Here is a 115,343-nt window from a genome sequence, read left to right as displayed (position 1 = left end):
CCATCCTGGGAAGTGGCGAGCAATGGGTCAGCTGGATACACATCCACGACCTGGTACGCCTGTACCTGAACGCCATCATGAACGACAACCTGGAAGGCACTTTTAATGCCGTAGCCCCCACCCCGGTTACCAATGAACAACTGGTGTTATCTATGGCGCATGCCGCCAGAAACAAAAGTTTTGTACCCGTACATACGCCCGCCTTTGCCCTGAAAATAATCCTGGGCGAAATGAGCGTGGAAGTATTAAAAAGTTGTAAAGTATCCAGCCAAAAGATGGAAGCCACGGGTTTCCAGTTTTCTTATCCTGTGATTGACGAAGCGATGGATCAGCTTTTTAAGCAGGGGTAACCCCCTACCCTTCCAGCACTTTGCGCATGGCAGAGGCCTTCAGCAAACATTCCTCCCATTCCTGTTCCGGATCACTGCGGAATGTTATGGCAGAACCGGTAGTGAAGGAAAGATATTGTTCAGATGCATTGTACAACATACTCCGGATCACCACATTAAAATCCATATCGCCTCCGGGTGTTACATACCCTAGCGCGCCGGAGAACAATCCCCGTTTACTGCTTTCATATTGCTCAATGAGCTGCATTACCCGCAATTTGGGTGCGCCGGTCATAGAACCCATGGGAAAAGCATGCCGGATGATGTCGGTGAAATCTTGCCCGGGCGCCAGCATGGCCTGCACCGTGGATATCATATGATGCACCTGGGCAAAGGTGTAAATGCCGCAAAGCTCCGTTACTGCTACACTGCCACGCGAAGCCGTGGGTGTGAGATCATTGCGCACCAGGTCTACTACCATGATATTTTCGGCGCGCTCCTTGGCGCTATTGCGCAGCAAAGCTTTTAGCCTATCCTCTTCTGCAACGCTGTTACCCCGGCGGATAGTGCCTTTAATGGGCTGGGAAATAACCTGCCGGCCCGTTTGCTGCACAAAACGTTCCGGGCTGGCACAGGCCAGGTATTGATTGCGCAGCCGGTAAAAGGCAGCAAAAGGCGCCGGTGAAAAGGCATTTAACCGTTGGAATAAGCTATATGGGTTTAACGCAATGTCTGGCAGGAAGTGTTCACGGCAAAAATTGATCTCGTAACAGTCTCCACGATGAATATGTGCTTGCAGGGCCTTTACCCTACCTGTATAATCTGCATGATCAAAGGGGCTTTGTAGCGTACGTCGCAAGGGGGGTATACCACCGGTAGTAATGGGAGTGCGCATACACGCATCGTACACCTTGCGGGCATCTGCTTCCTGATAGTTCCAGCCACCAATCTGCACCACTCCAGGCAGTACAAGCAGCACCACCTCCGGTTGAAAAAAATACAGGTTGGGAAAAGCTATTCCATCGGGGTGAGTAGAGGTTAAAGGGTATAATTCATTTTTAAGATCGTATCCTAAATGACCAAAAATCCAGTCTTTGACATGGCGATGAAATGCCTGTAACTGTGTCAGGCTATCCGGAGCCCCGTTGCCCGTGGTGTCCGGGAGCAGTTCGCTCACCACACCGGCAGCCAACAAGGCTTCATAACGTGTGTAAGAGGCGGCATATTCATTTGAGTCCATAAAACAACAAATGTTGAACTGTTTTGACCAGTCCAACATTCGCTGTTTAAAAGAGATGATATCCGCTGTCGGAAAATCGAAGAATATCCTGATAGCAGTAATCTTTATTTTTTAGAAATCGTCATCGTCATCATCGAACCGGTCGTCAAACAGGCCCATGTCTTTAAACTCCTCGTCGATACCCATGTCATCATCGTCATCTTTTTTGGATCCCGGACGGCCACGTTTACCTTTAGACTTCGGCATGTCAAATTCCTGGAAATCAGGATCGAAGTCTTCATCGGCCTCTCCTTTCTCCCAGTCATCATCATCTTCGTCGATGTCTGCATCGTCTTCGATGTCATCATCATCGTCGTTAGAACCACGGGATTTGCCGGAAGATTTATCTGATTTTTTCGCGGCAGATTTTGATGGAGCAATTTCCTCTTCATCATCCTCTTCATCCTCATCATCTACCGCTTTTTTGGGCTTGGCAGCAGCTTTAACGGAAGCTTTCGGGGCCTTTGGAGCAGTAGTTTTTTTGATCTCTTTGTCTTTATCAGATTTTGATTTCATAACTATAACACGCTTATTTCTTTAACGTAAAGTTTTAACAGTTTTTTTTATTCGCCAAATTTTTTTTACCCCTTTTTTTTCGTAATTTCTAGCGCCTATTTTTTCAGAATCTGCTCTCTTTCCGGCCCGTTGGAAACATATGCTACCGGTATCCCCATATATGATTCTATAAAAGCTAAATAAGTTTTCATTTCCTGCGGCAAGGCTGCGTAGCTACGCACACCAGCCGTTTTGTTGGTCCATCCCTTAAACGCTTTGTAAACGGGTTTTATAGCAGCATCATTTAAATCATAGGGTACCTGTTGTGTTGTCTTTCCTTTTATCTCGTAACCTGTAGCTAAAGATACTTCTTTAAACGCATCCAGCACATCACTTTTTGTCATGACCAACTGTGTTACGCCACTCAGCATGCAGGTATAGTGCAGGGCAACCAGGTCCATCCATCCGCAGCGGCGGGGACGACCCGTGGTAGCGCCAAATTCGTTGCCTGTTTTGCGCAGCAGTTCACCGGTTTCGTCGTGCAGTTCCGTTGGGAAAGGACCGCTGCCTACGCGGGTGCAGTAAGCTTTGGTAACGCCAATCACTTCGCGGATCCATTTAGGTGCTACCCCCAGTCCTGTGCATACCCCGGCAGAAAGCGTGGTGGAAGAGGTTACGAATGGATAAGTGCCAAAGTCTACGTCCAGCATGCTGCCCTGTGCGCCTTCCGCCAAAACGGATTTGCCGGCATTGAGCTTGTCGTTGATAAAGTACTCACCGTTCACGATGTTCATGCCACGCAGGAATTCCACCGCAGTGAAAAATTCTTCCTCCCAGGCGGAAATATCCTCCTTAAAATTATAGTTGCCGAGTAACTGTAAGTGCTTTTGTTTGAGTTTATCGTACAGGGTATTAAAGTCGGGCCGCAGTACGTCGCCAATCCGTAAGCCATTACGGCCAGTTTTGTCCATGTAGGCCGGACCAATACCTTTCAGTGTAGAGCCAATCTTTTCGTGTCCCTTGGCCAGTTCAGAAGCCTTGTCCAGTGCGCGGTGCGTAGGTACAATGATATGCGTTTTTTCTGCGATAAACAGATTTTTTTTCAGGTCAATGCCCAGTGCAGAAATGGTGTTATATTCTTTCTGGAAAGTAACCGGGTCCAACACTACACCGTTGCCGATCAGATTGACGCAATTGTTATGGAATACGCCGGAGGGAATGGTATGTAGTACCACCTTTTGACCATTCAGGTACAGGGTATGGCCAGCGTTAGGGCCACCCTGGAAACGCGCGATTACATCGTATTGGCCGGCAAAATAATCGACGATTTTCCCCTTGCCTTCATCACCCCACTGAAGCCCCAACAATACATCTACCATGATAAATTTTATTTTATTTGACTTTACGGATTTCACGGCGCCAACCAGCGCCATTTTTTAACGAAGTGGCAAAATTAAGGCGATTTGGGTAAACTTTATAAAAAAGTAAAGCGGGAGCAAATATTCAGGGGGGCGGGGTGACACAGGTTTTTAAAAAACAAGGGCAGCGGGCTGTTTGCCCGCTGCCTTTCGGCAAAAATTTATTCGTCTTCCAGGCGGTCTACAGTCTGAATGCCGTCTAGCTTATGTAGGCGCACCACCAGCTCGTCCAGTTCCTCCTTGTCGTGCACAAATACCTGGATACGGCCTTCAAACAGGCCTTCCTTCGACTCGATGGAAAGTCCGCTGATATTGATTTTCAACTCCCCGGAGATCACGTTGGTGATTTTGTGAATAACGCCCACATCGTCCATGCCCACGATGCGCAGGCCGGTGAGGAAGGATATTTCACGGTTTTTCACCCACTTGGTCTTTACCACCCGGTGGCCATAGTGCGCCAGCAATTGGGCCGCATTCGGGCAATTGGTACGGTGTATTTTAAGACCTTCGCTGGCTGTTACGAAGCCAAACACGTCGTCGCCAGGAATGGGACGGCAGCAGTTGGCCAGCTTATAAGCAATCTTATCAGAGCTTTCTCCGAAAATAATCAGCTCCGCATCCTTTTTGGAAGGCAACTGTGAAGGCCGGGTATGCACCGGCTCGTCCGTAGGCTCCTGCTTGGGTGGCTTGGGCGGTTCCAATTTGTCGCCCAGCACAGCAAATTCCTTGAGTTCTTTAAGATCAATGTTTTTGACCGCGATCTGGTAGTACAGGTCTAAAGGGGAAGGCTGGCGGTAGAAAGATACCAGCTCGTTGATATTATACTGGCTGGCGCTTACCTTCATATGACCCAGTTTGCGTTCCAGGGCATCCTTGCCGTCCATGGCCACGATGCGTTTTTCTTCCTTCAGTGCGTCCTTGATCTTAGATTTGGCCTTGGCCGTGAGTACAAAACCCAGCCAATCTTCCGAAGGTTTTTGCTTATTGCTGGTAATGATCTCCACCTGGTCGCCGCTGCGCAACTTATGGCTCAGGGGTACCAGCTTATAATTCACTTTAGCCCCGATACATTTGTTACCAATGGCAGAGTGAATGGAATAAGCAAAGTCCAGCGCTGTAGAGTTTACGGGCAGGATGCGCAGGTCGCCCTTGGGCGTATAGACATATATTTCCTCGGTAAAAAGATTGCTTTTAAAATCGGCCAGGAAGTCCAGTGTATTGGAATCCGGGTTGTTCAATATCTCGCGGATCTGGCTGAACCACTGGTCAAATTTAGATTCCTGCTGGGCATTCTGATTATTGCCTTCCTTGTAGCGCCAGTGGGCGGCCAGGCCTTTTTCAGCGTATTCGTTCATCCGTTTGGTACGGATTTGTACTTCCACCCATTTACCGGCAGGCCCCATCACGGTTACGTGCAGTGCTTCGTAGCCATTGGATTTGGGATTGCTCAGCCAGTCGCGGGTACGCTCCGGGCTGGGGTGATAAAAGTCGGTAATGATGGAATACACTTTCCAGCAATCGGCCTTTTCCTTATCTGGCGGTGTGTCCAGGATGATACGGATAGCAAACAGGTCGTACACTTCCTCAAAAGCCACGCTCTTACTCTTAATCTTGTTCCAGATAGAGTGGATAGACTTGGGCCGGCCAAAGATATCGAAATGAAAACCTTCGTCCTGGAGTACTTCCTTGATGGGTTTAATAAATTCGTTGATATAGCGGGTGCGGTCTCGCTTGGTTTCTTTAAGTTTTTTGGCGATGTCGCGGTAAGTTTGTTGTTCAGTATACTTCATCGCCAGGTCTTCCATTTCCGACTTGATGTTGTACAAGCCCAGCCGGTGAGCCAGCGGTGCGTAAATGAACACGGTTTCCGACGCGATTTTAAGTTGTTTTTCCCGGCTCATGCTATCCAGCGTACGCATGTTGTGCATGCGATCTGCCAGCTTAATGAGGATCACGCGGGGATCATCTGCCAGGGTGAGCAGGATTTTTTTAAAATTCTCTGCTTGTACGGTACTATTGCCCGAATCTACGATGGTACTGATTTTAGTAAGCCCGTCTACGATGTGGGATATTTCCGGACCAAATTCACGGGCCACATCTTCCAGGGTTACCTCGGTGTCTTCTACGGTATCATGTAGCAGGGCGCAGATAGCCGAGCGTACGCCCAGGCCTATTTCTTCCACGCAGATCTGGGCCACCGCCAGGGGATGTAAAATATAAGGCTCACCAGACTTGCGGCGCATTTCCTTGTGTGCGTCTGCCGCCATTTCAAAGGCCGTACGCACCAGTTCTCGGTCGCCCTTTTTTAGCCGGGGTTTTAATGAACGCAGTAGCGCCCGGTAGTGGCGGACAATTTCTTTTTTCTCTTGTTCCTCGTCGAGATGATATTTTTGAATGACCACTTTTTCCATTGTATTAAAGTTACGGATTTTGTGCCATCAGCGGAAGGGCGTCACACAAAGTGGTGATAAGGCAAGATTTATGTATAAAAAAAGGTTGGATTATCAATTGGTTGACTACAGGGCTGATGTTAAAAGATTAGACCGTATAAAGAAGTAAAGTTAAAAGAAAGGAATGTTAAAGTTACCGGACAGGTTTTTACCTTCGCTATATGAAAAGTCTATGGCAGCAAATACTCCGTTACCTCTATCTCAAAAAGAAGGATCCCAATGAAGTAAGCAATACTAATACCAAAGTGATGCATGGCATTAACCGCCTTTCTATTCTGATGTTCCTGGTAGCTATGGTGGTAGTCATTATCCGGTTATTCCTACACCGCCACCACTAGCTGAAAAATCAGCCTGCTGGCCATATTATAAGTAGCAGGAGTGGTTATTATTTTCCTGCCTGCCGCCGGGCTTCCGCCACAATGCTCTCCGCGGCAAGCCGGGAGGCCTGTTTTTCGCCCAGTTTATGCCAGAGTTCTGCATAGTCTGCCTGGAGGCGTTGGCGAGTGGGTACATCTTGCAGCAAAAGCGTAAGTGCGCGCTGGAGATTTGCTTCCGTCAATTCGTTTTGGATCAGCTCTTTCACCACCAGTTTATCCATCACCAGGTTTACCAGGGAAATATATTTTACCTTGATCAGGCGTTTGGCAAAGAAATAGGAAATAGGACTGCCTTTGTAACACACCACTTCGGGTACGCCAAAAAGAGCGGTTTCCAGGGTGGCAGTGCCGGAAGTAACCAATGCAGCGGCTGCCTGCTGTAACAAAGTGTACGTTTGCCCCTTCACTATAGACACGTTGGGCTGATCGCCAATGAGCAATTGCAGGAAACTGTCTTCCAGGCTGGGAGCCTGTGCAATGATAAACTGGTGATCCGGGAAATGTTTGGCCTGGGTAAGCATGATAGGCAACTTTACGCTCACCTCCTGCTTGCGGCTGCCGGGCAGTAATGCCACGATGGGTTTGTTGCTCAACGGGGCCACCACAGGCTGTGCCTTAGCTTCCCGGATTACTTCCACTAATGGGTGGCCTACATATTCTACCGGGTAGTTCCATTTATCGTAAAATGCCTTTTCAAACGGCAGGATGCACAGCATTTTGTCTACCGTTTCCCTGATCTGTTTAACCCGGTTTTCTTTCCAGGCCCATACCTGGGGTGAAATATAAAAAATGGTGCGGTATCCTTCTGCTTTGCCCCATTTGGCCATGCGCATATTAAAACCGGGATAATCGATGAGTACCAGTACATCCGGCCTATAGGCGGCTATATCTTCTTTGCAAAATGCGATATTGCGCAGGATGGTACGCAGGTTCATTAACACTTCTGCAAATCCCATGAATGCCAGGTCGCGGTAGTGTTTTACCAGGTATCCACCGGCGTGTTGCATAAGATCGCCTCCCCAGCAGCGGATATCAGCCGAAGGGTCTTGCGCTTTTATTTGCTTGATCAAATTACTGCCATGCAGATCGCCGGAGGCTTCCCCGGCAATGAGGTAATATTTCACCTGCTATAAAATTTTTAATAACAAAATCGCCACCGCATACAACATCGTCACCAGGAAAATTCCCTTGGTGGTAAGATCTCTGCGGCTTTGTGTATAAAAATAAAAAATAAACCCATTCAGGATCAGGCATACGCTGGCCACCTTGGGGATCATGTTTTTATTGTTTTTGAATATGAGCAGGTACTCCGCGAAGGAGGTATGGCGCGGCATAAACATGCAAACATAAAAAAGAAAAAAACCGATAACCGGCAGCAGTAGTCCCAGCACAATGCCTAATGCGAGCTTGTCTTGTTTAAACAATTTGAACATAGTGATCAGAATTTCCAGGTATCGGATAGTTGTTGTTTAAGGGCATAGTTGGTCAGGTCAAACTGCACCGGTACGATGGAGGCGTAGTTATTGTCTAATGCCCACACATCCGTATCGGTACCCGTATCCAGGTTTTTAAAATCACCGGTTAGCCAGTAATATTTTTTGCCATGGGGATCGCGCCGCTCGTCGAAGGCTTCTACATATTTGGCATTGGCCTGTCTACAAATCTTCGGGCCTTTAAAATCTTCCAGGTTGCACACGGGTACATTTACGTTCAGCAGGCCGCCTTCCGGCAGCCCCTGTGCTATCATTTTTCCTACCACTTCTCTGGCCACCTGTTTAGGCAGGGTAAAATCTGCATCATAGCTATAGTCCAGAAAGGAAAAACCGGCGGAGGGAATGCCCTCAATGGCAGCCTCCATGGCGGCAGACATGGTGCCGGAATAGATCACGTTGATAGCGTGATTAGCACCATGATTGATACCACTCACACAGATATCCGGCTTCCCGTGCAGGATTTTATCGCGGGCCAGCTTTACACAGTCTACCGGAGTGCCCGAGCAAGTCCAGGCTTCCACGCCTTCGAAAATATCCACAGGATTAAGGCGCAGTGGTACACCGATGGTAATAGCATGCCCCATACCAGACTGCGGGCTGTCTGGTGCCACCACCACTACTTTGCCATAAGGCTTTACTGCCTCTACCAGCGCGCGTATGCCAGGCGCGGTAATACCGTCGTCGTTCGTTACCAGGATGATTTTTTCACTATTGGCCACCGTCTTATTTTATCCTGCAAATGTAATGGCTGTACGGGACTAAATTTGTTAATTGTTGACCCTGAAAGTTTCTCCTAAATAGCAACACTATAGAAGGGCAGCTCTTGTGGTGTTGCTGGCATATAGTGGTATTATTTTAAAAATCTGTTCTCAAAAGCCGGCGGCCTACAAAATAATTGACGGCTAAGATATAGATCACCAGCATGATTACATACAACCAGGGACTGTATGCCTGGGTATCTGGCATCAATTTTTCCACGAAGGGATACCCCAGCAGGCGGTCTGCCGCTTCCAGTGGTAAAAGACGACCCAGGCGAATATCATTTTTGGTAAGTATTAGCTGGGCAATATTTTCCAGGAACAAGTATGCAAGGTACAACACGATGCTGAGGCCCGACCGCTTTACAAGCACTGCTATGAGCATGGCCAGGGTAAGTGACATCAGGCATTGCAGAAAATATACCCCCAGGAATTGAATGTTCTCCGTACTGAAACCACGTTCGCCAAAAATAGCCGCGAAGATAATCCCCGTGATCAAACACAATACCGTGGCTCCTATGCTGAGCAACACTACCCAAAACAGTTTAGACAACATGAACGTTTGCCGGCTCCAACCGTCTATCACATTTTGCCGGTGGGTGCGAAAGGTATATTCGTTGCTTATCAGGATGATCACCAGTAAGCCAAGCAACAGTGAAATATAACTGAACGTAAAGGCCACGCTTTGCCATACCTGCGGATAGTCGTACAGCAAAGGACTGAAAAGATTATTTGATTTCTCCTTCACCATCTTCATCAGCAAGATGGTAAAATAATTTATACTTATGGCAAATACGACAAACAGGCCAAGCAATACCCAGAAGGTGCGGTATTTTTTCACTTTCAGCCATTCGGTATGCATAATTTGAAAGAACATAGTGCTTTAGTTTCGGGTATCGTTGGTAAGTTCCAGGAATGCGGTTTCGAGACTTTTTTTGCGGCTTTGCAGGTGATTGAGCCAGATGCCTTTTTCGGCGCAAAAATGATTGATGGTCGCAGGGTTTACATCGCTTTTAAAAATAGCTTGTACGGTATCGCCCTCGTTGCTGCCGGCAAAGGATATAAAGCCGGGATGCTGTTCCAGCGTGCGGCGCAACATTTCAATGCTAGCGGCACCCAGTTCAAAAATCTCTTCGCGCTGTATCACTTCATTTACAGCACCGGAGAGCAGCAAGGTTCCCTTCCGCAATATGGCCACATGGGTACACACCCTCTCTACTTCATCCAGCAGGTGGCTGGCCATGATGATGGTTTTACCCCCTTTGGCCAGATCACGGATAAGGGTGCGCACTTCTGCAATACCCACTGGATCCAGGCCGTTGGTAGGTTCGTCCAGCACCAGTACCTCGGGATTGCCCAGCAGAGCAGCCCCGATGGCCAGCCGTTGTTTCATACCCAGGGAGTAGGTCTTAAATTTAGCATCCTTGCGTTCCCATAATCCCACCACCTTTAACACCCGCTCAATATCATTTTCACCATGTCCTTTGATGGAGGCCGAAATAGTGAGATTATCGTAAGCAGAGAGATAATGATAAAAATTCGGTGTTTCCAGTAGCGTACCAATCTGCCGGCGCTGTGTGGCGGCAGCTGGTTGGTCAAATAGTGTGAAACTGCCACTGTTGGCTTTCAGCACATCCGTTACAATGCCCAGCAGCGTGGTTTTGCCGCTACCATTAGGTCCCAGGATGCCAAACACGCTGCCATTGGGCACGTCAAACGATACGGCATTTAAAGCCTGTATAGCTCCGTAATTTTTAGAAATTTGTTGCAGGGAAAGAATTGACAAAGTGAATTGGTTAAATCGGTGAATGGCAAGATTACCGGGGTAGTAATAATTAGTATATGCACGAATAGGCCATAAAAAAACCGTCGTTTGGTTGCTACGATGATACCGAAAGATAAGCAACAAAACGACGATTTTCTACGTAAGATTTGATGAAACTAAGGATCAGGATTAGTTTCTGATGGGACGGCCTGTTTTAATCACGGATTGCAGGCGCTCCAGGGTTTTACGTTCTGCACTCAGGCTCAGGAATGCTTCGCGTTCCAGGTCCAGGAGGTATTGCTCGCTCACCAGGGTAGGCTCACTTAGGTCACCACCACACATAACGAAGGCCAGCTTACCCGCAATCTTGGCGTCGTGATCGGATATATAGTTGCCGAAGTGCATCGCGTTAATGCCCGTAAGCAGGGTACCCAGGGCGCTGCGGCCCAGTACGCGGATGTCTTTTCTTTCCTGTGGGCGGGTATACCCTTCTTCGGCCATTACTATCACACTGCGTTTGGCATCGGCAATAACCCGGCTGGGGTTGAAGGTGATCTCATCGTGTCCTTTGCGCAAAATGCCCAGGCCATATGCTTCCTGCGCGGAAGTAGATACCTTGGCGGTAGCCACCGTGAGGAAGCGGTTTTTCAGCCATTCCTGGTCTATCTCACCTTCTACAAATTCATCGCTGGCACGCACGGTCATTTCTTTGGTGCCGCCACCGCCAGGTATCAGGCCCACTCCCAGCTCCACCAGACCGATATAACTTTCGGCACTTGCCTGTACTTTGTCTGCATGCAGGCACATTTCGCAGCCGCCGCCCAAAGTGAGCGCGTGCGGTGCCACCACTACAGGGATGGCAGAATAGCGGATGCGCATGGTGGTACGCTGAAACAGGCGCACCGCCATATCCAGCTCATCATATTCCTGCTCTGCCGCCAGCATGAAGATCATACCTACATTGGCCCCGGCAGAAAAGTTGGCGCCGTCGTTGCCAATCACCAACCCACGAAAATCTTTTTCCGCAATATCTATTGCCTTGTTTACGCCTTCCAACACTTCCCCGCCAATGGTATTCATCTTGGTTTGCCAGTCTATGCATAATACACCATCACCAATGTCGTATAATTTGCAGGCACTGTTTTTCCAAACGGTATTGCTGGCATAGTTTTCCAGGATAATGAAAGACGCTGCACCCGGTATCACTTTATACGCTTGGGTGTGGCGGTCGTAATATAGTTTTTTGCCGTTTTCAACTTTGTAAAACTGCGTAATACCTTTGGCCAGCATGTCTTTCACCCAGCTTGCCACGGTTAAGCCTTTGCCTTCTATCACGGTTACATATTGCGCTACGCCCAGCAAGTCCCAGGTTTCAAAAGTACCCAGCTCCCAGCCAAACCCGGCTTTCATTGCATCATCTACTTTGTACAGGTCATCGGCAATTTCCGGAATGCGGTTACTCACATAAGAAAATAAATGTGCAAATAGCTGCTGGTAAAATTGCCCGGCCTTATCACTGCCTGCAGCCAGCATTTTGGTGCGCTGTTTCAGGTCTTCTACAGGTTTAGCGGCATCCAGGCTGGCAAATTTTGCTTTCTGCCGGGGACCATATTCCATGGTTTGCAGGTTCAGCGTCAATATTTCCTTGCCGCCTTCCCCTTTTGTTTTTTTATAGAAACCCTGCCCTGTTTTATCGCCCAGCCAGTTGTTTTCCACCACTTGCCGGAGGAAGGAGGGTATTTCAAAAATCTTTAATGATTCGTCCTCCTTACAATTTTCCAAAACGCCTTTTGCTACGCGCACCAATGTGTCTATGCCTACAACGTCGGCGGTGCGGAAGGTCGCGCTCTTGGGATGGCCTATCACCGGGCCTGTAAGGGCGTCAATATCGTCTATGTTCAGGCCCATTTCCTGCATGATGTGAAAGATGGCCATGATGGAAAATACGCCTACCCGGTTGGCAATAAACGCTGGTGTGTCTTTGCACAACACGGTGGTTTTGCCCAAATATAAATCACCATAGTGCAGAAGAAAATCTATGACTTCGGGTTGGGTATGCGGGGTAGGAATTATTTCAAGCAAGCGCAGGTAACGCGGCGGATTAAAAAAGTGGGTGCCGCAGAAATGCTGCTGAAAATCTTCGCTGCGGCCTTCGGCCATGAGATGAATGGGGATACCGGAAGTATTGGAAGTGATGAGAGTACCAGGTTTGCGGAATTTTTCCACCTGATCAAACACACTCTTTTTCACCGCCAGGTTTTCTACCACAACTTCAATGATCCAATCGCAAGCAGCAATGTCTTTCATGTTATCGGTAAAATTGCCGGTCTTTACATGTTTCACTGCATCTTGTGCATATACGGGGGAGGGGTTAGACTTAATCGCAGCTTGCAGCGCTTCGTTTACGATACGGTTTTTTACTGCAGGATGCTCGGGTGTAAGTCCCTTGGCAGCTTCTGCGGCGTTGAGTTCTTTGGGAACAATATCGAGTAGCAATACCTGTACCCCTATACCTGCAAAATGTAATGCAATACGGGACCCCATCACACCAGAACCCAGTATTGCCACCTTATTAATATGTCTTTTCATAAAGCCGTGTACTTTAGCGATCAGCCGTTAACAAAATTCAATCCTTGAATTTAGCGCTTTTTTATACACAAAACTGGCAGGCATAAAAAAGGCCGGCATTCTATCAGCATGCCGGCCCTTGATCATTAGCACGGTCGGAAAGCCACAACGGTGCTATATTTCAACGCATTCGGGTCTTTAATATATCCTATTAATCCATTTTTAACTGATGCTTGCACCAGGCGCCACCAGGGTAGCGCTGTTAATGAATTCCAGCTTACCATTTTGTTCGGCCATCAGTATCATGCCTTGGCTTTCAATACCGCGCATCTTACGGGGCGCCAGGTTGGCCACTAGGGTTACCTGTTTACCAATGATCTCTTCCGGGGAAAAGTGAGCCGCAATACCGGAAACTACCGTGCGGGTTTCAAAACCCAGGTCTACTGTGAGTTGCAGCAATTTGTCTGCCTTGGGTACTTTTTCTGCATGGGTAATGGTGCCAATGCGCAGGTCCAGTTTGGCAAAATCGTCGAATTGAATTTCAGGTTTCAGGGGCGCAAAGGCAGGTGCCTCAGCAACAGGATCTACCGCAGCGAGCGTACCCGCCACGGAAGCAGCAGCGCGCGTATGCAGTTTTTCTACCTGAGCGGCAATCTGTGCGTCCTCCACCTTGGCAAATAACAACTCCGGTGGACGCATGGAATATCCTACACTTACCAGCTTAGTGCTCCCTGCGTTTTCCCAGTCCAGCACGCGATCTACCAATTTTAGCATGTGCAGTATTTTCTTCGCCGTGGTGGGCAGGAAAGGATGGATAAAGATGGCCAGGTTGGCGGTAAGTTGCAGACACAAATGCAGGCAATTATCAATCAGCGCCTGGTTATCCTCCTGCAACTGTGGCGTCTTAGCCAGTATCCATGGTTGTTTTTCCTGTAAATATTTGTTGCCTTCGCGGGCCACATTCATTACTTCCGTCAAGGCATCCCGGAAATGGAAGGTTTCCAGGGAAGTTTCGATTTTGTTTTTGGCATCTTGTAACACCTGTACCAGCGCTTCGTCACGGGCGTCTTTTTTATCGGGGTGGAAAGTTGGCACCTTACCGCCACATAGTTTATGCATGAGCACCATGGTACGGTTCACGAAGTTGCCGAAGATGGCTACTAATTCACTGTTATTGCGATCCTGGAAGTCTTTCCAGGTAAAATCATTGTCTTTCGTTTCCGGCGCATTGGCGCAAAGTACATAACGAAGTACATCTTGCTGGCCAGGAAAGTCGTTCACATATTCATGCACCCACACGGCCCAATCGCGGGAGGTAGATACTTTTTCACCTTCTATGTTGAGGAACTCATTGGCCGGCACATTTTCCGGGAAAATATAACCACCATGTCCTTTCAGCATGCTAGGGAAAATAACACAGTGAAAAACGATATTGTCTTTACCAATAAAGTGTACCAGCTTAGTATCTTCCTTGCACCAGTAGTCTTGCCAGTTTTCGGTAAGTTCTCTGGTGGCGGAAATATAGCCGATCGGCGCATCAAACCAAACATACAGCACCTTGCCTTCGGCATCGGGCAGTGGCACCTTAATGCCCCAGTTGCTATCGCGCGTCATGGCGCGGCTGTGCAAACCGTTGTCTAACCAGCTTTTGCATTGGCCATACACATTGGGCTTCCATTCCTTATGTCCTTCCAGCAGCCAGGTTTTTAGCCAAGGCTCATAATTTTGCAAAGGCATGTACCAATGTTTGGTCTTACGTTTCACCGGCACCGCGTTACTCAGAGCAGAGCGGGGGTTAATCAGTTCCTCCGGACTCAGGGCCGTGCCACAGCGTTCACATTGATCACCATAAGCCTTATCATTGCCGCACACGGGGCAGGTACCCACAATATAACGGTCGGCCAGGAAAGTGGCTGTTTCAGGGTCGTAAAATTGTTCTGTTTCTTTTTCTTCAAACAGACCTTTATCATACATGTGCTTAAAAAAATCCGATGCCGTTTGATGATGTACCGGGCTAGAAGTACGGGCAAAAATATCGAAGGAAATATCCATGGCGGCAAAACTGTCGCCAATGATACGGTGATAACGGTCTACTACATCCTGGGGGGAAGTGTTTTCCTTCATCGCCTTGATATTAATGGGTACTCCATGCTCGTCAGTACCGGAAACGAATTTAACATCCGCTTTCCGGGCCCGCAGGTAACGCACGTAAATATCCGCCGGAAGGTAACAGCCCGCCAAATGTCCGATGTGTACGGGACCATTGGCGTAAGGCAGGGCGGCAGTGACTAAATATCTGCTGATCTTTTCCATATTGTTCTAAAAATTGTCCTTGGCCAAGGTGGATTTGGAATAAACAAAACTATTCATCAACTTAGCCCGAAGGACAACAAAGGTAAATAAAGCACTACAATGATAAAAATACCAGCATATCTAAAGAAAGGCGACCTGATAGGCATCACCTGCCCAGGCAGCAAGATGGAACAGGCAGCGGCAGATTATGCGGCTAACGTGCTGACCACCTGGGGCTTCCGTGTGCAAATGGGCATTACCATCGGCACCGGCTTTCATAATTTCTCCGCCCCGGACGAACTGCGGCAGGAGGAATTACAGGACATGCTCGATGATAAAGATATCAAAGCCATCCTTTTCGGCCGCGGTGGCTATGGTACCATCTGCATTGTGGACAACCTGGATTTTACCAAATTCCGTAAGCATCCCAAATGGCTTTGCGGCTATAGCGATATTACCGTGCTGCACGCACACATTCACCAACGCCTGGGCATCCCCACGCTACACTCCGTGATGGCGGGCGGCATTACCGAAGAAACCCATGCCAATAAATACGTACACAGCCTCCAGCAAGCCCTCAAAGGCAAGGCAGTGAAATATAATGCAGAACCCCACCCCATGGACCGTGAAGGTCAGGCTACCGGCCTGCTAGTAGGCGGCAACCTGAGCATACTGGCAAACCTGTCGGGTACACGCTCCCAAATTAAAACCAAAGGCAAAATACTACTGCTGGAAGATATTGGCGAATACCGCTATCATGTAGACCGTATGATGTATAACCTGAAACGCGCAGGCTGGCTGGAGAAGCTTGCAGGGCTGGTGGTAGGTGCTTTTGTTCAAGGCAAGGAAACCAATACTCCTTTCGGGGAAACGGAATACGAGATCATCCAACACCTCGTTGAAGATTACCAATTCCCGGTAGCCTACGGTTTCCCGGTAGGTCACCAGGTGGAAAATTATGCACTAAAACTGGGCGTACCTTACGAATTAAAAGTTACCGGGAAACAATCGTCGCTGAAAGAAATTACTAAATAATCTATTTCTTTTTAATCCTCCACATCCGGTACAATCTCCAGCCCATACGCTGCTGCCGTGAGCAGGCCATGCGCCTGCGTTTGCAGGATGATGGCCTCATCCGGGACTATGCCGTGCGTTTCCACCGAATTGTGTAAATGATCGTAGTGGTACAAACGGCCCGCCAGGCCACCAGGCACACCCGCTAAATATTTAATGACCTCATTTACAATTCCGAGGCCGGTAAGGCCATGCGTGGCGCCCAGCGAGCCCGCATCGTAGTTACGGTAGCCGTCTACCGTTCCGGCCGCGCAGCGGTAGGAAGCCGTGCGCCCCCCTTTACCATCTGGCATGTTAAAGCCCCCAAACCAAGACACCCAATTATGCACCTCGCCAGTGATAAAGGGTACACCCTGTACCACACAGGCATCGTTAATCACCAGGTGGGTAGGCAGGTGCTGGGAGCAATCAATCACCAAATCGAAGCCCTGTAACAATTGCATTACATTATCCGGTTTCACTTGCAGCAGCAGCGGATAGTGTTTAGTCCAGGGATTACTGGCCCAAAGGCGGCTGGAGGCCATTTTGGCTTTGTGTTTGCGCAAGTCCTGCATCTGGAAAATAGGCTGCCGATGCAGGTCTTCCTCCAGGATGACCCCATAATCTGCAATGCCGATGACCCCAATGCCCGACAGGCTCAGGTACTGTAACACCGGACACCCCAAGCCACCCGTACCCACCACTAAAATCCTGGTTTGCTTGAATATCTCCTGAACGCCCACACCCATGCCCGGTACGGCAATAGGATGTTTATAACGCGCGATCTCTTTTTCGGTTAATGCCATGTTGAGAATTTTAAAAAAAAGCCTGCGCCGAATGCTGGCGCTTCAAAATTATAATGCATTCGCCACAATCAGCCCTCCTGTGGAAATTCCATGGTGAACTTACTGCCTTTGCCCAGTGTACTTTCTACACGGATCTTGCCTTTGTGCGCTTCGATAATAGCTTTCACATAAGACAGCCCTAGGCCAAAACCCTTCACGTTGTGTACATTGCCGGTATGCGCGCGGTAAAACTTCTCAAAGATGCGCGACACCGTGTCACGGCTCATCCCAATGCCATTGTCTGCAATAGTGATCACCACCGTTTTGCGGGTATTGAACGTAGAAATTTTTATTTCTAACTGCTGGCGCGAATACTTTATAGCATTATCCAGCAGGTTAAAGATGACGTTGGAAAAATGTACTTCATCTGCTTTAATAACAGGTTGTGCAGCATCCAGTTGCAATTCCACCCGGGCGTCTTTGCTGGCCAGTTGCAATTGCAGGTTATCTACCGTGTGCTGTATTACCTGGTGTACATCGATAGCCTGTAGATTCAAAGTGATCTCATTCTTTTCTATCAGCGCAGATTGCAGGATACTTTCCACCTGCTTGTTCATGCGTTTATTCTCCTCCTTGATAATGCCGGAGAAGTAGCCAATCTTTTCCCGGTTACTCATCACCTTCTCGTTGCCGATGGCATCCACCGCCAGCGAGATCGTGGCCAGCGGGGTTTTTAGCTCATGGGTCATGTTATTGATAAAATCCGATTTGATCTCTGATATCTTCTTTTGATTGAGCATGGTTTGGATAGTAAGCCCAAACGCACCAATAATGATGAGGGTAAATGCAATACTGCCGATGATCATCCATCCCAGTGACTTCAGTAACAGCATCCTGTCGTAATGAATATCACTGAACACGATGAACAGGTTTTCCTGGGCCATCAGGAAGTTAGCATCTTCGGAATTGAGGGGTACCACCTGTAAGGCAAAACCATCCTTTACATTTCCTGTCAGCGAGTCCAACGCCTGGTGCCATACGGACGCAAAATTAAAGGTTTGCAAGGCGGTATAGGCCGATCCATCCGGATAGCGGCCTATTACTCCAAAATCAAAATTATCGGCATTGAGGTGTTGTTTAAGCAGGCCCCGGTAAATCATATCGTGCACCTCGGCAATCGTAAACTTGGAACTGAGTGGCCGGTAATTGGAGGCAAAGTGATAGCTGTCCATAGAAAGGCGGTTATTGCCCAGTACATTGTAGGTGGAAGTAAGGTTCAGTTCCATGAACTTGGCGTCGCGCAGCAGCATAGAATCCCGTAATTGATGGGACACATCCACATAACGTTGCTCTATTTTCTCCTTCTGTATAAGCGCCGCATTCTTTATCCAGTTTAATTGGATAAGGATGATGCCTAAAAGCGAGATCGACATCATTACCAGGATGACGGGAAATGTTTTTCTGAGTGGTGCCATTATAGTATTTTTTCCGGGCAGCAGGGGGGGTACAGGACAATAACCGTTAAAACAGCACTTGCCAAGATAAAATTTATCCCGAACCCATCCTTTTTAGCGTCTCAATTTAGCGTTTAAACAGCCGTTCCCCATTGTTTTCAGCCGATTGTAATGCAAAATTAATCATACATGCTGGCATTCAATACGAATGGTGTAATATAAGATCACTTTAACGTAAGTTTAACTTCACAAAATTGTTCTTTGTATTGCTTCTATGCTTAACTTTGTCCTTGTAATCTGGAACGGAATTTGTCTTAGATTACCCAACAAACGATCTTAAAGACTCTACATACATCGATATGGATCACATCCATAAGCGATTTAGATTTTGGTTGATAAAATGGTAAGGAGGTTTTCTAGCCTCCTTTTTTTATGCTTTAAAGTTTTGTTTACCTACTGCCGGCTTCAGCAGAATAATGTTTAAACAGTCGCCGCCGCTACCCACTGCAAGGCATTATCCAAAGCTTTTATCATTTATATCCCTGCTGCAAAAAATATCCAAAAAGTACATTGTAATCCTTACCTCAATTAGTTATATTTGATTGAAGGCGTAAAAAATGTTTGATATGAGTAGTAACCTGATGCCTGGCACCTTACTGATTGCGGATCCTTTCCTGAAAGACCCTAATTTTGCACGCACGGTGGTATTGTTATGTGAACACCAGGAAGAGCAGGGTAGTTTCGGTTTCGTTATCAACAAATTATTTGAACAAACACTAAGCGAGCTGATACCTGATATCAGCCTACCGAATATTCCTGTGTATTTTGGTGGCCCGGTTCAATTGGATACCATTCATTTTGTACATGAGTTACCACACCTCATTGAAGGGAGCATGCAATTGCGGCCAGGTATTCATTGGGGTGGTCGTTTCGACCAGGTGGTAACGCTTATCAACAGCGGGCAGATAGATCCAGGAAAGATTAAATTCTTCATCGGTTATTCCGGCTGGAACACTGGTCAGTTACAGCAAGAACTCAAAGAAAAATCCTGGATACTTTCTGAAGGCAATGCCCGCCTTATTTTTAAAGAGGCAGAACAGGATATCTGGAAAGTATCGCTGCGCAACATGGGCCAAGATTTCGCTATGATGGCCAATTTCCCGATAGATCCTTCCCTTAATTAACCCATTTTTTAGCTAAGACATAGATATTATTTTTAATATCTCATTAATTATTTATATATTGCTGAAATATCCGGCGCCTTTAGCTAATCTGTTGCGTTAACCCCAGGTGATTGTGTGGCACGATGAATCAGCAATTAATTAAATAATTGTTTTATAGATACCTATGAAAAACATACTGATATACCATACTAAGCACCAGTACACCTGCTTTACATATGTCCACCCGATTTTCATCCTGTAAGCAACATCTTGCTGCATTTGCAAGTTCGTGTTGGCTGTCTTTTTCGTGTATCCGTAACCGTGAGCAGGTAGCAATTCATTTAACTTTTTAGGAACAGTTGTTCATTCTCCTGCGCCAGCATAAGCGCTGCATATCCTTTATGTGCGGGGTGTTGGTTGGTAGGGGAAATGAATTACTAGTTGGTAATCCCGGCCAGTATTCCTGCTGGCATTAACAGGGTCATAGATTGGAATAGTTAGGACAAAAAAAAGGCCGGGTACTCTTACCCGGCCCATTTTATTTATGGCCATTTTGTAATGGCTGATCTGTATGTTTTATTCTGCTCCTTCAATCAGCACTGTAGCGGTGTTGTTGAGCATTTCTACGAAGCCGCCGGAGATGGTGAAAAATTCGGCATTGTTCTTATCGGTCAATACTTTCATCTTTCCTTTGCCCAGCGCCGCAATCAGGGGGGCATGCCGGTCTAGTATCTCGAAGGAACCATCTATTCCCGGCAATTGAATGCCATACACTTCACCCGTGTACAACTTCTTTTCCGGTGTTAATACTTCTAATTGCATGTGTTGAATTTAGAGAGATGATTACTGCACTGATTCCAGCAGTTTCTGGCCTTTCTCGATGGCAGCGTCAATATTGCCTACCAGGTTAAATGCCGCTTCCGGATACTGATCTACTTCACCGTCCATGATCATGTTAAAACCACGGATGGTTTCTTCGATGGGTACCAGTACCCCTTTTAGGCCGGTAAATTGTTCTGCTACGTGGAAGGGTTGTGATAAGAAACGTTGCACACGGCGGGCGCGGGTAACGGTCAGCTTATCTTCGTCACTTAGTTCGTCCATACCAAGAATGGCAATGATATCCTGTAGTTCTTTATAACGCTGAAGTATCTGTTTTACACGCTGTGCACAGTTGTAATGCGCTTCCCCTACGATGGCGGGGCTAAGAATACGGGAAGTAGAATCCAGCGGACTCACAGCAGGATAAATACCAAGGTCGGAGATCTTACGATCCAGTACCGTAGTGGCATCCAGGTGGGCGAAGGTGGTAGCGGGAGCAGGGTCGGTCAAGTCATCCGCCGGTACATACACCGCCTGTACGGAGGTGATGGAGCCGTTTTTGGTAGAGGTGATACGTTCCTGCATCAAACCCATTTCTGTAGCCAGGGTGGGTTGATAACCTACCGCCGATGGCATACGGCCTAGCAGCGCCGACACTTCGGAACCAGCCTGGGTGAAACGGAAGATATTATCTACGAAGAAAAGAATGTCTTTACCACCAGTAGCAGAACCATCGCCATCACGGAAGTATTCCGCGATCGTCAGACCAGACAACGCCACACGGGCGCGTGCTCCGGGAGGTTCGTTCATCTGACCGAAGATAAAGGTAGCCTGTGAGTTTTTCAGGGCTTCTTTGTCCACTGCATTCAGGTCCCAGCCACCTTCCTCCATAGCGTGAAGGAATTTATCGCCATATTTTACGATACCGGCTTCAATCATTTCCCGCATCAGGTCATTTCCTTCGCGGGTACGCTCGCCCACACCAGCAAATACAGACAACCCTTCGTAACCTTTAGCAATATTATTAATAAGCTCCTGGATCAATACCGTTTTACCTACTCCAGCACCACCAAACAAACCAATCTTTCCCCCTTTTGCATAGGGCTCAATCAGGTCAATTACCTTAATACCGGTAAATAAAACTTCTGTATCCGTAGCCAGGTCTTCAAATTTGGGCGGCTGACGGTGAATGGGATAACCATTGCTGGAGTCAATCTGGCCAAGCCCATCGATCGCCTCACCTACCACGTTGAAGAGGCGGCCCTTGATCTGATCGCCCACCGGCATCTTAATCGGGGAGCCTTTGTCTACTACCGCCATACCACGCACCAAACCATCGGTAGAGTCCATTGCCACGCAACGTACACTGTCTTCCCCCAGGTGCTGTTGTACTTCCAGTATTAGTTTCTGGCCGTTATCCCGGGTTAATTCCAGCGCGTTATAGATCTCTGGCAAATTTCCCTCAAAATGCACGTCCACAACGGGACCAATGATTTGTTTTATTTTACCTGCGTTAGGCATATTTGTTAGTGATTTATAAATTTAAGTAGCGTTCTAAAATTTGCCGCAAAAGTAAGGCAAATTCTCCACAATCAAAAGCTTAATACAAAGGAATATAGACCCTGTTTTGTACATATAATAATGACAAGGCCATAGGCATCCAGCCAGGCAGCATTATATATAAAAAATAAAAATTTATTATGAAGTCGCTCTTAACTCATTTTAATGTCTATTCCGCCAGGCAGTAAATGTCCATATCGATAGCGGCATTAATGCTTTGCAATACCTTCAGGGTTTGCCGGGTAAAATGGAAGTTAGGATTATTGCCATCATGATAATATTGGGTAATGGACAGGGTGGTTTCGGCGTTTACGGAAATAGCTTGCAGTTCGTCCAGCCGGGGCAGCACCACATCGCGCATAAAGGCGTCCAGCAGGTCGCCGATAAAATCGTTGGCATGTACATACCATTCATATTTCCAGAAAGTAAAGTCTTGCACCTGCTCCGGAGCGCCCTCCACGCCAGGTAAATGCTGCCCTGCCACACCAGTACCCGTAGGCTGCAAGTCCAGTTGCTGGGTAATCAGATTGGGATCATAATCGAAATCCATAAAGCTTAACATGATGCGATTTACATTTACGCCCTCTCCATTGGATTTTCCCAGCAATTTCTTCAAGTCGGCGCGGGATAATTGTTGTAGCTGCATACGATGTTTTATTGAATGGTCATTTCTGCACTAAATGTACAATATACAAATTAAATTATATACATATTCCTTTTCCACCTATTCTTTTTCAGGATAATATATTGATGGACCATGAGCGGATATGGGAGGTATTTGATGCTTATTGATTTTAGTCAATACTACTACCTCTTGGCAAAGCAGGGGAGGAACCTAAATCGTCTATAGCCGCTGTTAGTATAATCCATTGGCAGTTTAGCAAGCCCAACGCCATTAAAATCTGCTTAAAAAATAGGGGTGATATCATGGTGTGCAGCAGGTAAAATAACTTGTTACCTGCGTAAAAAGCGATGGGTTTTTAGACGCAAAAATTTGGTAAATGCAATACGGTATTGCATTTTATAGGTCTATACTTTTATCAACTACCTGCATTTTAGGATAATTGCCTTAAGTTAAAATTAAGATAAAATATCATGCTTTAAAACAACCTCCCGGAACCTGCACATTATTTGCATAAGTAGGGTAACGTTAAATGTTGTTAAAACGAGATTAGAAAAAGTAACTTTCCTTTGCAACCTTTGTCTAAATAACATCACAATATTACTGATAGCAGACCTTAAAAACTGTCGCCATGAAACAATTAGCCATGCTTCTCATTTCCTATATCCTGCTTAGCGCCTGCGGCACTACCTACCAGGCGGCTGCGGAGTCGCCGACCTACTACGATCAGCCCCAGCAGGCCAGTGTGTCCATCGATGGATTTTATGACCAGCTTAGCCCTTACGGCCGCTGGGTAAGCTATCCTCAGTACGGACAGGTATGGATTCCCAATGCCGGGGCCGACTTCCAGCCATATGCCTCCAATGGCCACTGGGTGTACACCGATTACGGCTGGACCTGGGCTTCCGATTATTCCTGGGGATGGGCCCCCTTCCACTATGGTCGTTGGCTGCTCGATAATGCTTATGGCTGGGTATGGGTACCTGGTACCGACTGGAGCCCTGCCTGGGTAGACTGGCGTACCGGTGGTGATTATTATGGATGGGCGCCTATGAGCCCCGGCATTACGGTGGGCATTACGGTAGGCCTACAGCCTAATTACTGGCATTTTGTTCCCCGCAGGTATATTGCTGCTTCCAATATTCATAATTATTATGTGGACCGCAGTCGCAATGTGACCATTATTAATAATACCACGGTGATTAACAATACAACCGTAGTAAACAATAATAATTACTATAATCGTGGCCCAAGGCCAGCGGATGTGCAGCGTTATACCCGTACACGGGTAACACCTGTACGTATTAATAACGTAGACCGTCCCGGCGCTACGAACTTAAGCAACAACCGCCTGAATGTTTATCGTCCCTCCGTGCGGAATACCTCACCATCAAACAACAATGGCGGATCCACAACTCGCAACCCGAATCCGGGTAATAATAATAACAATAATGTACCCAGCCGTGTTAATACAGACCGCCCGGCGCCAGTACCCAACAATAATAACAACAATATACCGAACCGTGGTAACGGAAACCAGAATACGCAACCGGCTAACAATTTTCCCAACCGTGGCACTGTAAACCAGAACACGCAACCGGCTAATAGTATTCCAAACCGTGGCAACGTAAACCAGACCACGCAGCCAACAAACAATACAGGGCGAACGAACAACATTACCAACCGCACACCGGTTACTACACAGCCGACCAATAATTCTTCCAACCGTACGCCAGTAAACAATTATCCCAATCGGGGGACTGGCAATAATAATGATCAACGGATCATGAATACTACCCGGCCTGCAAATAATCAACAGAATGCAGTACGCCAGGTAAATACGAGTACGCGTACGGCTACAAGGCCTACCGTGCAGCCGCAAAGGCAGTCGCAGCCCTCACGCGCTGCATCCCAACCACAGCGCCAGGTGCAGCAGCCACAAAGACAGGCCACTCCGCAGCCTGCCCGTCAACCCCAAACACAGTCTAACGGAAGCAGGACACGGGATTAACGAATGTTTCGAACATTTTACTCATAACAAGAAAGGAGGCCTCCACCGGAAGCCTCCTTTCTTGTTATAGATGCAAAATCATTAGTGTCCGATAACTTTATACACTTCCCGGTAGATACCTGCACTTACCGACTCGAAGGTAGTACCTTCGCTAAGCCCCCGGTGCAGCAACCGCATATGCAGCGGGGCATCACCTTCCCGGTAGGGTGGCTGCCGGTATTCCTGCGGAAAAAGATGGAAGCCGGCATTTTCATAAAAACGCAGGCGGCGCATGGAGGTTCCGTCATTGGGTGGATTGGCCTCCAGCACCAAAGCGCCCAGTTGCTCCTGAAGTTGGGCAATAACATGGCGGCCAATATGATTACCACGCAATTCCGGCAACACCGCAAAATGTTCAATAAAATGAAAGCCATGTAAAGGCCAGCAGAATAGAAAACCGGCAAAGGCTGTCCCGTATTCAATGATGATAAGGATTAGCTTTCCAGCCTTTAACAAAGTGAGTTCTTCTTCCCAATCGCGGCGTTCCTGTTTTGGAAAAGCGGCTTCATACAAGGGGCGTACCAAAGGGTTGATTTCTTGTGGGTACGCAATCTTAAGCGAGACATTAACTGGCATCTTCCAATGTAAAAATTTACCCTGGAAAATAAAAGGAAAATTAGCAATATCATTACACTACGGCTTTATTATCCGGCACTATTTTTTCTCCTAACATATCATGAAACAACCGGTTTACCTGCTTATCATTGCCATTCTTTCCGTTGTGCTGATACTTAGTTACTGCGGGCAGCAAAAACGCATACACACACTACTGCTAGAAAATGAGCGCCTGGCCCACGAAACCCGTGACCTGCGTAAAACCATGGAACTTTCCAGTAATACTGCCCAGCAGATAGCCGACCGCCGTGACGTACAGCAACGGGAAGCCGCCACTTTCGTAGACCAGCGCGAGTATTACCGGCGCAACTGGCAGCAGTTTATTGCTATCAGCAACAGCGATTACCATACTGGCTTGCTGGGTGGCATCAAAAACCTGAAGATCACCGCCCGCAACCAAACAGAATTTTCATTGGATAATGTGGTGGTAGCAGTACAATACCTGCGTAGCAATGGGGATGTATTTAAGACCGAAACCTACACTATTAATAATGTACCCGCAAAAGGTTCCCAATCCATTACCGCCTCCAACAGTCGCAAGGGCGTGAAAATAGCCGTAAAACTGGTAAGCATTACCAGCCAATCCCTCAACTTTTGCTGGGCGTACGACAAAATAGCGCCTGCTGGTAGCCCCGACCCCTGGAAGTGTGCGGGCAATTAAAGATCCGGGGGGAATTGCATGCATTCGGCTAAGGATAGCTATGAGCGGCATACGCTCTTTAGATAAAGGTTCCTGGAATACTGGCAAAGACTTTCACAGGGCCAGCAGGCATCGTAGTTGTAGGTTGCTAAGATCTCCCCTATACATTCCATGCTCAAATGCTCCGCGTAAAACCTATTTTTGCGTTATGGAACTGATCATCGTAGACACTTCGCAAAAAGCCCGGCTATTTCTCGACGTGCATGTGGCCATCAACAAAGGCAATCCGGCATGGATACAGCCACTGGATAAAGATATTGAAGAGATTTTCGACAAAAATAAAAACAAGGCCTTCCGCCACGGCGAAGCCATTCGCTGGGTGCTGCTGGATGACCATAAAAAACCCATTGGGCGTATCGCTGCATTTGTTAATAAAAAATACAAGAACAAAGGCGACGAACAGCCCACCGGTGGCGTAGGTTTCTTTGATAGCATCGATGACCAGGCAGTCGCCAACCTGCTATTCGACACGGCCAAACAATGGTTGCAGGAAAGAGGCATGGGCGCTATGGATGGGCCTATAAACTTTGGCGAGCGCGATAGGTGGTGGGGCTTGCTGGTAGAAGGTTTTCACGAACCACTCTATTGCATGAACTTTAATCCTCCCTACTACAAATCCTTGATGGAAAACTATGGCTTCCTACCCTTCTTTAACCAGGTGTGCCTGAGCATGGATTTACGGAAAAGACTGCACCAAAAATTCTTTAATCGCCATGCCCAGATAGCTGCCAACCCGGAATATACTGCCCGGCATTTTAAAAAAGGGGAATTGGAAAAATTTGCCGAAGACTTTACCATTATTTACAATAAAGCCTGGGCCGGCCACGGCGGAGGCAAAGACATGGCTAAAGCGCAGGCGGTAAAGATATTTGAGAGCATGAAACCGGTGATAGACGAAGAAACAGTGTGGTTTGTATATCACAATGGGCAGCCCATTGGCTGCTGGTTGAATCTCCCGGAACTAAACCAGTGGTTTAAATACCTGCACGGCAAATTTGGCCTGCTCCAGAAGCTCCAGTTCCTTTGGCTGAAAGCTTTTAAAAAGAACAACAAGCTTACTGGTGTTGTATTTGGCGTAATCCCTGAATACCAGGCCAAAGGGATAGACGCTTACCTGATCATTGAAGGTGCCAATAACGTACAGAGCGGGAAAACCTATTTAGACTTTGAAATGCAATGGATAGGTGATTTTAATCCGAAGATGATCAACATAGCGGCCCACCTCGGCGCAGTAAGATCCCGAACCTTAACGACCTACCGCTATCTATTTGACCGAAGCAAGCCCTTTAAACGACATCCTATACTGGCGGAGTAAGCCATATGTATGTAAAAAATACGCATCCGAATTGCTGACTGAATTTTCCGTTATTTTGTAGCTGATTGACTATGGAGCATTTTATCGTTTCGGCTCGTAAATACCGCCCGCAGAATTTCTCTACGGTGGTAGGCCAGGCACACATTACCACTACTTTAAAGAACGCCATTCGTAATAATCAATTGGCGCATGCATTCCTGTTCTGCGGCCCGCGCGGGGTGGGCAAAACTACCTGTGCCCGTATTCTGGCCAAAACCATCAACTGTGAAAACCTGCAGCCGGATGGTGAAGCCTGCAACGAATGCCACTCCTGCGTATCTTTTAACGATGGCGCATCATTTAATATTCATGAACTGGATGCCGCATCCAATAACTCGGTAGATGATATCCGTACCCTCGTAGAACAGGTGCGTTTTGCACCACAAGCGGGCAAATACAAGATTTATATCATCGATGAAGTGCACATGCTCAGTTCATCGGCCTTCAATGCGTTCCTTAAAACGCTGGAAGAGCCACCCTCCTACGCCATCTTCATCCTGGCTACTACGGAGAAGCATAAAATATTGCCCACCATCCTGAGCCGCTGCCAGATATTCGATTTCAAACGCATCACTATACAGGATACGGTAGATCACCTGGCCGAAATATGCCAGAAAGAACATATCGAGGCAGAGCCAGATGCCCTGCACCTGGTAGCCCAGAAAACGGATGGCTGCATGCGCGACTCGCTTAGCACCCTGGACAAGATTGTGAGTTTCACGGCGGGCCACCTTACCTACTCCAACACGCTGGAACACCTGAACATTCTGGACTACGACTACTTTTTCAAGGTTATGGAAGCGGTGCTTGCACAGGATGTGGCCCAGGCCATGCTCATCTTCGACGAGATCCTACAGAAGGGTTTCGAAGGCGATAATTTCCTGAATGGTTGGTCCGAATTTTTACGGAATCTGCTGCTTTGTAAAGAAGATAAAGTGCAACACCTGGTGGAAGTATCGGGCAACCTGCGGGAGCGCTACAAACAGCTCTCCGTCCGCGTAAGCCCTGCTTACCTGATCACGGCGCTGCACCTGCTCAATGAAACGGAGATCAACTACCGCCTGGCGCGCAACAAACGCCTGCATGTGGAAATGGCGCTGATAAAACTTTGCTTTTTACAGCAGGCCATCACCCTCAGCAGCGACGATAGCGGCGAGGTAGTAAAAAAAAAATTAGTGCCTGATGGCAGCATCCCGCAAAAACTTCGTGCACCCTTTGCCCGCGCAATATCACCCAAGGCCGGACAACCTGCCACCACGCAAAGTATAGCCCAGCAGGAAGCCCGCTTAACGATTGAAACGCCTAAAACACCCACTGCCCCGGCTCCTCCGGCGAATGTACCTGCCCATTCCAATGGCACACAGCCGGATGCAGGGTCCGCAAACATTCATACAACTACTACCCGGCCCATTACCGTGGCAGCGACCGAGCCGAATTACCCCGGCACAGCCGCCCAAAATACCGCTGGTAACCCAACGCCGGCCACCACACGCCCGGCCACCACTGCTCCTGCCGGCAATGCCAAACTCACCGGCCTGGCAGCCATGAAGCAAGCCATGGCCGCCCAGCAAAGTGCCACGATCACCGAGGAACGCATTCCCCTTACCTTGGGTGCCATTCACGTGTACTGGGATGAATTCATAGACCGCTTCCGGCAAGCCAATAAAATGACCGTGGTGAGTAACTTTCAACTCGCCGTTCTGGGGCTGCAACCGCCCCACGAGATTACAATGACCAGCAGCAATATTGTGCAGTTGCGTTTTATGGAAGAAGAAAAACTTGGCATCTCTGAATTTTTCAAATCCAAATTCAAAAATCCGTCCCTCATTGTCTCTTTTCATCTCGATGAATCGCAGGCGCCTGCCGACCTCGGCCCGGTGCCGCTTTCCAGCCGTGAACAACTGGCCAAGATGATAGAAAAATACCCGCTGGTAAAAGAGTTGAAAGACCGGATGAACCTGGAACTTGATATTTAACCGTTTAATAGTTAAATACTTATTTATATTAAGAAAAGGCAAAAGCAAAATCGTTTTTGCCTTTTCTGCTTACAGCTCCTGTCTGCTGCCTGTTTTTGGGCATACATTCTGCACCAGGCAAGCACCTGTTCCACCGCTAATTTCCTTTCACTTTTTGCGCAAAAACATGTAGGTTTGGGCAAAATTTCGACAAAGCACTATGGCAGAAGTTATCAGAATGCCCCTCTTGAGCGATACGATGAAAGAAGGGGTGATTGCAGATTGGCATAAAAAGGTGGGCGATACGGTAAAATCGGACGACGTAATAGCTGAAGTAGAAACAGATAAGGCGACCATGGAAGTCGTAGGCTATGTAGAAGGTACCTTGCTCTATATCGGCACCGAAAAAGGCAAAGCAGCCAAAGTAAATGATATCATAGCCATTGTAGGCAAACCCGGTGAAGATTTCAAACCTTTGCTGGAAGGTACTGGCACCCCAGCTCCTTCCGCAGCCCCCGCACCGGCAGCGGAAGCCACACCGGCTCCCGCCCCTGCTGCACCCGCACCGGCCAGCAATGCCGCCGCACAGGAAGCACTGAAAAACGCTACCGTGATCCGCATGCCGCTGCTCAGCGATACTATGAAAGAAGGTAAAATTGCCTCCTGGCTGAAGAAAGTAGGCGACACCGTGAAGAGCGACGACGTACTGGCAGAAGTAGAAACCGATAAAGCCACCATGGAAGTAGTCGGTTATGCAGAGGGTACCCTGCTCTACATCGGGGTAAAAGATGGCGAAGCTATTCCGGTAAATGCGATCATGGCCATAGTAGGCAAACCCGGCACAAATGTAGATGCCATTCTCAGCGCTGAAGGCGCACCCGCCGCCCCTGCAGCATCCGCAGCCAGCGCAGCAACGCCTGCGGCTACCGCCCCTGCCGCAGCCGCCAATACGGCCGCTCCTGCTCCCGTAGCTGTATCCACTACCAGCAATGGTAGGGTAAAAGCATCTCCCCTAGCTAAAAAACTAGCCGAAGAAAAAGGCATCGATATTTCCCAGGTACCCGGCTCCGGTGATGCTGGCCGTATCGTGAAACGTGATATAGACAGCTTTGTGCCGGCCACCAAAACAGCCGCTCCCGCCGCCGCTACTACCGGCAAACCCGCCGTAGCCGCAGCTCCTGCCGGACAGGAAAGTTTTACCGACATACCGGTTACTACTATGCGTAAGGTGATCGCCAAACGCCTCAGCGAAAGCAAGTTCCAGGCCCCACATTTCTACCTGAAAATAGATGTGAACATGGACAAAGCCATTGAAGCTCGCAAAGCCATCAATGAAGTATCGCCAGTGAAGATCTCCTTCAACGACATGGTGATCAAAGCTGCCGCCCTGGCCTTGCGCCAACATCCGGATGTAAACAGCAGTTGGATGGGCGACTTTATTCGCCAGAACCACCATATCAGCATCGGCTCTGCCGTGGCACTGCCGGAAGGACTGATTGTTCCGGTGATTAAATTTGTTGATTTTAAAACCCTGTCGCAGATCGCCGCCGATGCGAAAGAACTGTACGACAAGGCCAAGAATAAAAAACTACAGCCCAACGATTTTACCGGCAACACATTTACGGTGTCTAACCTGGGCATGCTGGGTATAGACGAATTTACGGCCATCATTAACCCGCCAGATTCTGCTATCCTAGCTGTAGGTAATATCAAAGAAACGGTAGTGTCTGAGAAAGGCCAGTTCAAAGCTGTTAACATTATGAAACTTACCCTCAGTTGTGACCACCGTTCCGTGGATGGCGCTGTGGGCGCACGTTTCCTGGCCACGCTGAAAGGTTTCCTGGAAAGCCCGGTGACCATGCTTGTATAGTCTTAAAAATCGTTTTAAAAACAATAACGGCGTTCTTTGCGGAACGCCGTTATTGTTTTTTACAGGGGGAAGAAAAAGACGAAAAAAAGGGATAACGACCCATTTTTCGATGAAACAGGTTATTGTTTTACGATTTTGACTGTCTGTTTTTCCAGCACGCCCTTTTCCAGGCTAATGATATATAAGCCGGAGGGCAGGTGGCCAACGTCAACGGATATACTGCTGGCATTGCCATACACCGTTTTTACTACACTACCATGTACGTCATACACACGGATGAGACCATTCAGGTATTCGACGGGCACCAATACGTTGATCTTGTCATTGGCGGGATTGGGGAAAACCGTCATAACAGCGGCGACAGTCTTAATATTACCAGCTATGTCCGTCTTTCCGGTCTTGACGGCGGGGTAGGTCTCAATACCACGGCAGAGAATAGTATTGTTTTCCACGGATGGCGAGATTCCGCAGGCTGGACGATCAATATAGGCTACAAATGTATGAAAAGAACAATCACTTGTATAATTGAATTTAAAATGAGGAGTGGTTGTGGTACCTAGTTCTACACCATCCATTGTCCAGGTATATTGTGTTGCACCTCGAACAAGCGGCAAAGTGATTGACACATGCTCCCCATTAGTACCAACCGACGGCACCGCCACCACCGTGTAGCCGCCTACATGAATTAATCTCGACAATGTGGAAGTATTGTCCGCACACCCTAGTGTCGGATCTATATTAGGCCTTACCGTCACGAAGGTCATGTAATTTGTCTGTGTTTTATCATCCTGTTCTACTGTTACAGTGGTATTATTGACCCCGTTGACGGTCACCGGCGGATGTTGACCGTTGATAAGAATATTGGAATTGTCTGCATTCCAGGTATAGGAGTTTGCAATGGAATACACGGGCGCAATGAAAGTGGCCACCGTATTATTACAAAAGCCCATGGTGGGTAAATCAGGAGTGTTGATTGATCCTCCATATGAAACGGATGGGCCCGAACGGTAAAGATTAAACCTTGACGAAGAGCTTATTGAAGAACATCCGTTACTTGCGGTGATTTGGATCTCTGGAGAAGAGCTTCCCTCTACAAACATAATAAAATTTCCAGCACTTGGATTGGACATTGGCCAGCCATAATTATTATTGAACGTATACATGGTCGCCCCCGGCACGTTACAACTAAACGAAACATTGCCCCGGTAATCGCAGGCAAGTGTTGGTGGATGTACCAGATACGCACTAGCATCTACTGGCAGGCCTTTAACGTTGAAATTAACCGTTTTTGTCTGATTAGGGTAAGCAGGATTTGCATCTTTAGGTTTGTAGGTTATAATTACAGTGCCCGTTGTAACATTATCCCAGGTGATATACATGTTTGCGCTTGTGCCATCTCCCGTTGTGGTAAGATTCGTAATCGTTCCCCAGGGAGCGGATTCGAAGGTAAGAAAAGTAACCGCCGGCCCAGTGTAAGTATAATAGGTAGGCACGCCCGGACAGGGTTGGGTGGTAGCTGACGTCAGCGCTTGAGCGATCATGCGATTACCGGTGGCCAAAAACATCAATACAAACAGAAGTGAATAAATAATTCTCATAGCGTTAACGTTAAGGGTATAATTGGATGATGATGATGAAGCTATCTAATTACCGGGTATGCCGTTTTTGGGTGACCTGTAATACGCTTACCGGAATACAAACAACTTGTAAATCAGTTTGGATAGTTTTGTGAAAGTATATCCCGCTAAAAGATACCCATGGGCACAAAATCAAAATGGATATCTACGCCTTACATAGTGAAATTACATAAATATTTAATGAATATATAGCGCCGGGATAACTTTCTTATAATATGCCTCCTCCATTGAAAAATAAACCCTTTTTCCTATGTAAGCTTCCCTTAACCCATCCATCTTTCACAATATTTTGAAAGTTCAAAAACTTATTCTACATTTGTCACATGAAGTTACCAGAAGCTAAAGCACAGTTCATACAGGCATGGGGCTCACTCGGCGCGCAATGGAGCATTAACCGTACCATGGCCCAGGTGCATGCCCTGCTGCTCATTACGCCGGGTCCGCTCAGCGCCGATGAGATCATGGCGGAGCTTAACATTTCCCGGGGTAACACTAATATGAATGTGCGGGAACTGATTAACTGGGGCCTGGTGGGAAAAGTACTCATACCAGGGGAACGCAAAGAATTTTTTGTAGCTGAAAAAGATATATGGAAAGTAGTGTCGCTGATTACCCGCGAACGCAAAAAACGTGAGCTGGACCCTATTTTGAAAGTACTGCATCAACTCGCCGAAGTAGAAGGCGATAACAAAGACAAAAATGTAAAAGCTTTCCGTGAATCCATCGAAGGCATTAACAAATTTGCCAAGAGCGCAGACACCGCCCTCACCGCCCTCATTAAATCAGAAGAAAACTGGTTTTATGGAACGCTGTTGAAAATGCTAAAATAAATTTTTTTGGTATAATATTTCAATATTTCTTGAAACTTCTGAACTTTCATTAGACTATTCAAATTTTTCCTGCCATGAAAAATAAAAAAATCATTATCGCCGGCGGCACTGGTTTCATCGGGCAAAGCCTGGTGCAGTATTTTGGCGCAGAAAACGACATCATCGTACTGGCCCGCCACCCCAAAGAAAATCACCACCGCACCCGTTATGTGTTGTGGGATGGCCAGCGTGCCGGCGCCTGGCAGCAACACCTGGAAGGTGCCGACCTGCTTATTAACCTCTCCGGTAAAAGTGTAAACTGCCGTTATACCCCCGAAAACAAACAAGCCATCTTCGACAGTCGCACCCAAAGCACCAAAGCCCTTAGCCAAGCCGTACAAAACCTGCAGCAACCGCCTAAGGTATGGATAAACGCGGCCTCCGCTACCATTTACCGTTACAGCCTGGATCGCCCCATGGACGAAACCACCGGCGAAATAGAGAACGATTTTTCTGTTCAGGTATGTAAGCAATGGGAACAATCTTTTAACGATCTAACGTTACCGCATACACGAAAAATAATTCTACGCATCGCTGTTACCCTTGGCGCAGCAGAGGGCGGTGTTATGGGGCCATACCTGGCCCTGGTAAAATACTACCTGGGGGGCCACCAGGGCAATGGAAAGCAGATGTATAGCTGGGTGCATATAGATGATGTATGCCGCATGATGGCCTGGGCCTTTGAAAATCCTGCGGCACAGGGCGTATACAATTGCAGCGCCCCCAACCCGGTACCCAACCGCACCTTTATGCAAACTTTGCGTGCCGCCACCGGCCACCACGTAGGCCTGCCAGCTCCCACCTGGATGTTGAAAATAGGCGCCTGGATGATTGGCACGGAAACTGAGTTATTGTTAAAGAGCCGCTGGGTAATACCTGCGCGGGCCAGGGCGGAAGGCTATACCTTTAAATGGCCCGAACTGAAACCCGCTATGGTAAACATTGTACAGGCACTGCCACGACGCAGCTACCATCTTTTTTAAACAGCAAAAGCTTCAGCTTATGGCAGATCATCAAGGCAAATTGACAGTAGTCCTTGGGGCATCCCCCCATCCCGACCGGTACAGCTACCTGGCGGTGAATCGCCTCACCCAACATGGGCATCCCGTGGTGGCCATTGGACTGCGCGCAGGCGTAATTGGCGATACACTTATCACGGCGGCCCATCCGGCACTGGACAACGTAGATACGGTAACGTTATACATGAATGCGGAAAAACAAAAACAGTACTACGATTACATCCTGTCCCTGCATCCCAAACGCATTATTTTTAATCCGGGAACAGAAAATCCTGAGCTGGTAAAACTGGCACAACAGGCAGGCATAGAACACCCTTACGCCTGTACGCTGGTGTTGCTGAGCACCGGTCAGTATTAATTTCACCGCATTTTATACACCTTACAAAGCTCCCGCGCCGTTACGCTGGAGTTTTTTATATTTCACCATTTCCCTCAAACCCATTACCAGCGCCTGCTTCCAGGCTAATCCACATTTAATTAACATTCTTCTTTATGAAATAGTTTAGAAGTTAAGCAGCCAGTTGTTTTTTCGTATATTAGATGAAATTGGACGCAACGACCCAGACGCTTTACGGCATTATCATCCGACTGGCAATATTGTTTTAGGGATTTGCTTATTCTCATCACTAAATAAGAACAATATGCAATGGAGAAGATTCAACGGTGATCCTATTCACCTGCCCATTAAAGATGAAGTGAGAGCTGCCATTATCCGCGAAACAGGGCAGAACTATCGCCTCAAAGTATGCATTGGTACAGATTCCCAGGTAAAAGGACTGGAAACTGAATTTGCCACCGTGATCGTGTTCCTGCGCGAAGGACATGGCGGTTTTATGTTCATCCACAACGAAAAAACCCGGGATGTGTATTCTATCAAAGAAAGAATGTTGGTGGAAGTAGCGCGCAGTATTGAGATCGCGTATGAACTGTGCGACCTGTTCACCGAGTATGACGTAGATATGGAAGTGCATGCCGACATCAACACGAATCCCCAGTTCAAAAGCAACCTGGCCCTACGGGAGGCCATGGGTTACATCCTCGGGATGGGCTTTGCCTTCAAGGCCAAGCCGGAAGCCTTTGCGAGCAGTAGCTGTGCAAACAAGATCGTAAACTGATCTAAGGAAAGGCTGTTTTTTTCTTAACCCTACCCTGCTGATGCGTGTCCCGCATCATATGCCTTTGTCGCCCCTACTCAAAACACGATTTGTTGACCATTTCAGCTGTATCTGCTACTGTATACGCTATTGGTTTTCTTCATCCCGCTTTTTATTAAGCAATGCCGCGGAACATGGCGTTCTGCTCATCGATGAAACCAAGGATGGCGTCTCGGCCCATTCTCTTGGCGGTGCTGGTTACAAAGTGCTGGGGTAGGAACTCCCAGTTTTCGCGGAGACGGTTTAAAAAGGCTTTTACATTTTTGCTCACCTCGGCCTGGGTACTTTTATCGGCCTTGGTGAAAACGAGGGTGAAGGGCACCTGCCACTCACCGAGCTGGTTTACAAATTCCAGGTCTAGCGCCTGTGGGCTGTGGCGGCTATCTACTAATATAAAAACATTGATCAGGTTCTCGCGCTTGCGTACGTAGTTTTCGATCATTTTTTCCCAGGTTTTGCGCTGAGACATACTGCGCTTGGCATAACCATAACCTGGGAGATCCACCAGGTACCAATCTTTATTAATGAGGAAATGGTTGATCAGCGTAGTTTTACCCGGCGTACCAGAGGTTTTGGCCAGCTTTTCATTGTTGGCGATCATATTGATCAGGGAAGACTTACCCACGTTGGAACGGCCTATGAAGGCGTACTCCGGCAGGTTAGGCTTGGGGCATTTATCATAAAATTCATTACTGATCAGATATTCTGATGTCTTGATGAGCATAATTACTTCACTTAAATTGTTACACAGCGGACCGGCTTTCTGATTTATCCTGCTTTTCCTGCAAGCAAGCAAACATTCTTTATGCTAACTTTGCCAGCTATGGCGGAAAAAGAAATTGCAACAAAGGTAGTGCCGTTCCAGGCGTCAAAATTAAGCAAGAAGGAGCAGATCGCAACGATGTTTGACGATATTGCTTTCCGGTACGACTTCCTGAACCGGTTTATGTCGCTCGGCATAGATATTTACTGGCGCAAGGTAGCCCTGCGTTACCTGAAGCCTTTGCGCCCCAAATACATACTGGACGTGGCCACCGGTACTGGCGACGTGGCCATAATGGCTAATAAAATGCTGCATCCCGACAAGATCCTGGGCATAGATATTTCTGAAGGCATGCTGGCTCATGGCCGACAGAAAATTGAAAAACTGGGTCTCACCAACAAAATAACCCTCCAAACCGGCGACAGTGAAACAATAAGCGCCCCCAATGCTACGTTTGATGCCATAACGGTAGCATTTGGCGTACGCAACTTTGAAAACCTGGAAAAGGGCCTGTCCGAAATGCAGCGCGTGCTTAAACCAGGGGGAAAACTGGTGATACTGGAATTCTCCAACCCCACAATTTTCCCTATTAAACAATTATACAATACTTACTTTCGTTATATTACGCCGTTGATCGGGAAACTCGTTTCCAAAAGTAAGGCGGCCTACAGCTACCTACCCTCATCGGTAAAGGCCTTCCCGCAAGGAGCCATTATGGTTAATATTTTAAAAAACACGGGGTTTCAGGACGTTACATGCAAAACGCTCACATTCGGCATTTGTTCGGTTTACAGCGCATCGCGCTAGTAGTAGGTTTGTTGCTGACGCTGTCTGTTAAGACATCGGCGCAACAAAATTTGAATATGCTGGAGCATGATGCCAAGCCCTATTACTTTGGTATTACCCTGGCCACCAATCAATCTTTTTACAAATTATCGCACTCCAAACGTTTTCTTGCCACCGACTCTATTAACGTGGCAGAGCCTTTGAAAACCTTTGGCTTTAACCTTGGGCTGCTGGCCAATGCCCGCCTGTCTGAACACTTTGATCTGCGCATTAATCCCCAACTGGTCTTTGCTTCCAAAAATTTATACTATAGCGAAACCTACGGCGAAACGCCCACTACCACCAAAAACATTGAGTCTATCCTGGTAAGCTTTCCGCTGCAGGTAAAATTTAAATCAGACCGCATTGGCAACCTGCGCGTATACACTATTGCAGGGCTTAAATACGACTTTGACCTGGCCTCTAATGCGCGAGCAAAACGTGCTGAGGAATTGGTAAAAGTGAAAAGCGGCGACTATGGCTTTGAGCTGGGTGCGGGTTTTGAGTTTTATTTCGAAAGCTTCATCTTCTCGCCAGAATTTAAGATCAGCAATGGATTGGGCAATGTACACGCCCCGGACAAAAATTTGCGTTATTCCAACGTGATCGATCAGTTGCATTCCCGCATGCTGGTATTTTCCATCCACCTGGAAGGATAAACATTATCTGATAAATATGCCCGGCTATTGAGGAGCGCTCGGCCACTCAATTACTTTTTTGGAAGGCGGGGTAAATTATGCCTGGCAGGAATTTGCCCATTCGTTTTTTCTAACGATGCACATTTCACCCTAACTTTGCCAAATGGAAAACTACCTCATCAAAAATATCACGGTGGTCAATGAAGGCCTGAGCACCGTACAGGACGTATGGATTAAAGATGGCCGCATTCACCGCATGGCGCCACAGCTTAGCGTTACAGCGGCCCATACCGAGATAGATGGAGAAGGTAAGCACCTGCTACCCGGCGTGATAGACGACCAGGTGCATTTCCGAGAGCCGGGGCTTACCCACAAGGCTACTATTTATTCCGAGGCCAGGGCAGCCGTGGCCGGCGGCACCACCAGCTTTATGGAAATGCCTAATACCAAACCGGAAGCTATTACCCAGGCGCTGCTGGAAGCCAAATACGAGATCGCCGCCAAAAATTCCCTGGCCAATTACTCCTTTTTTATGGGCGTGTCTAATGATAACGCCGAAGAGGTATTGCGCACCAATGATAAAAAAGACCGCGTCTGCGGTGTAAAAATATTCATGGGATCTTCTACCGGCAACATGCTCGTGGATAATTACCTCACGCTGGAAAAAATATTCAGCGGTGCTGAACTACTCATCGCCACCCATTGCGAGGATGAAAAAATAATCCGGTCTAACCTGGAAAAGTTCAAACAGGAAAAGGGCGAACACCTCACCGTTGCCGATCACCCGCTGATCCGCAATGAGGAGGCCTGTTTTGAATCGTCGCTGGTAGCAGTACAGTTTGCCAAAAAACATCATTCCCGCCTCCACATTTTACATATCTCCACGGAGAAAGAGCTGCAATTGTTCAGTAATATGCTGCCCCTGTCCGAAAAGCGCATTACTGCCGAAGTGTGCGTGCATCATCTTTACTTTACTGCCGATGATTATGCCCGTTATGGCAACAACATCAAATGCAACCCCGCCATCAAAGCCGAGCATAATAAACACGCCCTCTGGAAAGCCTTACTGGACGACCGTTTGGACGTAATTGCCACAGACCACGCGCCACATACCCGCGAAGAAAAAGCGCAGCCTTATTTGCAGGCTCCCAGTGGTATTCCCCTGGTGCAGCACAGCCTGTTGCTCATGCTCCAGAACGCACAGCAGGGAAATATTTCCATAGAAAAAGTGGTGGAAAAAATGAGTCATGCGCCGGCCATCCTTTTCCGCATCCGCGAACGTGGTTTCCTGCGCGAAGGTTATCACGCCGATTGTGTGATCGTGGATTTGCAGCAGGCCACTACTGTGAATGCCCCTAATATCCTTTATAAATGCGGCTGGAGCCCATTTGAAGAACACACCTTTCCTGCCTCCATAACCCATACTTTTGTAAGCGGTCACCTGGCATATGAAAACGGTGTATTCCATGAGCAGCAACAGGGACATCGCCTGCTATTTGATTTGTAAAATAACCGGTGCGTGGTAAAATTCCGGCTTTTTGCATCTTTATGATGACGCACGGCCAAAACGGCCGAATTGTTTTACATTGTTAAACGGGCCAGCGTGGCGGCACCTTTTGCCAGCCGCTATTACCTATCAACTTTTACAACGTATGCATCTGGATCAAACCACGTACTATGACCTGTCTATCTTTAATCGCGACGAAGAGTTTTCGCTCTTTCACCGGTTAGACTTCACGACCACTGCTGGCGGTAAAGAATATTTACGCAAGCTGTTCAGCAATCCCCTGACAGATACTGCGGCTATTGCACGCCGCCAGGAAGCCCTGCAATACATCTTGAACCAGGAAGATGCCTGGCCTCAAACCATTACCAACGGTACGCTGGTGGTGATCGATAATTACCTGAATGCTGAAATAGCGCCCATGAGCATTGGCAGCGGCATTAGCGCCATAGCCGGCGCTTATATATTCCGCACGTTTTATGCGCCCAACTATGGCTTCATTAAATTTTCCTTTGCGCAGCTCGTGAATATGCTCCAAGGGTTTAAGGAATTTATAGCCGTATTCCTGCGGGAAGAAACACCGGCCATTCTCAAAAACATACTCACCCGCGCCCAGCAATTGCTGAACCATCGCGACTTACAGGCCATTCTGGATGCATCGCAACAGGGTGAGATATCTATTGTAGCAATGTTGCAATTTGATAAACAGGTGCGTAAACATCAATCCGGCCCCCTGCGCGAACTGGCAGACCTTTACAAGCAACTGGATGCTTATTATTCTATGGCGCAGGCCATGCGGCATCTTAAATTGCAATTTCCCACCTTCGTCACATCACCGGCACCCTATGTTCATTTCGAGCAATTATATCACCTGATCATACCACATCCTGTAGCCTACGATATTGAACTAAGCCCCAAAAACCATTTTCTTTTTCTTACCGGCGCAAATATGGCGGGCAAAACCACCTTCATCAAAGCCATTGGTGTAGCGGTTTTCATGGCTCACCTGGGCATGGGCGTGCCGGCACAAAAGATGGAGCTTAGTTTCTTTGACGGTATCTTAAGTAACATCCAGGTGCAGGATAACATATTTAAAGGTGAAAGTTATTTTTATAACGAAGTACAGCGCATCAAAAAAACAGTGCTGCAAATCAGTAACAATAAACGCTGGTTAGTGTTGATAGACGAAATGTTTAAAGGCACCAATGTAGAAGACGCCAAAAACTGTTCCCTGGCCGTGATCCGTGGCCTGCTGGAAAACAAAAGCTCGCTGTATATTTTATCTACCCACCTCTACGAAATTGCCGAAGACCTTCAAAACGATGCTCGCCTGCTGTTCAAATATTTTGCCAGTGATGTGATAGAAGATAATTTGCAATTCACATACGAACTGCGCGACGGTATAGCCAAAGAGAAATTGGGCTACCTCATCCTGAAACGGGAAAAGGTGCTGGACCTGTTGGCTAAGCTGGGTACCTACACGGATGAATAGGTGGCAAAAAACAGCACGCTTTTTATATTTTTATTGGCAGCCCATCGTTAACAAAGCCGCATGCTTTACCAATCTTTTTTACAGCATTTACTTATAAATGCTAATGTAAACCCAATGCTCCACGGGCTGTACCTTGTTCTTATAAAACTACAAATGTTTTTACGGTCGATTGCTATAGCTGAGGTGTGCCCTTCCTCATCCAGGTACCTCAATTCCTTCAATTTACGGTTATCATTTCTGCAAACACCAAGGTATCCGGGATATAGCATCTTCGAGAAACCCAGAGCATTACCCCCCCGCCAGCAAACCGGACCTCTTCCAATTTTAGTTTTTGAAAATACTGGTTTTTAATGTTGGGTGTCTTGATTATGATCGATAAGACCACCAATAGCAAATACTGGAAGTTTACCAACTTTTTTTCCTACATTCACTATCACTGTTGATGTAAACCCAACTCCAATTTTGTTAACCGCCATGGTGATCAAAACCTACGGCAGCGCCATTCAGGGCGTAGAAGCCATTACCATTACAATTGAGGTGTCCATTATTAAATTTGTGAAATTCCTGCTGGTAGGCCTGCCCGACGATGCAGTAAAGGAAAGCCAGTTTCGCATTTACTCCGCCATTAATCACCTGGGCCATCGTTTCCCACGGCAAGGCATTGTGGTAAACCTTGCCCCGGCCAACATCCGCAAGGCAGGTTCTGCTTATGACCTGCCCATTGCCATCGGGATACTGGCAGCCTCCGGCCAGCTACCGTGCGACTATTTGCAGGATTATATTATCATGGGTGAACTTTCTTTGGATGGCACTTTGCGTCCCATCAAAGGAGCATTGGCCATGGCTATACAGGCGCAGCGGGAAGGTTACAAAGGCGTGATCCTACCCTTGCAAAATGCCCGCGAAGCCGCTATGATTGCTGGCCTGGCCGTATATGGTGCGGGCAGTATGCAGGAAGTGGTGCGTTTCTTTTCCGATCCGCAGGCCATTCCCCGTGTACAGGTAGATCCTGTTGAAACCTTCACTCCGCAAGCCGATTTCCCCTTGGATTTTTCTGATGTAAAGGGGCAGCGCAGTATCAAACGGGCGTTAGAAATAGCCGCTGCCGGCGGCCACAATGCATTGCTGATAGGGCCTCCTGGTGCTGGTAAAACCATGCTGGCCCGTCGTATACCTACCATTTTACCACCCCTTAGTTTGCAGGAAGCGCTGGAAACTACGAAAATCCATTCGGTGGCCGGAAAGCTACCGGAACATATGGCCCTCATTACCCACCGTCCTTTCCGGTCGCCCCATCATACCATCAGTGATACGGCCCTGGTGGGCGGTGGTAGTAACCCGCAGCCGGGCGAAATTTCCCTGGCACATAATGGCGTATTGTTCCTGGATGAATTGCCGGAATTTAAACGGTCGGCATTGGAAGTGATGCGGCAGCCCATTGAGGAAAGACGGGTATCTGTTTCACGGGCAAAGATTTCTGTAAATTTTCCTGCCGGTTTTATGCTGATCGCTTCCATGAACCCATGCCCCTGCGGGTATTTTAACCATCCCGAAAAAGCCTGTACCTGCCCGCCGGGCGGGGTACGGAAGTACCTCCATAAAATTTCCGGGCCACTGCTGGACAGGATAGACCTGCATGTGGAAGTAACGCCTGTACCTTTCACTGCCCTGCTTACGCCAGCCGAAACAGAGAGCAGCGCCACCATCCGCGCACGGGTTATGCAGGCCCGCTCATTGCAGCAGGCCCGATTCACCGACGATGCTGCTATTTATTGCAATGCCCAAATGACCAGTCGCCTCATGGCGCGCCACTGCACACTGGACACAACCTGTAGCACCCTGCTGCGCAATGCCATGGAGAAATTGAAACTATCTGCCAGGGCATACGATCGCATTCTAAAAGTGAGTCGCACGATTGCAGACCTGGACAATAGCCAGGAGATACAAACCGGGCATATTGCCGAAGCCATTCAATACCGGACGCTGGACCGGGAACGCTGGGGCAGTTAATGAACAGGCAGTGCGGAAACGCATCACATTTATTATGGCAAGGCTATTATACCAGAAACATTCCAAGCGAAAACACATCCTTACCTGCAACCACAAAAGAAATTGGCCCAGGTGAATGTGGTAGCACCATGCCTCCGTTGCTAAACAATCGTAGCGCGGTAAACGCAGGAATTTAACAGCAGCATCATAATAAAATATCCGTCCAGGTATGCTACAGTCCCGGTTCGGTTATAATTAATTATTTTTGCGGCTGTTAAATTTTATAATAGCGATGAGTACAGAACAGCCCCTGAGCCTGGAAGAATTGGAAGCATTTTTTAATACGGTAGCTCTGCCCAAGGAATTGCGGCTACACAAGGCTATTTTAATTTCCGATGTGCCCCTGTTTGTAAAGGGACACCTGGCGGTATTGAAAAGCAAGGGAATTGGAATTGGCGGGTTTTATGAACACCTGCTGCAAGCGCGGGAGCTGATCTTGCAAAGCCAGGCCATGGGCAACCCGGAAGGAGAATAATTTTTTTTAATCTTTTGATTCGGCAGTGGCATCGTTAGAGATAGCCCCTGTGTTGAACAAATATTTCACGACCAGTAAAAAGAACCCAAAGAAATTTACAGTAGTGGTAGTAATTAACGCTACCAACACGGTATCGGAAAGTATCACTTTTTTAAACCCCGTTAAAAACAGGATTACAAAAATCATGGCTGCCCACAGGCAGGTAAACAGGAATATCAGGCGGGCATATTTCTTCCGTTCTCCATTGTTTTGTCGAAGGGTGCGCAGGTACTCCAGGCGGATACCGGTATTGATCTGATCGTAGGTAAAATCTTTCTCTTCTGTAAATACATCGCGGGCATTCTTCACCACTGCATCTTTGCTCCCGCTGGCTGAGGCCCGGTTTTCGAGATAGTCTACCTCTTCCGAATGGGCGTCTTGGGCCGCCGGTACAGGGTTCTTTGCATTCAGCAGGTCTTCAATTTCCTGCGGGGGTTGAGTTTTAGAGACCTCCATCAATTATCCTTGGATAAAAATTTCTTGAAAAATTCCTGAATATCGTGATTGTCGATAACCTTGCGCCGGCCTCCGTTATCATTGTAATAATATTTTTGCCAGGGGCTATCTGGCTCGTGCGTCCATTCTGAAAGCCTTCTGGCAGAAACGTCGCGGGTGGCTTCCCAGGTGTATTCTATGGCTTGCCGGGCCTGCTCGTCGAGGGTTTTAAGTTTGTTGCGCAGGTTATCATCATAAGCCAGTATGTCTGTTTCTACGATGGGATTGGGACCAAACACACTGTATTGGATATATATGTCTGGCACTACGGGGCCAAATTTCCAGGCCTCGATATCTTCTATGATAAGGGGTTTGCCAAATTGCGACAGGTGGTAACCCTGCGCGAAATAGACCATCTTCTGCAATTTCAGTTGACTGATATAATTGCGTTCAGCAATCCCTTTTTGTACAAAGGCGTAAGCAATGAGCGCTGCTGGATACATGGCGGTAAGTAATTTATGATCTCCCCGAAGTTACTAATTATCTTAGCATTTTCCAATTCCTTTCTAACTTGCTTCTTCAATTGATAGCGTAGGCCGCCTGCGGGGGGTTATGATTTGCACTATCTTCGCGTACCTGTAATTCAACCAACCACATGAAATTATTCATACACTATCTCAGAAACTATAAGTGGCTGATTGTGCTAGCTATGCTGCTGGCGTCCATCAACCAGATTTTCTCGCTCCTGGATCCATTGATTTTCGGGAACTTAATCGATCAATATGCTTCGCACCCGCATTACAGCACCCCCTTCAGCCTGCTGAACATTTTTTCAAGGCCTAATGCCAGCCTTAAAGTGACGACCGGCCCGGCCCGTGGCTTAGGGGAATACCTTACTGGCGCAGGTGTGCTACTGCTGGCCGCGGTGGCAGTAGCCATGATATCCCGCATCGCCAAGGCTTTCCAGGACTATTTTGTGAATGTAATTATACAGCGCTTTGGCGCCCAGGTGTATTCAGACGGCATTAAACATTCCCTCCGCCTGCCCTACCAGCGATTTGAAGACCAGCGCAGTGGGGAAACACTGGCCGTACTCCAAAAAGTAAGGACAGATTCAGAAAAATTCATCACTAACTTTTTCAACGTATTGTTTACTTCCGTCATCGGCGTCGTATTCGTGACGACCTACACCCTGTTCATTTCCGGATGGCTCACTTTGACCTTTTTCCTGGGTTGCCTGATCCTGGGCGTACTTACTAACCTGCTAAGCCGCAAGATCAAGGTAATTCAGAAAACCATCGTCAAAGAAACCACCATGCTGGCAGGCGCCACCACGGAATCATTGCGCAATATTGAATTGGTAAAAAGCCTGGGCCTTACCCATCAGGAAATCCGCCGCCTTAACACTACCACCATCAAAATACTGATGCTGGAACTGAAGAAAGTGCGCAGCATCCGCAGCATCAGTTTTGTGCAAGGTACTTTTGTGAACGCCTTGCGGCAAGGCCTCCTGTTTGTCATGATATACCTTATCTTCCAAAAGAATATGGCCATTGGCCAGCTTATTACCCTGCAATTGTATTCCTTCTTCATTTTCGGGCCTTTACAGGAATTGGGCAATATCATCCTTTCCTATCGTGAAGCGCAGGTATCGCTGATCAATTTTCAGCAGTTACTTAATATGCCGGTGGAGAAAATGCCAGAACACCCGGTAAAAATTCACCATCTCCGGGAGCTGCAATTCAAGAATGTAAACTTCCAGCACCTCACCGCCTCCACCAAGGCGCTGGACAATATTAACTTCGAGGTAAAAACCGGCGAAACCATTGCCTTCGTAGGCCCTTCCGGCTCCGGCAAAACATCGCTTGTTAAACTACTCGTGGGCCTGTACAATCCAATGGAGGGAAAAATTTTCTATAACGGTAACGACAGTACGAATATAGATATGGAAGAGCTGCGCCATCAGATTGGTTTCGTAACGCAGGACACTCAGTTATTTTCCGGAAGCATCCGCGAAAACCTATTGTATGTGAACCCGCGTGCTACTGATGAAGATATTATGGAAGTACTGCAAAAAGCCGCCTGCCAGAACCTGCTGTTGCGGGGCGACAATGGCCTGGATACGGTGATCGGCGAGGGCGGCATGAAGATATCCGGTGGTGAAAAACAGCGCCTGTCCATTGCCCGCTCCCTGTTGCGCCATCCGCGCCTGCTGGTATTCGACGAAGCTACCTCCGCGTTAGATTCTATTACGGAAGAAGAAATCACCAACACCGTAAAACATATTATTGAAGGCGGCCAGCTCATTACCGTAATGATAGCGCACCGCCTGTCTACCATTTTGCACGCAGACCGTATCTATGTGTTGGAAAAAGGCCGCATCATAGAAACGGGGAGTCATCAAACCTTGCTGTCAGAAAAAGGTTTGTATTATGCCATGTGGCGCCAGCAGATCGGGGAACGCAAATCCGAAGGCACAGCGAATAGAAAGTAGGCCGTAATAAATTTTATTAAGCACTATATATCAGGTAAATAGGATAAATGTAAAGAAGGCCCAACAAGAGGTCTTCTTTACATTTATCCTAACATCTACTGCTTCCCTATTTTATTATGTTATCTTTGCACTATCCGCCGCATATTGTCGTAATACCTAATACAATTTTTGATGCCCACAACAAAACGTCCGAATTATTTTCTCAGCATGCTGCAGATGAAGTGTCCCCGCTGCCGCCGGGGCCACATGTATAAAGAAAGCATCTTTTTTCACTGGCGCGTTTCCCGCATTTTCGACATGTATGAGCGCTGCCCGGTTTGTAACCAAAAATTTGAATTGGAAACAGGCTTTTGGTTTGGCACCGGCTATGTAAGTTATGCCTTGTCTGTGGCCTTTTCTGTAGCTACCCTCACGGCCTACGCTGTGCTTAAGGGCATTACCTGGCGCGATAACAGTATTTTTATTTGGCTTATCATAAATGGCATTCTGCTGGTCATTTTCCAGCCTTGGCTCATGCGCATCTCCCGCACCATTTACCTCTACTTTTTCGTGTATTACGATGAGGATATAGTAGAAAAATTGGAAAGTAAATAATTGAATTTCGTATAATGAATTAGGGGCTGTAAACACAGCCCCTTTTCTTTTTCAACCAAAATCTGAACCTTTCGGTCAGACAAAATTTTTGAAGAGGAAAACCAGCAAGGGACAGCGTTCTATGATCTGCGTCATATAAACACATAGATATAACGCCTAATTGTGATGCGAAGCTACAAAAAACATTATCATTTATCCCGAAGATGATTGCCGGAAAATTTTCACATAAATGTCTCCCTGCCCCGAAACCCACACCCTGCCAGCCTTTCAACTTTATTTACTTTGGCATCCTGCTTAAGGAATATCCTGCTTTCACAATAACTTAACATTTGTGAAATCCTGGCAGCCACGACTTTAATTATTTAAAATCAATGGGTACTACCAGTTTCACGCTAAAATTACGGCCCATGTTGTACACACCTACACGGCCCGTTACTACATTTTCAGCTGCATATTTCAGGCGGCTCAGGTGATTTTGGTAAGCTACATCTGCCAGATTATTAACTCCCAGGTGCAGAGAGCATAAAACCTTTTTCTTATGAGCTGTCATAAAATCCGCGCCCAGTGTGGCATTCACCAGGGTATATGCTGGCGTGGCCGTTTCCGTTTCATAAGCGCTAAAAATATCGTTTTGGGCAAAGTTCATATCCATCTGCACACTGGCATACAATTGCTGCACTCCTTTGCCGCTACGTTTAAATTTTCCTTTCAGTTCAGACAGCCAGTGCGTTGCCGGTATATTGGGCAGGTAGCGGGTAGAGTCAGCGCCATGCGCGGTAATGCCCTTCACAAAGGAAAGAGTGTTCTCGAAATGCAGCCAGTCTACCGGGTGTGGGTGAATATCCAACAGTAATTCGCCGCCATATAAGTTGGCGGTGGTTTGCTGGTATTTAAAAGCCGCATACCCCTCTTCATTGTCCTGCACCGGAATGGAGTCGCCCCCTTGTGCGCTGGCCAGTTTGCGGGAGAAGATGAAGTTGTTGATGTGATTATAAAATACATTGCCGGTTACGGATACATGTTCGGAATTAAACGCTGCGCCCACATCACCTTGGGTGCTTACTTCGGGTTTTAGGCTGGTATTACCGAATTCATATTTAATGGTGCCTTCGTGAACGCCGTTTGATGAAAGCTCTGCAATATTGGGTGCTCGGAAACCACGGGCTGCATTCGCTTTCAGCGTCCAGGCGTTGGAAGCCTGGTAGCTAAGCCCCACGCTGGCAGACACATTGGAAAAGTTTTTATGGAATGCAGTAAATTTCTGATCGCCCGCTGCTGCCGGTAGACCCTGTTCATTTAAATACAGTGAAGGTGCATTTATGGAACGGGCATCAAAACGTACGCCCCCGCTCAGCGTTAGCTTCTCAAAGGTTTTGCGGGTCACAAGGAAGCCGCCTATGTCGAACAGATTATAGTCCGGGATCAGAAATTCTATGCCTTTGTTCTCATTGCGCTGCTGCATGCCGTTAATACCTACAGAGGTTTGCCAACCATGGGTTTCGGGCAGGAAGTATTTCAGTGCATAGTTCAGCGTACGCAGGTGCAGGTACAGGCCCGGCTGGCCTGGATTTAGTACGTCGCCAAACTCGCGGCGCTGGTTTAGCTGGTAGCCCAATGTAAGGCCCAGGCGCCCGCCGTTAGGAAGGAAAAAACTATTATCCCACACCAGTTTCTCATGATTTATTTGTTGTTTGGGCAAGGTCATGCTGTAATCTTTCCCGTCGTGCGCGGTAACGGCCTGGTCTTCTTCCTGGCCATTTACGTTCACCACTTTAGTAAAACGCCCCAGGCTGTCGCGCTCCCCTTCCACTATGCCCAGGTGCTGGTTAAAGGAAGAAAAGGTAAGCCGGCTGAAGCCCCAGTTTTTATTAAGTCCTATGCTGGCGCCGTAGTTCGTGTTATTAAAACGCGAGCCGAACACCGGGCCGTCGTATTTATTGTTGTAATCGTGCGAAAACTTCTGTGTGCCGTAGGCGCTCCAGCTAAAGCCATGGGCGTTGCCGGCAATGTTGGCATGATAACCTACCAGGCCGCTATTAGTCTGGTAATTGGCTTCCACATTACCTTTGATAGTGCCTGCCGGAACAGGCGGCGGCCCAATGATATTCACCACACCCGCCAGCGCGTCGGAGCCATAGAGCAAAGAGGCGGGGCCTTTCAGTACTTCCACGCGGCTTACGTTGTAATCATCTACTTCAATGCCATGCTCATCGCCCCACTGCTGGCCTTCCTGGCGTATATCGTCAGACACCACCACCACGCGGTTGTAGCCCAGGCCACGGATGTATGGTTTGGAAATAGCCGGTCCGGTGGTAAGCTGGCTTACACCGGGTAGCTTTGCAATGGCATCCACGATATTGGTCGATACATTTTCGTCCAGGTATTCCTTACGCACTACACTAAGCGGCACGGGGCTTTTGCGGGTGGAGGTGGCCATATTTACTCCGGTTACTACCACTTCATTTTTCTCAATCAGCGTTTCGTGAAGCTCAAAATCATGCAACGTAGCGCCTTTAATACGAATGCTGGCCGTAAAGGCTGCATACCCGATAGAACTAACTTCCACGGTATAAGTGCCCTGGGGCAAATGATTGATCACGAAATGACCATTGGCATCGGCGGAAGCACCGCTGTGCAGGTCGGGAAAATAAACGGTGGCGCCAATGAGGGGCTGATGATTAGCTGCATCGGCAACGGTGCCACTTAAAGAATTGGCATCGTTGGTGGCGTAAGCAACGGCGACATTGGCGCACAGTATAACTGCAACGACTATACGTTGTAAAAACATATCTTGAATTAAAATAGTAAACATAAAGCACCCTTGCAAAGCAATGGCAGTGCTATTAAAAAAGTACGGTAAATGAATTATGCGCAGTAAGTGGGAGGCCCGCGTAGGGCAATGAAGACAGGAGCTACGCCAGCATAAGGCAGCAGCGGGGTTACCATGAATTGCCAGTCGATGGCAACGACCAGGGGATAGTATTGAAATACGGCGGCTTCATAAGGTGGCACGCCGATGTTTAGAAAACCGCAATGTTGGTGTTGGGGACTAAAGGCCAGGCCTTCCGTCACGATGTCGTGGGTGTCTTCGTGACCGCTGAACAGGTGAATAAACTCTCGGGGCGTAATGTTTATAACAAATACGCCCAGCAGCCATATGGCCAGTATTTTATGAAGCCTGCAAGTTTTCACCGGGGCCGAAGATATCGAGTTAATTGCAACATTGTTGTATTTTATAAAAAAAATTACAGCCTTTTACGTTGCATAATTTGCAGGCCCTACCGCAAAGGCATCTTGTAAGCAAGCACCATTGCTGTAATACTTATAGTTTAAGGGTTATCCTTTTACTTTGAGCATGGGTTTCACCTCTTGCACCGGGCCGTTCTGCAAACGGGCGTAGTAAATACCATTTGCCAGGTGGGAGCCATCAAACGTAGCGCTGTACTGGCCTGCAGGCTGGTTGCCCTGCACCGGTACTGCCACCAGGCGGCCCATGGTGTCGAATACCTGGATCAACGTGTAGCCGCCCTTTGTTTTGTAGGTGAGCGTTGTTTTTTCCGTGAAGGGGTTCGGGTAGTTGGTGATCATGTGTTCGCCTTCAGCGTTCACCTGCGGAATACCGGTGATGGTGCCGCAGGCCACCCCACTGATCAGGGGCAGGCTTTGGTAATCCCGGAACAATAATTTTTGAATATCCGTATCCGGCACGCAGAACCATTGTTCCAGCAGGGAAGCATATACCGAGCGGAAATCGTACTGCATGGGAATATTATCACTCACCGTGGCCGTGGAAGGCATGGGCGGGGTATGGCCCAGCACGCCCTGGTTTACATAATCCCCGAAAATGATCATGGGGGCAGCAGCGCCATGGTCTGTACCCATACTACCATTCGATTTAATACGGCGGCCAAATTCGGAGAACGTCATGCCTGCTACACGATGGGATATGTTCATTTTTTTCAGGTCGTCCATGAAGGCTTTCACGGCGCTGGAAATGTCGCCCAGCAACTTTGCATGCTGGCCGGTAGTGGTATCGCCTTCGGTCTGGCTGGCGTGGGTATCGAACCCGCCTATGCTCACCATGTACATCTTTGTTTTGAGACCACCGGCCACCAGGCGGGCCACTATTTTTAACTGGGCGGCCAGGCCGTTATCCGGGTAATCGCCTTGTGTGGGTGCGGCCAATGCGGCTTTTTTAATCACGGTAGAAAAGTGATCGGCCTGGCTGGCTATCAGTCGGATGTATTTAAGTTCTTTACCGGCATAAGTATCCGGTACCGGATCTTGCACCCCTGCTACCAGGTTATAAAAATCGGTAGCGGTGGAAATAGCAATGCCCATATTGGTACTTGGCCCCTGAAAGGCGGGCGATACGATAGAACCAATCTGAATAGCCAGCGGATCGGGCATTTCGTCAGAAGGATAGTTTACCGGATAGTTGGGGTATTTGTAGTCCAGGTAACGGCCACTCCAGCCGGTAGTTTCAATAACATCGGCGTCCGAACCACTTACCCATATATCCGTAGCACGGAAGTGGGAGTAGTTGGGATCAGGATAGCCCACACTCTGCACCACGCAAGCTTTTTCTTCATTGTATAATTGCTGCAAGCCCGTCATAGAAGGGTGCAGGCCGGTTTTTGTATTGTTGTTCAACTTCAGCACCTTACCCTCCGGGATGGCAATATTGGAACGGGCCGCCACGTAACCGGCATACTGGTCTAGCGGCACTACCATATTCAGGCCATCGTTACCGCCTACCAGTTGTATCATCACCAGCACGTGGTCATTATCCGCTGCATTGCGCATGGCATTGAGCAGGGGAGAATTTCCAAAAGCCTTGATAGAAAAGCCATTGATGAATGCTGGCAACACCGTGGCGGCAACTGAATTTTTGAGGAAGTCTCTTCTTTTCATCGGTTTTTCAGTAACAGGAGGTTAGGATAATTGGTATTCTGAGAGGTCCATCAGGCCTTTGTACAGGGCCTGTAGTTTATCATACACAGTTTTCTTTGCCATGGCATCATTGGGATTGCCCACGTAGGCCGTCCAGGCGTTGGTCCAGTAAGCGAGATTTGTTTGTCCGCCCAGGAGGTAGTTGTTGCGCAGGAAAGTTTTGGTATCGTCCGATACCGGCATGCGAAACAATACTTCCAATGAATCTTCTATGAGCTGGGTAGGGTCGCCGGGATTGGATTGGGCGGCTGCAAATGCCAATGGGTCTATACTCAGACCATTAAACTTACTGACCATCAGCGTATCGCTTAGTTTATTGCGTTTGGGCAAAGTATCGTTATTAATCCAGATCTCGTGGTACTGAGGCTCCTGGTAGTAGGCTGCCCAGCCGGCCACCAGCGGGGGCGAGCCAATGTCTTGCAGCATTGTGGCCGCCTGATCGCGCAGTACGTCCCAGGCACTGTAGAGATTTCCATAATCGCTGGTGGCGGGAAATTGGATATTAAATTCCCGGCACATGCCCACTACGAAATCGATCGGGCTTTTAATGAGACAGGACATATTGCCCGGATCAAAAAAATGTTCGCTTTTGAAAAGTGCGCTGAGTACGGGCTTAATTTCAAAATTATTTGTGATGAAAAGATTGGCCAGCGGCGTGATCACATTGGTTTCTGTGGCGGCGTCTATCGTGTAATAAACGAAGAAGCGATACAACTTGCGGCAAATAAACTTGGCGCATTCCACCTGTGCGAAAATAATATCCAGCAAGGCATCCAGCTCATTTTGGCCAAGGGGGCCGGTTTGCCCAGAGATGATCTTACTGCTGTAAAAATCGGAGAATTGTTTGTTCTCCGTATCGTGTTCCGTGGTTTGGAAATAGGTGGTACAGGTATCAAAATTTACGCGGTATCCGGTAAGTACGCGGGCGGTGGCGCGCACATCATCTTCTGTATATTTAGAGTCCGGGCCTTTACCTACGGTGAATAGCTCCTGTAATTCGCGGGCGTAATTTTCATCAGCGGCTTCCTTAGAGTTCAGGTATCCATTCAAATATACCAGCATACCCGGATCTAAAGTGATGGCTTTAGTAAGGTCTTTAAAATTGCCCAGCGCATTTTTGCGCAGGGTTTCATTAGTAAGCCAGGCCAGGCGCCCATCTTTCACGGTTTGCACTTCGGTCACAAAGTGATTGTGCCAGAAGAGCGTCATTTTTTCATTGAGGCTGCGCGACTGGTTTACCATGAGGCCAAACCACCATGCCTTCCATGACTTATTGCGGCTATCATTTACCGTATCGGCCTCGTCGCCCGCTACTGGTTGGGTGGAATGTACCCATACGGCGCCTTCAGCGATGCCGGTAGGATCGGTACCGTAATTATTGATAGGCGGCGTGGGTGCAACGTAAGGCGAACTGCTGTTTAAAAGCAGGTCCACGGCAGCGCTCATGGTTAGTCCTTTAAAGTAATCGATGTCTGCCCGGGTGGCGCCAAACATGGTACGCTTCAGCAGATGGGTAACTTGGTCTGCCGTCCATATGCCAGCATATGGCGCAATACCTCCTGCCACGCGTGCTTGTGGGATGGCTGCGGGAGCGGCACTTTGTGGTACAGGCGGAGTCTGCTGTAGTGGCTGTTTTTCTGGGGACAGCTTTAGAAAAGCTCTACGATCCATAGGGCGATACGGTTAATTAATTGGTCGATATAATAAGGTGGCAACCGGCTCATGCCCGGAACATCCTGGTTTTTCTGATAGCAAATTAATAAAAACTTTAATCTAATAGAATTAAATTATTGGATGGCGCATAGGGCGGTTCTACCGTTAAAAATGAAGGAGTAAGGTGGTGGCAGGAAAGATGCTGAGGAAAAAGTTTTTAAAGATAACTGGCGTAACAAAATGATAAAAATTGAATCAAAACATTCTCAAAATTATCATGACGATATTTAAAATATCACTTTAATAAATTATTTATAAATACTTATTTAACAACAATTTGAAGGGATCGCTTTTTGTTATTTGTTCATACTTTTACTACTTTTGAGAAAACGCAAAAGCAAGCCCTGCTTCATGTTTTACCAGAACATTAAGCGCTTGCCTTTGCTATTCTTAACTCGTTCAACCCTATTAACTATTCAACGATGAAAAGAAATATGATAGACCAACTGTCTTATTTATTTATTTTTTTCTCCGGTTATGCCAATGAGTGCAAGCCCGCATTTGCTGCTGACCTCCCATTTAGTAAGCCCAACATATAATTCGCCCTGGTAATCTTTACCGGGGCTATTATGCGTACAAGTGGTCTTACTTGTTTATAGACTGCGGTACACTTCCCTTCTTTACCGGCATTATAACGCATACATGCACATGTGTTATAGATAATAAGGATTTCTATCCATTTACTACCGGCACAGGCCATTATCCCCGGCATAATTTTATCAGGGCACCCCATGCTTATAGCAAAATGGCTTTTCGATGCCAATAAAATCTTCTTGATATCTTAACTAAATTATCAATTTAGCTTCATCACTATCAATTGAAAATCAATTTTTTAACAACAAAATAAAGGTACGGAAAGGTTTCCGAAAAATATCACTTTTCCGATATTTTTTTTGGAAACGGCGGTTCGTATTTACCCAATAATTATGAAAAAAGCTGAAGCATCTGACACGTCACTATCCCCACACGGACAAATGCTGGATTATATCATTACCGCATGCGCGAACAACCAAACTAATTTCGGAATAGAGATCGTTAAAAAAGGAACCCGTCCAATTTCCCAAAACACGCTTAGCAATGCATTGCGAAAAGGCCGCGATAAATTAACAGCCCGTATTTACTTTGGCACCAAAAACCGGTTTGGCATTGACCTGGAGGCTTGCAATGAGTTTAATAAAATCATTGTAGTCGTAGACCCGAGAAAACTAACATCCAAAGCTGCTGCTTTTCTGAAACAAAAGGGTTACCATTTCCTTTTTGCCATCACTACCTACAAACCCGACACAGGCTCCATTACTTTTCCAACCTATGAAATGGCGGCAGAATCATCCACCGAAAGTGAAATGGTGGTGGAGGACGAACAGGCTTTCCAGCCAGGGCGCTACATTACGTTAGGAGCCACCTATAACCTGCTGCCTTTAGCAGACTTCGAGGAAAATAAATTCTATTTTATTGTGCTTAAAACTAAACAAGCCATACCCGGTTTTGCGCGGCGATCAATCAATAAAAATGCTTTTCACCTTACAGACAAGCAAGGACACACGCTGCTCAATATTAAACCGGATGACATAGCGGCGCTGTACTTGGATCCTACTTCCTGACAGGATAATCGTGCAGTGGAGCGTAAACAGGAGACTTTGGGCCGGGCTGCTGACTATGCCATTTCGTATTCCTTTTTACCGTAAATTTATCACCATACCAATTATAAATTTTAACCCATGCAAGCAGCATATATAGTCGCCGGTTATCGTACAGCGGTAACAAAATCCAAGCGCGGCGGGTTCCGCTTTTACCGTTCAGATGACCTGGCCGTAGATGTGATCACTGGCCTTCTGAAATCCGTACCACAACTGGATCCCAGCCGGGTAGATGACCTTATTGTAGGTAACGCCGTACCCGAAGCCGAACAAGGCTTGCAGATTGGCCGGATGATATCTGTGCGCGCGCTGGGCATTGAAGTACCGGGCGTTACGGTGAACCGCTACTGCGCATCCGGGCTCGAATCTATTGCCATTGCCACGGCTAAGATTCAGGCTGGGCAGGCAGACTGCATTATTGCAGGCGGCACAGAAAGTATGAGTCTCGTACCCGTAGCAGGTTGGAAAACAGTACCTAACTATACTGTAGCCTCCACTACGCCAGATTACTACCTGAACATGGGACTTACTGCCGAAGCTGTGGCCCGCGAGTATAAAGTGTCCCGGGAAGACCAGGACGCGTTTTCGCTGAAATCTCACCAAAAGGCGCTGCATGCTATTGAGAACGGCTATTTCAAGGAAGGTATTTTGCCCATCACCGTGGAAGAAACTTATGTAGATCCCAATGGTAAAAAGGCCAAACGAAATTATGTGGTAGACACCGACGAAGGTCCCCGCGCAGATACTTCATTGGAAGCGCTGGCCAGGCTGAAACCTGTATTCGCCGCAGGCGGTAGCATAACTGCCGGCAATTCTTCCCAAACGTCCGATGGGGCAGCCTTTGTGCTGGTCATGTCAGAAGCAATGGTAAAGGAACTGAACGTAACACCCATTGGCCGCCTGGTAGGATGTACTTCAGTAGGCGTTCACCCGCGCATTATGGGCATAGGTCCTGTAGCAGCCGTTCCCAAAGTGCTGAAACAAACCGGACTTACCTTACAGGATATAGACCTCGTGGAACTGAACGAAGCTTTTGCCTCACAGTCGCTCGCCGTGCTGCGCGAACTAGGCATTAATCCCGATATTGCCAACATTAATGGGGGCGCTATATCCCTGGGCCATCCACTGGGCTGCACTGGTGCCAAACTCACCGTGCAAATTCTCAGCGACCTGAAAAGGCTCCATAAAAAATATGGCATTGTAACCGCCTGTGTAGGTGGCGGCCAAGGTATTGCTGGAGTGATTGAAAGGTTGTAGGCGTTGTACACTTCACTGGTAATCTGTGCAAGGTAGCTGATAGGTAGCACCATTCAGTAGTAAGTAATGACGATGTATAAAATTCATAAAAGAAAGCGGTTGCTGGGAGGCAATCGCTTTCTTTTATGTTAATTGTATGTATTACTTTTTTGCGCCCCCTAGCCATAACAAGGCGTTAGTGAACATGTTATTTTGCAGGCTGTCTGTAAGTACCTGGTCTCCGTGCCCCATGTTAAAATACACCATCTTATATTGTGTATTAGTCCATACCACAGGAATATCCCCCTGGCGCATGATGTCTTTTTTACCGATAGGGTAATTCGATGGATCGAGGGTTACCAGCACCTTCACCAGTTTGTTTGCCCGTGGGCTGGGGCGCCACTGGTACCATTCGTTGATGGGTGCTGTGTAGGCTTTGGGCATGCCCTGGGTAACCGGGTGGGTGTTATCGTCTACGATCATTTTGGCCCGCAGGGGCGGCCAGTTATTGCTGTAAAAAACGCCACCACCAAGAAATTGTACATACCAGGGCCATTGCGTGTATTTATCGTTGTAAGCTGCTACGTGAAAGCCCAGCCAGGCCCCTCCCCTGTTTATAAAACGCTCAAAGGCCCGGCGCTGTGGCTCGTTTTGTACGAACTCATTGATCCAGACCACGACTTGGTATTGTTTCAGCACTTCATCATTAGTCTTACTCCAATCACTGGTTGTATCAAAGACGAAGCCCTTTTCTTTTGCCAGCTTTTGATAGAAGGGAATAATGTCGTGCGCAAAGTCTACATGATCACCTTCCACCGTAGTGGAATAAAAAGCAATGGCTTTAAATGCCGGCTGCTGGCCAAATGCAAGCTGCACCAATAACAGCAGCAATATTAGGCAGCCCCCTCTTTTAATCATAACTTCTTATTTTTTGCCGCCCAGAAAATAGCGTTGCGGAACAGGGTGGTATAGGCCGTGTTTTGGAACAGTGCTGGATCGTGGCCCATAAAAATGTACACATTACGCGCCTTTACGGTAGGATTGCTCCAAATTACAGGATGATCGCCCATTTTTATGGTGGTGGCTGGCTGATAGCTATTTTCATCTACATTGGCCAGTACCTTTACACGGGGACGTGGGCTTTGATCGTAGGTATACCATTCATCTTTTTGTATGACGAAACTATCCGGTACATTTTTCATCACCGGGTGTTTTTTATTTTCCACATGTACAGTAGCAGAGGCAAAGGTGGCGATGTAATCTTTAAACACCACGCCGCCGATAAAGTCATGAAACCAGGGCCACATTTTATAGCCATCGAAATCACCGAGTAGTGAAGCGTGGTGAAAGCCTATCCAACCGCCCTGGCCCTCTTCTATATAGTGTTTAAATGCAGCCTGCGCCTTTTCCGTCCAGGCATAGGGTACATAATCCAGTTGAATGAACAATTGGTATTTGTGAAGGAAAGCGCTGTCTACATCCTCAATGTGCTGGATATAATCGATGGAAAAGTTACTATCGGCAGCAAGTTTGTCGAGCCACACGCGGGCAGCTTTGGAATATTCCACATGGTGGCCGCCATTCTCGTAAATCGCTATGGCGTGAAAACGGGGCTGCTGCTGCCCATGAACACTTAGCACCAGGCTAAGCGAAACTAATAAAATGAGTGTAGCACGAAACATAAAAAAAGATGGTAAATACTGCCATGCCACAGGTGCTGGCATGGCAGGTTTGTTAGTAAAATAGTTCATAAGCGTACGTTATTCCGTTAGCGCATGAAATTGGTAAATATTCCGTTATTTTTTTTCTAAAATTTTCCTCCCAAAGCCCAGTGAGGCCAACTTTTTCGCAGGATTTACGGCAAGAAAACGTTTTAGTACCAGGATAGCAAGGGGTGCAGCTGCATGGGAAGGGCGGCGAAATTGCATTTTAATCCCTATCTTAACGGGTATGGACGCCGAATACCAGAAACTCAGATCGGAAAATATTTTCCTGCGGTTAGAGCCTACGCATCGTATGGTCATTAGCCTTGTGGTGGGACTCGTTGTATTTTTTTGTTTGCCGGCCAGCCGGCTACATCTGTTGCTGCGTGGCATGCTGTTTTGGGATGCCTTTTCCTACACCCTGATCATCCTGGCCTGGCTGGTGATTGCCACCCGGTCTACGCCGAAGATCCGGGAATTTGCGCGGCGCGAGGATGGGGGTAATGCCTACGTATTCTTAGTAGTGCTGTTCTCCTCCTTTGCAAGTATGATCATGGTGGCCCTGCTTATCTTAAATAAATCACAGGCAGGCGCGCAGGAAGTTACCTACATCATTGCCGCTGTGGCGGGTATGTTCGGGGCCTGGATCATTGTACATACCACCTTTACCTTTCATTATGCCCATTTATATTATGACGATGCGGAAGATGATCCGCACAAACACGCGGAAGGGCTTGAATTTCCTTCAGAGAAGAAACCGGATTACCTGGACTTCGCCTACTTCGCCTTCGTGATCGGCATGACTTTCCAGGTATCAGATGTAGAGATCAGTTCGCGCAAAATCAGGCGGCTGGCGCTGCTGCACGGACTGCTGGCGTTTGGGCTGAATACCTTTGTAGTAGCACTCACCGTGAACCTGATCGCAGGATTGAAGGCTTGAGTAATCAGAAAACTACCGGTTGCTGATGCAGGAACTAGCGATATTGAGGATAATATTTCTTATACCCCAATAAACGCCCCAGTCCGCCAAAAGCCCATCCCATTAGCTTTTGCAGCAGTAGTGGCGGACCTTCTGTATATATCTTGTATTCATTTATCATAATCATAATCTGGAAAAATCCTGGTTCGCCGTTTTCATTGGTTTTATTATCATTACTGAGACCATAATATTGCTCCAGGAAAACTTCCGTGTTCAAGGCTGGTTCAATGGTAACGGTCATTACCGCCGGCGTATCGTGAGAGGTATTGCTCCACTGGTGGGGTACCCCTTTTGGGATAACGATACGCTCTCCGGCCGTGAGGATGGAGGCGCTTTTGCCATGACTTACCGTGACAAATCCTTTAGACACTTCCAATGTTTTCATTTGCTTTTCGTGTGCATGCACCCAAGGCCATCGGCCACGCGGGTTTACTTCAAACAAATATACCAGTCGCTTTCCTTCGGTATCGCTGGCAGTTTCCAGCCAGGTGATTTTTTCACCAGTCTTCTTGTTCTCAATGGTTTGATTTGCGGTGGCCATATACTGATATTTTAAGCAGAAGGGACGGTAGCGTTAATATACTGCTCCCGACAAATGTAACAGTCGCAACGGCGACCTACAATGGATAAAACAATGCGCGTAAGGAATATTTATCGCCTATCAAAAATTGTGAAAAACGATTATCTTGTCTGCCAGTTTCTACCCTCACAGCCGGCGCCAGCTACCACGGCCCTTGTAAGGGAAGCATATGTTTCCTAAAAACAGTTTACAACATGAAAAAACTCACTTTGCTACTGCTGGTGCTGGCACCGCTGTTAGTACGCGCGCAAAAAGAAGCGCCGCCTGTACCTATTCCTATGAAAAACAACCTGGTATGGTATGAAAAAAATGATACAGTGCCTGGTCTTTCCGCAGACAGTATTGCGGCACGTGCCGCACGATGGTTACATGATAGCTTTCCTGAAGCCAATGAAACGCTGAAGATCAGCAGCAGCGAATACCTTCAAGGTACCGGAAGTTTCCGCGTTACTACCAGCGATGATGGACATTATTACTGGTTAAAATTTATAATCGATATAGTAGTTACGCCCAACAAATATACCGCACAATTTTATCAATACTACGAAAAGCCTGTAGAACCTGGGATCACCAACGACTGGAGTAAGATTGGCTACCGCTGGTGGGACTACTGCCAGGGCAAACCCTGGTCTGTAGAAGACAAAACCTTGTTCCGCGGACTGCACACCCAATCGCTGGCATTACTGGAAAGCCTGCATCATGCGGTAGCGGACTACTAAACAAAGAGAGTACAACATATAAAAAAACCTTTTCCATCCAGCGATAGAAAAGGTTTTTTCATGATTGCATACATCCATTTTATTCTGCTTCTATATTCATTTTTTCTAATTGCTGGTAAATGGCGGTGCGTACTTCGCCGGTAGTAGTACTCACCCTGGAGAAGTCTTTGCACCAGAAAAAAATGCGGATCTCAATATTTTTGGAAGTTACATTACCCAGCACCAATTCCGGTTCTTTACGTTCTACCACGCCAGGATTTGCTTTCACCACGCCCAGTAATTCATTTTTCAGGTTACTAATTTCCACGGATCTGTCCAGGGTGAATGGAAGCACTACACGGGCGTAATTATTGCTCAGTGTCCAGTTCACAATGTTGTGCGAAAGTACATCGCCGTTTGGCATGATCACTTCCGCACCATCATCGGTGAGCAAGGTGCTGGAGCGGATGCCGATTTCCTTTACCCGTCCTTTTTTATCGCCAATTTCCACTGTATCGCCAATGCGCAGTGGTCGGTCAAAGATGAGGATTACACCCGATACAAAGTTGTTTACAATGGTTTGCAAGCCCAAACCAATACCTACAGACAATGCGCCCAACACCACGGTGATTTTGTCTATCGGGAGGCCGGAAGCGGCTACCGCCAGCAAGAAGCCCAGCACCAGTAATACCAACCGGGTTACCAGCAGCCGACTGCGCTGCCCTTTGTCGTCGAATGCAGCATCATCACCGGTGTCGCCAAAGAAGTAGGCAATGTATTTCTGCAAAAAGTTTGCGACCCAGATGATGCCCAGGAATAGCACTATTCCACCTAAGCTGAATGGCAGGCTGCCTACCACGTGCCTTGCAGTAAAAATGCTGGTCAGTATATCACTCAAGCCATCGTAAATATTTAAGTTGGTTGTCAATACAATAATCCACAGGACAATGGCTAGGGCCATGCTAAAGCGGTGCAGGGAACGGGATATTTCCGTTACTTCGAAAGCTTCGGGGTAATTCTTACGAATACGGCTGGCCTGTATCTGCAATAAAAAGGCTTCTTCCACCACCCGTACAAACACGCCCAGGCTCACGGTTTGTGACAATGCATATACCGCTGTGGAGCCAAAGATTTGCGATAAAGTAACCCTGCCAAAAACGTTACACAACAGGGCCAATACATTTAACCCCATATAAAACCTCACCACCCAGCGGAAAAGCCAGTATGCTTTCAGGTGAGATGCATTGCGGGAAAGATAGTACCAGCCCAGCAAAATAGAGGCAATGTTGATCACAAAATTATACCAGCGCATTAGGAACATGGGCAGGCCCAGGATGCGAATAATGGGTAGCAATAAAAATAGCAATAGGAATACGCACCACCCATAGAACAGTGGTTTGCCCAGGTATTTGTAAATAATAACACTTACCAGTAGCATTAGCAAAAACTGTGTAACCTCAATATAGATGGCCGGAGCATGCAGATCGAACAAAGGTGCAAGACTTAGTGTGATCAGCAGGGTTGCAATAATGGGGCGGGAATTTACATACAACAATTTCAGGCTGTCTAAGGACGCTAGCCTGTTGATCTTTTTAAGGCTACGGAAGTTGTACCATACCCAGCAATAAAATATAATTCCCGTAAAATATAACCAGAACCGCTTGCTGCGGGTGTTAGTGAAATAATAAAGGGTAAGTTTTCGCTCCGCATCAACCGATTTCTGGAAATTTGCCTTCAAAACGGGGCCCGGGCCGGTAGTGCCGGAGCGTGTTTCCCAGATGTAACGTCTTTCCTTGCCAAATGCCTTTGCACTGACTGTGCGTAAAAGGCCATCCGTCTGGTAAAGCAATTCTTCAAGTACGATAGAATTGGCCGCCACATGGGCTTTCAGTGTATTAATGAGGGCAGTGTTTACCTTCATCAAACTATCCGCACGTTTCCATTTGATATGCAGTTGCTGCAATTGAGTACTAAACTGGTTGTGCAAAGATGAATCTTTAAAAGCCTTTAATACAAGACTGTCTTTGCGCATATCACGGATCTGGTTTTTAATAGTATGCAACTTGTCGTTGTAATTATCCAGCGAGGCATTATATTCTGTCATGCTTTTATCCAGAGCATCCACCAGGGTATTGTACATCTGGAGGTTGCGGATGTTCTGGCCACGATCGCCGGAGTTTAGGCGGTCTTTAAGAATGGAAATGGCTGAGTCACTCTCCAGGAGATGCAACTGGATAGCGTCTGTCATTATGAAAGAATTAGTTACCAACGACACTTTATTCAAGGTTTGAAAAGCGTCTTCAAATTGGTCCAGGTAATCACTGCGGGAAGGAGCATTGCTGGCGCCAAACAGTGAGGTGTCGGCATTTTTCCGCCATTTGGCAGAGTCCTGGGCTTGTACGCCCATGCCCAAAAAGGCGAATACGAGAATTAAAAAAAAGTTCTTCATAAAAAGATGGTAAGGGTGTTGGACCCGGAAAAAAACAAACGGTTTAATGCAGTAAAGTTGCGGCGAAAAATACGACTTTAGCTTGTATTTATTTAAATATAATATATTAAATCCTTCTTACAGGGCGCTAATACAGCACAGGGCCTCCATTTGCGAGGCCCTGCGGGATATTTTTAAGCACTTGCTATTTATAGTACGTCTTTCAAATGTTTATAATTGGATTTAATGGTATCCAGCACTTCTTCCATTTTTCCGCCTAAAATAAGTTTAGTCATAGACAGTGCGTAGCCTTTCACCTGTTTCCATTCTATGCTGGGTGGCATAGCCAGGGCGTCGCCATTGGTCAGTATATTTACCAACACGGGACCATTGTGCTGGAAGGCCGTTTCCAGGGCCTGCTTCACCTCTTCGGGTTCGTGTACGGTAATTCCATGGAAGCCCATGGCCTGGGCCACAAGGGCAAATTCAGGATTCACCATATCGGTTTCATTGTCTGGAAGGCCTTGCACCTGCATTTCCAGTTTCACCATGCCAAGGGCGCGGTTATTGAACACAATGAGTTTAATGGGCAATTGGTACTGCTGTAGGGTAGCCAGGTCGCCCAGTAACATAGAGAGGCCGCCGTCGCCGCAAAGCGCAATCACCTGCCGGTCTGGATGGGCGAAGGCTGCGCCGATGGCCATGGGCATAGCGTTGGCCATGGAACCATGGTTGAAGGAACCCAGCATTTTACGCTGCCCGGTACTTTCAATATATCGCGCGCCCCATACGCAACACATGCCGGTGTCTACGGTAAAGATGGCATTTTTTGCGGCCAGTTCATTGATAGTAGCCGCCACAAATTCTGGCTGAATGTTGTCTGTACTTCCGGCGTCTTTCACGTAAGTTTGTAAGTGATCCTTTACTTTTTCATAGAAACTGCGTTGTGCGTCGAGGAAGCTGGTATCTTCCTTCTTTTGGATCAGGGGAATGAGGGCCTGCACAGTATCTTTCGCACTGCCGCATAGCCCCAGCGTGAGTTTGGCACGACGGCCCAACCTTTCGGGTTTTACATCTACCTGTATGATCTTTTTATTCGTGGGCATGAATAGCTCATATGGGAAGTCGGTACCCAGCAGCAGCACTACTTCCGATTCGTGCATGGCATGATAAGCTGAGGGCAGCCCCAGAAGTCCCGTCATACCTACTTCGTAAGGGTTGTTATACTGCATACCCATTTTTCCGCGGAAGGAATAACCGATAGGGGCTTGTAGCAAACCAGCCAGCGCCACCACAGCATCGTGGGCGTCTTCGGCGCCAATGCCGCAATAGATCGCTATTTTAGCAGCCCCGTTGAGCAAGCTGGCCATCTCCTGCAATTCTTCATCGGAAGGCCTTATTACAGGATTGCTACGGTAAATTTTCATGGAAGTAGTACTTTCTGCTGCGGGTAGTGCGGTAAGGTCGCCCGGCAGGCCAATTACGGCCACTCCCTTGCGGTGAATGGCATGCTGAATAGCTGTTTGCAGCATACGCGCCGCCTGCAAGGGTGTGCTGGCCACCTGGTTGTACACGCTGCAATCGTCGAAAAGTTTGATGGTGTTGGTTTCCTGAAAATATTGGGTACCATATTCCGGAGTATTGATAGTGGTAGCCAATGCGATAACGGGAACGCCTGTACGATTTGCATCATACAATCCATTGATCAGGTGTACATGCCCGGGGCCACAGCTACCTGCGCAGCAGGCCAGCCCATCCAGTTCCGCTTCCGCAGCGGCGGCAAAGGCCCCCACTTCTTCATGACGTACATGCACCCATTTTATTTTGCCGCTACGCCGCACGGCATCGTTCATCTCATTAAGGCTATCGCCCGTTACGGCATAAATTCTTTTAACGCCGCTTTCCACCAGCATTTCCACCAATTGATCGGCTACATTTTTACTCATAAGAAAGGTTTTGAAACATCCCACAATAATTTGACCGTTTGTTACAGTGTAGCAGGATGTACCCGCAATGGCAGGATAAAACAAAAAAGGGTACTGCACCAGTGGCCCTCACGGATTACGACCAGTACAGCATACTGGAAACAGCTGCCGGGAGGGTCTTTTACTGTTTCGCCAATTTATTTTTTGCCCCTGCTTACCGGCCAACGTTTTGAAAATTATGGCCCACTTTAAGGCTAATAACCGCTAGGAACGGGTATTGTGGGTAGCCAGATAAAAATTCCTGCCGCCTGTTTTTTTTAATTTGATTAATATTGAGTCCGGTGTCACCTGTTGGAATATGAAGGTTTTTTATTGGCTTACCTTATGCTTTTTGGGATTGCTGGCTGTTTTCATAGCCGCCCTGGGTATTTTTGCGGTTTATGAGCTGATGCCTTCCGGAAGAATTCCGGATATGGGTCCACAACGTGATTATGTAATACCAACGCTCATCTACACCGGCATTATGATACTGCTAACGGTTATCATTGGCTTGGCCCTGCGGATGAGCTTTTCCGAAAAAAAATAATCTCCATGAAAGGCCGGCTACTTGTGCTTACAATTCTTTTTACCCTCTTCACGGGTGTATGCATGGTGGCCAGTGTACTTATGTGGCAGCACAAAGAGGCGCTTGCAGGAGAAGCCGCCAGTTTTATACGCATGGCCCTATTATTGTTTGTTTTCTTCCTTATTCCTACCATTATTCTCTGGATAAAATTATTAAAGCCTTAGTTGGGTTTTCATGCTACTAAGACAATATCGTTAAGATCCAGCACCCTGGCCACAAGCCACCGCTGCAATAGTGGGATATAATTAAGATTTTCCAGCGTTTAAAATCAGCCAGGATTGAATGTGTTGATAAACAAACGCTACAATATTTTGGCCAAAATGGCTTCATGTCCCTTCTTGCAAGGAAATTATTTTATTTTATCAAGTACCCGGCTAATTATATTTTTGTTATTATTTTTAGGACTGTTATTAAATCAATAAGGATTGTCAAAAGCGTCACTTTCAGATGAGTATGGCTTGCTGAAGCGGGTAGCTAACGGCAACGCGGAGGCCTATACCCGGCTGTTTCACCATTACAGTCCCCATGTATACGAAGTGGCGATGGTGTACCTGAAAGACGCGGGCCTGGCCCGGGAAACAGTGCAGGAGGTATTCCTCAAAATTTGGGTAAAGCGTGCAGAAATGGGCGCTATCCACAAATTCGACGACTACCTGTTTATTCTTACCCGCAATCATATTTACGACGGTTTTAAAAAGCAGGTGGTTAGGCTGCGGACACAAGACTTGCACTTACAACTTCAACCGGAGGCCGGCAATGACACCGAGCAGCGGCTGCTACAACATGATTACGAAAAACTACTGGATGCAGCCATTTCCCAACTACCTCCAGCCCGTAAAAAGGTATATGAGGAAAGGTACCAAGGTTATAGCAATGAAGAGATTTCCCAACGTCTCCACATTTCCATCCATACCGTAAAAAAACAATGGAGCCTGGCTGCGCATTTCGTGCGTGCTTTTGTAAAGGCCCAATTGCAGCGGGAAATACTGCCTTTGCTGGCGCTAGCCAGTATGTTTTTATGGTAGTGTTAAAAATAGGGCAACCTTAAACAGATATCGGGCCTATCCCCTACCGGCCGCTACCGCTGGCTTAGCTAATTTCCAGCACCCTTTCTTTTCCCTTTCCCGAAAAAAAATTTTTGGCTGCGTACTCCTTTTGCTCCGTCCGCGCGTCTTTATCCCTGTGTTACTATTCCAAAAGCCTTCTATGACCATAGCCGATTTTAGAGAATTATTAAATAAATACAAACAAAACAGGATAACACCGGAGGAGTTGCAGCGCCTGCAAAGTGCGGTAGAAGCGGGTTTTCACCGCGAGCTTATTGAAGATGATATTCTGGAATCTCTTCATGGAATGCAGATTGCTCAGTCTTGGTCTACCACTGAGGCAGCTAAGGTTTTGCAACACATCCTTCAAGCGCCGCCCGTAAGTCTGCGCATTTATAGAACATGGTACCTGGCCGCCACCCTTATTGGCGCGGCCCTGCTCGTTGGAAGCCTGGTGTACCTGGGCATTCATCATGCACCCACTGTTACCGCCCGGCAGGAAGCAGCAGCCCATAAGTCTATTAGCCCCGGCTCCAACAAGGCTTTGCTTACTTTGTCCGACGGCAGCACTATTTTGCTGGACAGTGCCCATACCGGCACCCTGGGTCAGCAAGGCAGCGCACATGTAACTAACAATGGACAAAGCCTGGCCTACAACGCCACTGGCAGTAGCGAGGCCGTACTGTACAACACGGTGGCTACTCCGAGGGGTGGCCAGTACCAGCTTACACTGGCAGACGGCAGCAAAGTATGGCTGAATGCCGCCAGTAGCATCCGCTTTCCGACAGCCTTCACAGGTACGGAACGCAACGTGGAAATTAGCGGGGAAGCTTATTTCCAGGTGGCGGCAAATGCCCACCAACCTTTCCATGTAGCTGTAGCTGGCCGGCCAGACGTGCAGGTGAATGTGCTGGGTACCAGCTTCAATGTGATGGCCTATGCGGATGAAAAAACCATCACCACTACCCTCGAAACAGGGGCTGTACAGGTATTACATAATCACCACGCACAACGCTTGCAGCCTGGCTATCATGCCAACCTGGACAGCCATGCAGACCAATTTACCATTGCCCCTGCCGATATGGAAGAGACGCTTGCCTGGAAAGAAGGAAAATTCCGATTCCGCGATACCAATATTCAAACCATTATGCGACAGATAGCCCGTTGGTACGACGTAGACGTGCAGTACCGGGGAGATGTATCTAATCTGGCCTTTACCGGCCTGATTTCCCGGCGGGAAAACGCGCCAGCCTTGCTCAGGATATTGGAAGCTACTCACCGTGTTCATTTTGAAATAACACAGAACATTATTACTGTAATAGCTGTAAATCCTTCATAGGCAGCAATTTCCCCGCATAGCCGGGCCCCGATAAAACGAACAACAACAGCATACAACCAACCCGTTTCCAGGAGCCTGGCACCAATAAGGCAGGGCTGCCTAAGCAAAATATTATTTCACCCAAAACATAGGTTATGAAAACGTAATTCCTCCACGGGGTAAAAAAAAACCGGAAGCGCTGCAACGCTCCCGGCCAAATCGTCAACGAACCCAATTCCCTAACAAAACAGAAAATTGATTATTCAGCCAACATGAACAAAAGTATGGAACTACTTGATACCCGCAAAGCCCGCGGTAACAGCGGTCGTATGCACAGAAAATTACTGTTGATTATGCGATTAACTGCAATTTTGAGTTTGGTATGCTGCCTACACCTGAGCGCCAAAACATATTCCCAATCCGTGACCCTCAAAGCAAGCCACATTTCTTTATATGAGGTGTTTAATAACATAAGCCGGCAAACGGGGTATGAGTTTGTGTACGATGCCCAGTTAGTAAAACGTACTGCGCCGGTGAACATAGACGTAAAACAGGCCACCATAGCGGATGTATTGAAAAATTGCCTGTCAGGCAATCCCACCCTCACTTATACCATCGTAGACAAAACGATTGTGATCAGCGCCCGCGCTTTGCCTAAAGCCAGCCATGGAGCGCCGGCGGCCACCATCACCGGCAAAGTGGTGGATGCCCAGGGAGCTGCTTTGATCGGCGTAGCAGTACAGGTAAAAGGCACCACCCGAGGCATACTTACCAACGACCAGGGCGAGTTTTCTATCCAGGCCAATGCCGGCGATATACTGGTATTCAGCTACCTGGGCTATGACGCCCAGTCGGTAACTGTGGGTGAAGCAACATCTCTCACCATTACCCTACAGCAGTCTAACAAGCAACTGGACGCTGTAGTGGTAACGGCATTGGGCGTAAAACGCACGGAGAAATCCATCACCTACGCTACCCAGCAAGTAGGTGGCGAGGAGCTGACCAAAGCCAAAGACGCCAATCTGATCAACACCCTGAATGGTAAGGTGGCAGGCCTGAGCATCTCCACCAGTTCCTCCGGTGTAGGCGGTTCTGCGAAAGTGATATTGCGCGGCAGCAAATCCGGTCTGGGCAGCAACCAGGCCCTGTACGTGATAGATGGGGTACCTATGAACAACACGGTGACCAACCAGCCCTCCAGCATTTACGGCGGCTCTAATTCCTACGACGGCGGTGATCCCATTTCTAATCTGAACCCCGACGACATTGAAAGCGTATCCTTCCTGAAAGGCGCCTCCGCAGCGGCTTTGTACGGTAGCCAGGGCGCCAATGGCGTGATCATCATAACGACCAAAAGTGGCCGCTCCGGCAAAACGGCGGTAAACTTAAGCTCCGGTTTTATGCTATCCTCTGTGGCCATGAAGCCTAAATTTCAAAATGAATACGGCGCTGTAGGTACCAACTCTCAAAGCTGGGGCGACAAATTTAGTGGCGGTGGACACGATAACCTGGATGACTTCTTCCGGACCGGTTATAACTGGACTAATTCTATTAGCCTTTCCGGTGGCAACGAGAAAATGCAGACCTATTTTTCTTATGCCAATACTTCGGCTAACAGCATAGAACCAACGAACAAACTGGGTCGTAATAATATTAACTTTAAAGAAACCGGTCATTTCCTGAACGATAAACTGACCGCCATCGCAGATGTGAATTACGTGACCCAGGAGATTGACAATACACCACTGGCAGGTAATTATTTTAATCCACTCACCGGCCTATATTTGTTTCCACGTGGTGGCAATTTAAAACAATACAAAGACCAGTTTGAACTACCCGATCCTTCCCGCAATTACCTGAACGTACAGAACTGGCCATTTGATGAAGACATACAGCAGAACCCCTGGTGGATACTGCATCGCAATACCAACAGCCTTACACGCAACCGCTTCCTGGGTAATGCCAGCCTGAAATATGATGTAAGCAGCTGGCTGAACATCACCGCCCGGGGAAGCATTGACCGGGTAGCCGATAAATATGAACAGAAGATCTACGCCGGAACCCTCAAAGTATTGGCGCCATCTACAGGGGTCTACAACATGAATGATCAGACCTCCACCCAGCAGTACGGCGATCTGCTGGCCAATTTTAATGTGCCAATAAGTAAAGACTTTAAGCTCACCGGCGTATTGGGCGCCAGCCTGCTCGATACCAAAATAGATGGTTATAAACTAGGCTCTACCGGAGCAGACAGTCTTCGCTATCCCAACATTTTCACCGTGCAGAACATGACTGCCATAGACCCCTCTTCCTCTGGTAACCTGCCAGAGAACCACGTGCAAACGCAGTCTGTTTTTGCCAGCGCCAACCTGTCTTTTAAAGATTGGCTTTTCCTGGATCTCACCGGGCGCCAGGACTGGTCTTCCGCCCTGGCATACACCCAGAATAATCACTACTTCTACCCATCAGCAGGCTTGAACGTAATTTTGTCGCAATTACTAAAACTACCACAGGCCATCACCTTTGGTAAAGTACGCGGTTCTTACGCGGTAGTGGGCAATGCCCCCCTAGCCTACCAGAGCCATGCTGCGGAAAATACCCTAACCTCCGGCGGTATACGGGTAAATACCTCCGCTCCATTCGATAACCTGAAACCGGAGAAAACAAAATCACTGGAAGTAGGTACCGAGTGGCGTTTTTTTGATAGCCGGCTGGATGTAGATGTAACGTACTATAAAACGAATACGACCAACCAAACCATGCAGATCAGCGCCAGCCAGGCCTCTTTCTATGACAACTATTTCATCAATGCAGGTAATATCCAGAACCAGGGTATTGAAGCCACGGTGAAATTTGACGTGATCCGTAGCAAAGCATTTAGCTGGAACACTGCATTTAATTTCTCTACCAATAACAATAAAATTATCTCCCTCTCTCCGCAGGTAGACCGTTTCACCATCAGCGGAGCATCTGGCGCTAACTACGCCTCTTACTTTAAGAAGGGTGGTTCTTATGGCGACATTTACGGGGTAGGACTAGCCAAGGACGCACAGGGTCGCATACAGTTTGATACTTCCGGCACGCCCCAGCTTACCAGCGGTGATATGATTAAGATAGGCAACTCCAATACTAAATGGCAGTTGGGATGGAACAATAATTTGTCTTTCAAAAACTTTAACCTGTCTTTCCTGATAGATGGAAAATTTGGGGGTGATGTGTTATCTATTACCCAGTCGCTCATGGATTCGTACGGCGTAACACCAGCTACCGCTTCCGCGCGGGATGCGGGCGGCGTAAAAGTAAACGGCGTGAACATCGTAACTGGTGAAGCCGTTACCATGGCCAATGCCCAGAAATGGTATTCCACCATTGGAGGCCGTCAAGGCGCCTCCAGCCAATACATGTACAGCGCCACCACCGTGCGCCTGCGGGAAGCAGCCTTTGGCTATACCGTGCCGATCGAACATTCTTTTGTGAAAGCGCTGAAAGTAGCCGCCACTGGCCGTAACCTGCTGTACTTCTACAAGAAAGCACCATTTGATCCTGAAATGACCATGAGTACAGGCAATGGCTTATCCGGTATAGATGTGTTCATGCTACCGTCTACCCGCAGCTACGGCCTGTCTGTGAATGCTACTTTCTAATTTTTATTGACGACAAAAAAGACTTCCATGAATCTTTTACATATCATACTAAAACGCGCCGGTCTACTGGGAATAACTGCTACCATTGTGCTGGGGCTTAGTGCGTGTACCAAAAATTTTGAACGCTATAACAGCGACAATACCGGTCTTACAGATGACCAACTGAGTGGTGACTTTAACAACCTTTCTTACCTTAAGTCCGCGCAGCGTTCCATTTATAATTTCTCCGGCGGTGGCGATCCCAACTCTTACCAGGTACAACAAAATCTTAACGCAGATTGCTTTTCCGGTTATTTCATGTCGCCCACGGTTTTCAATGGCGGGCAAAATAACCTGAACTATTTCATGGTAACCGGCTGGAATGGAGAAGCCTTTAAAGTAGGTTATCTGAACGTGATGGCGCAGGTGGCCAAGCTGCGTTCCACGGGTCTGGAAACAAATTTCCCCGCTATCTGGGCCATTGCCCAGATTACGCAGGTAGAGGCAATGAGCCGCGTAACCGACATTTACGGACCCATTCCTTACAGCAAAGCAGGCCAGTCTAAAACCGATATCGCGTATGATAGCCAGGAAGAAATTTACAAACGTTTCTTCCTGGAGTTAGATTCTGCCAGCAATAACCTGCGTTCGTTTATTGCTTCCGGCCAAAAAATACCCGTAGACTCCACCAAGTACGACGCCGTGTATGGTGGCAACTTGACCCAATGGCTGCACTTTGCCAATTCACTGCGTTTGCGCCTGGCCATTCATATTTTGTATGCAGACGCCGCCATGGCAAAAGAACAGGGACAAAAGGCCCTAGATCCGGCGAATGGAGGTGTAATCACGACTAACAGCGACAACTTCCAGTTACTCACTTCAGACGCCGGTCTTACCAACCCGCTGGTATTCATTTCCCAGAACTGGGGCGACATCCGCATCAATGCCGCCATCCAGAGCTACATGACGGGCTATAAGGACCCGCGCATTAGCCGCTACATGAATACCAGCACCGACGCTACGGTGGGAGCCGTTTATAAAGGGATCCGCATTGGCGGTGTTACCGCCTCTAATCAGAAAAGTGATTACCAGGGCTATTCCCAACTAAGCACTTCTACATTTAACATTAACGCTCCGGTAGTATTAATGACTGCTGCCGAAGTATATTTTCTGCGCGCGGAAGCAGCGTTAAATGGTTGGTCTAATACCGGGGGTGATGCAAAAACGCTGTATGAAACCGGTATTACCACTTCCATGTTGCAATGGAACGCAAGCTCCGGCGCTTATCTCACCGACAATACAAGTGTACCTGCTGCCTACACCGATCCAAAAAACAGCGCCAACAACCTGCCCAGCCCTTCCACCATTACCATACAATGGAACGATGCTGCATCCACGGAAGAAAAACAGGAACGCATTATTACCCAGAAATGGATAGCAATGTTCCCCGAAGGCCAGGAAGCCTGGACGGAATTTCGCCGTACCCGTTACCCCCGCTTGTTCCCGGTGAAAAATAATTTAAGCGGAGGACTCATTAATACGGATATCCAGATCCGCCGCCTGCCCTACCCGCAGCAGGAATACAATACCAACGGCGCCCAGTTGCAAAACGGCATCTCCCTGTTGGGAGGAGCTGACAACGGCGGTACACGGCTATGGTGGGACAAGAAACCTTAATATTGTTTAACCCAAATATAACGGAACCATGTAATGGAGGTCACCCCATAGGTGGCCTCTTCATTTTAATGCAGATCAACATGCTATCATAACAAAGCCGCATCCTCTCCGGGTGCGGCTTTTCACATGCATCGACGTTGAGGAATGTTCGATATACAAAGCGCCGGACCGATGTGGGAGATCCGGCGCCAATAAAACTAGAGAATAAACATCCTCCTGGTCGCTTTTTGCATGTGATGTACATCTTCCTATCCAGGAATTTGGTCCAGTGCCGGAACATTTGTTTCAGAACCGGAGTAACCTAAATTCTGATTGATATGCCCGTCTATGTTTAGCTGGATATCGCTGTTAATGATAGGCCAGAGTACATGATAGGGTGAAATGGTAAAGGTGTTACCCGAATTGGTCACTACACCTTTATTGTAAAAATCGTTTTTCTCTATGATACGGTCATAGAAGTAGTTGTCGGTGGAGAAGCTAGTAAGCGTGCTCACTAGCCGTTGCTGCGCCACAGCCAGTACGCTTACCAGTAAGAAGGTAATAAGTAGTGTAAATTGTTTTGTCATAATCGGGAATTGGTATTTAAGTGTTATCGTGTATGTTGTGTAAGTGTTTACTTGCAAAGCATGAAAAGGCCTGTCCGTGCCCCGGAGGCATATGGAAAGGGTTTACGAAACATGCTGCTGGCAAGCTGCATTGGTTTTGTGTAAACATTGGGGCAATAAAAGTCTACTTCACCTGCCGGCGCAGGTGCTTCCTCTTTGGTTAGTTACGGGTGTTTAGACTTCAGGAATTGACAGGCAGAAAAAATAGTAACGAACATGCGGCTCTAGTTGTACTTCCGTTGTTTTTATTTACGAAATCGTTTTCGGGAAAGCATTCGCTTTTGCGCGACAACCATAGGAATAATGCAGGCTAATGTCCGGCTGCGATACAAATAACATTTCCGCAGCGCCGGTGAAGGTACCGGTTTTGTAAATGGCTTTAAAGCTGCGATACCACTCCAGGTTTACCATAAGATTAAGTATTATAATTCTGATACAAAGCTATTAATTATGTTGTTCCTATAATACATCCGGAGGTGGTAATTTTGTAATTGTTCAATAAAAAAAACATGACAAACATATTTATCATCAATGGTGGCCAGGCGTTTGCGCACTCCAGTGGCCGCTTTAACCAAACGCTGACCGCAGCCACTGCGGCCTTTTTCGAGGCGCAACCAGGCTTTGCCGTGAAAACCGGCAATACGCAGGATTATGAGGTGGCCGAAGAAGTGGCCAAATACGTGTGGGCAGATGTAGTGATCTACCACACTCCTATCTGGTGGTTCCAGGTTCCACACGGCTTTAAAAAGTATATTGACGAAGTATTTACCGCCGGACACAATGCCGGCATTTACCATAGCGACGGACGTTCCTCCAAAGATCCTGCGATCAATTACGGTACCGGCGGACAATTGCACGGTCGCAAATACATGATAACGTCCAGCTGGAATGCACCCCGGGAAGCATTTACACTGCCCGGTGAATTTTTCCAGCAAAAATCCGTAGACGAAGGCGTACTCTTTGGATTCCATCGCATGAACGCTTTTACGGGAATGACGCCCCTGGAAAGCATCCACTTCCACGACGTGGAAAAAAATGTGCAAGTGGAGCGCGACCTGGCCAATTACAGTGCCCACCTGGAGAAAGTTTTCCTCCCTACCGCAGCTGCAAAAGCCTGCTGATTATTTTTTGAAAGCGTACCGTTATACAAGTGTTTTGCGCCAAAGCAACAACTAATATAATCACCAGATATATTACCTGGTTAGCTTAGCCGACCATGCCTACCAGCTTTGTAATGCTTACTGCAAAGCGCCTTACGCCTTCCTGCAATGAATGCCTGCTATCCACGGCATTTACATCAGCAATAAATATCCTCGTATGCAAATAAGATAGCGACACCACACAAGAAAAAAGGTAACTTTTTACTGCACCAGTCACCTGAACACAACCCTTCCCCCAAAATAAAATGCCCTCGCAATTTGCGAAGGCATTTTATTTTCATAACATTAATACCGGTGGTAACCATCGTGATAATGATGGTGCGGGTGATGATAATATCCCCCTCTTTCTTCCACCATACAACCACTGAATGATGCTGCTACTACTGCGGCAATGATCAAATATTTTAACTTTTTCATGACTGCATATTTTATTTATAGGTGATGTTGGATAGCACCAAACCGCTGCAGACGGTACAAGTGGCGTGATCACTTGTTATAATGAGAAAAGTGTGCCAGACCGACCCTTACACTGTTATCGAGTGTTAACCGCTGTGTTAAAGATTATTAAAATGCCTTCACCGTGCTATATCACTACAGTAGTTGAATAGGTGTTGATGGCCTGCATGGTCCATAAATTTAACACCGGCAGGGGAAACATACAAGGCAGATACAGGGGCAGCGATATGATTTATCTCGAAGCAGTGGAACGCTTCCAGGTATCACAAGATGGCCTCCTGGGCGGGGTGGTGTTCATCAATGCATCTTCCATTCAGCTAAATACGGAGGAGCGGTATAAAACGGTGCACCCTGTTATGGCGCAGGGCTTCGGTTGCAACTTAATAAACACGCTGGTGCCAATATATCCAAAACAAAACATACATCTCCATGCGCACTACCCACTATATTTCCCTTTATTAAGATCTGGCCCTCCACCCTACGTAAGGATAAAAGCCATGCTCCTATTACCTATAAAAAAGTATTAGTAGTACTGTCATCACCACCTGGCTATACAATGATTACTCAATATTTTCCCGGTATGATAGCGACACTATTTTTCCAAACCCTGTATAACTTTCCTTAAGTTGCAAGGGGGCATTGGCAGCGGGAATATTGTAAATGCCAATGGTGCCGGAATGTTCCTGGTCTGCTGCATCATAACTGCAGATAAGTAGCTTACGGGAAAGATCTTCTTTATGGCTATCGCCGTTAATGGAAATCGGGAAAGTGGGTATGCCTATATAACTAATCTGCTTATCCCCCAGGTCAGCTACCATTTTATTTACCTGATTAATGGCATCAAACTCATATACCTGGCTACCCACGGTATAAAACAAATACCCAAACTCGGTGCCTACCGCAAAATGATCCGCCTGATCAATGCCGATTACATTCAACTGAGCAAAATAACGTTGACTACCATTTGCTTTAAAAATCGCCAGGTAATAGGCTGCTGTATCATTGTCCTCCAATACTGCATAAAATTCCCCTCCATTATATCCCGTATACGTCAGCGCCATTAGTTTCTTTTTAATTTGAAAATTAAACAACTCACCTTTACCCATAAATACCGGATAGCTGGATGAATAATACAGGTTTTGACTTCTTAAAAAGGATTGGCTATCCATGTCAAACAAGATCATATCCATATTATACATATAAAAATAATCCGTGCTGCAGGCAAAGAGCGGCGATATGTGCATGGGTGAATTGTCGGTGGCAGAACGTGGCACTGGCCCAGCCGCATCTCCGAATAAATCCCCATCGGAATAATACAGTTGCCCTCCTACATTTAACAAAGCCGCATAAAAAGAATAAATGCCATTATATGTGGCCGGGCTGAAATTGCTGGACAAAGAGAAGTCATCCTCCACCTTTCCTACAATGGAAAGGCCATCTGGATCCAGAAATACGGCATCCTGATCGGTTATTACAATCGTAGCAACCTGGGGAAGGGCCATTAAAGTATATGCAAAATCTACGCTCCTGGGTTTGCCCCGTAATTGATAGGTCGATCCCATTTTTCCGATAATATCCGGTATGGCAGCATAACCGGAAAACACGTTATAGCTTAACATATCTAACCGGGAACTGTTATTACCAATATCAGATAGCACGTACCATCCTGCCTGCGTGGGTATAACGACAGATATCTCAAATTGTTGTTGGGTGAAGACACCCAGCTTTTTATCTGTGATACGGTAATACCAAGTGGAATTGCCGGCGTCATCCAAGTTGGGTACATACTGAAGGTCATTACTCCGGTAAGTGGAATCTGTTTGATTATCTTTTAACTTGGACCATTCAACAAGGTAACGGCTGGTATCAAGTAAATTGGCTTCCCCACCGGTAAGTTGGGGATTAATACGCAGCGTATCGCCAATATTTACATAATAGATACTATCCAAACCAGCTACCTTTGGCATATTAATGGGCTTCAGGTCTGGCTGATCCAACTTCCTGGAGCATGACAATACCAAGAGCAACAATGGGAGCAGCACAACGGACATACGCCGGGATATAGTGGTTCGTAACATGTAATATTTAAATTTATATTGAGAAATTGAATTGGGCATTGGGTATTAAGCCCTAGGTCCCATCAGCATAGGGCTACCATCTATCTCCCTAATAATGTTTCCCTTTTCAGCCTCGCTTTTCAGATAATTATTAAATTTCACAGCATCCGCTCTTATATCACTTGCATTATATGCAGCGCCTTGTATCAATACTTTTTTCAATGACAATTTTAAATAGATGACCATTAGCCGGAGTTTATTTGTGCTGAAAGTGCCGAGATAATCTATATTATCATCCCAATAATTGGGTTTGGAAATGGAGTAGAGAAAATTAATTTTAAACCGGGATGGATTCCATACTGAGTTGTTGGCATATCCACCCTTCACTGCTGTTAAATTCATATTGAACTGACTATTAGACTCCAGGTGTAGTACCAATTGATAGGAAAGCCCCTGTAACCATAAATTGCGGTTCTTAATCTTAATAAAAATGGTATCCGAAAAGGTATTTGCCGGGATAACCCCTTTAGCCGTAAGGGTATAATCCACATTTTCCTGAGCGGTGGTAGAATCTTTCACCACTGTTAATACGTAAGGCCGGTCTGCTTTAGAAGCTTCTCCCAATAGTTTAATGGGCAATACCAACAATGAATCAGAAAGAGTATATCCCAAATAAATATTTGCACTATCAGAAACTTGATAATCGTATCCCCGACCATAACTATAAAGCGGTTCGTAAAAATAAAGACTAGTGATACCACTGTAAAGCGGTAACTGGTCTTTTTTGCAGGCGCCTAGCATTAATAGCAGCAACAAGCCTTTATAAAGATTGAATGAAAATAGCTTCTTCATCACGATCGTTTTAGGAATAATAAGATGGATTACCGGTTCAGCGATTCGCTTAAGGGCAGCGGAATTACATAACGGCTTGAAATAAACGAAATGGTTGTACCCGTTCCTGCAGTCGTAGGAATAGTAAGAGCATTTTTCCGCTTGTAATAGTAAAATAACTGGCCTTCTCCCCAAAAATCTTTACGGTACTCGTTGGCGATCTCTTTATTTAGATCCGTATTTGCATCCAGGGAAGAGAGTCCACGGTGCAACCTTACCGTATTCAATAGATCCACAGCGGTAACTGGATCAGGGGCTGTTTCTGCAGCGATGTAATACACCTCAGAAAGCCGGATGAGGGGTTGCATATATAATTGAATAGGGTTAGGATTAGCAGCATTGGTGGTTGGTTCAACATACCTGTAAAACGTTCTGGATTTCTGCACCCCATTCGGATCTTGCCGCCACCAGCCCCGGTAGCGGAAATCGTTGATATTTTTTTCGTAGAAGGAAAGTAATCCGTTCTCATCGGGCTTTAATACAGTTGCATTGGAAGGGGAAAAAAGGGACCGGTACGAATTGTACAGCCCACTGTTAAATAGGCCAAAAATTATTTCTGAAGAAAATGTAAGGTCTTGATTTACCGATCCAGGCAGTGAAGCATCCGATGGTGCCCAGGTAAAAATGGTATCTGTTTTAGTGATCACTTCCTGCGCAAAGACTTGCGCCGAAGCTTTATCGCCACGGTAAAGCGCTACCCGGGCTTGCAAAGCCCTTACTGCATAATAATTGAGGCGAAGGTTACGGCGTTGCATAAAATTATTTCCTACAACAATGTCAAATGTATTTGTGATTCCATTTGTAATCACAGGATCGTTGGCAAGGTAGCTTGCGGCACTATCCAGATCCGACTGAATCTGGCGCATAACATCCACAGCGGGAAGAATTTTATAAATTTGTTGAATCTCACCAGTATTATACGGGATGGAAATTGCATTGGAATCTATTGAATACACTGGACCGAAAAGCCGGAGCAGGTCGAAATGCAGGAAAGCGCGGATTGCATGGGTTTCCCCCAGCAGTATGTTCCGGTCGCTTTCCGTAAGACCATTACCCTGATCACGTTTAACATGTCCCATAAGTATATTTGTTTGCAGCACCAGGTTATAGGAAGAAGACCATAAAGAGTCCGTAAGAAGGTGTACATCAGATCCAACGTAATTTCCTTGTACGAGAGAGTTATAAGAGGACTGGTAACTACTGTAGTACTGTGCCAGGAGGTCTGGCACAGTCATCGTAAAACCCTGCCCATAACTATCGGCGGCAGCCATACTGGTATAAATACCATTTAAAACACCATACACGCCATTCCGTTCACCGAAAACAGCATCCTCCAGCAAACGGTCATTAGGCTTAATATCTAGCATTTTACGGCACGCTTGCAGGGATAATGCAACCAGAGCAGCCATGCCTATCATGATAATTTTTTTCATACTACTTTAATTTAGAAAGTGGCGCTTACGCTAAAAGAGAATGATCGGGTGTAAGGATAATCTGTTCCTCTTTCCAACAAGATGTTAGATACCCTGAATATATCATTCATGTAGGCGGTAAACCGTAGGCTTTTAGCGCCTATGCTACGCAGTAACCGGTTATGCGGATCGTATAGCTGGTAGCCAAAGGAAATAGCTTCCCCTGAAATATAATTTTCCTTCTGTACAAATCTGGATGACATACTCGTACCATCTGCCGCCATTGCAATAGAGCGGAATGGTTTGATGTCACCAGGCTTTTGCCACCGATCATATAAAGCACGCTTATCCTGGTTATTTTCTAGGTCCTTTGTACTAATGTTCTCTACCTTGTTGAACATGGCCTGGTTAAAATTATAAGCCCCGGTACTGTAGCGAAAATTTAAACTGGCAGTAAATGCTTTGATACGCAAATTGGTGCCGGCTATTCCTTGTATTTTGGGTTGGGAAGACCCTAAGGACACTATATCCTGCGGGTCATACACCATTGTATATTTACCCGTGCGCGACAAATATAATTCCTGCCCCGTTGCCGGATCGATACCTAATGACCTTACGGCCCATACATCATCAGGACTGTGGCCGTCTTTATAGCGGATCAGATCTTGACTACTGAGCAGCTTTTCATTTTGATAATCCAACCGGTTACCGATATCCGCAAATTTGCTCCGGAGAATGCTACCAGTTAAAGATAGCGTCCACACTACATTCTTATCTAACTTGTAAACAGGTGAAAAACTAAGGTTCACTTCTGCTCCGGAAGTATTGAGTTTACCAATGTTCATGGGTAATTGTTCAATACCGGAAGAAGATGGCAGGGCAGCATTGATCAGAAGAGGATTCGTTATTTTTCTATATGCATTCAGTGTAGCATTCAGCCGCCTGTTGAACATAGAAAGATCCAATCCCACACTGGTTTGCACCGTTTTTTGCCAATCAAGATTAGGATTCCCCAGGTTAGCCAATACATAACTTAACCCAAAAGGATTTACGCCAGGGGTGTAATTGTAAACGGAAGTTGATACAAAAGAGCCAAGGTTTTGATTACCGGTAGAGCCAATGTCACCCCGTATACGCAGTTGGTCAATATTCCGCCAGTTCTGCATAAAAGGCTCTTTGTTCAGATTCCATCCAATGCCCGCCGATAGGAAAGGTGTAAACAATTTATTAGATCCAAAAGAAGAACTACCATCTATACGGTAGGTGAAGTCCAGGAAATAACGTGTATTATAGGCGTAGTTAAAACTTAGCAAGCTACTAAGTCTTGCCGAACGGCTCTCTGAATAATCTGGGCGGCTATCCGGTTGATAAGAGAAGGAAAAGGCCGGATTAAAGCTATTTACATCTGGAAATCCTACTGCCGAGAACCCCTCGTTGGTGGCTTTATTATATTGGCCTTCCGTTCTAAGGTTGGCAGTAATGCTATGTTTTCCCGCCAATACTTTATTATAGGTCAGCATGATATTGCCCTGGTAACCCATGGATATCAATTGAGTCTTATTATAAGAACCCCTTTGCAATACGTCTACATTATCAAATTGTGTATTGGCGGGCGAAACATAATCCACCGTTTCCTGATCATCCCTCGATATCTGAACACCAGCAGAAAAGCGTAGTGAAGGGATAATATCGTAAATCAATGTCAGGTTGTCCTGCAAGCTGAAGTCTTTTGACTGGTTCTTGGAATTTAGCAATGCATTGTATATGGGATTCGAAATATTATAGAAACGATAATCACCTGAACTTGGAAACTGTATTTGTTCCAGATAAGCTTCTTTATTCAATCCGCCATTATCATCTAAATAGCTGAAATATGGGTTAATATTTACATAATCCTGAAACGACCCGTAAGGCGACTCGCTGCTGTTAAACCCATTCACATATAGCTGGTTGCTAATATTAAATTTTTTATCGCGGTAAGTGAGATCAATATTAGCACCATAAGTTCCCCGGCTAGAACCTTTCATTACGCCTGGCTGGTTCTTATAACTAAGTCCTACACCAAAAGCCAATTTTTCATCGCCGCCATCAATGTATAAATTATGACCATGAGAAACTACATTGCGAAGCGGCACATTTAACCAAGAATAATTACGTCCCTCCAACACGGCTATTTTCCGCTCATTATAAATTTCATCCAGCGGAAATTGCAACGAGGCATATGGCGACCCTGGTTTAAAAAGACCGGCCAGCCGTTGAAACTCCAGGTTCTCTGCTGCATTCATCATGTTATAACTGCTCAGGTCAGGGAAAGTATAAGAACCATCGAATGTATAAGAAACAGTAATAGCCCCGTTAATAGGTTTTTTTGTTTCCACCACCACCACGCCATTAGCCGCTCTGGAGCCATATAACGCGGTAGATGCAGCATCTTTTAATATAGTTACACTGGCCACCCGGTTTATATCCAGGTCTACAATTTTCTGCAAGGTGGTTTCCATTCCATTAAGAATAAATAACGGCTGGTTAGGATCATTTTTAAACACATCGTTCACGGTATTAGTGGTAATACCGCTCTTACCGCGTATTTCCAATTGGGGCATATGATTAGGGTTCGATCCAAACTTGCTGTTTTCTATTTGAATAAAAGAAGGATCCAGTGTTTTCAGACTTTGGATAATGGAACCGTTGCTGATACTTTTTAGTTGCTCGCCAGTAAAACTACTGGTAGCGCCCGTAAAGGTGTATTTGTTGCGCGTTACAATACCTGCATTCACCGTTACGCCAGATAGTTCACCCGATACAGCTTCCATTTGTATGATGGTGGACGGGTAGTCGTCTACAGAAATTTCCCGCCGCTGAAAACCGATACAGCTTATAATTAATCGCGCTCCGGCAGGTATCCCCTGCAAATAAAAATGTCCCTGCTCATCAGTTTTTGCAACATTGCGCGTACCTTTTACCAGCACGGTAGCACTTGGTATAGGCTGTCCCTTGTTGGAAATAACCGTACCGCTTACTGTACCCTCACTACAGTGGCACGACATTCCAGTTGAAGTAATTGGGGTACTAGCCTTTTTTGTAAGCAAGGCTATGGTTTTGTTAGCCAGTTGATAAGAAAAAGGCTGATCTTTAAAAAGCAGATCCAGGAAGGTTTTCAGTGGCATATTCGTAACATTCAGCGAAACAGGGTTAGCTTGCTTCAGCATGTCCTGTTTATAAAACACCGCGTACCCAGTTTGGACACCTATCATATCAATCACTGTTTTCAGCGGCGCCTTTTGAACCTGTACTGTGATCGATTGTCCGTAACTTTTAAAAATAGTTAGGATTCCAATTAAAAATAGGATCAATAACCGGTAACGATGGGAACGATGAACATTTTGGGTAATGGGATGGCCCATTTTGGGGTATAGACATAAAAATCCTCGCTCCATGTTGATGCAGTTTTATTTGGTTGATTATATTAAACGCACTTATGTAAAACACCGCATTCCGCAGTATCACAAGACTCCTGCTATGATAGTGTTATAATGCAGGGAGAATGGTTAGTTTCCGTCCACTTAATTGATACCGGACGCCATACAATTTTAAAATTTCTAATAACTCGGGGAGGGAGGTTTCCCGGCTTACCTGACCACCAAATTTTATGGGGAGAACATCACCGGCAAAAACAACTTCTATATCGTACCAGCGTGCTACATCATTCAACAAATCCGGCAAGTTGGTATTTTCAAAATTAAACATGCCTCTTCTCCAGGCCGTAACACCATTTATATCAGCTTTTACAACGAAAGGCCGCCCACCCGCCTGCATCATGGCCTGCTCGCCAGGCGTCAGGATCACACTGGCATTCTCCGCATCGGAAACTTTTACTTTCCCATTCACCAGCGACGTGCGGATGGTACTACTATAAGCATTAATATTGAACGCGGTACCCAGTACCGATACCTTACCTGCAGGACGAATTTCAACGATAAAAGGCAGTTGGCTATTTTCAATTATTTCAAAATAAGCCTGACCAGTTATTTCCACGATTCTTTCCTTGCTAGTAAAAGCAGTAGGATATCTGATAGAACTAGCTGCGTCCAGCCATACCTTGCTGCCATCGGGCAAAATAAGGGAAAACTGTCGGCCATTTGGGGTAGATATCATATTGTATGCCATTTCATCTTGGCTGGATGCATTGTGATCATACACCAGTTGTCCATGATCCATCACAATTTTTTTTCCCTGTTGCACAGCCACTACTCCATTAGACACTGAGTCCAGGTTTACGATACTGCCATTCCCAAGGGTCAATAAAGCACCCTGCTTACCCGGCTTAATGACCACCATGGCAGGCGAGGATGTCTTTATCTTGCTGGTAGGTAACTTAAACAATGAATAAATATAATTTCCACAAAACAGTATTATTAAAATTGCAGCGGCGGCCCAATACAAGCGGCGCAAATTAACTGTTCTCTTTAATGATTGGTTTTTGACTGGCAGCGTTTTATCTACCATAAGTATTTTATGCAGCAATGACGTTTTGTCGCCCAACGAAGAAGGCATATCCTCCCCCGCAGCGGTTTCTGCCATGAGTTGGGAAATTATTTCATGCAGCTCTTCATTTTCTGGTTGCTGAACAAGGGCCAATAACTCCTTCCACTCCGCATCGGAGAGGGCTTTGCGGCGAAATTGTTCTAATAAGTATTGAACTTGCGCTTTCTCCATAAAGCATTTAAATATCCTATCCCTATAGGTGTATATATAAGAAACATGGGGAAACAAATAGTACTATTCGGGCGAAATATTTTTTTTTACTTTTTACCCAACAGGATTATCAGATAAGCAACCGAAATAACATAGCCATTCCTGGCAATTTGCGCGCGGACTTCTTTTAATGTAGTGGTAAGTGAATTTTTTACGGTATTGGGGGAAATAGCGAGCGCCGCTGCAATTTCTGCGATCTTCATGCCTCCGTCCCTGCTCATCTGGTAAATACGGCGGCGCTGTTTAGGCTGTTCCAGGATGGCGACATGAATTAGGCGCTTTAATTCTAGCAACTGAACATCATCCTGCGGGGTACTAACAGGAACGATGTGTGCTATATCTTTTGCAGCTTGCGTCATCAGGCGGGCATTTGCCATTTTTTTACGCAGGAAAAGTAAAAATTCCCGGGAGGCCACTTTAAATAGCCAGGCACGGAAATATTGAATATCCGGCAGTTTGTCTCTATTCACCCACACCCTGATAAAAGTGTCCTGAACAATTTCCTCGACCTCCATTTCATTGTCAGTGTATTTACTTATAAAAGGTAGCAGCCGGTGGTAATAGTGCTGGAAAATAACAGCAAATGCCTGTTCATCGCCAGCCGCAATACGCACCAAGAGTTCCGGCTCATTTTCTAATTGCAACTCCATCAACGTACGAGATAAATGATTATCCAAATAAAGATATTATTTTTTCACGATGGAAGCCGTTTAGGTAGATATCCTTTTATAACTCGGCAATAACAGGCTTCTCCATAATATTTATTAAAATAATTCACGCCCACCTTCCTAAAGATCTTACAAGACATTCACCGAAATTATATAACGCCATATGCAATAATGTCCTTATTGACCAGGTGTGCCCAACTCACAAAAAAGGTACAAGAAAAGGACCAGGACATCTGTTTAAGCGAACGCTACTTTAATAAAATGAAAACCCGTAAATATTTAAATAAAAGGGGAGATATCACAAACGAATCACAAAAACCTTAACCGTCCGTTATTTTTTTCTTACAATACTACTCCCTCTCCCAATCTACTTTAGCACTTCTAATAAAAACATAATTATGCAAAACAACGAAACACAAAAAATTAAAACGGTACCAGACAATTACACATCGATAACGCCGTGGATAAAATCTCCCTCATCGGCCAATCTGATCCTTTTTTCACAGGGTGCATTTAATGCGGAAGAAATTCCTAATAGTAGAATAATAAATGAAGAAGGTAAACTTATCCACGCAGTGGTAAGTAAAGGTAATGCCTTTGTAATGCTTTTTGATGCCAGGGAAGATCGGGCACCTACACCAGCCTTTTTGAACTTATAGGTGGAGGACATTGAAAAGGTATATCAAAAGGCAATACAGCTTGGAGCTACATCCTTCACTAACATCACTGCACTTTGGTTTGGCGAAAAGGTTTGCAGCATGTTAGACCCGTTTGGAAACCTATGGTGGATAAATTAACGCCTAGAGGAAGTTGATTTCACGAATCCCGAAGAAGTAAGACAAAGCGCCTCATCTTTAGAAGCGGTAAAAGGCATAGCATATATTTAAAAATCGCTGGATGAAGCCATAAAAAGTCAGCAGCAGTTTTTATGCAAAAAAGCTGATTTCCTCCCGCTTAAAAATTTACTATTCTAAAAGCCCGTATTAATTCTAATCTCGCCTTTCGGTTATTTGACCTGATAAGAGGTTTGCGGATGATTTTTTCATCCTTGTAATTATTAACGTGCAGTATTCCGATTCACGCAGTAATTGCTTCCAACAAAAAAAGCGGAAAGCCCTACTAATAAGGCTTTCCGCTTTGTGACCCCGCACGGGCTCGAACCGTGGACCCAATGATTAAGAGTCATTTGCTCTACCAACTGAGCTACGGAGTCATTGGTTTTGAGAGTGCAAATTTAATACCCTCCGGGCAATAACAAAAATTTAATTTTAACTACCCCAAAAAAGTCAGCCCCCCGGCGCAGGGAGCGCTATCCCCGGCCTTCCTCCTGCAAAAAATCCTCCCACCGGCAGTGCGATAAGAGGATCTGAAATAGTTTGTCTGCATTAAGGTTCTACCGTAAAAAAAGTATCGGTGCCGTTCAGCCGTTCCAGTTCTGTACCCACCGGCATATCCAGGTAAGGAATAATCGACCGGTCGTAATTGGCAAGGGTATTAAGATCATGTACATCAAAATTCTCCGGATGCTCCATGTAAGCATCGCTTTCAGTGCCGGAGAAAAAACGCCAGCCGCTGTCCAGCTCATTATGCGGCTCCTCCCGGAACATGTACCTTACCGGCTCCCCTTCCACAGTAATCAGGTCTGTTGCTATACATCCACCACCTGGCGGCACGAGATCCTCCAGGTCGTCTTCAGAGAGTTTAAAAATTTTCGACATCTTTCCTTTTCTATTTTAGCGCAGCCATACGACTGTAAGCCAGGGCGGCACTTTCAACAAAGTAACGATTTTTTGTTATTACCCCTCAATGGCAAAACAAATTAAATGCCACAAGCGCCTTTATTCTCCATTTTAGCGCAAAGGTCTTTACCCTTAAATTTAATGCCTGACCCACGACAGCAGCGCTTTCCACTTACACTAAACTGCCAGTGCCGGCTCACGGCAATGACTGCATTATAATAATAGCTTAGCGCACCGCTGAGACATTTTACCACCAGGCTCACTATGCCTTCCGTGATAGCACCTTCCGGCCATATCCAGGGCCCTTCCCGGGGATCAAATACAGCAGAAAGGTCCTGAAAACATTTGGAGGAATGAATGCACACCGCAGGCTTACACACAATGGTGAAGGCGCCTTTTGTATAATGATTTATAATATTTATACCGGAAGGTTAAGAACGGTTATTTTTTGTGTCCACCTGCGCCTGATACTCGGGATGGCGCTGAATAAAGGCCGCCACATAAGGGCAATACACCATCACCGGCAAATGATGCGCTGCGGCGTACGCAAAAGCGTATTTTACAAGTGCAGATGCCACACCCTTCCCTTCCAGGGCCGACGGCACCTCGGTGTGCATTAGGGCCATATCGCCCTTGTAAAGCCGGTATTCCAAGTGTGCCACTTCCCCCGCTTCTTCCACTTCGAAGCGCATGTTCTTTTCATTGTGCCGGATTTCGTGCGGTATTTCTTTCATAACAACATGACTAAAGGGTGAATGGGCAGTTCTAATAAATTACTGCATGGTACCTACAATTTACAACATAAATATTTTCTCCCCGCCACCTAAAAGCAATTCAATGCAGCACATTTCTTTACCTGGCAAGCATACCCATGCAGATCGAAAATTTTTTTTGCCCCTCAAAAAATAATTACCTTTCTCCAGGAGATGACTTAATCATCTCGGCTCATATGTCTAAATACGGACCAATTATAATTGTAGAAGATGATCCTGACGATCAAATGATATATAAGGAAATCATTGAGTCATTGCACCCGAACACCGTCGTAAAAGTGTTCGACAATGGCGAGGATGCGCTGACATACCTGCTAACTATACAAGAACAGCCTTTCGTTATTATTTGCGATATTAACCTGCCCCGCATGAACGGACTGGAGCTGCGCCGCCGCATTAACGACAATGAAACGCTGCGCAAAAAAAGTATTCCGTTCGTTTTCCTGTCTACTTCAGACGCCAGCCATATTGTGAATGAAGCCTACGACCTCACCGTCCAAGGCTTTTTTGTAAAAGCGCACGTATATGCAGAGATCGGTAGCCAGTTGAAATATATATTTGATTACTGGAAATACTGCAAGCACCCCAATATTAGGTAGGTAAGTTTTATTTATTAATGGCGATGATCTTATACTGCCCGTTTAATTCAGCCCACCAGATCTCTCCATTGCCCAGCATAGCACCTTGGTAATTGCGGAAAATGCAGTTTAGCGGCTGCTGTAAAACGGTGGCTTTCATGGCACTATCAAACACTTGCCCGTAAGCCTGTTTAAAAACAGCCGCCGACTTATAATGCGCCAGCGGGAAATTAATGTGGGCTGTAATACTGTCTGCCTGCCCGTGAACCACCCAATCCTTGAACAAGGCCAGGAATCGCTTAAAGGCGGTAGGATCACTAAACCCGGCCAGCTTCCATTGCGCCGGACGGATCCCGTTTGTAAATAAGGTATCGGGCGCGCTGATCTGCCGCAGGCTGGAATCTGGTATTACAAACGATGACGGGGCTGTAAGCTCCACCGAGGCGGCTGTTTTAGTACCAGTGGGCTGGCAGGCCACCAGGACAAGCACGAGGTAACTTATAAGGCTACACGAAAATATATATTTCATACACTACAGTTTTAGCATTCCAACCCCAAATTAGGCATTTCCCTGCATACCCTCCGCGCCAGGTCCTTTCCATACCATACCGTGCAAACCGTCATTTATGGGGAGCAGGCCGCCGTTGGTAAATTTTTGTAAAAGAGCAGCACTTTTTCCCGATTTTTATAAACGATGAAACGTTTTTTACTCCACTTATTGTTCTGGGCCGTTTACCTGCTGCAAGACTCCATCATGCAGTTTACATGGACGATGAGTGCCCTACCCGGCATGCCGGATGGGGAACGTATACGCCTGGCCATCATCGCCACTGTTATTATCGCTATTCCTAAAGCCATCTTCACGTATTTCGTTGTGTACTTTGTTTTTCCAAGGGCGTTAAAATATCCTGCGCTGCGGTGGTGGCTTTGCGGGGAAACCCTGCTGGTACTAACGGCGCTGATCCTTGCACACCGCTGCCTTAATTTTTATATCGTAGGTCCCATCATTTACCACAACATTATTCGTCCTACTTCCATACTGAACCTACCCTACCTGCTGCTCACCATCATGGATTTGGGTTTTGTATCGGGATATGCATTTACCTTTAAATTGCTGCGCATGCAGCTTTCCGGCAAGGAGCGCGAAAAAAATCTGTTGCAGGAAAAATTACAAACAGAACTCAAATTTCTGCGCAACCAAACCCATCCGCATTTCCTCTTCAATACCCTTAATAACATTTATGCATTGGCCCGCAAGCGCTCGGATAAAACGGCAGCGATGATCTTGAAATTATCGAAACTGCTACGTTTTATGCTCTATGAATCGGGTAAGGGTTTTATCTGTATTTCCGAAGAAATTCGCATAATTGATGATTACCTGGAATTACAAAAACTGCGTTTTAACGAACGGCTGAGCATTCAGTTTCACCGGAATATAGATCAGGAAGGATCCCTGCTGGCACCTTTGCTGCTGCTACCTTTCGTGGAAAATGCATTTAAGCACGGCGTTAGTGAAACACGCTTTAACTCTTTTGTGCATATAGACCTGCAACTGCAAAACGAAATCTTGCAATTCATCATTGCTAACACGACCAATGAAGACCGTATACAACCCGAACAAATAGGACTTGGCAATGTGCGCCGGCAACTGGAACTCATGTACCACGATCATTCATTAAAGGTTACCAATGCCGCCCAGGTATTTACCGTACAACTCACCCTCAACCTCCAAAGCCATGCAAAAATATAACTGCATCGTCGTGGAAGACGAACCACTGGCCGCAGAAGTGCTCAGTGATTACATCAATCAAATCCCTTTCCTGGAGCTGCAAGGCATTTGCCCCGATGCCATTTACGCCATGGAAAAATTACAACAAACAACAGTAGACCTTATTTTCTTGGATATTCATTTACCCAAACTCAAGGGGCTGGATTTCTTGCGCACCCTGCAACATCCGCCGCAGGTAATCATTACCACCGCTTACCAGGAATATGCATTGCAAGGCTACGAATTTAATGTGCTGGATTATCTATTGAAACCCGTAGAATTTAGCCGCTTCCTCATGGCCGTTCATAAGCTAAAACAGGCTACCACCCCCACTTCCGTCGCGATCACACCACAGCAGCAGCGTCCTCACCTATTCTTCAACGTCAATAAAAAGAAGATAAAAGTGTATCTCGACGAGATCCTGTATATCGAAAGCCTGAAAGAATACATTCGCATTTTCACCAAAGAAAAAAATATCCTTACCAAGTTTCAGATAGGCCAGATAGAGGAATTGCTGGCGCGTAATAATTTCCTGCGTATTCACCGTTCCTTTATCGTAGCGCAAGACAAGATAGAAGCCATTTCTGCCACCGATGTGGACATTAATGGCCAAAGCCTGCCCATAGGCCGCAGTTATAAGGAACTGGTCATGAACATGCTGATGCGTTAACGCCCGGCATCTGCCCGCCAACGCTATGGTATAGGCCATCACTACACAGACCTTGGTGCCGCTAAGCAGGTTGCATACCTTTCCTAATGACCGGAAGCGATTTACAGGTGCAGGGTTGCTTATTTTCCTGTTTGCCCGCCCGAGCAGCCTAAGCGAAATACCGCCATTAGCCTGAATGACGGCTATACCAGCATACAAAATACTGGTATAATATCACCCCAAGCTTAGCAAGCTCCAACGCTCTTTGCATATCCGGAGTGCAGGATTATTAAAAATCATTAATTTGTGGAAAAATAAGAGGATTGCAGCAGTTTCTGGCGCTCGTATTAATGAGCCTTATATTTTATTCTTCTTCCTTCGCTCAATCACCCATTGATACGTTGTCTGCCAAGAAACCAGGTTCCGTCATCGCCAAACCGGTGTTAAAAGATAATAAAGGACATTCCCTGCTGGCATTCCCGGTTGCTACCCGTTCTATTGAAACTGGCTGGAGCTTTGGGGCCGCTACTTCCTATACCTTCCATATTTCAAAAAATGATACCATCACCCGCACTTCCAATGCACAGGCACTCATGCTCTATTCCCTGAAAAAACAGTTGATTGCCGCGCTAAACGGGTCTATTTATTTACCCAAAGAAAAGTATATCCTTAACTTCCTGGCATCCTACAGTTACTTCCCGGACAACTTTTGGGGGCTGGGCAAATACACGCCGGATGCTGCCAAAACTTCGTACACCTTCCAGCAATATTATATTTACCTGCACCTCATGCGCAACCTGGGTCACAACCTGTTCCTGGGCATGATGTATGAACAGCAAAACCTGTTAAAGATTAAGTACGACCAGGGCGACCTGCTGGATCGCGAACAGATAACCGGTCGCAAGGGCTACCTGGTGTCTGGCACCGGCCTGAGTTTTACCTACGACAGCCGCAATAATGCCTTTTCGCCTGATAAAGGTTATTTCGGCCAGATCTTCTTTAATCACTTCGACAAGATCTTTGGCTCGGATTATAATTATACCAACGTAGTAGTAGACCTGCGCATGTTTAAAAAAATATACAAAGGCCAGGTGTTGGCCATACAGGTATTTAGTTTTAATAATTTCGGCAATCACGTACCCCTGCGCAGCCTGGCCTCTTTTGGTGGCTCTAACAGTATGCGCGGTTATTATGATGGCCGCTACCGCGACCAAAACCAGCTGGTGGTGCAGGCAGAATACCGCATTCCCATCATAGGCCGCTTAGGTGCGGTAGGATTTGCCGGCTCCGGCGATGTGGCCCATACCACAACCGATTATCAACTAAACTCACTGAAATATTCCTTCGGCGGTGGTTTGCGTTTTGCGTTGGATAAAAAGGAGAAGCTGAATTTGCGTATAGATTATGGCATTGCCAAGGGCAATAACCGGGGCTTATATTTCCAATTAGGCGAGGCGTTTTAGCCACCGGTATAGCCTCTCCTGTCGAAGTCTCCCATATACTCCCATAAAAAAAGGCTACAAACGGGCGCTATACCTGCTTGTAGCCTTTTTAAAATGATAATAACTTATTGCTTGACCGCTGCGTCCGCGGCTTTCTTAGCGGCTTTTGCTTTCTTCTTGAAATATCCTCTCAACAAAAAGTTATGCTGCGCTGCCTCCAGATCCTCGTCTAACTTGCCGGTACTGGTTTGCAGGTTGTAAATGATCTGGCGGAGGTTTTCGGCAGATGCAGTATCGTGCAGCAAAACCCCTACCGCCGAACTATCATTGCTCAATGCAGTATTTACACTGCTGCTCGCACCTTTCAGGTCTGTTACCACACCATTGGCCGTAGAGGCCACCTGGTTCAGTTGCCTTACCGTAGAGCGCAGCTGGGCGAAGATCACCGTGTCACTCACCAGGTCATTGGCCAGGGTGCCTTTCTTTTGTAACTGGGCGGTGTAGTTATTCAGGTTTGCCGTGATCTGCTGGGTGTTGGAAGAGGCCTGGCGCAAGGCCTGCGACACCGCTTCCAACGCGTTATACAACGATTCGTCGTTAAGCAATTTACCAATAGACCCTTCGCCAGAAGCCAGCTTGGTACTGATCACCTTCAGGTTGTCTGTAATGCCTACCAGATTTTTATTGTTTGTCTGCAATGTGTTCATGATATCATCTGTACTAATGCCGTTGTCTACATTCAATACATTGCCGGCGGCCAGGGCAGGCGCTGTGGGCGTACCGCCAAATAATACCACAATACGGTTACCGATCAACCCGTCGGAGCCAATCTTGGCCTTGCAATCGCTGTGAATGAACTTGGTGTAATCTTCCTGTACATTCAGGAGTACCTTCACAGATTCACTACCGGTGAACTCTATCTTTTTTACGGTGCCGATCTTCACGCCGGAATACCAGATATTGTTGCCTGCCTGCAGGCCATTAATATCTTTAAAAAGGGCGCTCACCTGTACCGAGCTTACAAACGTCTTGCGTTGTCCGCCCAGGGTAAGTACGGCCATAATGATGATGGCAATGCCGACAAAAATAAAAATGCCAACGGTAACTGCACGTTTGTTGGATGCGTTCATATGCTACTGGATAAAGTTATAATCGTAAAAACTGTGGATCACGGGATCCTCTGTATTAAAAACATCCTGGAAACTGCCCTGCTTCACGAAATTGCCGTTTAGCAACATGGCAATTTTATCGCCAGTGGTTTTGGCGCAGGTAAGATCATGCGTAATAATAATGGCGCTGGTGCTATAACGTTGCTGCACTTCATTGATCAGGTTATTGATATCGGTGCTGGTTATGGGGTCTAGCCCCGCCGTAGGCTCATCATACAACATAATTTTAGGTTGCATAATGAGTGTACGGGCAATGCCGATGCGCTTGCGCTGCCCGCCTGATAGTTCCGAAGGCAGTTGGTGAAGCGTCTGCGATAGCCCCACCGCCTCCAACACAGCTTCCACAGATTTGCGGAGTTTAGAAGAGGACAAATGACGGGTATTCCGTTTCAGCGGGAAGGCCAGGTTCTCACCTACGGTCATACTATCATACAGGGCGCTGTTTTGAAAAGAAAAACCAATCTGCCGGCGCAGGTCGCGCAGGGCATATTCGTCTAAATCCGGCACCTCCTGACCCAATACATTCACCTTACCCTGGTCGGGGTAGAGCAAACCGGAAATGATTTTGATCAATACCGACTTCCCTGTACCCGAGCGGCCCAGCACCACCACGTTTTCTCCCTGGTGCACCTGCAAGTCTACGCCTTGCAACACGTGATTACTACCAAAAGATTTATACAACCCTTTGATGTCTATCACAATTTCATCATAATTAATATTTGGCTTGGCTGTTTTCATGGGCTTTAACGAAAAAAGTTAATGACCTGTACAATAATAATCTCTTCTATAAAAATGAAGAACATAGATACTACCACCGCTACGTTAGCAGCCTTACCTACGCCCTGGGTGCCCTGGTTGGCATTCCAGCCCTGGTAACAACCTACCATAGCAATCGTAAAGCCATAAACAATGGCTTTCAACATGGAAGCACCAAAGTCCAGGAAGGAAATCTTTTCAAAAGCAGCCTGGAAAAAGGTTTGTATACTAGTGGCCTCGTTCAGATGCACATCTAAAAAAGAACCAAGCATGCCTATAAAGCCGGTGTAGGCCATCAGCATAGGCACTACCACTGTAGTAGCCAATACACGGGTCACTACCAGGAATTTAAAAGGATTGATAGCCGAAACTTCCATGGCATCTATCTGTTCCGTTACCCGCATAGATCCTAACTCTGCACCAATACTGGATCCTACTTTACCGGCACAGATCAGCGCCGTAACCAAGGGTGCCAACGCACGGATGATGGCAATGCTTACCAATGATGGCAGCCACGATGTGGCCCCAAATTCTGCCAGGGAAGGCCTGGATTGTTTGGTGAATACCAACCCGGTAATAAAACCGGTAAGGGTGATCAACGCCAGCGAACGGTATCCAATCTGGTAACATTGGCGAATAAATTCCCCACGTTCAAAAGGCATACGAAAAACTTCCCGGAAGAATTTGCGTATAAACAGGAAAACCTGGTAGATGGTAATGAAAAATTGGTCTATCTTCTTTGATATGACTGGTTTTTCCGGTTGCCAGTTCGTTGAATCCATGGGCATTATTATTTATTTCCGCGACCGTAAACATATTACATTATTATTACATGTAATAATATAAACCGGGCAATTGTGGTGATATGTGTGGATATACAATTATTGTTCCTTTAAACCCCCCGGATTACTGGAAGTCAGAACAGCGCTGCGAAGTTAACGGTCTCAGGGAATTTAACCTTTTGAATTTTAAGCAAGCACTACGGCAAATACTTATTTAATTGTTAAAAACAGTAAATAAATGTTAACTAAACTGTAAAAATAATGGCATTTATCGTATATTCAACTAAATCACACCTACGACTACAGTATTCGCCCAGATTTATTCGAGTAATTACAATGTATGCGCCCAACATTAAAACTCCCTATCTGCGTGGCCTTATGGTCTGTACTGTTGATCAGCGGAACGGACTGCCTGGCACAACGCCTGGATTTTGCAACGGCATCAGGTAATCCTGAACCACCTTCCCGGGACACCACTGTTCCGCACTTTTTAATTCCGCAGACCGTAGAACCGGAACGCGGTTTTCATCTCACTGCCGCCGGCATTACCATCCCGGCTGCGCTAATCGGCATTGGCGCCTCGGGATTGAGTACCAATTCTCCGATGTATAAGCTCAATCACTCTACCGCCAAAGAGATCTACGAAGATCATCCCCATTTTTATACCTGGGTGGATGATTACCTGAAATACTTGCCTGCCGCCGCCACGGCGGCATTGGAAGCCGCTGGCGTAAAAGGCAAACATACTGCCGGCCAAACGGCTATCATTTACGCTATTAGTTATGCCATCATGGGCATCTCTACGGAAGCAGTGAAACATATTGCCCGGGAAACCCGCCCCGATGGCACCGACGATCTTTCTTTTCCTTCCGGTCATACCGCCACCGCCTTTGCTTCGGCAGAACTCATGCGATTGGAATTTAAAGATACACATCCCTTACTGGCCTGGAGTGGTTATTTGGCAGCATTGGGTACCGGCGCCCTGCGCATGTACAAGCAGCGCCACTACGCCGGCGATGTGGCTGCCGGTGCCGGTGTAGGCATTTTGAGTACTGAAGCAGCTTACCTCATATATCCTGTGCTACAACGCACCTTTTCCCGCAAGCAAGCCACGCCCAAGGTAGTATTGCTGCCCGCTTACGATGCGCAATGGAAAACTGCAGGCGTGAATTTTACCTATCATTTCTGACCGCCACTGTGCGTACAGCCTGTTGCTGAACTTACCATTTATCAACTATATAGCCCTGCGCAACCTTGCGGGGCTATCTTTTTAATAAGATGTCTGCTGCTAAAATGCCATATATTTTCAGCAACTTTATCTCACTATTTAAAAAGGAAATCATTTCAACCTTATGCACTATCTCCCACATTCCTTAAGGTACCAAGACATGCAATACCGCCGCTGCGGCAAAAGCGGCATACAATTGCCTGCAGTGTCGTTGGGCCTCTGGCACAACTTCGGCGGTACCGATGTATTTGAAAATGGGCGCGCCATCCTGCGCACCGCATTCGATAACGGTATAACCCACTTTGACCTGGCCAATAACTATGGACCTCCCCCGGGATCGGCAGAAGGGCTCTTTGGCCGCATCCTGCAAACCGATTTTAAACCCTACCGCGATGAAATGATTATTTCTACCAAAGCCGGTTACTACATGTGGGAAGGGCCTTATGGAGAATGGGGTTCCAAAAAATACCTGGTGTCCAGCCTAGATCAGAGCCTGCAACGTTTGCAACTGGATTATGTAGATATTTTTTATCATCATCGTCCTGATCCTAATACGCCCCTGGAAGAAACCATGCGCGCGCTGGATTTGATCGTACGCCAGGGAAAAGCCCTGTATGTGGGCATTTCCAACTACCAGGCCGCCGAGGCCAGGAAGGCTATAGACATCTTGCAACAAATGGGTACGCCCTGCCTCATTCACCAGCCCAAATATTCCATGCTGGAACGCTGGATAGAAAATGGCCTGCTGGATGTGCTGGAGGAAAAAGGAGTAGGCTGCATTCCGTTTTCCCCGCTGGCACAAGGCCTGCTCACCGACCGTTACCTGCATGGTATCCCGGCAGACTCGCGCGCAGCGCTCGGGCATTTCCTGAAAGCCAATGATATTACGGAACAACGGCTGTTGCAGCTCACACGCCTGAATGCTATTGCGGAAAGCCGGGGGCAGAAGCTGGCCCACATGGCCCTGGCATGGATACTGAAAGACCCCAACATTACCTCAGTACTCATTGGTGCCAGCAAGGTATCCCAGCTGCAAGACTCCTTGAAATGCCTAGATAACATAAAGTTCAGCCCTGAAGAGCTGGAACAGATTAATACGATCCTGGCAGAACACTAAGTACCACTTACCTTATTACACCAGGCCCCCTGCATAAACCACCGGGGGGCCTTTTCCTTCGCGCAGGGCAAAGCTTTTGCTCTACACTAGTAATAGAAAACATGGAAAAACGTGTGCTGGGTATTTACTCACCCTACTAGGCATTGCAGGCCTCATCATCGCAGCGTTTAATTTTAGGAATGGCAGCAGCACTTCCCACACGGTGAAAGCCATCGTTATTTTCAGTGTGCCAGGCTGCCTGTTTTTCTTGCAGGCATTAGCCTTATCCGCAAATACCCGCTCCTGAAAAATAAAAACCGCCGGCAGTGATGCCAGCGGTTCCAAAAAAATTATAACGGTTAGGAATACACGTAAATATAACAGCCTTCCATTTGGAAAAGAAAGGCAGCGTGTTAGATTGCCTTGAATATTACGATACCATTGTGACCGCCAAAACCAAATGTATTACTCATGGCTACTTTCACTTTTTTGGGTAAGGCTTCTTTCAGCACAATCTGCAAATGCTGCGGAATGGCCGGGTCTATATGTTCCGTATTGATAGTAGGCGGTATTACCCCGTCTACAATACTCATAATACTGGCAATGGCTTCCACCGCGCCGGCAGCACCCAGCAAATGCCCTGTCATAGACTTGGTGGCGCTTATGTGCAGGTGGGATGCATCCTGGCCAAAGAGCTTTTCAATGGCGGCAGTTTCACTGAGGTCGCCCACCGGTGTGGAGGTGGCGTGCGCATTCACATAGTCCACCTGACTAGCGTTCAGTTCCCCGTCTTTCAGCGCGAAGCGCATGGCCTGTAAAGCGCCCAGGCCTTCGGGATGGGTGGTCGTCATGTGGTAAGCATCGGCCGTCATGGCGGCACCGGCCACTTCGGCATAGATCTTTGCACCTCGTGCTTTGGCATGTTCATATTCTTCCAGCACGAGCGTGGCAGCGCCTTCTCCCATTACAAAGCCGTCGCGGTCCACGTCAAACGGGCGGGAAGCATGTGCAGGATCATCGTTGCGGGAACTCATGGCCTTCATGGCGCTGAAGCCACCAATGGAAGCCCGGGTAATGGGCGATTCAGAACCACCGGTGATGATCACCTTAGCCTTGCCCCAGCGGATGTAGTTCAGGGCGTCCATGATGGCTGTATTGGAAGTAGCGCAGGCAGAAACGGTGGTATAATTAATGCCCATAAGACCATATTTGATAGAGATGATACCGGAAGCCATATTAGCAATGAGCTTGGGTACAAAATAGGGGCTAAACCGCGGTGTAGCAGGGTTTTGCGCATACTCCAGCAACTGATCTTCAAAGGTGGCAAGACCACCCTCGCCGGTACCCCAGATCACTCCCGTGTCAAAAGGGTCCATCTTGGAGAAATCCAGGCCAGCGTCTTTTATCGCCTCACCTGTGGAGATAAGTGCGTATTGGGAGAAGGGGTCTAGCCTTCTTATCTCTGCTTTATCTAAAAGTGTACTACCGTTGAATTCTTTTAGCTCACAGGCAAAGTGGGTACGGAACGGCCCAGCATCGAAATACGTGATGGGGGCAGCGCCACTGGTCCCATTTAACAAAGACCGCCAGAAGGTGGCCACATCGTTACCGATGGGCGTAAGGGCGCCTAAACCTGTTACAACTACTCTTTTCATATGTTTTAAAAGTATGTTTAAAATTAATCGGGCATTATAAGTTCCCTTGTAGTTGCTTCATTACGGACGCAGGTCTTGCAGTAGCTGCTGGCTGATCTGCCCAAACGCCTGGGCCCCCATCACACGGGAAAGCAGCAAAGACGATTGCAAACTGGCAATTACCAATAAGGCACGGTCGTAGGGCCGGCCTTCGTACATCACTCGCTTTTTCTCCCGCCCCCTTTGCAGCACCTGCGTAAGCCATTGAATAATTTCCGCGCACATTTGCTCCACCTTTTCCTGCATAGCGGCGGTAAAGGTAATATAGTCAGGCGTTAAAGAACCCATTAAACAAATTTTTGCTTCCTTACTTTTAATGCCAAACGTGTGCATGAATTTTTGCAACTGCTCGTCTTCCGGCAGCGCTGCCCACTGCTGCCAGGCTGCACGCATGGCCGCCATCTCGTGTTCCAGCACGCTAATGCCCAAATCTGCCTTAATGGGAAAATGATAATGGATGGCCGCGTTTTTTATGTGCAGTTGTGCCGCTATATCTGCGTAGCTAAACGCATTGTAGCCACGCGTCCGAATAAGTTCGTCCGCTAGGTCAATGATTTTCTGTTTAGTACTTTTCACGGCGCAAATTTACTTACTAATTAGTAAGTTTTAAAATTTAAATAAAGGGGATGACTGGTGGCATCCCCTTTATTTATTTAGGCTATGAATAATTCGTGCAGGAAAATATATGCCACGCTGAAATAAATGATCAGCCCTGTAACGTCTACCAGGGTAGACACAAAGGGGGCCGAAGACACTGCCGGGTCGGCCCCTAGTTTTTTAAGCAACATGGGCAACATGGAACCGGAAAACGTACCCCATACCACCACGCCCAGGAGGGTGAAGCCTACGGCCAGTCCCAGCTCTACCCAATGGGTGCCGTACACGTCCTGCATTACGCCATGCAACATCAGGTAGTGCCAGAATGCGATGCGAAAAAAACCAATGACGCCCAGGATGGAACCCAGGGTAAGGCCACTCATGATTTCCCGCCGCATGACCCGCCACCAGTCGGAGAGGCGCACCTCGCCTACTGTCATGGCCTGTATGATGAGGGTGCTGGCCTGGGAACCGCTGTTGCCCCCACTGGACATGATCAGCGGCACAAAAAAGGATAACATGATAGCGGCTTCCAGCTCTTTGGCAAAATACTGCATGGCCGACGAGGTTAGCATTTCACTAAAAAACAGGATCACTAGCCAGCCTACGCGTTTCTGTATGAGCTTGAAAAAGGAAATGTTCAGGTAGGGTTCGTTCAGCGCTTCGGTACCCCCTATTTTCTGCATATCCTCACTGTACTCTTCATCGGTTACCCACAGGATGTCATCAATGGTAACGATGCCCAGCAGAATGTTGTAATCATCTGTTACGGGTAGTGCCACCCGGTTATTCATTTTAAAAACCTGGCTGGCATGCTCCTGGTCGTCATTTACATTCAGCGCTATAACGCGGTCGTCGGTGATCTGATCCATGCGGGTGTGGGGCGTGGCCAGGATAAGGTCTTTAATACGGATATCGTCTACCAGCTCCCCATGTTCATTCACCACATACACCACATCTATGGTTTCCATGTGGGCGCCTACTTTGCGGATAATATCGAAGGCTTCGGACACGGTGTTTTGAACAGAGAGGTATACGTATTCCGGCGTCATGAGGCGGCCTACACTATCTTCCGGATAACCCAGCAGCGACAGGGTGATCTTTCTTTCGTCGGGATCCAGCAGTTTAATGAGATCGCGTATCACCTTTTTGGGCAGCTCTTCCAGGAAGTCGGTACGGTCGTCCGCAGGCAGTTCATTGAGCAGGGCGGCCGTGCGGGAAGAGTGCAGCTCTCGTACAATACTTTTCTGCGTTGATATGTCAAGTATTTTAAACACACTGGCGGCGCGGTGTACGGCCAGGGTAGTCATAATCTGGGCCGTATACTCCGGCCATTCATCTATCAGTGCGGCAATGTCGCTGATATTCTGGCTATTGAGCAGTGCCTGTAAGGCCGCTTCATCTCCCGAGTTCAGGGTTTGTTTCAGGGCATCTCGCAGCCGTTTCAATTCGAATTCCATACTGCCAGCGATTTACAGCCGGATGCCGGTGCAGTTAACGCCCGGCAAAAATAGCCTGTGAATAAAAAGGTACCCGGTAAAAAATTTCACAAAGCAACCAAAAATTGGAAAGCGGAGCAAACTTTTTCGAGGGTGTAGGGAAAAATAATCTGACTACAAGGCCGAATGTGGGCGGCCTTAGAAATAAGCCCAATGGTTTTTAGACTACTGACGGGCCTTTGCAGCACATACCATGATCTATACCCCGTCATGATTGAATTTACCTACTATGTTCCCGTTTGCACATAAAAAAGGCCGGCCTGCATTTTTTGCAGACCGGCCCTATTATTTTAACTGCATTAAGCAATACGCAATTGCCATTCATTGCTATGATCATTCATCACTACAGGATTACCACCCCTAGCATCCAGTACGCAAAGGTGAATCATCAATCCATCCATGGCGTTTATAGCTTTCGTCTGGCACTTGCTGAACAAGGCGGCATCGCCACCTTGTGCGGCTTCAACAATACCGTAATTGTATTTCATGATCCGGAAAGCATCTTTGTAGATAGTACGCAGCGAAGCTTCCTCAGATACCAGGTGCTTACGTATAATATAACTCATGGCCGAAAGTACCAACAACCTAAGTTCCATTACACTATTGTCTTCTTCAAATTCCAGGCGTTGCATACTATCCCGGATGACTAATAATTGCTCCATATCCTATTCTTTATGTGTGTATGTACCCTGCGGAATTTCAAAAAGCATTCCAGCAAAGACACCATCACCTAAAGACTAGATAACCTGTTAAGGGTGAACACAATAATTAAAATTACAAGCACATCAACCGCTGCAAAAACTGGGGATATTTATCATCATCCTACCTTACATCCGGGATCTTAAACAGCCCCGCATCGCTGATAGCCAGGCATACCGGAGCTTTCGTAAAGCGGAAGCGTACCTTGGCGGCAGTTACGGGATGGCTTAAACGCAGTAAGCGCTGTGCGCCAATGCTAGTGCCAGCTGCGATCTCCTGCCACTGGCCGTTTTCCCATGCGTCTACTGCGAACGCTTCTACCCGCTGACCCAATTGAATATTTTCTTTTAAACGGATCACATCAAATATCTGCGGCTGTCCCATATCTGCCTCCAGTGTGGCAGTATGCAGACTATCATCTGTAGCCCAGTAAGAATAAGGATCTGCATCGGTAAGGCGGGCCGTGCCAAATAAGGCATTGTGCTGGCGTATGTTGGAAGCATGAATGGTGGCGTTTTTCAGCAGGTTCACGGTAAAGGTTTGGCGCAGTATTTTGCCAAAGGCGGCCAGGGCCGCTACATCGTTCGGGTGCAACTGTCCATGACGATTGGGGGAAAGACCCAGGTCCAGGCCTGCACCACGGCCCACACTTTTAAAATAAATATCCAGCAGGGTGGCTGGCGTTTTCACCCGGTTATCTTCTTCCGGGTGGTACATCCACCCCGGGCGCAGGGGTACATCGCACTCAGCAGGCATCCAATACTGGCCATCGCGCTGGCCCTGGGTGCCTTCCTTGTCTAGCGTGAACCCATTAGCCGGCGCTTTGCCCGCTTCCGGTGCATGGGGGGTGTAAGTACTCCAACAGGTTTCGCCAGCCTCACCTTTTTCATTGCCTACCCAGCGCACGTCGGGTCCCACGTCGCCATAAATGGCGGCCATGGGTTGCAGCTGGCGCACCAGCGCCCAGGTAGTATCCCATCCGTAGTAAGTGCTGCGATCTATATTGCGCCGCTCGCGGGCGCCACCATAATAACCTTCCCCTCCATTGGCCCCATCGTGCCAGCTCATGAAAAGCGGACCGTAGTGGGAATATAGTTCTCTGATCTGTCCGCGGTACACTTTTAAGTAGGCCGTTGTGCCATAGTCCGCGTTATTGCGATCCCAAGGCGAGCAATAAATGCCCATTTTTATACCCAACTTTTTGCAAGCTTCGGCGTATTCCCTGACCATATCACCTTTCCCGTTCTTCCAGGGACTTTTAGATATATTATGTTCCGTGGTGCTGGTAGGCCAGAGGCAAAATCCATCATGGTGTTTGGCCACCAGCACAATGCCTTTGAAACCGCCAGCTTTGGCCGCGGCCACCACCTGCATAGCATCAAAAGCATCCGGGTTTACAATAGCGGGATCTTCATCGCCATACCCCCATTCTTTGTTAGTATAAGTATCGGGACCATAATGTACAATGCAGTACATGCCCGTTTCGTGCCACTGGAGCTGGGCTTTGGAAGGTAGCGGCCCGTAAGGTGCAGGCGCCTGCGCATGCACCAACGCTGCGCAAAAAAGTAAATAAAAACACAGTAATTTTTTCATACAAATTGCATTGTTCGTTAAACTACATACAAACGCAGAAACATGGTAGCTCTTTTTGTACCTAAGTTAATTTGCTGCCAGTCATAGCGAAAAAAAAACTAATTGCAGCCCGCAGTCGGCCCGTCAAGCTGAAGCTTCCGCCACTTGGCGACTACGCAAGGGAAGGTAAAAGTTTTCAGCTTTTCATTGGAGGCCTACCCTCCTACCGGCCGTATAAAAGATCCTACGCCAATTTTTCTTCCTTGTCTTTCACATACAATACCGACACGGCAGCCAGCAGCATAAATACCCCGGCCATGATAACCGCGTAAATGGGATGCCCATTATATAAATGTTTTACGATCAAACCACCAAATATGCCATTCACGATCTGGGGGAAAGTGATAAAGAAATTAAAAATGCCCATATACACGCCCATTTTGCGGGGTGGCAACGTGCTGGAAAGTATGGCATATGGCATGGCCAGTATGCTGCCCCAGGCGAGGCCCACGCCTATCATCGACAGTATGAGCAGGTGGGGATTTTGGATAAAGTAAATGCTGATCAGGCCAAGCCCGCCGGCTGTCAGGGAAAATGCATGCGTGATCTTCCTGTTCGTAAGGCGTACCAGCCATGGTAACGCTAACGCATACACGGCGCTTACACCATTGTACACGCTGAACATCGTACCTACCCAGTTACTGGCATCAGCATAGGTGTTAGAACTGGTATCGCCGGCCGGCACATGGTACACATATGCTGCAATAGCAGGACTGGTAAATACCCACATCGAAAACAATGCAAACCAGGAGAAAAACTGCACCAATCCCAATTGGCGCATGGCAGTGGGCATGTGGACAAAGTCGCTGAAGATGGCGCCCAGTCCACGTTTGGGCTGAAAACCCTTATTTTCCTCTTCCGGATAAAAGCGGCGCATGGCTTCCGGCGAATATTCTTTCGTAGTAAAAATGGTCCAGAGAATGGTGGCGGTTAATACCAATGCGCCGGCATAAAACGAATAGATCACGTTCTTGGGAACCACACCAGGATCGTCCGTTTTGGCCACCCCAAAATAGTGATTCAGCAGGTAGGGCATAGCCGAACCCATCACGGCACCCAGGCCAATGAGAAAGGTTTGTACCGAAAAGCCGGTGCTGCGCTGGGCATCCGGCAGATTGTCTCCTACCAGCGCACGGAAAGGCTCCATGGCAACATTAATAGAAGCATCCAGGATCATGAGCATGCCCGCGCCAATAAAAATTGGTGGTAGCAAAGCCGCCATCACACCCGCGTTAGGCAGCAGCACGAGAGCCAGGGCTGTAAGGATAGCCCCCACCAGGAAGTAGGGTTTGCGCCGGCCCAGCCGGTTCCACGTACGATCGCTGTAATACCCGATTATGGGCTGCACGATAATACCGGTAAGCGGTGCCGCCAGCCAAAATAAAGACAGGTGTTCCACGTCTGCTCCAAAGGTTTGCAGGATGCGGGAGGCATTGCCGTTCTGTAAGGCAAAACCAAACTGAATGCCCAAAAAGCCCATACTCATGTTCCAGATGGCCGCCTTGGAAAGCCGTGGTTTATCCTGTTTCATTACGTGCATTGAAGAGGTGACTACTATTCGTGGAAAATAAAAATGCCATACCAGCGAATGGTCTAATGGCTTAATTCAAAAATAGCGGCACCGTAAGGTGCCAGTTTCACTGGTATATGGCCGGTATTGGAAGCAGAAAAGGATTGCCCAGTCAATAATTCACGGACAGCTGTGCCGGAGGTTGCTGCGGGCCATGCCACCTGGGTATCCAGTGTTTGCGTATGATCAAAATTTAATACCACTAGCAGTTCCTGCGTGCTGCTGGTGCGCAGATAAGCACATTGTTTGTTATTAAACCCGGTACGGTCGGCAAGTTCCTGGAAAGCCCCATCACGGATGGCAGGGCTGCCCGCTGCAATGTTGAGCAATGTAGCGTAGAAATTGCGCAGGTTGCGCTCATCCGCTGTCATCATCCCGCCATCGAAAGCACCGTTGTTCATCCATGCCTGGTGGGCGGGAACATTCCAGTAATCAAAGATCGTGGTACGTCCATCTTCCCCGCCAAAGCCTTCAATGCCCGCGCCTTTTTCGCCTTCCTCCTGTCCAAAGTATATCATCACAGGGCCGCCACCCAATGTGGCGCAGGCCACCATGGCGGGTATGGCATGCCAGGCATTACCTGCAAACCCGGGTGATGCCACGCGTTCTTCGTCATGATTTTCCAGGAAGCGCACCAGGTGGGCGGCGTCTATATCCTGCTGGCTTTGCAGTACATGGCCTATGTCTTGCACCGAAGCGCCACTATCGTCGCGGATCAGCCGTTTCAGGGCATCGTACAACCCTACTTTATCGTAGAGATAATCAAAATGAGCGTCGTTCAGGTATTTCGTATATTCGGAAGGGTTATAGGCTTCGGCTATAAATTTAATATCCGGATTTACTTTTTTTACCTGGGGAATAACCCAGCTCCAGAAAGCTACCGGCACCATCTCCGCCATGTCGCAGCGGAAAGCGTCTACATGCTTGTTAGTCCAGTATAACAGGATGTCGCGCATCTTTTCCCATACCGGGGGAATGGGATCGAAATACTGCTGGTTGTTTTGATAATTGATCCCGTAATTCAGTTTCACGGTCTCGTACCAATCATTCACCGAAGGCGTGGCGCTAAAAATGTTATTGCCAGTGGCCTTTGCAGGATTTTCTACATAGCGTTTAAAAGGCAAGGTATTACACAACGTTACAATCTCGTTGCTCAGCATGCCGGGTACTACGAGCGACTGTCCGGGTACATAATAAAAATCGTTACCAGGGCTAAACATAACACTGTTATTGTCCATCTCGCCAAAATCCTTTACCCCGGCAGGTTTGGCGTCGGAGTAATAATGGCGGGCCACGTGGTTGGGAACAAAATCCATGATCACTTTTAAATCATGGGCATGTGTGCGTGCTATCAGGGCCTCCCACTCTGCCATCCGGTCGGGTACAGATACGGCCAGATCGGGATCTACATCGTAATAATCACGTACGGCATAGGGCGATCCTGCACGGCCTTTTACAATCACAGGATCGTCTGGTGGAATGCCGTAACTGCTATAATCGGCCATACTGGCGTGTTCCAGCACACCGGTAAACCATACATGCGATACGCCCAGTTGCTTTATACCGTCCAGTGCCTTGTCAGTAATATCATTGAACTTACCCACGCCGTTTTGCGCGGCGCTCCCGTAAAACTGCTGTTGCGTTGTTTTGTTTCCATACAAGCGCACCAATAATTGGTAGATGATGAGCTTGTGGTGCGTAGTGCCTGCCTCGTTTTCCATAGTTCCTTGAGCCTGGGCCACCGGGATGGTTAGGAGCCATATGGCGGCCATTAAAAGTGCGGGTTTCAATTTCGGCATCAATTTACGCTTTTATTAATTCCTGGCTAAAGCCTTCCGTAGTCCCGGCGGCAATGGCAAGCGCAGTACCATGCACATACACGGTGATTGTGCGCACGGAAATATTGGTGATTTGCACCTGGCGCTGATCGATATGCACTTGTAAAATGGCACCCCGGAAGCGGATTTTAAAGGCAAAGGCCTTCCATTTTGCCGGAAGGAAGGGCGCAAAATGCAATTGTCCGTTGCGCACGCGCATGCCCGCAAATCCTTCCACTACGCTCATCCAGGTACCAGCCATGGAGGTAATGTGCAAACCGTCTTCCGTATCGTTATTATAATCGTCCAGATCCAGGCGGGCCGTACGCAGGTAAAATTCGTAGGCGCGTTGCTCATCGCCCAGTTTTGCTGCAACGATGGCGTGTACACAAGGCGAAAGCGAGCTTTCATGCACGGTGCGCGGTTCGTAAAAATCATAGTTGCGGCGAATGGTGTCTATATCATAACGCTCCTCCAGAAAGTACAACCCCTGCAACACGTCTGCCTGTTTAATGTAGCAGGAACGCAGGATGCGGTCCCAGCTCCATTTCTGATTCAGCGGGCGCGCTGATGCCGGCAGGTCTTTCACCAGGATCTGTTCTTTATCCAGGTAACCGTCTTGCTGTAAGAAAATCCCCAATTCTTTGGATGCGGGATAATACATATTATCAATTACATGCTGCCATTGGGTGGTTTCTTCGGGTTTGAAATGCGTAGCATGCAACAGTTCCTGGTAACGGGTGGCATTGGCCTTTTGCACCGTTTGTAAAGATTGCAGTGCATACTCCAGGCACCAGGTGGCCATAGTGTTCGTGTACCAGTTGTTATTTACATTGTTCTCATACTCATTGGGCCCGGTTACACCCAGCATCACATATTGCTTTTTATCGCTGCTCCAGCTTACGCGCTGCGCCCAGAACCGGGCAATGCCAATTAACACTTCCAGCCCATATTCTTCCAGGTAAGCAGCATCGCCGGTATAGCGAACATAATTATAAATGGCAAAAGCAATAGCGCCATTGCGGTGTATTTCTTCAAAAGTAATCTCCCATTCGTTGTGGCATTCTTCTCCATTCATGGTAACCATCGGGTATAGGGCCGCCCCGTCTTTAAACCCAAGTTTGGCAGCGTTTTCAATGGCTTTCTGCAAATGGCGGTAGCGGTACACGAGCAGGTTGCGGGCTACAGAGGGCGCTGCGGTGGCCAGGTAAAAGGGAATGCAATACGCTTCCGTATCCCAATAGGTAGAACCGCCGTATTTCTCGCCGGTAAAGCCTTTAGGACCAATGTTCAGACGGGCATCTTCTCCGGTGTAGGTTTGATTTAGCTGGAAGATGTTGAAACGAATGGCTTGCTGAGCCGACACATCGCCCTCGATGATAATGTCGTTTTCCTCCCATTTTTTCGCCCAGGCGCTGGCCTGTTCCTGCTTCAACCCGTCAAAGCCTTTTTGGGCAACCCTCGCTATCACCGCTTTACAATGGGCCATCAACTGGTCTTTCGGATGATTTTCGGAAGATAGGTTGGCCGCCATTTTGTACACCACGATCTCCTGGCCGGCGGGTGCCTGCACCTGGAAAGTGGCCGCTACATAGGTCGCTTCGCTGGTGGTGGTTTGCGGGGCAAGGACCTTTCCATCCTGCAACACCGTATAGGCCATACCGGTAGTTACCTGGAAAGCCGTTTTACGGGTTTCCATTGTTATATAGGCTTCGCTGCCCTGCACATCATGCGCAATGGGCTCCCAGAATTTTTCGTCATAATTGGCGTCCTGGTTGCGAATATCCCCGTTTAGGTAGGGCGTAATTTCAAGACGGGCGGCTTGGCCCAGCGGGGTAATGCGGTAACAGATAGCACCTGCTTCATCATCCACTATGCTGCAAAAGCGCTGTGCGTGTATGCGTACCCGTTGTCCATGCTGCAAGGTGGCTTCAAAGCTGCGCTCCAGGTATCCCTCCCGCATGTTTAACACGCGGCGGAAATTTTCTACTTTACAGGTAGCCAGATCCAGTACTTCCCCGTTTATTTTTACATGAATGCCTATCCAGTTGGCGGCATTCAGTACTTTGGCAAAGTATTCGGGATACCCATTTTTCCACCAGCCCACCCGGGTTTTGTCGGGGTAATACACACCTGCCACATAGCTGCCCTGGAGGCTTTCGCCGGAATAGGCTTCTTCAAAACACGCACGCTGGCCCATACGCCCGTTGCCAATGCTGAATATACTTTCAGAAATTTTATGCAGGTGTGGTTCAAATCCTTCCTCAATAATGTTCCATGCGTCCTGGTGAATGTACTGCTTCATGCACGATCAGATTTATCGTTTCGGTTAAAGGTTGTTCAGGTCTTGTGGTGTTAAATGGACCAGGTCGGGTACCACGCGGTTGGCCGAAGTAAGTGCTCCGGTGCTACCAATGCCTACGCATTTCATATGCGCCGCTTTGGCCGCCTGTACGCCGGCTTCGGCGTCTTCAAACACCACGCAATTTTCGTTGGCAATGCCCAGTTGTTGCGCACAGGTTACAAATACTTCGGGATCTGGTTTAGACTTGGTGACATGATTACCATCTACCAACACATCAAAATAAGGTAATAAGCCCGTGCGTTCCAGGATGAGGGCGGAGTTTTTACTGGCAGAACCCAGCCCGGTCTTTAAACCCGCTGCCCGCGCAGCTTTGAGAAAGTCCAGGGCGCCAGGTAATATTTCTGCTGGGGTCATTTTCCCAATCATTTCCACATACCAGCCATTCTTGCGGGCGGCTAATAACGCTTTCTCCTCCGGCGTTTTCTGCTGCTGCCCCCAGCCGAGTATTTTGTCTAGCGAGTCCATGCGGCTAATGCCTTTTAACTGCTCGTTCTGTTCTTCCGTAAAATCAAACCCCATTTCATTGGCCAGTCTTTTCCAGGCCTGGTAGTGATACACCGCAGTGTCTACCAAAACGCCATCGAGGTCAAATATGCACGCTTGTATCATGACAAAATTTATAGTTCTATTTCCAGCATTGTAAGGATGTAAATCTACATGGCTGTTATTTGTTTATGCATAGCTGCTATCGCCGCAATTCCAGTACCAGCGTAGTATAAGCCGGTACCGCTACAGTTTCGATAGAAGGCAGGTTTTCCTTTGTGATCACATTCACCGCGCGAGAATATCCCTGGGTGCGTTCTTCAAAACGGGCGGTGGTAATGGTAGTATCCCGGTTGTTACCATTCATGATCATCATGAGGGTTTTGCTACTGTCGTACCGGAAGTAAGTATACACCCCATTTTCGGGAATATATTGCATGAGTTTCCCAGTTTGTAACACCGTATTTTCCCGGCGGTAAGTGGCCAGGGTGCGCAGGTAGTTAAACAGGCTGTTCTCTGCGCTGTTGCGGCCCTGCGGCGTAAATTTATTCACGCTGTCTTTTACCCATCCACCTTTAAAATCTTCCCGCACCAGGCCATCCGGGTTACTAAAATTTTTCATCATCAGCTCCGTACCATAATAAATTTCGGGTACGCCACGGGTAGTGAGCAGCCAGGCCAGGGCAGCTTTGTACTTGGCCGTGTTTTCTCCTATGACGGAATAAAAGCGGCTCACGTCGTGGTTATCCAGGAATACCACGTTGCGCGTAGGATCTTGATATTGATAATCGGATGCCAGGGTATTGTATAGGCGTACCACACCGTCGTCCCAGGAGTTTTCTTTTGCATTGAGCGCGTCGCTAATGGCCCAGAGTAACTGGTAATCGGTAACACCGGGCAGTTCGGTATTGAATCCCCTATGCACGGTATTGCCCTGGGTAAAAGCCACCTGGTTGGGCATACCATGCACCAGTGTTTCTCCAAATATACTGATCTGCGGATATTCCGTTTTAATGGTTTTACCCCAGGCAGCCATAAAATCAGCATCGTTGTAAGCATAGGTATCCAGCCGGAAACCATCCACCCCGGCGTATTCTACCCACCAGATATGACTTTGGGTAATATACTTTTGCAGGTAAGGATTGTTTTCATTCATGTCCGGCATATGGCGATCGAACCAGCCGTCTGTCATTATTTTTTTATCGGCCTTAGCGCCATAAGGATCGTAAATTGTTTGCTCGCGAAAGTTGGAGCGGGTATAGGTAGGCCATTGATGCACCCAGTCTTTGGCAGGCTTGTCTAACACCGTCCAATGGTTGCTACCCATGTGGTTATGAACCAGGTCCTGGATAAGTTTCATGCCACGTTGGTGCAGCGCATCCGCCAGTTTTTTGTATAATTCGTTGCTGCCGTAACGGGGATCTATTTTATAATTTTCCGTGCTGGCGTAGCCATGGTAAGAGGCATGTGGCTCGTCATTGGTCACTACAGGGGTAAGCCATACCGCCGTTACGCCCAGGTCTTTTAGATAGTCCAGGTGATCTATTACGCCCTGAATGTCACCGCCATGGCGGTCATACATAGAGTCGCGTTGTAGCGTGGTTTCTGCCATGCCTTTCACCACATCGTTGGTTACATCGCCGTTGGCAAAGCGGTCTGGCATGATCAGGTAGATCAGGTCCTTGCTGGTTACGCCCTGCGCTTTAATACCGTTATTGCGCGCGCGGAGGGTATATGTGTAAATCAGATCTTTTTCTCCTTTTTTGCTGAATATAATCGGGAAGGTACCCGGCAAAGCGCTGGCGGTAATGTCCAGGTCAATAAATAAATAGTTGGGATTTTCCACCGGATGTACTTGGAGTAATTGCACGCCGGGGTAATGCATCTGTACGCTGCGTGTGGCAATGCCAGCACCATGTACGATCAGTTGGATCTGGTGATATTGCATACCCACCCACCAGTTGGCAGGCTCTATTCGCTCCAGTTTGGGCAACTGCTGTGCTACGGCTTGCAGGCCCCACATCGTTGCTAAAAGGAATACCATCCGTTTCATGAAATCCGTTTGTAATAAAACTCAGCATGGATGCAGCTTTATCCTGCATCCATACCCCGATAAATTTATTGTTTTTCTAGCGTATAAATATAGTTGCCCGGATTGGTGAGATCCAGTGTTACATTGTAGGTACCCGCTTCGGTGATGACAATGCCGTTGCTGGCGCTGGCAGGGTCCAGGATGTTATCCGCATTGGTATCGCCATAGTTCAGGGTATTGGCGTGGTTTACGCGCATGTTGAAAGTGCCTGCACTTAAGCTAACGGTGGCGCTCCAGGTACTTTTGGTGGCGCCGGTGGCGGTGAGGTCTTTATCCGCATTGCCGGTGGCGGCACCATACAGCGAGAAGCTGGTTACGGGCGTATGGGTCCAGGTTAAAGCATCCAGGTTGGCTGTGATGTAATAGAGCCCGGCAGAAGCCAGCTTCAGGTTTGCACCAGAGGAGGAAAGCGAACTGTTATCGCCACCATAATTGGCCTGGTCCCAGTTACGTGCCACGTTTACTTTGAACTCCGAATTGTCGGTAAAATACAGGAAACCCTGGTAGTTGTTATTGCTGGCCGGAGACGCCAGGGCAGGCGCCGTGCCGGGGTCCCAGGTAGGCAAGCCATAGGCGCTGGTGTAATTGCCTGGCAAATACACCATGGGATATTTGGGCAATACTTTATAAGGATTTACCTGTAAGGTCACTGAATCAGAATAGTTAGCAGCACCCGTCAACAGGGTGGTAGTGCCCACGTAAGCATGCAGGCGTAGCACGAGGTCGTTGGTAGCGCCAAAAGTAAGGCCCAGGGCGGCGGCTACGCTATTCAGGGCCTGCACCGTCATGGTGGCGGAGCCGCCTGAAACGCTCACCGTTTGCGGGCTGGCGAAACCATTCCCTTTTTTGTCGAACTGCAATTCATAGGTAATTACGGCATTGTAACCAAAACTGGTAGGGGTCCAGCTAAATTTTTCGATCACCGAGTCCTGGCTGGCATCGGTCAGTACTAGCTCCTGGGTATTGGAAACCGTGAGCGTTGGTTGGGTGCCGGGCGTAGCTACCTGGCCCGCATCTTTTTTGCAGCCCGCCATCACGGCGGCAGCCAGGCCCAGTGCCAGCAACGATTGTTTGTTAAATATGGTAAGCATTGTTTGTCGGGATTTGCAGTGAAGAAAAAAACAGCATCCGGTGATCTACACAGACCTGCGTTCATCTTTATTTGTAACCATCGTTCTGCACGAGGTTAGGATTGGCCGTGAGGTCGGTGTTGGGAATGGGAAGAATATTATACGCATCTTTCACACCCGTACCGGCCAGCACACCACCTTTCCAGGCCCACAGGTAATCGGCGCTGGTTTGTTTTTTAAAGCGTACCAGGTCTGTTCTGCGGGTGGCCTCCCAGTACAGTTCCCGGCTTCTTTCTGCCAGGATGAAATCCAGGGTAAGATCGCCTGCGCTGATGTTGCCGCTGGTACCATGATAGGCGCGACGGCGCAGGATGTTTACATAATCTACTGCCGTGTTTATGTCGCCCCCACTGCCGCCCCGCAATACCGCTTCGGCATACATCAGGTACACATCTGCCAGGCGAAACATGGGGAAGTCGGTATCTACGTAGTTGCCGGTGGCATCGTGTCCAATCTTACCGCCCCGGTCCACATTCCGGTATTTAGTAATAGCATAACCTTCGGTGAAGTTCTTAGTCGGCACATCCGGAATATCCAGCGTCTGCCCATCGGTCCAGAACATGGCCCGCCGGTCAGTATTACCACTGGGATCTGCAAATTGCGATACGAAACGCGATGTAACGCGCATACCACCCCAGCCACCACTCACGCCAAATGCGGCGGAGGGCATGCTGCCTCCCAACTGTGCATGAATAAGAAAGTTCATCCCACCATAAGATTGCGTAGAGATACCATCGAAAGTAATTGGGAAGATCACTTCATTGTTTTGCGTATTATTATCTGCCAGGAACAGATTCTTGTAAGAATTGGCAGAATCCAGGTTGATTGAAAATCCAGCGGAGATCACCTTGTTGCAATAGGTCAGCACATCGGTGTAGTGCGCAGTACCGGTATACACTTCTGCATTCAGGTAAAGCTTAGCCAGCAACACCCAGGCACAGGCCTGATCTACACGGGCATATTCATTGGTGCGCGCCGGCAGGAGTGCGGTTTCTACGTCTTTTAGTTCGCTCTCCACATAAGTGAAAAGATCAGCACGGGTTATCTGTTTGGGAGAGAATGCACCCACCGGATCATTCTCTGTAACAAACGGTACATTGCCATACAGGTCCATCGCATGCCAGTAACTAAGGGCGCGCAGGAAGCGGGCCTCGGCCACGTAGATCTTAGCTGTGGTAAGGTTATCACCGGTGATGTTATTGCTGGCCAGCTTGTCGTCCGTGGTTTCGCGGATGAACTCATTACATAAAGAAATCTGGTAGTAAATGCGCTGGTACATGGTACGTACAAAAGGATTATCTGCCGTCCAGTCCAGGTTATGCAGATCCTGCAAACCCGCATCCGTCCAGGTAATGACCGATTCGTCCGTAGGCAATTCTTCCCACTGCCAATACTGGCGCAGGTAGTTAGACGTACCCTCATCAATGCCTGTAATATCCGGCGTTCCGGCAGGGCCGGTCTGGCCGCTGATGGCAAACCCGGCATACAGTTTTGCGAGCACGCTTTTATAGTTATCAAAATTGGCATACACGCTGGCAGACGTAGAGCCAACCAATGGTTTGCGATCCAGGTCTTTTGTGCAGGCACCCAGCGTAAGGGCCATCATACCGCCCAAACACCAGTTTTTGATCCATTTATGATTTGTTTTCATGACTTGCTTTTTGAATGATTAGAAACCCAGATTAACACCCAGTGAGTAGGTACGCGGACGCTGATAAAATTTGTCGTCTATACCACTGTAAATCTCCGGATCAAGGCCCGAATACTTGGTGATCACGAACAGGTTTTGCGCACTGGCCGTAATACGCAGGTCTACTTTCTTATGTATCTTACCAAAGTCATACCCTACACTCAGGTTGTCCATACGCAGGAAGGAGGCGTTGTCCAGGTAGTAATCAGAAATGCGCTGATACTGGGAGAACTGTGTGTTCAAGACATCGGAAGTAGCATTGCTCAGGTATTTGCCTGGCGCAATGTTGGCATAAGTACCAAAGTTGGAGGCAATGTTATTATACACATAGTTACCCAGGTTGGCGCGCAGCGAAAAGGCAAGGCTCCAGGCCGCGTAGGTAAAGGTGGAGTTAAAGCCCATCGTTACTTTCGGGTTAGGCGATTTATTCACCACCAGGTCAGACGCCGTGATGGAGGAGTCTTTATTCCGGTCTACATACGCGCCTTCAATGGGTTTACCATTTTTATCGTACACCTGTTGGTACAGGTAAAAAGAATACGGTGCATAGCCTACTTTATGCACCTGCACCATATCGCCGGTGCCACCGGAAATACCACCCACCTGGATGATGGGGTTATTGCCTTTTACTTTGCTCAGGTTCGTAATTTCTATGTTGTTGTAGCTGATGTTGAACCCTGCATTCCAAGTAAATTTGTTGGTTTCAATAATGCCGGCATTCACGGTAAACTCAATC

The 115,343-nt window shown here is 47.4% G+C and carries 98 protein-coding genes and 1 tRNA gene (2 of these 99 cut by a window edge); 39 read left to right on the top strand and 60 right to left on the bottom strand.

The genetic code is table 11. The features are described from left to right. Positions 1-350: the 3' portion of a TIGR01777 family oxidoreductase gene (locus tag GA0116948_RS06155; protein ID WP_089710146.1), read on the top strand. It extends 574 nt beyond the left edge of the window; only the last 350 of its 924 coding nucleotides appear in the window; its start codon lies beyond the left edge, outside the window; it ends in the stop codon at positions 348-350. Between the two features lie 4 nt (positions 351-354). Here the strand turns inward: GA0116948_RS06155 and GA0116948_RS06150 are convergent, their stop codons facing one another. The 4 genes from GA0116948_RS06150 to GA0116948_RS06135 form a co-directional block, all read right to left on the bottom strand. Continuing rightward, on the bottom strand, positions 355-1,569 hold the full coding sequence (locus GA0116948_RS06150; protein ID WP_240619131.1) for an anthranilate synthase component I family protein: 1,215 nt from the start codon (positions 1,567-1,569) through the stop codon (positions 355-357). Positions 1,570-1,680: 111 nt separating this feature from the next. Beyond that, positions 1,681-2,124, bottom strand: a complete 444-nt coding sequence (locus GA0116948_RS06145; protein ID WP_089710142.1) for a hypothetical protein — start codon at positions 2,122-2,124, stop codon at positions 1,681-1,683. A 95-nt stretch (positions 2,125-2,219) separates the two neighbouring features. Further along, complete coding sequence (locus GA0116948_RS06140) at positions 2,220-3,482, bottom strand: adenylosuccinate synthase (RefSeq protein ID WP_089710521.1); 1,263 nt, start codon at positions 3,480-3,482, stop codon at positions 2,220-2,222. A gap of 200 nt (positions 3,483-3,682) precedes the next feature. Next, positions 3,683-5,932, bottom strand: a complete 2,250-nt coding sequence (locus GA0116948_RS06135; protein ID WP_089710140.1) for a RelA/SpoT family protein — start codon at positions 5,930-5,932, stop codon at positions 3,683-3,685. A 200-nt stretch (positions 5,933-6,132) separates the two neighbouring features. On the opposite strand from GA0116948_RS06135, the gene GA0116948_RS21205 reads away from it, so the two are divergent. After that, entirely contained in the window at positions 6,133-6,309 is a 177-nt protein-coding gene (locus GA0116948_RS21205; RefSeq protein WP_165798335.1) for a DUF6728 family protein, read from the top strand. A gap of 47 nt (positions 6,310-6,356) precedes the next feature. Here the strand turns inward: GA0116948_RS21205 and lpxB are convergent, their stop codons facing one another. The 7 genes from lpxB to metG all read right to left on the bottom strand — a co-directional run bounded on the left by lpxB (position 6,357) and on the right by metG (position 15,245). Then, entirely contained in the window at positions 6,357-7,472 is a 1,116-nt protein-coding gene (lpxB, locus tag GA0116948_RS06130) for a lipid-A-disaccharide synthase (RefSeq protein WP_089710138.1), read from the bottom strand. Positions 7,473-7,475: 3 nt separating this feature from the next. After that, the gene (locus GA0116948_RS06125; RefSeq protein ID WP_089710137.1) at positions 7,476-7,781 is read right to left on the bottom strand and encodes a hypothetical protein; all 306 of its coding nucleotides are present in this window, start codon (positions 7,779-7,781) and stop codon (positions 7,476-7,478) included. Positions 7,782-7,786: 5 nt separating this feature from the next. After that, positions 7,787-8,560 carry a 5'/3'-nucleotidase SurE gene (surE, locus tag GA0116948_RS06120; RefSeq protein ID WP_089710135.1) on the bottom strand — a complete coding sequence of 258 codons (774 nt, stop codon included), beginning with the start codon at positions 8,558-8,560 and terminating at the stop codon, positions 7,787-7,789. A 136-nt stretch (positions 8,561-8,696) separates the two neighbouring features. Next, entirely contained in the window at positions 8,697-9,476 is a 780-nt protein-coding gene (locus GA0116948_RS06115) for an ABC transporter permease (protein ID WP_089710133.1), read from the bottom strand. A gap of 6 nt (positions 9,477-9,482) precedes the next feature. Next, entirely contained in the window at positions 9,483-10,385 is a 903-nt protein-coding gene (locus GA0116948_RS06110; protein ID WP_089710131.1) for an ABC transporter ATP-binding protein, read from the bottom strand. A 168-nt stretch (positions 10,386-10,553) separates the two neighbouring features. Further along, positions 10,554-12,953, bottom strand: coding sequence for a 3-hydroxyacyl-CoA dehydrogenase/enoyl-CoA hydratase family protein (locus GA0116948_RS06105; protein WP_089710129.1), 2,400 nt, complete (start codon positions 12,951-12,953; stop codon positions 10,554-10,556). A 201-nt stretch (positions 12,954-13,154) separates the two neighbouring features. Beyond that, positions 13,155-15,245, bottom strand: coding sequence for a methionine--tRNA ligase (metG, locus tag GA0116948_RS06100; protein ID WP_089710127.1), 2,091 nt, complete (start codon positions 15,243-15,245; stop codon positions 13,155-13,157). 99 nt (positions 15,246-15,344) lie between these two features. On the opposite strand from metG, the gene GA0116948_RS06095 reads away from it, so the two are divergent. Next, on the top strand, positions 15,345-16,259 hold the full coding sequence (locus GA0116948_RS06095; protein WP_165798336.1) for a S66 peptidase family protein: 915 nt from the start codon (positions 15,345-15,347) through the stop codon (positions 16,257-16,259). A gap of 11 nt (positions 16,260-16,270) precedes the next feature. Here GA0116948_RS06095 and GA0116948_RS06090 read toward each other — a convergent pair whose 3' ends face one another. Together GA0116948_RS06090 and GA0116948_RS06085 are read right to left on the bottom strand one after the other, a co-directional pair. Next, positions 16,271-17,083, bottom strand: coding sequence for a HesA/MoeB/ThiF family protein (locus tag GA0116948_RS06090; protein WP_089710125.1), 813 nt, complete (start codon positions 17,081-17,083; stop codon positions 16,271-16,273). 68 nt (positions 17,084-17,151) lie between these two features. Next, complete coding sequence (locus GA0116948_RS06085) at positions 17,152-18,537, bottom strand: sensor histidine kinase (RefSeq protein ID WP_089710123.1); 1,386 nt, start codon at positions 18,535-18,537, stop codon at positions 17,152-17,154. Between the two features lie 605 nt (positions 18,538-19,142). Here GA0116948_RS06085 and GA0116948_RS06080 point away from each other — a divergent pair. Next, a complete protein-coding gene (locus GA0116948_RS06080; RefSeq protein ID WP_089710517.1) occupies positions 19,143-19,700 on the top strand; it encodes a YqgE/AlgH family protein in 558 nt (185 codons plus the stop codon). Between the two features lie 555 nt (positions 19,701-20,255). Here GA0116948_RS06080 and atpC read toward each other — a convergent pair. The 3 genes from atpC to GA0116948_RS06065 form a co-directional block, all read right to left on the bottom strand. Further along, on the bottom strand, positions 20,256-20,501 hold the full coding sequence (gene atpC / locus GA0116948_RS06075) for an ATP synthase F1 subunit epsilon (RefSeq protein ID WP_089710121.1): 246 nt from the start codon (positions 20,499-20,501) through the stop codon (positions 20,256-20,258). Positions 20,502-20,522: 21 nt separating this feature from the next. Continuing rightward, positions 20,523-22,022, bottom strand: coding sequence for a F0F1 ATP synthase subunit beta (atpD, locus tag GA0116948_RS06070; protein WP_089710119.1), 1,500 nt, complete (start codon positions 22,020-22,022; stop codon positions 20,523-20,525). 208 nt (positions 22,023-22,230) lie between these two features. Further along, complete coding sequence (locus GA0116948_RS06065) at positions 22,231-22,707, bottom strand: DUF4279 domain-containing protein (protein WP_089710116.1); 477 nt, start codon at positions 22,705-22,707, stop codon at positions 22,231-22,233. 607 nt (positions 22,708-23,314) lie between these two features. Between GA0116948_RS06065 and GA0116948_RS06060 the strand changes: the two genes are divergently transcribed. After that, positions 23,315-24,694: a DUF6600 domain-containing protein gene (locus GA0116948_RS06060; protein ID WP_089710113.1), complete on the top strand. Its 1,380-nt coding sequence runs from the start codon at positions 23,315-23,317 to the stop codon at positions 24,692-24,694. A gap of 81 nt (positions 24,695-24,775) precedes the next feature. On the opposite strand, the gene GA0116948_RS06055 is transcribed toward GA0116948_RS06060, so the two are convergent. Next, positions 24,776-25,309: a GNAT family N-acetyltransferase gene (locus tag GA0116948_RS06055; protein ID WP_089710112.1), complete on the bottom strand. Its 534-nt coding sequence runs from the start codon at positions 25,307-25,309 to the stop codon at positions 24,776-24,778. A gap of 100 nt (positions 25,310-25,409) precedes the next feature. On the opposite strand from GA0116948_RS06055, the gene GA0116948_RS06050 reads away from it, so the two are divergent. From GA0116948_RS06050 to GA0116948_RS06035, 4 genes are all read left to right on the top strand, one after another. Continuing rightward, positions 25,410-26,009 (top strand): hypothetical protein, encoded by a 600-nt coding sequence (locus GA0116948_RS06050; protein WP_089710110.1) that lies wholly within the window; start codon positions 25,410-25,412, stop codon positions 26,007-26,009. A gap of 187 nt (positions 26,010-26,196) precedes the next feature. Further along, positions 26,197-27,363, top strand: coding sequence for a hypothetical protein (locus GA0116948_RS06045; RefSeq protein WP_089710108.1), 1,167 nt, complete (start codon positions 26,197-26,199; stop codon positions 27,361-27,363). A 71-nt stretch (positions 27,364-27,434) separates the two neighbouring features. Continuing rightward, positions 27,435-29,378: a DNA polymerase III subunit gamma/tau gene (locus GA0116948_RS06040; protein WP_089710106.1), complete on the top strand. Its 1,944-nt coding sequence runs from the start codon at positions 27,435-27,437 to the stop codon at positions 29,376-29,378. Positions 29,379-29,577: 199 nt separating this feature from the next. Then, positions 29,578-31,227: a pyruvate dehydrogenase complex dihydrolipoamide acetyltransferase gene (locus tag GA0116948_RS06035; RefSeq protein WP_089710105.1), complete on the top strand. Its 1,650-nt coding sequence runs from the start codon at positions 29,578-29,580 to the stop codon at positions 31,225-31,227. Positions 31,228-31,346: 119 nt separating this feature from the next. Here the strand turns inward: GA0116948_RS06035 and GA0116948_RS06030 are convergent, their stop codons facing one another. Next, positions 31,347-32,825: a T9SS type A sorting domain-containing protein gene (locus tag GA0116948_RS06030; protein ID WP_089710103.1), complete on the bottom strand. Its 1,479-nt coding sequence runs from the start codon at positions 32,823-32,825 to the stop codon at positions 31,347-31,349. Positions 32,826-33,187: 362 nt separating this feature from the next. Here GA0116948_RS06030 and GA0116948_RS06025 point away from each other — a divergent pair, with 362 nt between their 5' ends. The 4 genes from GA0116948_RS06025 to GA0116948_RS06010 all read left to right on the top strand — a co-directional run bounded on the left by GA0116948_RS06025 (position 33,188) and on the right by GA0116948_RS06010 (position 35,867). Beyond that, positions 33,188-33,694 (top strand): GbsR/MarR family transcriptional regulator, encoded by a 507-nt coding sequence (locus GA0116948_RS06025; RefSeq protein ID WP_089710101.1) that lies wholly within the window; start codon positions 33,188-33,190, stop codon positions 33,692-33,694. A 74-nt stretch (positions 33,695-33,768) separates the two neighbouring features. Continuing rightward, positions 33,769-34,716 carry a TIGR01777 family oxidoreductase gene (locus GA0116948_RS06020; RefSeq protein ID WP_089710099.1) on the top strand — a complete coding sequence of 316 codons (948 nt, stop codon included), beginning with the start codon at positions 33,769-33,771 and terminating at the stop codon, positions 34,714-34,716. 19 nt (positions 34,717-34,735) lie between these two features. After that, positions 34,736-35,110, top strand: a complete 375-nt coding sequence (locus GA0116948_RS06015) for a CoA-binding protein (protein WP_089710097.1) — start codon at positions 34,736-34,738, stop codon at positions 35,108-35,110. A 283-nt stretch (positions 35,111-35,393) separates the two neighbouring features. Continuing rightward, positions 35,394-35,867 carry a ribonuclease H-like YkuK family protein gene (locus GA0116948_RS06010; protein ID WP_089710095.1) on the top strand — a complete coding sequence of 158 codons (474 nt, stop codon included), beginning with the start codon at positions 35,394-35,396 and terminating at the stop codon, positions 35,865-35,867. Between the two features lie 154 nt (positions 35,868-36,021). On the opposite strand, the gene yihA is transcribed toward GA0116948_RS06010, so the two are convergent. Beyond that, positions 36,022-36,630, bottom strand: a complete 609-nt coding sequence (gene yihA / locus GA0116948_RS06005) for a ribosome biogenesis GTP-binding protein YihA/YsxC (protein ID WP_089710093.1) — start codon at positions 36,628-36,630, stop codon at positions 36,022-36,024. 99 nt (positions 36,631-36,729) lie between these two features. Between yihA and ubiE the strand changes: the two genes are divergently transcribed. The 6 genes from ubiE (at position 36,730) to GA0116948_RS05975 (ending at position 43,652) form a co-directional block, all read left to right on the top strand. Next, positions 36,730-37,476, top strand: a complete 747-nt coding sequence (ubiE, locus tag GA0116948_RS06000; RefSeq protein WP_089710091.1) for a bifunctional demethylmenaquinone methyltransferase/2-methoxy-6-polyprenyl-1,4-benzoquinol methylase UbiE — start codon at positions 36,730-36,732, stop codon at positions 37,474-37,476. After that, positions 37,449-38,153, top strand: a complete 705-nt coding sequence (porT, locus tag GA0116948_RS05995; protein ID WP_240619132.1) for a type IX secretion/gliding motility protein PorT/SprT — start codon at positions 37,449-37,451, stop codon at positions 38,151-38,153. The genes ubiE and porT overlap by 28 nt, the downstream gene beginning before the upstream one ends. A 142-nt stretch (positions 38,154-38,295) precedes the next feature. Further along, a complete protein-coding gene (locus GA0116948_RS05990; RefSeq protein WP_089710087.1) occupies positions 38,296-39,639 on the top strand; it encodes a dihydroorotase in 1,344 nt (447 codons plus the stop codon). A 145-nt stretch (positions 39,640-39,784) separates the two neighbouring features. Further along, positions 39,785-41,128, top strand: a complete 1,344-nt coding sequence (locus tag GA0116948_RS05985; RefSeq protein WP_089710085.1) for a MutS-related protein — start codon at positions 39,785-39,787, stop codon at positions 41,126-41,128. 462 nt (positions 41,129-41,590) lie between these two features. Then, positions 41,591-43,138 (top strand): YifB family Mg chelatase-like AAA ATPase, encoded by a 1,548-nt coding sequence (locus tag GA0116948_RS05980; protein WP_240619133.1) that lies wholly within the window; start codon positions 41,591-41,593, stop codon positions 43,136-43,138. Between the two features lie 271 nt (positions 43,139-43,409). Further along, entirely contained in the window at positions 43,410-43,652 is a 243-nt protein-coding gene (locus tag GA0116948_RS05975) for a DUF6965 family protein (protein ID WP_089710080.1), read from the top strand. Between the two features lie 6 nt (positions 43,653-43,658). Here the strand turns inward: GA0116948_RS05975 and GA0116948_RS05970 are convergent, their stop codons facing one another. Together GA0116948_RS05970 and GA0116948_RS05965 are read right to left on the bottom strand one after the other, a co-directional pair. Further along, on the bottom strand, positions 43,659-44,147 hold the full coding sequence (locus GA0116948_RS05970) for a hypothetical protein (protein WP_089710078.1): 489 nt from the start codon (positions 44,145-44,147) through the stop codon (positions 43,659-43,661). Further along, complete coding sequence (locus tag GA0116948_RS05965) at positions 44,147-44,629, bottom strand: Panacea domain-containing protein (RefSeq protein ID WP_089710076.1); 483 nt, start codon at positions 44,627-44,629, stop codon at positions 44,147-44,149. Before GA0116948_RS05965 ends, GA0116948_RS05970 begins: the two co-directional genes overlap by 1 nt. A gap of 152 nt (positions 44,630-44,781) precedes the next feature. Between GA0116948_RS05965 and GA0116948_RS05960 the strand changes: the two genes are divergently transcribed. Next, on the top strand, positions 44,782-46,620 hold the full coding sequence (locus GA0116948_RS05960) for an ABC transporter ATP-binding protein (protein WP_089710074.1): 1,839 nt from the start codon (positions 44,782-44,784) through the stop codon (positions 46,618-46,620). A 171-nt stretch (positions 46,621-46,791) separates the two neighbouring features. Further along, positions 46,792-47,214 carry a DUF983 domain-containing protein gene (locus GA0116948_RS05955; protein WP_089710072.1) on the top strand — a complete coding sequence of 141 codons (423 nt, stop codon included), beginning with the start codon at positions 46,792-46,794 and terminating at the stop codon, positions 47,212-47,214. Between the two features lie 358 nt (positions 47,215-47,572). On the opposite strand, the gene GA0116948_RS05950 is transcribed toward GA0116948_RS05955, so the two are convergent. The 4 genes from GA0116948_RS05950 to GA0116948_RS05935 form a co-directional block, all read right to left on the bottom strand. Continuing rightward, complete coding sequence (locus tag GA0116948_RS05950; RefSeq protein ID WP_089710515.1) at positions 47,573-50,002, bottom strand: TonB-dependent receptor; 2,430 nt, start codon at positions 50,000-50,002, stop codon at positions 47,573-47,575. Positions 50,003-50,079: 77 nt separating this feature from the next. Continuing rightward, positions 50,080-50,406 carry a hypothetical protein gene (locus GA0116948_RS05945; RefSeq protein WP_089710069.1) on the bottom strand — a complete coding sequence of 109 codons (327 nt, stop codon included), beginning with the start codon at positions 50,404-50,406 and terminating at the stop codon, positions 50,080-50,082. 144 nt (positions 50,407-50,550) lie between these two features. Next, the gene (locus GA0116948_RS05940; protein ID WP_089710067.1) at positions 50,551-52,128 is read right to left on the bottom strand and encodes a DUF1501 domain-containing protein; all 1,578 of its coding nucleotides are present in this window, start codon (positions 52,126-52,128) and stop codon (positions 50,551-50,553) included. Positions 52,129-52,149: 21 nt separating this feature from the next. Further along, positions 52,150-53,838: a DUF1800 domain-containing protein gene (locus GA0116948_RS05935; RefSeq protein WP_089710065.1), complete on the bottom strand. Its 1,689-nt coding sequence runs from the start codon at positions 53,836-53,838 to the stop codon at positions 52,150-52,152. Between the two features lie 968 nt (positions 53,839-54,806). Here GA0116948_RS05935 and GA0116948_RS05925 point away from each other — a divergent pair. Together GA0116948_RS05925 and GA0116948_RS05920 are read left to right on the top strand one after the other, a co-directional pair. Beyond that, entirely contained in the window at positions 54,807-55,481 is a 675-nt protein-coding gene (locus tag GA0116948_RS05925) for a hypothetical protein (RefSeq protein ID WP_089710062.1), read from the top strand. Between the two features lie 117 nt (positions 55,482-55,598). Next, a complete protein-coding gene (locus tag GA0116948_RS05920; protein ID WP_089710060.1) occupies positions 55,599-56,774 on the top strand; it encodes a thiolase family protein in 1,176 nt (391 codons plus the stop codon). A 141-nt stretch (positions 56,775-56,915) separates the two neighbouring features. On the opposite strand, the gene GA0116948_RS05915 is transcribed toward GA0116948_RS05920, so the two are convergent. Beyond that, positions 56,916-57,671, bottom strand: coding sequence for a ThuA domain-containing protein (locus tag GA0116948_RS05915; protein WP_089710058.1), 756 nt, complete (start codon positions 57,669-57,671; stop codon positions 56,916-56,918). Further along, on the bottom strand, positions 57,668-58,504 hold the full coding sequence (locus GA0116948_RS05910; protein ID WP_240619134.1) for a ThuA domain-containing protein: 837 nt from the start codon (positions 58,502-58,504) through the stop codon (positions 57,668-57,670). The genes GA0116948_RS05915 and GA0116948_RS05910 overlap by 4 nt, the downstream gene beginning before the upstream one ends. A gap of 199 nt (positions 58,505-58,703) precedes the next feature. On the opposite strand from GA0116948_RS05910, the gene GA0116948_RS05905 reads away from it, so the two are divergent. After that, positions 58,704-59,396 (top strand): DUF1345 domain-containing protein, encoded by a 693-nt coding sequence (locus GA0116948_RS05905; protein ID WP_089710057.1) that lies wholly within the window; start codon positions 58,704-58,706, stop codon positions 59,394-59,396. Positions 59,397-59,430: 34 nt separating this feature from the next. Here the strand turns inward: GA0116948_RS05905 and GA0116948_RS05900 are convergent, their stop codons facing one another. Next, positions 59,431-59,976, bottom strand: coding sequence for a cupin domain-containing protein (locus tag GA0116948_RS05900; protein ID WP_089710055.1), 546 nt, complete (start codon positions 59,974-59,976; stop codon positions 59,431-59,433). A gap of 233 nt (positions 59,977-60,209) precedes the next feature. Here GA0116948_RS05900 and GA0116948_RS05895 point away from each other — a divergent pair, with 233 nt between their 5' ends. Further along, the gene (locus GA0116948_RS05895; RefSeq protein ID WP_089710053.1) at positions 60,210-60,734 is read left to right on the top strand and encodes a hypothetical protein; all 525 of its coding nucleotides are present in this window, start codon (positions 60,210-60,212) and stop codon (positions 60,732-60,734) included. A 79-nt stretch (positions 60,735-60,813) separates the two neighbouring features. On the opposite strand, the gene GA0116948_RS05890 is transcribed toward GA0116948_RS05895, so the two are convergent. Then, positions 60,814-63,162: a mechanosensitive ion channel family protein gene (locus tag GA0116948_RS05890; RefSeq protein WP_089710051.1), complete on the bottom strand. Its 2,349-nt coding sequence runs from the start codon at positions 63,160-63,162 to the stop codon at positions 60,814-60,816. A gap of 188 nt (positions 63,163-63,350) precedes the next feature. Next, positions 63,351-65,087 carry a thiamine pyrophosphate-dependent enzyme gene (locus GA0116948_RS05885; protein WP_089710050.1) on the bottom strand — a complete coding sequence of 579 codons (1,737 nt, stop codon included), beginning with the start codon at positions 65,085-65,087 and terminating at the stop codon, positions 63,351-63,353. A gap of 337 nt (positions 65,088-65,424) precedes the next feature. Between GA0116948_RS05885 and GA0116948_RS05880 the strand changes: the two genes are divergently transcribed. The 6 genes from GA0116948_RS05880 (at position 65,425) to GA0116948_RS05855 (ending at position 73,355) form a co-directional block, all read left to right on the top strand. Further along, entirely contained in the window at positions 65,425-65,652 is a 228-nt protein-coding gene (locus tag GA0116948_RS05880; RefSeq protein ID WP_089710048.1) for a hypothetical protein, read from the top strand. Between the two features lie 5 nt (positions 65,653-65,657). Beyond that, positions 65,658-65,855: a hypothetical protein gene (locus GA0116948_RS05875; protein ID WP_089710047.1), complete on the top strand. Its 198-nt coding sequence runs from the start codon at positions 65,658-65,660 to the stop codon at positions 65,853-65,855. A 261-nt stretch (positions 65,856-66,116) separates the two neighbouring features. Beyond that, entirely contained in the window at positions 66,117-66,716 is a 600-nt protein-coding gene (locus GA0116948_RS05870) for an RNA polymerase sigma factor (protein ID WP_089710045.1), read from the top strand. A 181-nt stretch (positions 66,717-66,897) separates the two neighbouring features. Further along, entirely contained in the window at positions 66,898-68,076 is a 1,179-nt protein-coding gene (locus tag GA0116948_RS05865) for a FecR family protein (protein ID WP_089710043.1), read from the top strand. A gap of 332 nt (positions 68,077-68,408) precedes the next feature. Then, the gene (locus GA0116948_RS05860; protein ID WP_089710512.1) at positions 68,409-71,699 is read left to right on the top strand and encodes a SusC/RagA family TonB-linked outer membrane protein; all 3,291 of its coding nucleotides are present in this window, start codon (positions 68,409-68,411) and stop codon (positions 71,697-71,699) included. Positions 71,700-71,726: 27 nt separating this feature from the next. Further along, positions 71,727-73,355, top strand: coding sequence for a RagB/SusD family nutrient uptake outer membrane protein (locus tag GA0116948_RS05855; RefSeq protein ID WP_089710041.1), 1,629 nt, complete (start codon positions 71,727-71,729; stop codon positions 73,353-73,355). Between the two features lie 248 nt (positions 73,356-73,603). Here GA0116948_RS05855 and GA0116948_RS05850 read toward each other — a convergent pair whose 3' ends face one another. Next, a complete protein-coding gene (locus tag GA0116948_RS05850; RefSeq protein WP_205686042.1) occupies positions 73,604-73,921 on the bottom strand; it encodes a hypothetical protein in 318 nt (105 codons plus the stop codon). Positions 73,922-74,209: 288 nt separating this feature from the next. Then, a complete protein-coding gene (locus GA0116948_RS05845; protein ID WP_240619135.1) occupies positions 74,210-74,371 on the bottom strand; it encodes a helix-turn-helix domain-containing protein in 162 nt (53 codons plus the stop codon). Positions 74,372-74,469: 98 nt separating this feature from the next. On the opposite strand from GA0116948_RS05845, the gene GA0116948_RS05840 reads away from it, so the two are divergent. Further along, a complete protein-coding gene (locus GA0116948_RS05840; protein WP_089710510.1) occupies positions 74,470-75,081 on the top strand; it encodes an NAD(P)H-dependent oxidoreductase in 612 nt (203 codons plus the stop codon). A gap of 324 nt (positions 75,082-75,405) precedes the next feature. On the opposite strand, the gene GA0116948_RS21670 is transcribed toward GA0116948_RS05840, so the two are convergent. The 7 genes from GA0116948_RS21670 to GA0116948_RS05805 form a co-directional block, all read right to left on the bottom strand. Further along, a complete protein-coding gene (locus GA0116948_RS21670; protein ID WP_262487042.1) occupies positions 75,406-75,537 on the bottom strand; it encodes a hypothetical protein in 132 nt (43 codons plus the stop codon). 599 nt (positions 75,538-76,136) lie between these two features. Next, complete coding sequence (locus GA0116948_RS05830) at positions 76,137-77,654, bottom strand: PKD-like family lipoprotein (protein WP_165798337.1); 1,518 nt, start codon at positions 77,652-77,654, stop codon at positions 76,137-76,139. A gap of 45 nt (positions 77,655-77,699) precedes the next feature. After that, positions 77,700-78,485, bottom strand: a complete 786-nt coding sequence (locus GA0116948_RS05825; RefSeq protein ID WP_089710036.1) for a DUF4843 domain-containing protein — start codon at positions 78,483-78,485, stop codon at positions 77,700-77,702. 29 nt (positions 78,486-78,514) lie between these two features. Then, positions 78,515-79,957 carry a RagB/SusD family nutrient uptake outer membrane protein gene (locus GA0116948_RS05820; RefSeq protein ID WP_089710033.1) on the bottom strand — a complete coding sequence of 481 codons (1,443 nt, stop codon included), beginning with the start codon at positions 79,955-79,957 and terminating at the stop codon, positions 78,515-78,517. A gap of 11 nt (positions 79,958-79,968) precedes the next feature. Next, the gene (locus tag GA0116948_RS05815; protein WP_394363569.1) at positions 79,969-83,190 is read right to left on the bottom strand and encodes a SusC/RagA family TonB-linked outer membrane protein; all 3,222 of its coding nucleotides are present in this window, start codon (positions 83,188-83,190) and stop codon (positions 79,969-79,971) included. A 274-nt stretch (positions 83,191-83,464) separates the two neighbouring features. After that, on the bottom strand, positions 83,465-84,652 hold the full coding sequence (locus GA0116948_RS05810; protein WP_089710030.1) for a FecR family protein: 1,188 nt from the start codon (positions 84,650-84,652) through the stop codon (positions 83,465-83,467). 86 nt (positions 84,653-84,738) lie between these two features. Beyond that, on the bottom strand, positions 84,739-85,368 hold the full coding sequence (locus GA0116948_RS05805; RefSeq protein WP_123891697.1) for an RNA polymerase sigma factor: 630 nt from the start codon (positions 85,366-85,368) through the stop codon (positions 84,739-84,741). Between the two features lie 389 nt (positions 85,369-85,757). Between GA0116948_RS05805 and GA0116948_RS21420 the strand changes: the two genes are divergently transcribed. Continuing rightward, positions 85,758-86,018 (top strand): VOC family protein, encoded by a 261-nt coding sequence (locus GA0116948_RS21420; protein ID WP_205686043.1) that lies wholly within the window; start codon positions 85,758-85,760, stop codon positions 86,016-86,018. Between the two features lie 481 nt (positions 86,019-86,499). Here GA0116948_RS21420 and GA0116948_RS05795 read toward each other — a convergent pair. From GA0116948_RS05795 to GA0116948_RS05780, 4 genes are all read right to left on the bottom strand, one after another. Continuing rightward, positions 86,500-86,572 (bottom strand) — tRNA-Lys (locus tag GA0116948_RS05795). 172 nt (positions 86,573-86,744) lie between these two features. After that, positions 86,745-87,077 (bottom strand): DUF2185 domain-containing protein, encoded by a 333-nt coding sequence (locus tag GA0116948_RS05790; protein ID WP_089710026.1) that lies wholly within the window; start codon positions 87,075-87,077, stop codon positions 86,745-86,747. 101 nt (positions 87,078-87,178) lie between these two features. Then, entirely contained in the window at positions 87,179-87,511 is a 333-nt protein-coding gene (locus GA0116948_RS05785) for a (4Fe-4S)-binding protein (RefSeq protein ID WP_262487052.1), read from the bottom strand. Between the two features lie 18 nt (positions 87,512-87,529). Continuing rightward, complete coding sequence (locus tag GA0116948_RS05780; protein WP_089710022.1) at positions 87,530-87,832, bottom strand: GNAT family N-acetyltransferase; 303 nt, start codon at positions 87,830-87,832, stop codon at positions 87,530-87,532. 215 nt (positions 87,833-88,047) lie between these two features. Between GA0116948_RS05780 and GA0116948_RS05775 the strand changes: the two genes are divergently transcribed. Continuing rightward, entirely contained in the window at positions 88,048-88,470 is a 423-nt protein-coding gene (locus tag GA0116948_RS05775) for a response regulator (RefSeq protein WP_089710508.1), read from the top strand. Between the two features lie 7 nt (positions 88,471-88,477). Here the strand turns inward: GA0116948_RS05775 and GA0116948_RS05770 are convergent, their stop codons facing one another. After that, a complete protein-coding gene (locus GA0116948_RS05770) occupies positions 88,478-88,978 on the bottom strand; it encodes a hypothetical protein (protein WP_123891698.1) in 501 nt (166 codons plus the stop codon). Positions 88,979-89,143: 165 nt separating this feature from the next. Here GA0116948_RS05770 and GA0116948_RS05765 point away from each other — a divergent pair, with 165 nt between their 5' ends. The 3 genes from GA0116948_RS05765 to GA0116948_RS05755 all read left to right on the top strand — a co-directional run bounded on the left by GA0116948_RS05765 (position 89,144) and on the right by GA0116948_RS05755 (position 92,329). Next, positions 89,144-90,199, top strand: a complete 1,056-nt coding sequence (locus tag GA0116948_RS05765) for a sensor histidine kinase (RefSeq protein ID WP_089710018.1) — start codon at positions 89,144-89,146, stop codon at positions 90,197-90,199. Next, positions 90,186-90,887 carry a LytR/AlgR family response regulator transcription factor gene (locus GA0116948_RS05760; protein WP_089710016.1) on the top strand — a complete coding sequence of 234 codons (702 nt, stop codon included), beginning with the start codon at positions 90,186-90,188 and terminating at the stop codon, positions 90,885-90,887. The genes GA0116948_RS05765 and GA0116948_RS05760 overlap by 14 nt, the downstream gene beginning before the upstream one ends. Positions 90,888-91,189: 302 nt before the next feature. Beyond that, positions 91,190-92,329: a BamA/TamA family outer membrane protein gene (locus tag GA0116948_RS05755; protein ID WP_205686045.1), complete on the top strand. Its 1,140-nt coding sequence runs from the start codon at positions 91,190-91,192 to the stop codon at positions 92,327-92,329. A gap of 104 nt (positions 92,330-92,433) precedes the next feature. On the opposite strand, the gene GA0116948_RS05750 is transcribed toward GA0116948_RS05755, so the two are convergent. Genes GA0116948_RS05750 through GA0116948_RS05740 form a run of 3 tightly spaced genes read right to left on the bottom strand, consistent with a single transcriptional unit; the run spans position 92,434 to position 95,015 of the window. Then, positions 92,434-93,438 (bottom strand): MlaD family protein, encoded by a 1,005-nt coding sequence (locus tag GA0116948_RS05750; protein ID WP_089710013.1) that lies wholly within the window; start codon positions 93,436-93,438, stop codon positions 92,434-92,436. Between the two features lie 3 nt (positions 93,439-93,441). Next, complete coding sequence (locus GA0116948_RS05745; RefSeq protein WP_089710010.1) at positions 93,442-94,215, bottom strand: ABC transporter ATP-binding protein; 774 nt, start codon at positions 94,213-94,215, stop codon at positions 93,442-93,444. 5 nt (positions 94,216-94,220) lie between these two features. Further along, the gene (locus tag GA0116948_RS05740) at positions 94,221-95,015 is read right to left on the bottom strand and encodes an MlaE family ABC transporter permease (RefSeq protein WP_089710504.1); all 795 of its coding nucleotides are present in this window, start codon (positions 95,013-95,015) and stop codon (positions 94,221-94,223) included. Between the two features lie 340 nt (positions 95,016-95,355). Here GA0116948_RS05740 and GA0116948_RS05735 point away from each other — a divergent pair, with 340 nt between their 5' ends. Further along, entirely contained in the window at positions 95,356-96,204 is an 849-nt protein-coding gene (locus GA0116948_RS05735; RefSeq protein ID WP_089710008.1) for a phosphatase PAP2 family protein, read from the top strand. Positions 96,205-96,367: 163 nt separating this feature from the next. Then, positions 96,368-97,360 carry an L-glyceraldehyde 3-phosphate reductase gene (gene mgrA / locus GA0116948_RS05730; protein WP_089710006.1) on the top strand — a complete coding sequence of 331 codons (993 nt, stop codon included), beginning with the start codon at positions 96,368-96,370 and terminating at the stop codon, positions 97,358-97,360. Positions 97,361-97,752: 392 nt separating this feature from the next. Here the strand turns inward: mgrA and fabF are convergent, their stop codons facing one another. The 13 genes from fabF to GA0116948_RS05660 all read right to left on the bottom strand — a co-directional run. Continuing rightward, entirely contained in the window at positions 97,753-98,994 is a 1,242-nt protein-coding gene (gene fabF, locus GA0116948_RS05720) for a beta-ketoacyl-ACP synthase II (protein WP_089710002.1), read from the bottom strand. Positions 98,995-99,054: 60 nt separating this feature from the next. Further along, a complete protein-coding gene (locus GA0116948_RS05715; protein ID WP_165798339.1) occupies positions 99,055-99,609 on the bottom strand; it encodes a TetR/AcrR family transcriptional regulator in 555 nt (184 codons plus the stop codon). A 77-nt stretch (positions 99,610-99,686) separates the two neighbouring features. Continuing rightward, on the bottom strand, positions 99,687-101,090 hold the full coding sequence (mgtE, locus tag GA0116948_RS05710; RefSeq protein ID WP_089709998.1) for a magnesium transporter: 1,404 nt from the start codon (positions 101,088-101,090) through the stop codon (positions 99,687-99,689). Positions 101,091-101,428: 338 nt separating this feature from the next. After that, positions 101,429-101,791 carry a hypothetical protein gene (locus GA0116948_RS05705; protein WP_123891699.1) on the bottom strand — a complete coding sequence of 121 codons (363 nt, stop codon included), beginning with the start codon at positions 101,789-101,791 and terminating at the stop codon, positions 101,429-101,431. Positions 101,792-101,951: 160 nt separating this feature from the next. Further along, entirely contained in the window at positions 101,952-103,421 is a 1,470-nt protein-coding gene (locus tag GA0116948_RS05700; RefSeq protein WP_089709994.1) for an alpha-L-fucosidase, read from the bottom strand. A gap of 223 nt (positions 103,422-103,644) precedes the next feature. Next, the gene (locus GA0116948_RS05695; RefSeq protein WP_089709992.1) at positions 103,645-104,991 is read right to left on the bottom strand and encodes an MFS transporter; all 1,347 of its coding nucleotides are present in this window, start codon (positions 104,989-104,991) and stop codon (positions 103,645-103,647) included. A gap of 62 nt (positions 104,992-105,053) precedes the next feature. Further along, entirely contained in the window at positions 105,054-106,829 is a 1,776-nt protein-coding gene (locus GA0116948_RS05690) for an alpha-amylase family glycosyl hydrolase (protein ID WP_205686046.1), read from the bottom strand. Positions 106,830-106,833: 4 nt separating this feature from the next. Beyond that, positions 106,834-109,152 carry a glycoside hydrolase family 65 protein gene (locus GA0116948_RS05685; protein WP_089709987.1) on the bottom strand — a complete coding sequence of 773 codons (2,319 nt, stop codon included), beginning with the start codon at positions 109,150-109,152 and terminating at the stop codon, positions 106,834-106,836. A gap of 24 nt (positions 109,153-109,176) precedes the next feature. Beyond that, entirely contained in the window at positions 109,177-109,821 is a 645-nt protein-coding gene (pgmB, locus tag GA0116948_RS05680; RefSeq protein WP_089709985.1) for a beta-phosphoglucomutase, read from the bottom strand. Positions 109,822-109,897: 76 nt separating this feature from the next. Then, on the bottom strand, positions 109,898-111,748 hold the full coding sequence (locus GA0116948_RS05675; RefSeq protein ID WP_089709983.1) for a glycoside hydrolase family 13 protein: 1,851 nt from the start codon (positions 111,746-111,748) through the stop codon (positions 109,898-109,900). Positions 111,749-111,813: 65 nt separating this feature from the next. Further along, positions 111,814-112,878 carry a SusE domain-containing protein gene (locus GA0116948_RS05670; protein WP_089709981.1) on the bottom strand — a complete coding sequence of 355 codons (1,065 nt, stop codon included), beginning with the start codon at positions 112,876-112,878 and terminating at the stop codon, positions 111,814-111,816. A 67-nt stretch (positions 112,879-112,945) separates the two neighbouring features. Further along, positions 112,946-114,568 carry a RagB/SusD family nutrient uptake outer membrane protein gene (locus GA0116948_RS05665; RefSeq protein WP_089709979.1) on the bottom strand — a complete coding sequence of 541 codons (1,623 nt, stop codon included), beginning with the start codon at positions 114,566-114,568 and terminating at the stop codon, positions 112,946-112,948. Positions 114,569-114,586: 18 nt separating this feature from the next. After that, on the bottom strand, positions 114,587-115,343 hold the final stretch of the coding sequence (locus GA0116948_RS05660; protein WP_089709977.1) for a SusC/RagA family TonB-linked outer membrane protein. The gene runs 2,195 nt beyond the window's last position; the window shows 757 of its 2,952 coding nt (coding positions 2,196-2,952); the start codon falls outside the window, past its right edge; it ends in the stop codon at positions 114,587-114,589.

Origin of the sequence: Chitinophaga costaii, from assembly GCF_900094705.1 — a bacterium.
Taxonomy (GTDB): domain Bacteria; phylum Bacteroidota; class Bacteroidia; order Chitinophagales; family Chitinophagaceae; genus Chitinophaga; species Chitinophaga costaii.
Note: the sequence above shows the minus strand (reverse complement) of the source record. Positions and strands in the feature narration are given on the sequence as shown.

Coding starts and splice junctions, on each gene's coding strand:
- GA0116948_RS06150 (WP_240619131.1), bottom strand. CDS start 1,569: ATGGACTCAAATGAATATGCCGCCTCTTACACACGTTATGAAGCCTTG.
- GA0116948_RS06145 (WP_089710142.1), bottom strand. CDS start 2,124: ATGAAATCAAAATCTGATAAAGACAAAGAGATCAAAAAAACTACTGCT.
- GA0116948_RS06140 (WP_089710521.1), bottom strand. CDS start 3,482: ATGGTAGATGTATTGTTGGGGCTTCAGTGGGGTGATGAAGGCAAGGGG.
- GA0116948_RS06135 (WP_089710140.1), bottom strand. CDS start 5,932: ATGGAAAAAGTGGTCATTCAAAAATATCATCTCGACGAGGAACAAGAG.
- GA0116948_RS21205 (WP_165798335.1), top strand. CDS start 6,133: ATGAAAAGTCTATGGCAGCAAATACTCCGTTACCTCTATCTCAAAAAG.
- GA0116948_RS06125 (WP_089710137.1), bottom strand. CDS start 7,781: ATGTTCAAATTGTTTAAACAAGACAAGCTCGCATTAGGCATTGTGCTG.
- GA0116948_RS06115 (WP_089710133.1), bottom strand. CDS start 9,476: ATGTTCTTTCAAATTATGCATACCGAATGGCTGAAAGTGAAAAAATAC.
- GA0116948_RS06105 (WP_089710129.1), bottom strand. CDS start 12,953: ATGAAAAGACATATTAATAAGGTGGCAATACTGGGTTCTGGTGTGATG.
- metG (WP_089710127.1), bottom strand. CDS start 15,245: ATGGAAAAGATCAGCAGATATTTAGTCACTGCCGCCCTGCCTTACGCC.
- GA0116948_RS06095 (WP_165798336.1), top strand. CDS start 15,345: ATGATAAAAATACCAGCATATCTAAAGAAAGGCGACCTGATAGGCATC.
- GA0116948_RS06090 (WP_089710125.1), bottom strand. CDS start 17,083: ATGGCATTAACCGAAAAAGAGATCGCGCGTTATAAACATCCTATTGCC.
- GA0116948_RS06085 (WP_089710123.1), bottom strand. CDS start 18,537: ATGGCACCACTCAGAAAAACATTTCCCGTCATCCTGGTAATGATGTCG.
- GA0116948_RS06080 (WP_089710517.1), top strand. CDS start 19,143: ATGAGTAGTAACCTGATGCCTGGCACCTTACTGATTGCGGATCCTTTC.
- atpC (WP_089710121.1), bottom strand. CDS start 20,501: ATGCAATTAGAAGTATTAACACCGGAAAAGAAGTTGTACACGGGTGAA.
- atpD (WP_089710119.1), bottom strand. CDS start 22,022: ATGCCTAACGCAGGTAAAATAAAACAAATCATTGGTCCCGTTGTGGAC.
- GA0116948_RS06065 (WP_089710116.1), bottom strand. CDS start 22,707: ATGCAGCTACAACAATTATCCCGCGCCGACTTGAAGAAATTGCTGGGA.
- GA0116948_RS06060 (WP_089710113.1), top strand. CDS start 23,315: ATGAAACAATTAGCCATGCTTCTCATTTCCTATATCCTGCTTAGCGCC.
- GA0116948_RS06055 (WP_089710112.1), bottom strand. CDS start 25,309: ATGCCAGTTAATGTCTCGCTTAAGATTGCGTACCCACAAGAAATCAAC.
- GA0116948_RS06050 (WP_089710110.1), top strand. CDS start 25,410: ATGAAACAACCGGTTTACCTGCTTATCATTGCCATTCTTTCCGTTGTG.
- GA0116948_RS06045 (WP_089710108.1), top strand. CDS start 26,197: ATGGAACTGATCATCGTAGACACTTCGCAAAAAGCCCGGCTATTTCTC.
- GA0116948_RS06040 (WP_089710106.1), top strand. CDS start 27,435: ATGGAGCATTTTATCGTTTCGGCTCGTAAATACCGCCCGCAGAATTTC.
- GA0116948_RS06035 (WP_089710105.1), top strand. CDS start 29,578: ATGGCAGAAGTTATCAGAATGCCCCTCTTGAGCGATACGATGAAAGAA.
- GA0116948_RS06030 (WP_089710103.1), bottom strand. CDS start 32,825: ATGAGAATTATTTATTCACTTCTGTTTGTATTGATGTTTTTGGCCACC.
- GA0116948_RS06025 (WP_089710101.1), top strand. CDS start 33,188: ATGAAGTTACCAGAAGCTAAAGCACAGTTCATACAGGCATGGGGCTCA.
- GA0116948_RS06020 (WP_089710099.1), top strand. CDS start 33,769: ATGAAAAATAAAAAAATCATTATCGCCGGCGGCACTGGTTTCATCGGG.
- GA0116948_RS06015 (WP_089710097.1), top strand. CDS start 34,736: ATGGCAGATCATCAAGGCAAATTGACAGTAGTCCTTGGGGCATCCCCC.
- GA0116948_RS06010 (WP_089710095.1), top strand. CDS start 35,394: ATGCAATGGAGAAGATTCAACGGTGATCCTATTCACCTGCCCATTAAA.
- yihA (WP_089710093.1), bottom strand. CDS start 36,630: ATGCTCATCAAGACATCAGAATATCTGATCAGTAATGAATTTTATGAT.
- ubiE (WP_089710091.1), top strand. CDS start 36,730: ATGGCGGAAAAAGAAATTGCAACAAAGGTAGTGCCGTTCCAGGCGTCA.
- GA0116948_RS05990 (WP_089710087.1), top strand. CDS start 38,296: ATGGAAAACTACCTCATCAAAAATATCACGGTGGTCAATGAAGGCCTG.
- GA0116948_RS05985 (WP_089710085.1), top strand. CDS start 39,785: ATGCATCTGGATCAAACCACGTACTATGACCTGTCTATCTTTAATCGC.
- GA0116948_RS05975 (WP_089710080.1), top strand. CDS start 43,410: ATGAGTACAGAACAGCCCCTGAGCCTGGAAGAATTGGAAGCATTTTTT.
- GA0116948_RS05970 (WP_089710078.1), bottom strand. CDS start 44,147: ATGGAGGTCTCTAAAACTCAACCCCCGCAGGAAATTGAAGACCTGCTG.
- GA0116948_RS05965 (WP_089710076.1), bottom strand. CDS start 44,629: ATGTATCCAGCAGCGCTCATTGCTTACGCCTTTGTACAAAAAGGGATT.
- GA0116948_RS05960 (WP_089710074.1), top strand. CDS start 44,782: ATGAAATTATTCATACACTATCTCAGAAACTATAAGTGGCTGATTGTG.
- GA0116948_RS05955 (WP_089710072.1), top strand. CDS start 46,792: ATGCCCACAACAAAACGTCCGAATTATTTTCTCAGCATGCTGCAGATG.
- GA0116948_RS05950 (WP_089710515.1), bottom strand. CDS start 50,002: ATGTTTTTACAACGTATAGTCGTTGCAGTTATACTGTGCGCCAATGTC.
- GA0116948_RS05940 (WP_089710067.1), bottom strand. CDS start 52,128: ATGAAAAGAAGAGACTTCCTCAAAAATTCAGTTGCCGCCACGGTGTTG.
- GA0116948_RS05935 (WP_089710065.1), bottom strand. CDS start 53,838: ATGGATCGTAGAGCTTTTCTAAAGCTGTCCCCAGAAAAACAGCCACTA.
- GA0116948_RS05925 (WP_089710062.1), top strand. CDS start 54,807: ATGAAAAAAGCTGAAGCATCTGACACGTCACTATCCCCACACGGACAA.
- GA0116948_RS05920 (WP_089710060.1), top strand. CDS start 55,599: ATGCAAGCAGCATATATAGTCGCCGGTTATCGTACAGCGGTAACAAAA.
- GA0116948_RS05915 (WP_089710058.1), bottom strand. CDS start 57,671: ATGATTAAAAGAGGGGGCTGCCTAATATTGCTGCTGTTATTGGTGCAG.
- GA0116948_RS05910 (WP_240619134.1), bottom strand. CDS start 58,504: ATGAACTATTTTACTAACAAACCTGCCATGCCAGCACCTGTGGCATGG.
- GA0116948_RS05905 (WP_089710057.1), top strand. CDS start 58,704: ATGGACGCCGAATACCAGAAACTCAGATCGGAAAATATTTTCCTGCGG.
- GA0116948_RS05900 (WP_089710055.1), bottom strand. CDS start 59,976: ATGGCCACCGCAAATCAAACCATTGAGAACAAGAAGACTGGTGAAAAA.
- GA0116948_RS05895 (WP_089710053.1), top strand. CDS start 60,210: ATGAAAAAACTCACTTTGCTACTGCTGGTGCTGGCACCGCTGTTAGTA.
- GA0116948_RS05890 (WP_089710051.1), bottom strand. CDS start 63,162: ATGAAGAACTTTTTTTTAATTCTCGTATTCGCCTTTTTGGGCATGGGC.
- GA0116948_RS05885 (WP_089710050.1), bottom strand. CDS start 65,087: ATGAGTAAAAATGTAGCCGATCAATTGGTGGAAATGCTGGTGGAAAGC.
- GA0116948_RS05880 (WP_089710048.1), top strand. CDS start 65,425: ATGAAGGTTTTTTATTGGCTTACCTTATGCTTTTTGGGATTGCTGGCT.
- GA0116948_RS05875 (WP_089710047.1), top strand. CDS start 65,658: ATGAAAGGCCGGCTACTTGTGCTTACAATTCTTTTTACCCTCTTCACG.
- GA0116948_RS05865 (WP_089710043.1), top strand. CDS start 66,898: ATGACCATAGCCGATTTTAGAGAATTATTAAATAAATACAAACAAAAC.
- GA0116948_RS05860 (WP_089710512.1), top strand. CDS start 68,409: ATGCGATTAACTGCAATTTTGAGTTTGGTATGCTGCCTACACCTGAGC.
- GA0116948_RS05855 (WP_089710041.1), top strand. CDS start 71,727: ATGAATCTTTTACATATCATACTAAAACGCGCCGGTCTACTGGGAATA.
- GA0116948_RS05850 (WP_205686042.1), bottom strand. CDS start 73,921: ATGACAAAACAATTTACACTACTTATTACCTTCTTACTGGTAAGCGTA.
- GA0116948_RS05845 (WP_240619135.1), bottom strand. CDS start 74,371: ATGGTAAACCTGGAGTGGTATCGCAGCTTTAAAGCCATTTACAAAACC.
- GA0116948_RS05840 (WP_089710510.1), top strand. CDS start 74,470: ATGACAAACATATTTATCATCAATGGTGGCCAGGCGTTTGCGCACTCC.
- GA0116948_RS21670 (WP_262487042.1), bottom strand. CDS start 75,537: ATGAAAAAGTTAAAATATTTGATCATTGCCGCAGTAGTAGCAGCATCA.
- GA0116948_RS05830 (WP_165798337.1), bottom strand. CDS start 77,654: ATGTTACGAACCACTATATCCCGGCGTATGTCCGTTGTGCTGCTCCCA.
- GA0116948_RS05825 (WP_089710036.1), bottom strand. CDS start 78,485: ATGAAGAAGCTATTTTCATTCAATCTTTATAAAGGCTTGTTGCTGCTA.
- GA0116948_RS05820 (WP_089710033.1), bottom strand. CDS start 79,957: ATGAAAAAAATTATCATGATAGGCATGGCTGCTCTGGTTGCATTATCC.
- GA0116948_RS05815 (WP_394363569.1), bottom strand. CDS start 83,190: ATGATAGGTGTCCAAACTGGGTACGCGGTGTTTTATAAACAGGACATG.
- GA0116948_RS05810 (WP_089710030.1), bottom strand. CDS start 84,652: ATGGAGAAAGCGCAAGTTCAATACTTATTAGAACAATTTCGCCGCAAA.
- GA0116948_RS21420 (WP_205686043.1), top strand. CDS start 85,758: ATGCAAAACAACGAAACACAAAAAATTAAAACGGTACCAGACAATTAC.
- GA0116948_RS05790 (WP_089710026.1), bottom strand. CDS start 87,077: ATGTCGAAAATTTTTAAACTCTCTGAAGACGACCTGGAGGATCTCGTG.
- GA0116948_RS05780 (WP_089710022.1), bottom strand. CDS start 87,832: ATGAAAGAAATACCGCACGAAATCCGGCACAATGAAAAGAACATGCGC.
- GA0116948_RS05775 (WP_089710508.1), top strand. CDS start 88,048: ATGTCTAAATACGGACCAATTATAATTGTAGAAGATGATCCTGACGAT.
- GA0116948_RS05770 (WP_123891698.1), bottom strand. CDS start 88,978: ATGAAATATATATTTTCGTGTAGCCTTATAAGTTACCTCGTGCTTGTC.
- GA0116948_RS05765 (WP_089710018.1), top strand. CDS start 89,144: ATGAAACGTTTTTTACTCCACTTATTGTTCTGGGCCGTTTACCTGCTG.
- GA0116948_RS05760 (WP_089710016.1), top strand. CDS start 90,186: ATGCAAAAATATAACTGCATCGTCGTGGAAGACGAACCACTGGCCGCA.
- GA0116948_RS05750 (WP_089710013.1), bottom strand. CDS start 93,438: ATGAACGCATCCAACAAACGTGCAGTTACCGTTGGCATTTTTATTTTT.
- GA0116948_RS05745 (WP_089710010.1), bottom strand. CDS start 94,215: ATGAAAACAGCCAAGCCAAATATTAATTATGATGAAATTGTGATAGAC.
- GA0116948_RS05740 (WP_089710504.1), bottom strand. CDS start 95,015: ATGGATTCAACGAACTGGCAACCGGAAAAACCAGTCATATCAAAGAAG.
- GA0116948_RS05735 (WP_089710008.1), top strand. CDS start 95,356: ATGCGCCCAACATTAAAACTCCCTATCTGCGTGGCCTTATGGTCTGTA.
- mgrA (WP_089710006.1), top strand. CDS start 96,368: ATGCACTATCTCCCACATTCCTTAAGGTACCAAGACATGCAATACCGC.
- fabF (WP_089710002.1), bottom strand. CDS start 98,994: ATGAAAAGAGTAGTTGTAACAGGTTTAGGCGCCCTTACGCCCATCGGT.
- mgtE (WP_089709998.1), bottom strand. CDS start 101,090: ATGGAATTCGAATTGAAACGGCTGCGAGATGCCCTGAAACAAACCCTG.
- GA0116948_RS05705 (WP_123891699.1), bottom strand. CDS start 101,791: ATGGAGCAATTATTAGTCATCCGGGATAGTATGCAACGCCTGGAATTT.
- GA0116948_RS05700 (WP_089709994.1), bottom strand. CDS start 103,421: ATGAAAAAATTACTGTGTTTTTATTTACTTTTTTGCGCAGCGTTGGTG.
- GA0116948_RS05695 (WP_089709992.1), bottom strand. CDS start 104,991: ATGAAACAGGATAAACCACGGCTTTCCAAGGCGGCCATCTGGAACATG.
- GA0116948_RS05690 (WP_205686046.1), bottom strand. CDS start 106,829: ATGCCGAAATTGAAACCCGCACTTTTAATGGCCGCCATATGGCTCCTA.
- GA0116948_RS05685 (WP_089709987.1), bottom strand. CDS start 109,152: ATGAAGCAGTACATTCACCAGGACGCATGGAACATTATTGAGGAAGGA.
- pgmB (WP_089709985.1), bottom strand. CDS start 109,821: ATGATACAAGCGTGCATATTTGACCTCGATGGCGTTTTGGTAGACACT.
- GA0116948_RS05675 (WP_089709983.1), bottom strand. CDS start 111,748: ATGAAACGGATGGTATTCCTTTTAGCAACGATGTGGGGCCTGCAAGCC.
- GA0116948_RS05670 (WP_089709981.1), bottom strand. CDS start 112,878: ATGCTTACCATATTTAACAAACAATCGTTGCTGGCACTGGGCCTGGCT.
- GA0116948_RS05665 (WP_089709979.1), bottom strand. CDS start 114,568: ATGAAAACAAATCATAAATGGATCAAAAACTGGTGTTTGGGCGGTATG.